Raw genomic sequence first — 115,343 nt, forward strand, 5'->3', positions numbered from 1 at the left:
TCACCATCGCCGCGCAGGACATTCCCGCAGGTGCTGAAAAGTTCGGCTACTTCATCGCCCCCGATGCTTACGACTCCAACGGAGAGACAAGCTTCAGCTGGCAGCACGGCTTTGAATTCCACTCTGACATCACCGACGGAATGAAGGTATTCTTCCAGAATAGCGGAAGTGCGGACGCCCCCAGATGGTCAGCCCATACGGAAGCTGGAGAGAAACTGACACTCGGCGATCCTCTGCAGCATGAAAACATCTACTTCAGCGATGCGCAGCTCAACGGCGGAAATCAGCATGCCACGCTACATACCGACGGCACCATAAGCTGGGAAGATTCGCGCCATTGGATCAACAACTTCGGCAACGATGATATTTTTGTCCAGCATACCACCAACCAGTCCGGCGCTCACGGTTCCGACCATGCAGACATGCTTATCGGCGGCACCCTGCCGGATAATCTTGTGGGCGGCGCAGGTAACGACATTCTTTTCGGTAACGAAGGACATGACGTGCTGAGCGGCGGTGCAGGCAATGATATCCTGACCGGCGGGCAGGGAGCAGATACCTTTGTGTTTACTGCACAGGGGCTGCACGACGGCCAGTCGGCCATCGATCACATCACCGACTTTAACGTGAATGAAGGGGATGTGCTGGACATCAGCGACCTGCTGGACGGATACGGCCACGGTGGAGCCACTGTCAGTCTGGGGGCTGATCCGCACAATGAAAACAGCAGTATGCTTACTATCACCCCGGCACAGGGCGACGGCAGCCAGCGCATAGTGCTGGACGGTGTAAGTCTGGACTCACTGGGCGGCAGCACAGGGCACGACAGCCCGGAAGCCATACTGCAGGCACTGATCAATCAACACAAGATAATTGACGCGTAAGAACAGCTGCGTGCTTGGCAAAATGCGCCGTGTATGCTAGCTGTTGCAGGAGAATAAGACGAAATGGGTTATACGCTATCCGTTTTCCCTATACGTTGGAATATTATTACCAAGGGTTCTGTCATGTCACACACTTGTTCACCATTCTTAAGCGCCTGCAAAAATGCGGTGCTGCTTTCCGCAGCCGGAGTGTTTATGCTTTCCGGTCAAGCCTTTGCAGGAACTTCTTTACAGCAAAGTGTGGAAGCCACCCTGAAAAACAACCCTGTAATCAAATCATTCAAAGAAGGCGTGAGTGCCGCAAAGCATGATGTGCGCGATGCCGAAGGCGGCTGGTTTCCCCGGCTCGACTTCAATGCAGGGTACGGCGTGGAACAGGTGAACGATGCGCTGACCCGCACTGACGGCCGCAAGAACCACTGGGAAGAACGCAGCGACATAACCACCACGCTTTCACAGCTGCTGTGGGACGGCGGCAAGGTGAACAGCCAGATAGGCATTCAGGAAGCGCGGCTGGCAAATGCAGACAGCAGACTGACAGACAACGCGGAAGTACTCGCGCTGGAAGCCATCAGAGCGCACCTTGAGCTGTACCGCCAGCGCAATCTTGTTCTGCTGGCCGAACAGAATGTTAAAAATCATGAAGACATTCTGAAATCGCAGGAAGAGCGTCAGAGAATGGGTGCCACAAGTCTGGCTGACGTGTCGCAGACCAAAGGACGTCTTGCCCGTGCACAGGCATCGCTCAGCAATGCCCGGCAGGAACTGCTGGTGGCGGAAGCCAACTACAGACGCATTGCCGGTACAGATGCTCCGGAGGTGGACTGGGCCGATAAACCGGCCGGTGTGCCCGGCACGTTTGATTCCGCACTGCAGCTCGCGCTGACCAGCAACCCCAAGCTGGCAGCCCAGCAGGCTGAAATTCAGGAAAATGAACAGCGCATTCAGCTTGCACGTTCCGAATACTACCCCACCTTTACCGCTCAGGCTTCCAACACCTACAAGGATCAGGTGGAAAGCAGCACCACATGGGAAGTGGACAACGCCCTGCAACTGCGCGTTTCATGGAATATTTTCCGCGGCGGATCCGATCTGGCCGCAGAAAAAGCAGAAGGTGCCCGCAAGCGCCGTTCCATGATGGACCTGCAGAATATCAATGAAGCCCTGATGCAGGAAACCAGCGACACATGGAATGCTCTGGAAAACGCCCGTGAGCAGAAGCGGCTTTTCAACGAAGCAGTTGAATACAACACCCAGACCCGCGACATGTATATCGAGCAGTTCAGCGTGGGACAGCGCAGCCTGCTGGACGTGCTGGATGCCGAAAATGAGCTCTACAGCTCTTCCATCCAGCTGGTCACAGCCACGGTAAACGAAATCGTGGCCGAATACAGGCTGGTGGCGCTTGGCGGCAAACTGATAGAAACAGTCGGTCTCGATCCGGCCATCTACAAACAGGAAACCGCCGAACAGAACTCCTGATCCGGTACTTTTTCGAAGGGCCTGCAGTTGCAGGCCCTTTTTTTATGTGCAAAGCTGCACTGCCGGAGATGACTACCGGATGCAGACGGCCACCTGAATAAACACCTTTCAGCAGACTTAGCGCACCGCGCGGCAGAAGCCTCACCGCCCCTGTTCCGCACCGGCATACCCATATCCATCCTGCCTTCCCAGCAGCCATTGAGGCCGGCTATCCGGCAGACAAAAGAACCTGCACACTCCGTAGGGCCGTGCCCGCTCCATGCCGGCAACTAGCCTCCCTGACCTGACTGCAGACCGATGCAAAACCGGGAAAAAACCATAGCCCTTATGTGCTGACGAGACCGGATGCCTGCACTGGAACGGCACAGGCACGCACAGCCGCTGCCAGACGCAGGTAAGGCCGCATGCGAAAGATATCGGGCCCCCTGCCTTATGGTTATGGACACGCATAGGCGGCGGCGCTGAGAATAAAAAAAACTCCTTTCACCCGCGCCCGCGCAGCCGGTGACCGTGCAATGCATATCCGCCCTGCAAGCACCACAGGGACACACCTGCACCGGAAAACGCGCCCCGCAGCGCTTCTGCCCTGCGCCATACCGCGGCACGCCTCCGGTGCCGTATATTGATTGCGCCCCACGCGCCTGTTCCGCAAAAAAAAAAAGCGCTGCGGAGAAAAGCTCCGCAGCGCTGCGAGTACACGTTTGCAGACAGGCAGGATAATCAGAAGCTAAGGCCGGGCAAAGCCAGCCACAACGAGAACTCGTCTTCCACGCCGTCTTTGGCGTAGCTGAACTGCAGATCGAAACACTGATGCGAATACAGCAGATCCACGCCTTTCTCTATATCTTTGCCTTTTTCCAGATCCACTTCGTAGTTAAGTCCCAGCGTCCACGGCCCCCACAGCTTCAGCTCCAGTTCTGAATTCATGGAGCTCAGCTTGTCATCCGTTTCTGTTTCTTTACGCTTGTACTCGTCCACCTGCTGGCGGAAGTCAAACGTGGTGCGGAACGTAGCCCGCTCGTAATACGTGAAATCCAGCGTATGCTCATGGCGGGTCACCATGCCGATATACGGAGACCAATAGGTGCGGCTGGTGAGCGATGCTATGTTGTCGTAGCTGAGGCGCGCTTCCAGCTCCACATCGGAAAAAGGACGCCGGCTGTATTTTTCAAGCTGCTCGGTGCGGTCGGCTTCGCGGAAGTCGTAGCTCTGCTGCAGCCGCAACCGCAGAAAATCGGAATAATCGTAGCGCTGCACCAGTTCGGGATTTTCCTCATCAGCCCCCGCGCTCACACTCAGCCGCTTGCGCGTGAACAGGTTGGTCACCGAATAGGTCAGCTCGTTACGCGCCAGAATACGGTCGTCCACATCGTAGAACGGGTTGTCGTCCTGATTGACATTGGGGGTATTGTCGTAACTCACACGTGGCTGAATACTGTGCCGCAGCATTGTCCAGCGAGAATCTCCGGCTTTCATTCCTGCGGCAGGGTCCTGCCCTGCCAGACTGAAAGTGCGCGCCATTTCGGTAAAAGCCGCAATATTCAGGCTGGGAATGGTACGCGACGTACCGGTGGCACTTTGCTCCTGTATACCGTCCGGTTCTTTGTGACTGGTGGAATACTGCGTATGGCGCAATCCCACGGTGGAAATGACGGAGCCGTACCGGCCGGAAAGGGGAATGCTGATCTGCGGAGCCACTTCAAAGCGTGCGCCGGTGGTACCGTTGTGCCGCCAGAAGTTGGCAGCCTGTGCCGTGGCCTGAATCTCCACCGGCAGGGCGGCGCCGTCCACAAGGTTACTTTTAAAAAGATACAGGTCGATCTTGGGCAGGGTCTGCACGGTATTATCGGCAGAAGAGGTAAGGTTGCCGTTCCCCACGTTGACGTTCTGGGTAAAGCTGGAACTGATGCCAAGCCCCACCCGCTGCCAGTCACGGGAAAGAAGCACTTCACTGGTTCTGTTCTGCGCCTCTCCGGCCAGGCTGCGGCCGAACAGATCTTCCATATCGTCCTGACTGCGGTTGAAACCGCTCATACCGGACGAAAATTCACGCAGGTAATTCTGGTCGGAAACATAGTCCACCGTGGCTTTCAGCTTCCACTGCGTATCGTGCAGCGTGCCGTCGAACATACCGCGCACCCAGAATCTGTCATCGTTGTTCCGCACCAGACCATCATCGTCCAGTCCGCCCGGCTCGTCTTCTTCGGTGCTGTCTGTACGGGCATCCTTCAGGTAGTCGACACGCAGCCAGCTTTTATTGTCTTCAGTGGTGTGGTGACGAAACTCAAGCCCCTGCATCAGCCCGCGCAACTCCATCCAGTATGCATTGTACGTCAGGTCTGCCGTGTCGCTGATGGCCCAGAAAAATGGCTGGTTATAATACAAACCGCGCTTTGAGCTCTGCCCCACCTCGGGCAGCAGAAAGCCTGTCTGCCGTTTCTTTTTGGCAGGCAGAATGGCGTACGGAGCGTACAGCACGCTGTGGTCCTTCACCTGCATGCTGGTATGCCAGAGCTGTGAATACCCTTCAAGCTCGATGGTGGCTTCACGCGCGGTTATGGACCATGCGGGCACCTCGCCGTCACACGCGGTTATCTTGGCATTGCGGAACCGGTATGAATCGCCGAAGTCCTTCTGCACTCTCTCACCGGAAAAATAGATATGCGGTCCGTCAACAAACACCGAGCCGTCGCGCAGCCATCCTACTCTGTTTTTCAGGTCAAATTCGGCTTCAGAGGCGTCCACCACGTCGCGCCCCATTTTTACGCTTACATTGCCCTTCAGCAGCACCCAGTCCGTATCGCCGAAATATCTGATAAAATCAGCTTTCAGAAAATCGTCGCCTTCGCGGAGCGCCACATTGCCGAACGCTTCGATCATATTGCTGTCACTATGGGTGACAACCCTGTCCGCGGTCAGATTCCAGTGAACGGTTTCCTGCTCGCTATCCGTCACCGAAATGGTGCCGGCCAGCGCCGCGCCATGCCCGGTCAGCAGAAAGCACGTCAGAAAAACAACGCAGCAGAAAAATAAATTTCGACAGTCTTTTCGCATCAACAGCGTTCTCGTGGTAGTCCCGCAGCAATCCGGGCAGATTGATTTCTTTGATATTACAAAAAGATGCCCCGAAAAAAGGGTACATCGGCCACGCGGCGCTCAGGCGGATGTACCACAGCTTTCCCCGCAGGAAAAGCTCGTTACAGCCGCCGGAAAATATTACTACAATAATCAGGCCATATGCAACGTGCACAATGGCGCTGCGCCATAAAGCCGTTGACACAGGCCGCGATGGCGGCTAATAGACCTGTTTCGCCCTTGCTCGTCCCTGCGGGACGGGCCTTAAGACCATAAGGAGATTCAACATGAGAAAGTTTGAAACGTTGCTGCTGCTCTCTCCCGAGCTCGGCAGCCAGCCCCGTGAGGATCTGCTCGCAGTTCTCACCGGTGTCATCGAGCGCGAACAGGGTTCTGTTCTGGCCGTTGACCACTGGGGCATGCGCGACCTCGCCTACCCTGTGCGCAAGCACATGCGCGGCTACTATGTCCGTCTGGAATATGCCGTTGCCGGTCCTTCCGTAGCCGAACTGGAACGCATCATCCGCATCACCGACGGCATTTACAAGTTTGTCACCGTCAAGCTGGCGGACGAAGCTGAGGAGGCAGCGTAACATGGCTTTCAAAAAAAGATTCACTCCCCGGCGCAAATTCTGCCGCTTCTGCGCAGATAAAGACCTGCCCATCAACTACAAGCGTCCCGATATCCTGCGCGACTTCGTTACCGAACGCGGCAAGATTATCGCACGTCGCATCACCGGCACCTGTGCCCATCACCAGCGCCTGCTGACCACTGAAATCAAGCGCGCCCGTCAGATGGCTCTTCTTTTCTACACGTCCACGCACTCCAGTGATGTGCTGAAGAAGAGCTCGCTGTAGGAGGCATGTCATGATGAAGGTTATTCTTAGAGCAGACGTTGAAAATCTGGGCAAGCTGGGCGACATTGTCGAAGTGCGCCCCGGTTACGGCCGCAACTTCCTGCTGCCGCAGGGCATGGCCATGGCTGCCACCGCTTCAAACATGAAAGTGTTTGAAATGGAACGCAGAAAACTGCAGGCAGAAATGGATGCAGTGCGCGCCACTGCCACCACTCTGGCAGAAAAAATCGCCGCAGCCGATGTATCCATCGCAGTGCGCGTGGGCGAAAACGACAAGCTGTACGGCTCTGTCACCCCTGCACACATTGCCGATGCTCTGGCAGAAGCCGGTGTTGAAATCGACCGTCGCCGCATCCTGCTGGATGCACCTATCCGCAATCTTGGCGAATACGACGTGCGCGTGCGCCTGCATGCCGACGTAGAAGCCGTAATCGCCCTCAAGGTAGTGGCCGAAGGCCGCACCGAGGAAGCTGATGCAGAAGAATCCGCAGCAGAAGAACCCGCAGTGGAAGAAGCCGCAGAATAGCACAGCCTTTCAGGGAAACGCTCCCGCCCGCACGGGCGGGGGCGGTCCCTTCGGGCAGGTGGATCAGGTTTCTGACGACCTGCTGCGTAACGTTCCCCCCCACAGTGTAGAGGCTGAACAGGCCGTGCTCGGGGGGGTTTTTTTACGCGGACAGGTATTCCACACGCTGGTTGATATCGTTAATGAAGACGACTTTTATCTTCCCGCTCACAAGACCATCTTTGAATCGTTTTCCGAGCTGTACCGCCGCAACTCACCCATTGATCTCATCACGGTAGCTGAATTTCTGAAAGATCAGGGTAAACTGGAGATGGCGGGCGGCACCGTGTATCTGGCAGAGCTGGCCGAATCGGTCATCAGCGCCGCCAACGCGGAACACTATGCCACGCTTGTGCGCAACAAGTCGCTGCAGCGCTCTCTCATCGGTGCCTGCAGCGATATAATCAGCAACTGCTACGATGCGTCACAGGACATCGAGCAGTTGCTCGACCATTCCGAATCATCCATATTTTCCATTTCCGAAAGGACCACGGGCAAAGTTTTCAAAAGCTCCAAGGAACTGGTCAGCAAGGTTTTTGAAGATCTGGAAAAACGGGTGGAACGCAAGGAGCTTGTCACCGGGGTAACCACAGGATACTTCCGGCTGGACAGCATGACGGCAGGCCTTCAGCCTTCTGACCTTATCATCATTGCGGCGCGTCCTTCCATGGGCAAGACCGCTTTTGTGCTGAACATGGCCATGCGTGCCGCCGTCAATGCGGGAACGCCCGTCGCCATTTATTCGCTGGAAATGTCCATGGAATCGCTCATGATGCGTATGTTATGCGCATGGGGCAAGGTTGATCTGGGCAAGCTGCGTAAAGGATTTCTGGACGACGAGGACTGGGCAAAGCTGTATGCTGCCGCAGACGTGCTTTCACGCGCGCCCATCTACATCGACGATACTCCGGCCATCACCACGCTGGATCTGCGTGCCCGTACCCGCCGCCTGCATGCCGACAAAGGCGTCGGCATGGTTGTTGTCGACTACCTGCAGCTTATGCGTTCCAGCCGCAGAACAGATTCACGCGAACTGGAAATTTCCGATATATCCCGAAACCTCAAAGCGCTGGCCAAGGAACTCAATATCCCCGTCATTGCGCTTTCCCAGCTCAACCGTAAAGTGGAAGAACGCACCAACAAGCGTCCCATGCTCTCCGACCTTCGCGAATCGGGCGCTATTGAGCAGGATGCCGACATCATCATGTTTGTCTATCGCGACGAGGTATATAACAAACGGGATGACAACCCCAAAAAGGGGGTTGCCGAAATCATCATCGGCAAACAGCGTAACGGACCAACCGGCATGGCAGAGCTTGCCTACATAGGGTCATACACGGCCTTTGAAGATCTGGCCGAAGTGCCTCCGCCCTCAGAAGAATTCCAGTAAACACAATGACGCCGCGCTCCCTGAGAAGCGCGGCGTCATTGTTTGTTCTGGCTGCGGTTGGCACCTACAGCCTGTCGGGATACGGCACCCCGGGCACCTTGCCTGCACGCACCACCTGATCCCATGTCAGACGGCGTATGATCAGCGTGCGGTCATCCTGCGCCGAGCGCCACATATCGGGCTTTACCGGAGCAAACAGGTATCCGGCAAACAGCCGCTGCCCGCCTTCGTCAATACCGATACCGTCGGCAAAACTGCCTATGGCATAGTAGTGGCGCATAAGCAGCACAGCATCGGAGATCACCGCCGGATCATCAACCTTCCGCCAGCCGCCCTGCCGGAACTCCGGCTGCCATCCGGAATCTCGCGGCATAAAAAGAACAGCTGTCTGTCTGGCCCTGTCAACGCACAGCCACACTGTAAATGAGTCCATTTGAGCAACCAGCTGTTCAGGGCGAAACGATTCCGCACCATAGATGCTGGCAGGTCCCGTACGCACGCCCGATTTGACGCAGCCGCACAGGGCGAACAGCGCAACGCAGCACAACAGAAGAGATATGTTTCTTTTCATTACCGGATTCTCCTTAAGCATGGTCTGCACATTGTGCACCCGGCATGCAGGTACATGCAAGGGGCCGACGCGGTCAGCAACACCATAACACAAAAAAATCTCTCCGGCATGGCCGGAAAGATCTTTGTAAAGACAAAAAAAGGCCGCCCCTTTCAGGGCGGCCCGGGAATGCTCTGCGGTTACTCAAGAATCTTGTTGTTCACCAGCTCAACCTTTGTTTTGGTAAGCAGGTCCTGCATGTAGGCACGGTACAGCTCTTCGCGCTTGCTCTGCAGCATGGCGTCAACAAAACGGTCTTTAACCTGCGCCCACTGAGTTTCATCGGGGGTAAGCACAGCGGCGCGCTTAGCCACAACAGCACCGGTGGGAGTCTGAAACGCTTCAGCTATCCATGCGTCATCGGCAGCCTTGAATATGGCGGAAGTCACATCAGGAGCCTGTCCCACACCGGGAATAAAGCCCTGACGGCCGAAAGGTTCGCTTTTCTTCACACGGGCTGCGGCAGACTGCGGCAGAGAACCGTCGTTCTTCAGCGCTGCTACGGCTTCGCGCGCAGCATCAGCGGCCAGCTTCATGGCTTCCTGCTGCTTCAAACGGGCGATGACGTCCGCCTTCACAACGTCCAGCTCGCGGTAGGTTTCTTCCTTGCTGGAAACAACCTTGGCCAGCATGTAGCCACCTTCCACTTCCATGGGCGTGTCAATGACAGACCCTTCGGGCGTGGTGAAAATAAGCTCGACAGATGCAGCTTCAACACCAAGCAGGCCGGTGGCCTGAGCGCGGGTGAACTGACCGCTGTCACGCAGGGAAAGGTGCATGCGCTCCGCCACGGCAGGCAGGTCTTCACCGGCAAGCAGTGCTTCCAGTGCGGCGTCCAGAGTGGGAGTAACCTTTTCCAGCGCGGCCTCTTCGGCCAGACGGTGCGAAATCTCATCATGCACTTCGTCCAGCGTGCGGATACGGGCGTTTTCTTTTTCTTCCACTTTGATGATGTGGAAACCGAACTGCGTGCGCACAGGTGCGGTTACCTGACCGGCGGCAGCGGCAAAGGCTGCCTGCTCAAACTCAGGCACCATCTGTCCGCGACCGAACCAGCCCAGATCGCCGCCAAGCGGAGCACTGGGCCCTTCAGAGGCTTCTTTGGCCACCTTGGCAAAATCAGCACCCTTGCGGATCCGCTCATACAATTCGTTTATCTTTTTCTCAGCCGCGGCCACCTTTTCTTCCGACGCACCGGCATCTGCCAGAACCAGAATGTGACGGGCGTGCACCCGTTCTTCCTGACGGAATGATTCTTTATTGTCTTCGTAATAGGCAGCTATGCGGTCATCAGAGACAGAAGCGCCGTCGGCCAGTGCCGCAGGAGTGATCATCACGTACTGCAGCGTCACGCGCGGGGGCACTTTATAATTTTCAATATTCTGCTTGTAAAAAGCGGAAATCTGCTCTTCGCCGGGCTTCACCTGATCCAGATAATTTTCCGCGGCAAAAAGCACATAATCCATGCTTCTGCGTTCTGCAGAATACAGGAACATGGCTTTGGCTTCTTCTGCGGTGACGGCGGCAGGCATGGTGATGAAATCACGCATTTTCTGCGCCAGCATGGAACGACGGATCTTGTCTTCGTACGCGCCGGGTGTGGTACCCTGTGCAGCCAGCACCTGTTTGTAACGCTCACCGTCAAAGTTGCCATCGGCATCGTTGAACACGGGAATCTCGGCGATACGCAGCTTCAGTTCGGCGGGAGAAACCTCCAGCCCCTGCTTTTCGGCCTGCTGCACAAGCAGCACTTCGGAAATCATCTGATTCAGAACGCGCATTTTCAGCCCCGCCTGCTTCAGATCTTCCGAGGTCACGTCCGGAAACTGAGCACGGACAAGCTCGACCTGCTGTTCATATTCTCTGGCAAAGGCATTGACGGTGATGGACGTTTTGCCCACCTTTGCCACCACATTGGAAGGCTGGTTGTCCATGGAGCCGACGCCCCAGAAGACAAACACGATGATGATAAGCCCGAAGGCGATTTTAACGCCCCACGACTGGGCGTTCTGTCTTATTGAGTCCAGCATGAGCACTCCGTTTTTTCAAAGCAGATGGGCCGCCGCTAAGCAGCAGCCGTTTTCGAGAGACGTACATAATTAAGCAATCCGCCTGCCCGAATAATGTCCAATTCCTTAGCAGTCAAATCATTCCTGACAGCCACTGCAGCGCCGCCGTCCACTGTTACCTGCACGACGGCTCCCGGAGCCAGCAGCGTGGTGTCCAGAGTGACGGTGCAGCCCTGTTCCAGCTGCGCATAGTCGGCTTTATCTTCCAGAATCAGCGGCAGAATGCCGAAGTTCACAAGATTGGCTCTGTGGATACGGGCAAGCGACTTGGCTATGACCGCACGCACACCCAGATGGCGCGGAGCAAGGGCCGCATGTTCGCGACTGGATCCCTGTCCGTAATTTTCACCTGCCACGATAACCCCGTTTTCCACGGCATCGGCCCGCGTGACAAAATCTTCGTCCACCCGGCCGAAAACATGCCGCGCAATGGCGGGCACATTGGACCGCAGCGAGGTTATTTCCGCACCGGCGGGCATAATGTGGTCGGTGGTTATATCGTCACCCAGCCGGATAAGCACACCGGCCTGCAGCTGCTCCGGCAGCGGTTCAAAACGCTCCAGCGCCACGATGTTGGGCCCGTAGACAACCGCTGTGCCTGCTCCGTCCTGCGGCGGATAGGCAAACAAATCAGCGATGGAAGGGACTTCGGCGGGCAGATCGGCCACCGCGGGAGCTTCTCCCCATGTGGCGGGATCGGTGAAACAGCCGCGCAAAGCAGCCATGGCTGCGGTCAGCGGACTGACAAGATAAACCTGCCCGTCTTTGGTACCGCTGCGGCCTTCAAAATTGCGGTTGAAGGTACGGGCCGACACGCCCCCGCTGACAGGGGACCCCCCCATGCCGATACACGGCCCGCATGAACACTCCAGCAGCCGTGCGCCGGAATCAAGCAGCGGCTCGACCAGCCCTTCACGCGCAAGCATCTTCAGCACCTGCTTGGAACCGGGGGAAACCAGCGTATCGGTGCCGGCGCATACCCTGTTGCCTGCCAGCAGGCTTACCGCACCTTTAAGGTCGGCGTATGATGAATTGGTGCACGACCCGATGGCCACCTGATCAACCTTCAGACCGTCCAGACTGGCCACCGGCACCACCCTGTCGGGCATGTGCGGCTGCGCAGCCAGCGGCTGCAGTGCCGAAAGGTCAATGACGACCTCTTCGTCGTATTGCGCCCCGTCATCCGCCGCCAGCGGCTTCCATACATCAGCACGGCCCATGGCCTTCAGAAAATCGAGGGTGCGCTCATCGCTGGGGAACACCGACGTGGTGGCGCCCAGTTCGGCCCCCATGTTGGTGATGGTGGCACGCTCGGGCACGCTGAGGGTTTCGACACCGGGACCGGCGTATTCAAACACCTTGCCCACACCGCCCTTGACTGTCAGCAGCCCCAGCAGATGCAGAATGACATCCTTTGCCGTGGCCCACCCCTTCAGGCGGCCTTCCAGACGCACTTTCACCACTCGGGGCATGGTGATGAAATACGGCTCTCCTGCCATGGCCAGAGCAACGGAAAGCCCGCCAGCCCCCATGGCAAGGGCACCTATACCGCCCGCCGTGGGCGTGTGGCTGTCCGACCCCACCAGCGTGGAACCGGGCACCGCAAAATTTTCCAGATGCAGCTGATGACAGATGCCCGTGCCCGCCGGTGAATAGACAATGCCGTACTTCTGCGCCACCGTGCGCAGAAAACGGTGGTCATCCGGATTGCGGAATCCCATCTGCAGCGTGTTGTGGTCCACATAGCTGACCGACAGGTCAGTGCGCACCCTGTCAACGCCCATGGCTTCAAACTGCAGATACGCCATGGTGCCGGTGGCATCCTGCGTCAGCGTCTGGTCTATGCGCAGCCCTATTTCGGCGCCCTGTGTCATCTCGCCGCTTACAAGATGGGCGGCAATGATCTTTTGTGTCAGATTCATAGTCATGGCTAATTCCCTCGTACTCACGGATAAAAAAAGTTGCCGCGCTCTGCGTGCCGCCGCACGGGGGAAGCATGCCGCCCCGTCCGGCTTGCACAAAGCCACGACAGGCAGCGGTCGTTTCATCCGCCCGCGCACAGGCGCAGGCAATCCATGAAGCGGCTTCCGGCATGTGGCGGCCGCCCCTCTGTTCACACACGGCTTGCGCCGTTTCGCCCTGCCGCCATGCAGCACGGCGCGGGTATTCGCTTATATACGCGCAAACCGCCCCGCAGGACGGCATGCTCTTTTCGCCGGAACGGAAAAAAACGGCCCGTGGCAGGCCAGAACCGCCGGCCACCGGTCATACGGTCCCGTTCAGGGTATTTCCAGTCCGGCGCTGCGGTATTCATTAAGCTTGTTACGCAGCGTACGCACTGAAATCCCCAGCAGGTCTGCGGCCATGGTCCGGTTTCCGGACGTCTGCTCCAGACCTTTGAGAATCATTATGCGCTCCATTTCATGCAGCGGAATGACTCCGCCGCTGAAAGGATCGGTGCCGCTTTCCGGCGAAGCACCGTCACAATGCTCCTGATCCGGCTGCTGCTCATGCGAGCCTTCATCGGCAAACACGGGCCAGCTGTCGGGATCAAGCAGAAAATGAGAAACAGTGATGGGCCCTTTGCCCGCAAGCAGCGATGCCCGCTCCATCAGGTTCTGCAGCTCCCGCACGTTGCCCGGCCAGTCATATTCCTCAAGCCACTGCACGGCGGCAGGAGCCAGCTCCAGCGGAGGCAGGCCGTAGTCGCGCACATACATGGCTATGAAAAAACGGGCCAGCCGCACAATATCATCGCCGCGTTCGCGCAGCGCAGGCAGGCGCAGCGGAATCACATTGAGCCGGAAGTACAAATCCTGACGGAACTTCCCTTCTTTGACCCAGTCTTCAAGCGAACGGTTGGTGGTGGCCAGCACCCGCACATCAACCTTGATGGTCTCGGTCCCGCCCACGCGGTCTATCTCGCCTTCCTGCAGTACGCGCAGCAGCTTGGCCTGCAGGCCCAGATCCATCTCCGAAATTTCATCCAGCAACAGCGTACCGCCGCTGGCCAGTTCAAATTTTCCCAGCTTTCTGGCTATGGCTCCGGTAAACGATCCTTTTTCATGACCGAAAAGCTCACTTTCGAGCAGGTGCTCGGGCAAAGCAGCGCAGTTGACCGCCACAAAGGCCTTGTCTGCTCTGTCGCTGCTGCGGTGCAGATACCGCGCGAACATTTCCTTGCCTGTGCCTGACTCGCCGGAGATCAGCACCGTGGCACGGGAAGGCGCAACCTGCTTTGCCAGTGCCAGCACCCGTGCCACGGCAGGATGCGAGCCGATAATACGCGAGCCGTCACCTTCGGGCAGGGGCGTACGCCCGCCCAGAGTGCTGGAAGCCGGTGCGGATGCCGGTGTCCGCGGCACCGCGGGCACAGCCGCTTTCACCTTTTCAAACTGCAGCGGTTCGAGCCAGTAATCGCGTGCTCCCATGCCTAAAAAACGCTCTGCTTCTTCTGCAGAGCCTTTGTCGGTGAAAATGATGACGGGAGGAAACGAAGAATCGTCAGCACTGACCGAAAGCAGGTCTTCGACCTTGTACCCCGGAAGCTGCGGACGCGAGAAAATAACCGACGGCCCTGATTTGCGGATAAACGCCGATGCACCTTTAAGGTTTTCGGCAATCCCCACTTCATAGCCGGCTTCTTTCAGCTGAGGGAAAATACGCGTGACGGACTGAGCCGGTGCGAGAAACAGAATGCGCCTTGATGACATGCTTATCTCAATACCCGTAAGAACAACTGGTTGCAATGCCCCAATGCATCATTATGCCACAATTCAGACAGATACGCAAAATACCCGTACAGGCGGCATAACCGCCTTTTCCACCGCGGGCTTGTGCGGTAGGCTTGGCGGCGCCGGCGGTATCCGGTACACCTTTTTTCCGGCCGTAACATCACTACACGCAACCAAAGAGAGAATCGCCATGCCCGATCCGGAAACAGACACTCTGCGCGCCTTGCTCCGCGCCGTCGCCTCGGGCAGAACCTCTGCCGAACAGGCACTGCAGCAGCTCAGGCTTGATCCGGGTACCGACATACTGGACGGGCTGCACCCCGACCATCACCGCGGGCTGCGCACAGGCATGGCCGAAGTTGTCTTTGCTCAGGGCAAGGACGACAGCCGCCTGCTGGCAGCAGTGGAGTCCATAGCCTGCCGCAGCGGACAGGTGCTTGTTACCCGTTGCACACCGGAGCAAGGTCGTTTACTTTCCCGCAGCCGGTCCGGCGGCGAATACTGGCCGCAGGCCGGTCTTTTTTCGCTGGGCAGACAGCTGACACTCACCCCGCCGTGGCCTTCACGGGGGCGTGTGCTGATTGTGACCGCCGGCTCGGCAGATATGCGTACAGCCTTAGAGGCACTGGGAACACTGCGTTTTCACGGCATTGATGCCGGATTGATATGCGACGTGGGCGTGGCCGGTCTGCACAGGCTGAGTGCGCACATGCGCGCACTGGACGCGGCGGCGGCGGTGATTGCCTGTGCCGGTATGGAAGGTGCCCTGCCCAGTGTACTGGCAGGATTTCTGAGCGCTCCCGTCATCGCTGTACCCACATCTGTGGGTTACGGCACGGGAGCAGGCGGCATGGCTGCCCTGCTGGCCATGCTGAACAGCTGTGCCGCGGGCATCACTGTAACCAATATCGACAACGGCTATGGCGCTGCCGCCTTTGCCGTAAAAATGCTGCAAAAAACAACACCGGACACAGCAGATTCATGCGACTAGCATTTTTCAACAGCTCCAGAAGCTGGGGCGGCGTCAAGACATGGACCGTGGAGTTTGCCGCCGCCCTGCAGCAAATGGGCCACGAAGTGACCATTTTCGGCCGGAAGGGCCCTTTTGTGCAGCGTGCGGCCCATGCCGGACTGCCCGCGCACGAAGTTTCATTCGGGCCTGACTTCAATCCCGCGTCCATCTGGCGTTTTGCGTCTTTTTTCCGCCGTCAGGGCACACAGGCAGTTCTGGTCAATGTAGGACGCGACATCCGCACCGCGGGCGTGGCAGCCGCCTTATGCGGGCTGCCCGTGGTTCACCGCATAGGCCTGCCGCGTGACATGCGCAATCACTGGAAAGTCCGGGCCGTGCACCGGCTGGTCAGACCGCACTATCTTTGCCCGTGCGAGTTTATCCGCCAAGGCATGCTGGACGCTCTGCCTTTTGTTGACAAAAAAGACTCCACGGTCATCCTGTCGGCCAAAACTCCGTCGCCTGCGCCCGCAGCACTGCGCCGCGACAGCGCCGCCCCGCTGCAGCTTGTGACCACCAGCCAGCTGAAGTCTGACAAAGGGCATGCCGACGTACTGCATGTGCTGCATGCACTTAAAGCCGACGGGCACCGCTTTCACTGGCACGTGGCCGGAACCGGCGACAAGGCCGGAGAGCTTAAAGCCACCGCCGCCGCGCTAGGTCTGGCCGGCGACATCACATGGCACGGCTTTACGCAGGATATCGGCAGCGTGCTTTCGCTGGCCGACGTGTTCGTGCTGCCGTCGCTCAGCGAGGGGCTGCCCAACACTCTGCTGGAAGCCATGGCACGCGGACTGGTTCCCGTCGCCCGCAATGTGGGCGGCATAGCCGAAGTCTGGCCGCACCATGGCCGGCAGCTGCTTCTGCCCGCAGACTCTTTCCGTCCGGCGCTGCATAAGGCGCTGGCGGACCTGACACAATCCGGAACAGAGCAGCTGAACTCTCTCGGGGCCGCCGCATGGACACAATGCCGGACCACTTTTTCAATGCAGACACAGGCTCCCAGGCTGGAGCAGTTCTTCAACACCCTGATACACGGAAATCCTGCATCATGCGTATCATCCTAGCCACATCCTCCACCAACAAGAGCGGAGGCTCGCGGCAGGCCCTGTATCTGGCACAGGGGCTCAGACAGCGCGGCCACGACGTGACATTTTTCACCGAAAAAAAAGCAGGACTGCGCGAGCTGGACCCGCATATGGACTGGGGAGATCTGCCTGCGGACAAACGCCGCTGGCGGCACGCTGTGGAGCAGGCGCTGCCTGAAGGCAGACAGCCGCGTCCGGCCATTTTTCACGCCTTTCATAATAAGGCCGTCAAAAAAGCCGCGTGGTGGGGACTGTTGTGGCGCAGGCGCAACGTGGTCTGTGTCGGGCACCGCGGGGTCGTCTACCGTCCCGGCAATCCGCTGCCTTATCTTTCTCCGGGCATCGGGGCCTTTATTGTCAACTCGCGCGCCTGCGCCGATGTGCTGCGCTGGTACGGTGTGGGCGCCTGCAGGCTGCATGTGGTGTACAACGGCATTCCCGCCGGACGCAGCACCCCGTGCAGGTCTGCGGCGCAGACCCTGCAGCAGCTGGGCATACACAAAAAAGACGGTGATGTTTTTTACGGCACCGTGGCCGGAGACAACCCCATCAAAGGGACGGAAGTGCTGCTGCGCGGATTTGCTCTGGCGCGGATGGAAAATGCCCGTCTGCTGGTCATAGGCGTAACCCCCGCAAAATGGCAGCCGCTGTGTGATGAGCTGGGGATCAGCCGACATGTAACCCTTTTGGGTAAAACGGAATGTGTGGCTGACTACCTGCAGCTGCTGGATGTTTTTGTACTGCCATCACTCACCGAATCCATGCCCAACACCCTGCTGGAAGCCATATGCATGGGACTGCCGGCCATAGCCACCCGCGTGGGCGGCGTGCCTGAACTGGTGGACAACAACGGCATGCTGATTCCGGCCGGAGACCATTGCGCTCTTTCCCATGCTCTGCGCGACATGCACAACTCTCCGCAGCAACGCCTGCGCTGGGCGGCAGCCAGCCGCAGCATGGCCCCGGCCTATGGTCTCGAACGCCGCGTGGAACGCATTGAAGGGATATACAGAGGCTTGCTGCGCAGACGCGGTCTGCGTCAGGACTGAGCATGCCGGAGGAAAGCAGAGCATGAATAGCGGACCGGTTTCTGTGGCATGCGCACAGGGCAGCCACGGCGGTGATGTTGTGCGGCTGGCCGGCAGGCTGGGCATATCGCCGACGGATATTCTTGATTTCAGCAGCAACGCCAACTCTCTCTGTGACGACCTGACCCGTCAGGTGCTTGCACAGACAGGCTATGCGCACAGCCACTACCCCGACAGTGAATGTACCGGCCTGCGCCACCGCATAGCCGGCTTTGAAGAGACACAGCCGGAACGCATTCTTGCCGGCAACGGCTCGTCAGAACTCATCTATCTGGCCATGCACAGCCTGAAACCGCGCAGAGTGCTGCTCATCGCTCCTGTTTTTTCGGAATATGTCCGGGCCTGTCAGGCCTGCGGTGCAGATTACCGCCTGTTCGAAACCGACCCGTATGACGGCTTCGACATTCCGGAACGCCACATCTGCCGCCTGCACGATGCGGTGACGGCATACCGCCCCGACATGGCGGTCATCTGTGCGCCCAGCAATCCGGCATGTACTGATTACAGCCGGATGGACGATATTCTGCATGCGCTGGACTGCCCCCATGTACTTGTGGACAACAGCTATCTGGATTTTCTGTGGGGCACTCCGGCCTACAGCCGTCACGGCATGGCTGCCTACGCCGGATGCACGCGCACGGAAACGAAAGTTATCTCTCTGCGCAGCATGACCAAGTTCTTTTACTGCACCGGCGTCAGGCTGGGGTACTGCCATGCAGATGAACAGACCATCGAACGGATGAACAGATGCAAAACGCCGTGGTCTGTCTGGCATGCCGCCCAGCAGGCAGGGACGGCTTTTCTTGACCGCATGGATGAATACCGCCTGCGCCTGCCGGCCATGCGTGCCGAAAAAACAGCTTTTGCAGGGGCACTCCGGAATACAGGGATATTTGACAACAACCTTGTGCTGGAAGGGGCCAACTTTGTCACCGCGCGCCTGCAGCGTCCTGCAAAGGCCGCGACCGTTTACACGGAGTTGCTGCAGCACGGCATACTGGTCCGGCTATGTGATAATATTCCCGGTATGCCGCAGGGCTTCATACGGATGCAGGTACGCGAAAAAAAAGCATGGAGCAGGCTGACCGCGATATTGGGCACTCTGGACGCGGAATAACCGGCCTCCCCCGCTGTCCCCCGCGCGGACGTCTGTCAAAATCAGCAGCACGGAAAACCGGCAGCAGCCGGCGCAGAACCTATGCATCTGCCCTGCATGGACGCACCCCGCAACACCGCAAAAGGCTGTTTCACGGCTGCAACAGGTCGACCATCAGCTCCAGTTCGGCATAAACAGTGCGCACAACCACATCCAGACTCTCCACGGGCACCTCTGCGGCGTTCCAGAAATAAGGTTCCAGCGCCGGAGCAAACTGATCTGCGGCCACGCTGTATCCCATGGCATGCACTATGACATCAGCCACATGCACCACGGCCGCATCAAAAACCGGCTGCCCTTTCGCATCGGCCGGCGGCTGATGATGCCAGCGCATGGCCGATGCAATGGTGGCAGGCAGTTCCCATTGCTGCGCCAGAGCATACGCCACCCCCGCATGATCAAATCCGAAGCAGTGCTGCTCCGCCTCGTGCAGGGCGCATCCGGTGCGCCCCGAGTGTCTGAGGGCGGCGCAGGCGAGGTCGGGTCTGCCGCAGCACAGCGCAAGCCAGCCGATGTCATGCAGCAGGCCGCCCACAAAATGGCGCTCCGGCATTGTGTGCCCAGCACAGATGGCCAGCGTTCTGGCAGCCAGACCACATGCCACGGAGTGACGCCAGAATTCATCGATGTCTATGGCACGGGGCGGCCGTTCATGAAAAAGCCCGAGCAAAAGCGTGCCCGCCGCCAGCGTGGAGATATGCTTGGCACCCAGTATGGCCACCGCCCGCGAAACGGTGTCCACCTTTACCCGCAGACCGAAAAGCGGACTGTTCACCAGCCGCAGCAGCGATGCTGTCAGCCGCGGGTCCATGCTGATGGTCCACGCGATATCGTCCGGCGAGGCAGCAGGGTCTTCCAGCTGGCTTTGCAGCGTATGAAAAACGGAAGGAAGAGGAGGGATGCAGGCGGTACTGACAACCTGCCGTATGTCAGGAGGAGGACCGGAGTCACAGGGTTCCGGCACCAGATTGCAAAGACGCGGCACACCGTGAATTTCAGAAGGTTCCGGCTCATGCCAGCCGCCGTGAACCACAGGCGCGCCGCGTTCAAGATGGCCCGCCACGGCAGCACGCAGCGCGGCAGCAGCCGGATGCCCCATATCCATGGCCCTGAAACGGTGGTCAAGCCACCTCCGCTGCACATCACTCAAACCGGTCATGCTATATCCCCCCCACTTTACGCATCGGTCATACATGTTTAGTATGCAGCGCATAAAAAGCCAAGACCCCGGAGGGGGGAACCACCGGGGCCTTGCCAAAATGAAGCGACTGAATCGAAGTCCGCGAAGCGAGGGACCACACGGACTCTAACACCGAGAAAAGCGGATAGCCGTTCTCTGTTTGCCCTTTATAAAGCACAATGCATGCCAAGCCGGACATGATGATATAAGTCAGCAAAAACATACCATTACAGAGCAGCACCGCTTTGAGTGTCGCAACGATATTTCGTTGACAACGATATTTCGTTACGATATTTCGTTGTTTACATGCATTATCTGAAAGACATCATGAACACACATTCGCCCACCACCATCAACGATCTTGATATTTCGCCGTTTTTCGACCTGATGCTTGCCATGGCGCGCGAGCGTTCTGTCGAGGCGTTACTGGATCTTACCGAAAGAGCATACCGCGGAACACATGTCATCAGCGGTGCCCTGTGGTTTGCAGAAAACAGTCCGGAAAGTCCGCGCGGCAAAATGCTGCGCCTTATGGCTCACTCCGGCTGGACACGCCACACACCGCGCGAATGGCGGCACGATGAGGGTACATACACGCTGGTGCCGCTCACCGAACCTGTCATAGGCGAATGTGCCCGCACGGCAAAGCCCATGTTTGCCGAAGACAGCGCCCAGTGGGAGAGGCCTGCATGGGCAGAAAATGAGGGAATTCACGCCTACGCGACCTATCCCCTCATTTTCAAAAGCGAAATGCTGGGCGTGATGGCTGTTTTCTACGACCGGCCCATGCAGGACAGATTGTCTGATGTCATGCGTATGCATCGGAAAATGCATACTATTTTTGCTGATTCTCTTGCAGCCGCACTGGCAAACGCCCGAGCTTTTGAAGAAATTCAGCGCCTGCGCCGCGAACTGGAAATGGAAAACGAGTACCTGCGCCGCGCGGTGAGCACCGCCAATAATCTGGGCGACGACATTGTGGGTGAAAGCCCTTCTCTTAAAAAAGTCATGGAACAGATAGAGGTTGTGGCTCCCACAGATGCAACGGTGCTGCTGCTGGGCGAATCCGGCACCGGCAAAGAGCTGCTGGCGCAGGCCATTCACGCCAACAGCCAGCGCAGGGACAAGCCGCTCATACGGGTCAACTGCTCCGCCATCCCCCGCGAACTTTTCGAAAGTGAATTCTTCGGGCACGTCAAAGGATCATTCACAGGCGCGGTACGCGACCGTACCGGGCGTTTTCAGCTGGCGGACGGCGGTACGCTTTTTCTGGACGAAGTCGGGGAAATTCCGCTTGAACTGCAGGGCAAGCTGCTGCGGGTGCTGCAGGAAGGAACATTCGAGCGTGTGGGTGATGAGCAGAGCAGAAAAGTTGACGTACGCATTGTCGCCGCCACCAACAAGGACCTGCTTGAAGAAGTGCGCAAGGGAACATTCCGGCAGGACCTCTATTTCAGACTCAGTGTTTTTCCCATCCACAACCCGCCGCTGCGCGAACGCCCCGAAGACATTCCGCTGCTGGCAAGGCACTTTATAGCCAAAGCCAGCAGACGGCTGGGCATACCGGAACCGCGCCTGCCCTACCGTCATATCCGCAGGCTGGCGGCGTATCACTGGCCCGGTAACGTGCGCGAACTGCAGAACATCATGGAGCGGGCAGTCATCATGGCCGACGGTGGCGTAATATCTGCCGAGGCACTGCCTGAAGCACTGCCCCGGCGCCGGGAAGAGGCGCAACCGGGCGCACTTACGCGCAATGAATACGGCTGGCAGACCGAAGCACCTGACCGGCGGGTGACAGTGATCCGTGAAGAACAATGGGCGCACATGCAGCGCGAAAACATCCGTGCCGCGCTGGAAGCCTGTAACGGACGCATACACGGGCCGGACGGCGCCGCCCACCTGCTGGGGGTCCGCCCCACGACCCTCCAGTCGCGTATCAAAAAGTTCGGCATAGGCAGACAGGACGTATGACGCACCCCGCGGCGGGGCATCTGCCGCTTCACCATTCTCCCGCCCTGAAACAACAAAGCCCGTACATACGGGCTTTGTTGTTTCTAAGCTTCCAGATCACGCAGATACCGGAACAGCGCCCGGTAGTTTTTCGGCGGCTTCTGGTTTTCACGCTCTTTACGGGCGTTGCGCACCAGCTGCCGCACATGCTGCACATCCGCCTGCGGATACTGTTCAAGCAAGGCCTGCATGCCGCTGCCGTCATCCAGCAGCAACTGCTCACGCAGCCGCTCCAGATGATGAAAGGCCTCGGCATCGACCTGCCGCCCTTCCTTCAGTGCGGCAAGGCGTTGCACCACGGCTTCGGCATCATCCATCTCGCGCATCATCCGCCCGATGTACTGCATCTGCCTGCGACGCGATTCATGCGTTTTCATGGCGGCATATTCACGCACGGCCTCAATAACGGCGGCGGAGACCCCCAGTCCGGCAAGAGCGGAATGCGGCAGACGCGTCAGGTCTTCTCCCAGTCGCTGCATGGCGGTGCTTTCGCGTTTGCGCTGCGACCGGCTTTTTTCAACCGGTTCTTCATCCTTCCACTGGTTCATATAATCCTTTGTTCCCTGTAAATCGGCAGACACCGGCGCGCCTTTCGCATCGGATGTCAAAACGGCCCCAAAGCCTGTCTGTTCAGTTTATATACCGGCCTCCGGCCTTCATACCCCACAGGTGAGCCGGAATCTCAACAAATGCCCTGCGACCGCCCTGAGGCATACTGATTGCAAGAATCAGCGCCCCGCTGGTCACGGCATGATACATATGCCGGTACAGGCCGCGCGCCACGGCGCGGAAGGTATCGTCCAGCACCGCGGGATGCCCCGCGGCCTCGACCAGACGTTCCACCGCTTCTGCCAGAATACGCTCGGCACCGCTCAGCAGGTGAATTTCGTCCTCGCGCACGGCCAGCAGCGTTTCTCCGGCATAAATTCTGCGCAGTTCGCTGCCCGGCGGCTCAAAGCGTTCCGCCGCCCGCTCGGCATCAAAAAGATCTCTGACATCCTCGCCATGTTGCCATCCCGCACGAAACGGCCATACACGATGTATCATATCTACCCCCCGGTCAAAGCGGCAGCTGTCGCGCAGAACCTGCCGCATGGGTTCTTCTGCACTGCTGTAAGCAAAGAGTGCGCCTCTGGATAAAAAAGACAATGTCCGCAGAGAGGAAGGTCCCCCGCCTCAAAGCTCTCTGCCCGGCTGTCCGGAAAAAACAGACCACTGCAACCGCCGCCGGATATCCGGCGTAAATCAGGCCACCATCCGCCTAGGGCTTTTGCGTGTCATACGACCATTGGGAAGAAGGAACTTCCACAAACAGCTCGTTTCCTGTTTCCGGCAGCGCCAGCACCCCCACGATGGTTTTCGAGGTGTCCAACAGATACATAAACTCTGTAAGCCGACGCGCAACCTCTCCGCGGGTCACCCGGGCGCTGTCGGCTATCTGCTCCAGCGCAGATTCAAAAGCTTTACGGGCATCTGCCTCCAGCATGATATTTTCTGCCGTCAGCGGCACGGCCACTTCGTTATACATGGCCTGCACCCTGCGCCGCATAAATTCCTGCTGCATGCTGTACTGCATTGCGGCCTCCCCGCGGTCTGTAAAAACCTACATGTATATGCCCAGCAGCACTCCGGCAAACACAACCACCGAGACAACACCGTTCATGGTGAAGAATGCCATATTAACCCGGCTCATGTCTTCTGCCGAGATTATCTTATGCTCGGCCAGCAGAATAAGACTGACAAGCCCCCACACCGCGAAAAAAGGCCACGAAAGCCCTGCAGCCCATCCGGCCATAAGAAAGAAAACAGAGGTGTTCACATGACAGAAAGAAGAAACGATAAGCGCCGAACGCACGCCTACTCTGGCCGGTACGGAATGCAGCCCCTCTCTTCTGTCAAAGTCTTCATCCTGACACGAATACAAAATGTCAAAACCGGCCACCCAGAACAGCACGCCCCAGAAGAAAAGAATGACAGGGACGGTGAATTCAGGCGTCACGGCAATATATCCGGCAATGGGAGCCAACCCCAGCACCGCGCCGAGAAAGAAATGACAGGCCCATGTGAACCGTTTGAACAGGCTGTACACCGCGGACATGAACAAAGCCACAGGTGCCAGCTTGAGACACAGCGGGTTCATGGCCGCGCACGCGGCAACAAACACTGCAGCCATGACACCGATAAAGGCCCATGTCTGCGCGGGGGTTATCTCACCCGTTACCAGCGGCCGTCCCTGCGTACGGGGGTTGGCGCGGTCTACGGGCAGGTCTATCAGCCTGTTGAAAGCCATGGCAAAAGAGCGCACAGCCACCATGGCCGCGGTAAGCACCACCATGGTATACCAACCGGGCCAGCCGCCTGCGGCGATAAATGCGCCGGTATAGGCGAAAGGCAGTGCAAATACGGAATGTTCAATTTTAACCATGCGGCACACCGCGCCGAATCTGCCGAACACTGTCATCTTCCGTTCCGTTCTGTTAAGGGTTGCAGTTTATTGATCCGCATCATCCAGTCTGGCGGCAAACGCTCTGAATTCCTTCAAAGCCTTGCTCTGGGCTGTCAGTCTTACATCGTCCAGTTCATCGTAATGGGTGAACAGCAGGTTGGCCACCACCGGGTCCAGCGCATCCTCGTTGCACAAAGCCGTCAGCACACCGTGCGCCTGTTCACGCGTCATGCCGCTGCGGTATGGTCTGTCTTCGGACAAAGCGGTAAAAATATCCGCCACAGCCATGATGCGCGCTCCCAGTTCAAGCTCGCCTCCCTTGCGCCCGTATGGATATCCGCTGCCGTTGACACGCTCGTGATGATGAGAAGCCCAGTGGCTCACCCTTTCAAGGCCCGGCACTTCACCCAGCACCTCGGCGGTATATTCCGGATGACGTTTCATCCGTGCAAATTCTTCTTCCGTCAGGGGACCCGGTTTTTCCAGCAGTTCGCTGCTGATGGCCAGTTTGCCCACGTCATGCAGCAGACCGGCAAGATACAGCTGCGCCTGTTCGGAGTGTGAAAAACCTGCCAGCTGTCCCAGCTTGGCCGCACACGCGGCCACACCGCTGGAATGGGTGGCGGTGAACCTGCTCCGGAAGTCAATGACCTGAGAAAATACAGAGGCGAAATCGAACAGCCCGTCGCTGTCAAGCGTCTCACCCATCATGTCCGGGTCAAGGCGGCCCAGCACTCCCCAGGGCGTGGTGAAACACTCCTGCGCGACGCCCGTTTCCACGGCGCGGCACAGGGCCTCCACATAGTCAGGATGAAAAAGAGAACCCGCGTACCGGCGCATACCACGCGCCGTGGCGCAGATATCAACCGCCTGCCCGCCGCTGCGGGGCAGAGAAACATCCAGCCTGTCAGCCAGGTTGATAACATTGGCCAGCATGGGCGCCCTGCCTATGTTGCGCGCAAGCACCTGATAGCCGGTGTGATGATGCAGCACCAGCTCCGCCACGTCACGCAGCTGCGGACAAATGCCCAGCAGCGCATACCCGGCACGGGCGTGCGTCACTCCATCGGTCTCGAACTGCAGCGCATCAAGCCTGCCCTGCAAAGAAAGCGCACCGGCATCGTGCAGCAGTGCCGCCAGCAGCAGGTTGCGTCGTTCTGCAGCGGGCAGCCGCAGCTCCAGCGCAATGCTGTCCGTCAGACAGGCCACACGGGCGTGATGGTGCGAGACCTCTCTGCTGACAAGGTCCAGCGCTCTGGCCAGTGCCCCCACCAAAGGAAAAAGCCCGACCCGAATTCCACAATCCATTATCAGTCTCACAAGCTCATACCGGCAAGATATGTCCCCCCCGCCGTATGAGACGTTCAGATTACGTTCCGCAGTCGGCCTTGTCTCCCCGCAGCTTGGCTGAAGCATGAGCAAGAGCGGGCAGCACCGCCTGCATGTTTTCAAGGACAGCCTTGCGGCTGCCCGGCATATTAATGATAATGCAGGTACCCAGCGTACCCGCCACCGCGCGGGATATCACCGCATGCGGCGTCTTGCACAGGCTGGCGGCCATCATGGCCTGCTCAAATCCGTGCAGCCTTTTTTCAATGACGGCCAGCGTCGCTTCGGGCGTCACGTCACGGGGGCCCAGCCCCGTACCGCCCGTCGTGAAAACGACATCGTACCGCTGGGTCAGCGCAAGGTCGGTCAGCAGAGCCTTCAGGGCCGCTCCCTCATCGGGCAGCAGATACCCCTGCACATGGCTGTCCGCAAACTCCCCGCGAAACATCTCGCCGATGGCCGGTCCGCTGGAGTCGGTACGCAGTCCCGCGGCGCCTTTGTCAGAAAGAGTAACCCATGCGGCGGTCAGCTGCGGACTGCACACCGCCGCAGACAGACGGCCCGCGGGCAGGTCTTCCAGCACGGTTGCGGTATAGCCATATGCCGCATGCTGCATGCACGGCAGCACCAGCGGCACTCTGGCCGTCACACGCAGCACGGCGCGACGCGACGCATCATGCAGCACCGCACCGGCCTTCAGACCGGTACCGTCCGCACCGCCCGTAAAAAAGCCCGCGCACATACCGGAAAAACCATCCGGCATGTCACCGGCACAGCCGCTTTCAACCGCCGCACTCTGCCTGTCCGCCACCGGAGCGGCAAGCAAAATCATCTCTCCGCGCCTGCACGGAGATTTCAGCTCCAGATCAACATCCGCCGTACACACCATGCCGGACTCCCGCGTTGCGCCGCGCACATTTCTGTCCGGAGCGGACAGCGCGGCAATTGACGTCACTGCCTGAACCGGTCTTTGCATAATGCGGGAAACAATATGCGGTAGTAAGCGTCCGCAGCGTCTTTGCACCCTTTGCGATGGTACAGATGTGAGAACCGCTCATCGCAGCGGGACTTCATGACCTGCGTCTGCTCTTCCACAGCATAGCGTTCCACGGCATCACGACACTGCGCCTCGGAGGTGAACACACTGTCATACAGTACAAAATTTTCACGGGCCATGTCGCAGCCCGGCACGCAGCCTTTCACTGTCATGCGCGCCAGCTCGTCATCGCGGCGGCAACGCTCAAGACAGGCTTCATACAACACACGCTCGTCCACGCGGAAAGCCGTACCGCCATGGTCCGCCGCATCCGCTGACAGATACACGCCGGCAGACCGGCCGCCGGCCGTGCAGCCTGCAGTCACAAAAAGTAAACCGAGACCCAGCATCAGGAAAAAACGACTCGTCATGTGCAACTCCGTCCGCAGAAAAGTGCCACGGCTGCGCCCTGCCTGCAAGAAATACCGGACTAGCGCCCCTGTTCCAGTGCCAGCCGCACGCCGAAAAGCAGCATAAGACCGCCTGCAGCAGCGTCAAGACGACGCATGACCACCGGACGCAGCAGCCTGCCCGCTCTGCCGCACCCTTTGCTGAGCAACGCAAACCACAACACGGTGGCCGCCAGATGCGCGGCGGCGAACCATACCGCACGCCAGATTTCCGGACGGGCACCCATTATCTGGGGCAGCACTGCAAGATAAAAAACAGCAACCTTGGGGTTGAGTACATTTGTCACCAACCCCTCACAATAGGCTTTGCGCCTGCCCGGCGCTTCCGCCTGCAGCGCAGGGGCCGGGGCTGCCTCGTCTGCAGGGCCTGCACGCAGTCCGCCGGCGCGCCGGACACCGGCCAGCGCTTTTACGCCCAGCCATATCAGGTACGCCGCGCCGCACCAGCGCACAACAGCATATGCCTGCGCGGAATGCACCAGCACGGCGGACAACCCCAGACCGGCCAGCAAAGCGTGAAACAGCAGCCCGCTGGCAATGCCGCAGGCAGTCATGAAACCGCACCGCGAGCCACCGGTCAGAGCATTGCGCAGCACCAGAAAAGTATCCGGCCCCGGAGTAACGGTAAGCACCACCGCTATGCCTGCCAGCATGGCCAGTTCCGGCCCTGCGGCAGCAAGCAGGCTCCATAATGATTCAGCGGGCATGTATTCTCCTGTCTGCGAAGCTCAAAAAACGTTCATCCGGTTACTGTCTGCTTTGTGTCCGGCTTTTCCGTCCGTGATCACACTGCAAAGTGCCGGAAGTCTGCCCGTGCGGCGCGCCATATGCACAGTGTACGCCTGTGTGCCGTGCACACGCAAGAGCCGCACCCCTCCGTAAAACATAAGGCGGCGGCCCGCCAGGAAACCGCCGCCCGTCCCTCGGCGGGACTATAAAAACAGGCACCCACAGCCAGTGTGCATGCTGTTTTCTCCCCGATTACAGAATCTGATTAAGGAAGTTTCTGGCCCGCTCGTGGCGGGGGCTGGTGAAGAAGTGTTCCGGAGTGCCTTCTTCAATGATTTTACCCATATCCATAAAGACAACCCTGTCTGCCACTTCGCGGGCAAAACCCATTTCGTGGGTGACCACAACCATGGTCATGCCTTCGCGGGCCAGTGTCTTCATAACATCCAGCACTTCGCCCACCATTTCGGGATCAAGAGCAGATGTCGGCTCGTCAAACAGCATCACCTTAGGGTCCATGGCCAGTGCACGGGCAATGGCCACACGCTGCTGCTGCCCGCCCGAAAGCTGGTCGGGATATACCCCGTGCTTGTCGGAGATACCCACTTTTTTCAGCAGCCCCATGGCTTTGGACTCTGAATCACTGCGGTTGCGCCCGCGAACCGTCATCTGGGCCATGGTCAGGTTTTCCAGCACGCTCATATGCGGAAAAAGATTGAACGACTGAAAAACCATACCCACTTCGGCACGGACTTTGTTGATGTCGCAGGCCGGATCGAGAATATTGCGGCCTTCTATCCACACTTCGCCTTCATCGGCATATTCCAGCCGGTTAAGACAGCGCAGAAATGTGGATTTGCCGGATCCCGAGGGCCCGATAACCACCACGACCTCGCCCGCGGCAACGTCCAGCGATACATCGCTGAGCGCATGCAGCGGCTCGGGGGTGTAGAATATTTTATTCAGGTTCTTTGCCTTGATCATCGTACGGCCTTGTTTTCCAGATAAGAGACAAACAGCGAAAGCGTGAAGGTAAGCAGCAGGTACAGCACCGCGCACAGAATCCACAGCTCGAAAGGCTGCAGCGAAGAGCTGACAACTTCACGTGTTGCCTTGGTCAGTTCGCGGATGGCGATGACGCCCAGCAGAGAAGAGTCTTTGACCAGACTGATGAACTGCCCTGCCAGCGGCGGCATGATGCGGCGGAAGGCCTGCGGCAGAATGACCTTGCGCATGGCCTGACTGTAATTGAGACCCAGCGACCGGGCTGCTTCCATCTGCCCGCGGTGCACAGACTGTATACCGGCACGGACAATTTCGGCCACATAGGCACCCGTAAACACGGACAGCGCCAGCACACCGAACCACATGGGCGGCACCTGCCCCAGACCGGCCTGCATAAGCAGATTGTTCACCAGCGTACCGGCGACAAAATACCACAGAAAAATCTGCACCAGCAGGGGGGAACCGCGGATCAGCTCGATGTAGGTGATGGCCCCCCATTTAAGCGCGGGGTTTTCGGAAATGCGGGCAAGGCCGGTCAGCACACCGAAGGTGATGCCGAACACAATGGAAATGAGGCTGACCTCCAGCGTGACCCACAGCCCCTGCAGCAGCACTCCCGGCTCGCTGACCCTGTATGTGCCCAGCACATCGCCCAGATAAACGTAATCCCCCTGCGCCGGAGTAAGAGACATACCCGGTTCCAGCTTCTGCTGCACACGGGTACCGTCGTCTTCCTGCAGCACCACAAACCGTGCGCCGTCTTTTGTCAGCGTCTCAACAAGAGTTCCCTGCTGCTCAGCGCGCACGTCCACATGTTTCTGCACCCAGAAATACTGGGGAATGCGGTTCCACCGCCATACATACTCCACAGAATTGGACGCAGCCCACAGAAAACCGACAGTGACAAGCAGCATCGCCACAAAAGCCGCCTTCCAGAAGAGAAAGTATCCCGGACCTCTGGGCGCATCCAGCCCTCTATATGCCGTCATTGTATGCTAAACCTCACAAACGATGTCGCCGCCAACGGGCGGCGCAGAGGTTCCCGGCTGCGGGGGTGACAACGCGGCACGCCGCCCCCCCGGAAACCAGGAATCAAAAAAAGCTGAAGCGGGCCGGAGCACGGAGTTCCGGCCCGCCATATGGCTTACGCCCTGATTATTTAAGCTGAGACTGCCATGCGTCGGAACGCAGCCACTTGTTGTACATGCGCTCGTAGCGGCCGTCGTTTTTCAGCTGACGCAGAAAATGATTGATAAAGTTTGCAAAGTCAGGATCACCCTGCTTGTAGCCCACAGCCATGGGTTCAAAGGTGAAAGGCTCGTTCAGCAGGTAGGTTTTGTCCTTGCCCTGCTGTGCCTGAAACACCTCGTTCACCGGCAGGTCGTACACAAACGCGTCGGCACGGCCGTTCACCACTTCCATGGCGCAGTCCACTTCTTTGTCAAACGACTTGTAGGTCGCCTTGGGCAGGTATTTTTTGGTGGCTTCTTCACCGGTGGTACCCATGCGGGAAACAACGATGAACTTGGGATCATTGAGATCCTTGTAGGATTTCACGGTGCCTTTATGCTTTGCAGCTACCAGCACGGTCTGCCCCATGACAAGGTACGGTTCGGAAAAACCGATCTTCATGTTGCGTTCCTGCGTCAGTGTCATGCCGGAAATGATCACGTCAAACTTTCCGGAAAGCAGCGAAGGAATCATACCGTCGAAATCGGTATTCACAGGAACGAACTTAACACCCATGGATTTGGCAAGCTCTTTGCCGAGGTCAATGTCAAAGCCCACAAAATTGCCGGACTTGTCCGTCATCTCAAAGGGGGGATAACCGGCGTCGAAGCCGACGCGCAGTTCTCCGCGCTTCAGGATGTCGTTCAGAACGGATTTCTTGGCCAGATCGATGTCGCCTGCAAAAGCCGGTACCGCCATAACAGTAACCAGCAGCAGGACAAGCGCCTTAACAAACTTCATTTGGACACCTCCAGTATTTTCCCGTCAGACCCCGCGGGGCCTCTCCTCATCAATATTTGCCCTCGGTCAGCACTTCCTTGATGATCATATCTCTGCGGCATGTGGGGCAACGCGGCATGGTTTCCTCCGGCAGAGCGATGATCTGGGTTTGCCGGCATTTGGGACATATGACTTCCACAAACTCACGCCTGTAGCGGTCTTGCAGCGGCTTAGTGTCCTTGTTCACGATTCACCTCGCGGGTTGAAAAAGTGATGTCTCCGGCACCGTGTTCCCGATGCCGGCAGACCGGTCATTCTTCGCGAATTTGTATTCAAAATCAAGCGAAAACACAGGTTGTGTGTTGCCGAAACGACAAATATGAAAAAACGGCATGTTCCGCCGGGGCGGAACATGCCGTAAAAAGAAGCGCTATACCGCAGGAGCTGCTAGACAAGCCCCAGCTGCTGCATGGTCAGGTAGCGCACTCCGCCCGATTCCATAAGTTCCGTTATGCTGTCGGCATCGTCCACAGTGGCGCCCCGCAGTGCGGCCACATATCCGGCCACCTGTTTTTCGGCTTCGCGGTAAACGCGCATGACACGCCGCACATCACGCTTACGCACCAGTTCGCCCAGCCAGCCCATACCTTCCTGATACACGATGCGCGAAGCCACATACGCGCTGATAAGCGAATACTGGTGCCGCAGCGGCACACTGCCGAGAATACGGTCGCGGTAGCGTTCCACCAGCACGGCGGGACAATATTCCAGCAGCAATGACCGCAGCATATCGTCTGCGGCGATATCGGGCTGGTCCGCCATGAACCCTGCATACAGCGCATCGGCCACGCTGTTGATTTCCGTTGAAAGTTCCAGCGATATTTCATGCAGCGCCTTGCAGTCGTCGCATTTGCGGCGTTCACGCAGGAGCAGCCGCGCCTCGTCTCTGGCTCTGCGCCGCAGGATGTCGAACACATCTTCCACATAACGCGGTTTGTTGGCCACAAACTCTTCTTCCGTCATCACAAGGCCGCCCAGAATCTCGTATGACGAGCAGATGACCCCGGTTTTGTTGGCCGACGAGCCGTGCACCACAAGCACGCCTTTTTCAGACAGCTTCTGCCGGGCATCGGGCGAAATGAACAGGTTGGCGCCTTCCACCACCGCCCGTGCCGACGGAGTGCCGTCGGCGGCAAAGAAATCGCGCCAGTTTTTGCTGTTGATGGTATCGGGCCTGCCGCCCGAAGGGATGAATATATCGGCCTGCGCCCTGTTATGCAGCGCGTTGCGTATGCGGACATTTTCCGGAGTGTCGGCACTGATGACAAAGGCCTCTTCTCCCGTCAGCTTGAGCGAAGAAAAAGAATCGATGGACCGCTGCATGTCAATGAGACGGTTCAGTTCGCTCCATGCGAGTCCCTGCGGGTCATAGGCCGCGCCGTGTCCGTCGGTGATGGCAACCACGCGGGCATTTTCGCCGTAATCCCTGTACAGAATTTTGAGCACGTTGCCTGCCACGTCCCCTTTGGGACCGCCTGTTATCTTGCAGGTAAAGCGCTGCTTTTCAGGCTCAATACCCATGCTGCGCAGCACTTCGTCCACAAAGACCATCACCCCCAGACTGGTGACCCCGTATTCCTTGTGATTGATACCGGCATTGGGCTTTGAACTCATGAAAGCCGACGGCCAGCGGTACCCGCGTTCACGTGCACGGCGCACTGTCCAGTCTATGTGCTCTGGAGTGATGTGCTCATCGGGCCCCAGATAGATGATTTCTTCCTTGCCCAGATAATCCACCACCCCCGGCAGCGCGGGAGAATCCTCCCCCGTCAGTATGACATCCAGAAGCGAATTGATCATGCTGTGCACGGCCAGATTCACATCGCCCCTCGGTCCCAGCAGCATCACCGCTTTGGAGCCGCCTTCGGGAATATCCTTGTTTTTGTAATGCTGGGCGCGGGCCAGCGCCGTGACCTCGTCGTACAGCCGGTTCGACTCCAGCTCGAACTGTTCCTGTGTACGCGTGGTTACCATGCGCACGCCGCCCCGGGCCATATCGCGGTACCGTACATGAAACCCCTGCGCATAAGGCCCGTGGAAAAAAAAGACACCGTAGGGTCTGTCTTCCGGCGGACATCCGCCGGAGCATTCGGCCATAAACGAGGAATCAAGACGGAAGGAAAGCCCGTATATCTGATCGAGATAATAGTTGGTACGCAGCGTGTTGCGGAAAAATCCGAAGATGATTCCCAGAATCCGCCGTTCGTTTTCTTCCACGCATTCCTCAAGCATGGTGTCTATGCGGTCTTCCAGCGATGCCACCCTGTCCTGCCTGCTGCCCAGCGAAGGATCGAACCGTGCCTCGAAATATTCCACCAGAAGAGCAATTTCACGCCGGCGCACCAGCGCCACATTGACCACATTGTCCGCCGTGTAAGCCCACAGGTTATCTTTGACCAGAAATACATGGGCAAATTCGCAGGCCGCCTGCAGCAGCATTACCCTTTTCAGGTTCCAGCCTTCCTCATCTGCATATTTTTCCAGATCATGCGGGGCAAACCACTTCACCAGCTTCAGTTTGCGGGTCAGCTTGTGCCACAGCTCAGAATCAGGCAGCACAAGATCATCTCTCAGGCGCACATAAAAACTGAGCAGCGCCATGGTCTTGCCGTCCGGCAGTGTGAAAAGGTCGCCGTATGCCCGCCTGACAGACAGTTTTTCGCGGTGCAGAATCTTGGTCACCTGCAACAGCAGTCCGGTGGATGGCGGGTTGACCATGGCCACGGCAATGCGTGATTCGTTGCCGCCGGGGCACTGCTCCAGCGTGACCCATGTATCCTCGCTGCCGCGCAAGTCCTGCATGGCGCGGAAGTGACGCGCCGCGCGCAGGGTTTCAAATTTATGCACATAGTCACTATTGGTGCCGCTCAGAAAAATCTCAAACGCCCCGCGCTCATCCCCGCGTATCAGCCCTTCATCCAGCACGGCCTGCACAGCAGCGGCAAACTCCTCCGATTCGGGCGAAGCTTTGGGCTGTCCGGAAAGCAATATGGTGCACAGCTTCAGCTGCCCGTCATGGCTGGAGTACAGCCTTGCCGTTTCAATGCTGTCATCCAGATGGCTCTCAAGAATCTGCAGCAACTCAATGTCGCTGCCTTCGGGTGCAATGTAGGTAACAGTCCGCCTGTCGGGACTGACAAGATTGACGGTGTGGTTGTCTGTGGTCACCCTGCCGGTGATAATGGTCTGCAGGTGCTGAACCTGATCTTCCACCGAATGGGTTTTGAAATAGTAGTCGGGCATGTTGGCGTAAAACCAGGGGACAACGCTTTGCGCAACGCTGTCCAGTCCGCTTTTGACCGACTCCAGAACACGGTCTGTCTCTGATACGTGCCTAGCCATGCAGTTCCTCCTTGCGTAGCCGCTCACTATACAATCGGGTGCAGAATACCGCATCATGGTGCAAGAGCAATACTTTTTTCCCTGATTTTTCCTTTCCGGCGTCGTGCGGGGGCTGGACACCCCCGCCCCGTTGGTTCACTATAAAAAAACAAATCCCCATCATGACAGCCACGGAGAACGCATGAGCGATACCGGCAAAAAAAAACTTGGTGTCATTGTCGACACCGTACGCGAAAACGACGACACCACGAGCATATTCTTCCGGCCCGAAGATGACGAACGCTTCAAGGCATTCAGACCCGGACAATTCGCATCCATACGGGTGATGACCGAAGAAGGATGGAGTGAACCGCATCCGTTTACCATATCAGGAGCTCCGGGCGATACGCTGCGCATGACCATCAAACGCAACGGCCGTTTTACCGGCGAAATCATTCCCGCGCTCAAGGCAGGCGTGCCCATCCAGTGTGCCGGACCGTTCGGGGCTTTCTGCCGCGATATCGAAGGGGAAGAACAGATCGTATTTGTGGCGGGCGGCGTGGGCATAACACCGTTTCTCAGCGTGTTACGCCATTTTCGCAATACTGACGCCGCCAACAGCATAGTGCTTTTCTGGTGCAACAAAACCTACGCGGACGCGTTTGCCGCGCAGGAGCTGGAAGAGATTGCGGATACAATTGACCTGACGGTGGTGCATGTGCTCAGCCGTGAGCACAAACCCGATCTGTACGAAGAAGAGGACAAGCCCCGCATCCGTTTTGAAAAAGGGCACTTTTCGCGCCATATGCTGGAACGGCACATCCGTTCCACCACGGCGTCGTTTTATCTGTGCGGTCCGGGCCCCATGCAGGAGCATGTTCTGGACGAGATGGCCGCCTACGGCATAGACCCCGCAGGAGTGAACAAGGAACAGTTCGTCTTTACGGGAAAATAGCAGGCATGCCCTCGGCGGTCTTTTTCTCCGCCGCCGCGCACGGGATGCGCGCCTGCACGCAACGCACCCCGCGCCGTTACAACATGGCATGCACAGCATTCAGGAACCGCCCGCGACGGTTTCCTCCAGTGAAAGAAAGCGTTCCACGGCCCCCCGCACCGAGCCGCCGAAACCTATCCCCACACGGATACCGGCTTCGGCCAGCCCGAGGCGCGCTTTGGGACCGCACTCGCCGCACAGTACAGCCACAGCGCCATACTCATGCAGCAACGCGGCCATGCGTCTGCCTGCTTTTTCCAGATCGTCACGGAAGGGATTTTCCACCGCTTTGCAGTCCATGTCTTCCGTAGAAACCAGCAGAAAATAGTCCGCTCTGCCGAAAACAGGCTCCACTCTGGCGTCCAGAGTTTTTCCGTCCGCCGCCACTGCAATAAGCATACAGCCTCCCAGTTTTACTGTTATCCCTGTTTACGGATGCAACTGCCGGTCAGCACTGCGCCGGATCATAAAGCGGCTGCCGCACGCCTTTTTCCGCGGGCAACGGCACGCAGTGTTGCTGCCGCCTGCTGCGGGTCCGGACTGGCGCAAATGGCAGAAACAACAGCAATGCCGTCTGCTCCCGCTTCAAAAACCTCAGCCGCATTATCCGGACCGATACCGCCTATGGCCACCAGCGGCAAAGAAAACCGCCGCCGCAGACCGCGCAGCCCTTCCAGCCCCCACGGCGCGGAAGTGTCTGTTTTTGTGGGGGTGGCAAATACGGGGCTCACGCCCATATAGTCGGCGCCGCAACGTTCCGCTTCCGCAGCCTGTTCAACGGATTCCACCGACACGCCGATGACGGCACCGGCCCCCATGAGCCTGCGTGCATCAGCATAACGGATATCGCTCTGCCCGATATGCACCCCGTCGGCCCCGCAGGCCAGAGCCACATCCACCCGGTCGTTGACAAGCAGCGGAACCCCGCGGGGGGCCAGCAGCGCCCGCAGCGCCCGGCCAAGTTCGACAAACTCACGGGTGCAAAGCTGCTTTTCGCGCAGCTGCACCATGGTCACGCCGCCCTGCACGGCACGGGCCACCACATCTTCCAGCGTACCACTGACACACAGCGTACGGTCAGTGACCAGATAAACCGAATAATCCGGCTGCATACGGGTCACCGCACAATCTCCACGCCGGCTTCGACATCAAATGACTGCATGCCGTACAGCGCATCAATAAAGTGCATCTGAAAACTGCCCGGCCCTTTGGCCTTGCGCGAGGCCATGGTACCCGCCACGGCCATAACTCCCATGCCTGCGGCCGCGCCGTCCAGCACACTGCCGGCAACAGCCGCATGCGCCGCCACCAGAGCAGTGGCCGTGCAGCCCATGCCGGTAATACGGGGCATCATGTCGTGTCCGCCGCGCACCAGCACGTCGCTGGAACCGTCGGTAATCAGATCTTCCGCCCCGCTGACAACAACCACGCAACCGAACTTACCGGCAAGTTCACGTGCGGCATCGGCGGCATCGGCAGCCTGATGTATGCTGTCCACCCCTTTCGTGCGTGATCCGGCACCGGAAAGTGCCAGAATTTCAGAGGCATTACCGCGCAGTACGCTTATATTGAGTTCGCGCAGCAGATCAAGGCTTGTCCATGTACGCAGCGAAGACGCCCCAGCCCCCACGGGATCGAGCACCACAGGCACACCGCGCGACTGCGCGATGCGTCCGGCTGCGAACATGGACTCTATCCACGGTTTGCTCAGGGTGCCGATATTCAGCACCAGAGAAGAGCACAGACCGGCCAGTTCTTCCACCTCTTCCCGCGCATGAGCCATGACGGGAGATGCACCGGCGGCCAGCAGCGCGTTTGCGGTGGTATTCATCACTACATAGTTGGTTATATTATGCACCAGCGGAGCACCGGTACGGACGCGCTGTACCGCGTCCCAGACGAAGCTATGTTCGCTCATTGAAAATCTTCTCCTTATTTATCACTGTTTTCACGCACTCACTGTAGCGCGGACAGCCGGTCACGTCCATTGCATGCTCTAAAAAGTATTGCAGGATGCGAGCGGCACAGAAAGCACCGTGCCGTAAACCTGTTACAGCAGCGCGCCCCGGACGCGGCAACTGTGCGGCGCACAAAAAAGCCGCCCGCAGGCGGCTATCGTTTTTACAGAATAATTCAGCGGAAAAGGCGTCCGTCACGGGGCCTAAGTCCCGTTTGCCGTCAGCCATGCGCCGCGGATCACGCCAGCACTTCGTGCAGGCAGGCTCCCAGCCTTGCTATGCCTTCGCGTATGGTCTCTTCGCTGGCATTGGAATAATTCAGCCGGAACGTATTGGACGTGCCGTCCACGTAAAACGGTCTGCCCGGCACAAAAGCTACATCACGCTCAAGCGCCTTGCGGAAGACCACCTCCGCATCACACTGCTCCGGCAGCGTACACCACAGGAACATACCGCCTTCCGGCTCGGTATACTGCACCTGCTGCGGAAAATGTTCTCTTATGGCCTCCACCATCACATCCCTGTGACGGCCGTACAGGCTGCGGATGGACGCAATGTGACCGTCCACGTCGTTCTGTTCGAGAAAACGATACAGCACACGCTGGTTGAATGTCGGAGTGTGCAGGTCCGAAGCCTGCTTGACGGTGACCAGCTTATCCATGAGCTCTGCGGGAGCGCACACCCAGCCCAGCCTGAGACCGGGGGCCACCACCTTGGAAAACGACCCCAGCAGCACCGAAGGCGCACCGTTCATATATGCTTTGACGGGCGGCAGTGCCTGCCCCTTGAACCGCAGCTCTCCGTAGGGGTTGTCCTCAACCAGCAGACAGTCAGACTGCGCCATCAGCCGTGCGGTTTCGCGTCGTGTGGCTTCGGTATAACTTATGCCCGAAGGGTTCTGAAAACTGGGGACAGCATAAAACAGCTTGGGCGAACCTGCCTGCAAAGCCCTGTCCAGTGCCTGCGTATCCACCCCGTCGGCGGTCAGTTCCAGCGTGGAAAAAGCCGCGCGGTACATGCTGAAACACTGAATGGCACCCAGATAGCCGGGCCTTTCAAGCAGCACTCCGTCACCGTCGTCCAGCATGGCTTTGGCAACAATATCCAGTCCCTGCTGCGATCCTCCGGTTATGAGAATTTCATCAGGAGTCACGCTCAGGCCCTGCGCGGCATAACGTTCTGCAATCCAGCGGCGCAGCGGAAGATACCCCTCCGTCGTGCTGTACTGCAGGGTCTGCGCCCCGCATTCCTTCATTTCCTCTGCTGCGGCCGCAGCAAGCCCCGCCACCGGAAACGAATCGGGATTCGGTAGTCCGCCGGCGAATGAAATCACTTCAGGTCGTGCGGTAACTTTAAGAATCTCGCGAATATACGAGCGGTGCACAGTATTCATTCTTCCGGCAAAACGCATGAGTTGCCCCCATAAACACAATCAGTAAAAGATTACTCCGCGGCGGCGGTCAGCTCCGCCGACAGTGCGGGACCGATTCCCACTATGGATATACCATGTTTATCGGCCAGAGAGATACTCTCCTCTCTGTCGAAAAACAATGTATTTCCTGCCTGATAGCAAAGACATGTGTATCCGCCCTGTGCCAGAGTGCGCACAGTTGCCAGCCCGAGAGCGGGCAGGTCGATACGCTCGTCCTGTCCCGGCTTCACAAACTTCAGCGCCACACAGCCGTCTCCGCCCAGTTCGCCCCCGCGGCGCAGCGTGGCGTCCGTGCCTTCCAGACCTTCCACGGCTACCACCATACCGCGCCTGACAACCAAGCACTGCCCGATATCCAGCGCGCCTATCTGCATGGCCACAGGCCACCCGTAACGGATATCCTGCCATTCTTCGGCAGAAGGCTGCCTGCGGGTAAGCACTCCTTCCGGCCCGCGCAGCCCGGGCACCAGTTCCGCAGCCTGCACTATGACAAGCCCTTCGGATTCCAGTTCGGCCAGCACTGCACGCAGCAGCACATCGTCGCCTTTGGAGCGCAACCGGAAAAGCACCTTGGCCGCGCGCATGTCGGGCCGCAGATCAAGAGCACGGGGTTTGCTGATGGCTCCGGCAAAACAAAGCCGCGTCACACCAGCGGACACAAAAAAATCTATCAGCCTGCCCAGCTGCCCGAGATGGAGCATGGACCATACATCGGCCTCGTGTTCCAGTGCGGAGTCCGTGTGCCCCTGAAAGCCGCACATGACCACCCTGTGCCCCTCCAGACGGGCGGCACGGGCCACCAGCATGGGAAACTGTCCGCTGCCGGCAATGATTCCTATGGATTCCTGATTCATATGCTGTCCTGCCTCATCATGCATATACACCCCGCGGGGTGGTGGCCATGCCTGCCTGCCACCCGCGCCGCACACGGCGGCGATGCGACCGTGTGCAGACAAAACAGGGGAAAGAAGGCCGTGCCCGCTTTCCCCTGCTTGGTATTTCAGTTGACCGGCCGTGTACTATTCCACGGACAGAATCCCCCGCTCGCTGCTGCGGATAAACTCCACAAAATTGAGCACTTCAGGGAAGTTTCCATACTCGTATTCCAGCTGTTCCAAGGCCTCCTTACGGGGAGTTTCGGAATGCCAGATCAGCCGGTAAGCGCTTTTCAGCGCCGCTATGAGATCGCGGGAAGCCTTTGCCCGGCGCAGCCCGACAAGATTGGGCCCGTGCACGCCGGCGCGGTTACCCACGGCCAGCATAAAGGGCGGCAGGTCCTGCGCGATGCCGCTCATACCGCCCACAAAGGCGTTGCGGCCGATGCGCACAAACTGATGCACCGCTGAAAGACCGGCCAGAATGGCATGGTCTTCCACGGTCACATGCCCCGCCAGAGTGGCGCCGTTGGACATGATGATGCCGTCTTTCACGTGGCAGTCATGCGCCACATGAGTATAGGCCATAAGCAGGTTATCACTGCCCACCACGGTCTTTGCGCCTCCGCCTTCGGTTCCGCGGTGCAGAGTGGCAAACTCGCGTATACGGTTGCGGTCGCCTATCTCAAGCCACGATTCCTCACCGTGAAACTTGAGATCCTGCGGTTCGCCGCCCACGGCGGCATAAGAATAGATATGGTTGTCCGTTCCCATGCGGGTATACTGCTTGACCGAAGCAAAGGCATCAATGCGGCAACGGTCGCCGATGACGGTGTTTGCCTCGACAACGGCGCACGGCCCGATGACAACGTCTTCTCCGATAACGGCCTTGCTGTCCACAAAGGCGGAAGGATGAATCTGCGCAGCCACGCTACATATCCTCTCTGTTCATGACAGCGGCGGTCATTTCGGCTTCGGCAGCAAGCTGTCCGTCCACATAGGCTTTGCCTTCCATCTTCCACAGCTTTAGCTTGTGGCGCAAAAGGCGGCAATGCAGCTCCAGCCTGTCGCCGGGGTATACCGGCTTTCTGAAGCGCACTCTTTCCATGCCTGTAAACAGAAAAAGCTTACCTTCAACGCTGGTGTCGGTGCTTTTGACCACCAGAATGCCACCGGCCTGAGCAAGCGCTTCCATAATGAGCACGCCGGGCATTACCGGCACATCAGGAAAATGCCCCTGAAAAAAAGGCTCGTTCATGGTGACGTTTTTTACAGCGGTAATGCACTCGCCGGGGGTGTAGTCGAGCACTCTGTCCACCAGCAGAAAAGGATACCGGTGCGGCAGCAGTCCCAGAATCTGTCGAATATCCAAAATGCTTTTCGCCTTGTCGTTCATCAGCTATCCCTGCCTGATTCGCCTTTCAGCGTCTCAAGCTCTTTTTCTAATTTTCTCAGCCGCTTGTACATGTCAGGCAGTTTAGGCATCACCGTCAGTGTACGCATGTACACATCGCGCTCAACCGCAGGCTGTCCGCCCATGGTCTTGCCCGGCTCTATGCTTCTGGCTATGCCCGATTTAGGCCCGACGGTCACATCGTCACCTATGGTAAGGTGTCCGGCAACCCCCACCTGACCGGCCATGGTCACTCTGTCACCCACGTGCGTGCTGCCGGAAATGCCCACCTGCGCAACGATAAGACAATCGTTGCCGATGGTGACATTGTGCCCCACCTGAACCAGATTATCCATCTTGGTGCCGTCACCAATGGTGGTCACACCCAGCACGGCGCGGTCTATGGCGGTATTGGCCCCGATTTCCACATCGTTGCCGACATGCACCCTGCCTATCTGCGGAATTTTCTGAATCCCGTATTCGGTACGGGCAAAGCCGAACCCGTCGGCCCCCAGAACAACTCCGGAATGCAGCACACAGTCGTCACCCACGGTTGTGGCAGCCATCAGCGTCACATTGGGATACAACAGGCAGTTTTCACCCACCGCACAGTCTTCCCCTACATAGCAGCCGGGAAAGAGCGTGGTTCCCTCACCTATACGCGCTCTGGCCCCTATGTAGACATGCGGGTAAATGGTGCAGCCGCCGCCTATTTCCGCTTCCGGATGAATGTATGCCATATCGCTGATGCCGCTGAAGCTGCCCTGCGGTCTGGCAAACAGATGCAAGGTACGGCCGAAGTCAAAATAGGGGTTGGCGCTGATAAGCGCGGTTTCCACCTGACCGGCGTATTCCTCGCTCACTATGACAGCTGCCGCCCGGGTACCGGCCAGCATGGGAATGTATTTCGGATTAGCCAGAAAGCTGATTTCTTCCGGTCCAGCCGCTTCAAGCGTGTTCACACCCGAAATTTCGCGGTCCGGACCTTTGAGCTTCAGCCCCAGTGCTCCGGCTATATCCGAAACCTTCATGACGGTTTTCTGCATGTGCCCGTCTTACTACTTTTTGGCACCGGCGCGCCAGATGCGGTTCACTTCAACCATCACCTCGGCGGTTACGTCCAGTTCGGGGTTGGCGTACACCACACCGGCATTGGTGGCATCGTAAATAGCAGCCATATTGTTCTTTTTGCCGTATTCATTGCAGGCTTTGGCAATGATGGTCAGAATGTCCTGACGAATCTGGGCATCGGCAGACTGCACTTTGCGGGTAAAGGTGCGGGCCTGATCTTCAAGATCACGCTTCAGACGCACAAATTCCACCTTTTTATCTTCGCGGGCTTCGGGCGTGAGAGCAGCAGCCTGCAGACGCAGCTGCTCGGACATTTTTTTCAGCTCTTCAGATTTTTTATCGATTTCTTTCTTTTCAGCAGAAAAGCTTTCTTCCATTTTTTTCTTGGCTTCGGCAGCCGGTTCGCTTTCAAGCATCAGCTTTTTAAGGTTGATCAGGCCGATTTTCTGGGGACCGGCTGCCTGTGCGGGAGCGGCGGCAAAAAGGGAAAGTGCGATGATCGCAAGCAGAATTTTACGCATTAAAGCTCTCCTGTGAGTCTTTTATTGGCAACGAATACACAGGGTTGAACCCTGTGACACTTCATGCTGTTCTGGGGTTAAAGATTAAGTGGAATACCGCCATGCGGGGCACCCGTCAAGCGGCAGAGAAACATCACATGGATGCATACCTGTTGATTTTCTTTTTGTACGCCACCACGCCCGCCACAATGCCGTCCGCCATACGGTTAAGGTAGTTGTCAGACTTGAGCCTACGGGCTTCTGCATCGTTGGTGCAGTAGCCCAGTTCCATAAGAACAGAAGGCATTTTTGCGCCCATCAGCACATAAAACGGCGCCGAGCGGACTCCGTTGTCACGCGTGGGGTAACCGTACTTACCTTTTACCGTGCCGATGACATTACTCTGTATCAGTTCTGCAAGATCTTTTGATTCCTGCATTTTTGAATTGAGCATAAGGTCAGTGAGAATGAACTGCAAATCGCTGATGCGCTTTTCGCTGACGGCGTTTTCACGCGCGGCCACACGCACGGCACTGGCAGAGCGGGCAAGGTTCAGATAGTAGGTCTCAAATCCGTGGATTTTTGAACTTCTGTTGGCGTTGATGTGCACGGAAAGAAAAAGGTCTGCTTTTTTAACATTGGCCATGGCCGTGCGTTCTTCAAGGGGCACAAACACATCTTTTGTGCGGGTGTACACCACGTTGAAGCCTTTTTTCTTAAGCTTTTCGCCAATTATTTTGGCCATCTTAAGCGTATAGTCCCGTTCGCGTATACCGTTATGCTGCGTGCCGGGGTCCTTGCCGCCGTGCCCTGCATCAATCATGATGGTATCAAGCGTCAGCCCCAGCTGTTCCACAAGGTCTTTAACCTGTTCTTTGCTGCCCGAAGGCACCTTGTAGGGGGTTGCGGGTCTGGGCCGGCTGGCGGGTGCACCGGCTACGGCAGTCTGCGCCTTTTCTTCCGGAGAAGTGACATCGATGACCACCCGGAACGGGTTATCCAGCGTAAAGACATTGTATTTACGGACAGATGAAAAATCGAGAACCACCCTGCTCACACCGGGGCGCGGCGTACCTGTGCGCACCTCCCGCAGAATACCGTCCGCAACGGTCTCCTTTGCCCGCACCAGTTTGCCGTGCGATGCATTTTCCAGATCGACATACAGACGGAACGGCTTGGAGGCCTTTTTGTCTTCAGGCAGAAACTGATACCGGTAAGCGACTTCCTTGCTGCATTCAAGCACCACACGGGTGTAATCATCACTGGACTGGTAGCGTACGTCAACCAGAGTGGCCGGAGCGCCGCTGTTGGCGGTGCCCCCTTTGATTATTTCAGAAGCCTTCAGGGGTTCATCAGCTGCAGCGGAGCGTGCAGGAGCCGGCGCGGGCTCCGGAGCAGGCGCAGGCGCAGAAGAGGCGGAAGGGGCTCCGGCAGCGCCGCTGCCTCCGTCCAGAGAGCGATGCAATGCTATGGCCTTGTAGTACATGTCGCCCTGCTGATGGTCGCGCAGAATGGTGTTCAGCAGGCTTCTGGCCGTACCATGATCACCCAGCCTGTCCTTGTATATGGCGGCGGCGCGGTACAGCGCGTCATCTGTCCAGGAATGTGATGGAAAGCGGTTGGCAAGGCGCTGGAAATACTCCACAGCACGCCTGTAGTCAGAAGCAAGATATGAGCGGGCCCCCAGTTCGGAGCGCACTCGCCCTGCGTAGTACAGTGATTTGGGTGCAAGAGGGCCGCGCGGACTCCGCTTGTACACATCCATGAAATCCTGTTCTATGCGCAACCAGTTGTCACGGTATTTCCCTTTGCGGGCGTCTTTGGTGAGCGAATGAAACTGGCGCCATGCGCTGTTGAACGAGGCATCAAGCGAAGCGGCACCCGCAGGAGCGGGAAGGCACGCCAAAGACACCGCAATGACCAGCCAGAGCCACAGCAGGCGTGATGAAAATCTGAGATGCATCGGCATTGTGAGCTATTCCATAAGCGGCGGCAACTCCGGTGCAGCCGGGGAGTGCGATAATTTGCGAAACCATACGGCATACGGCCATTTATCGCAACCCGACACAGATGCAGCCCATAAGGCATGCACATGAACATGAAAAAAGGGGATGTCTTGCGACATCCCCTTGATGCGTTCCGGAAGGTTAGAAGGTCTGTCCCATGGTGAACTCGAACTTGCCGTCCTTGCGTTCGCCGTCCACCTCGTTCAGCGGGTAGCCGTAAGCAAAGCGCAGGTTGCCCAGCGGGGACTGCCAGCGCACTTCAAGACCCACGCTGCTCTTGATTTCGTCACTCCATTCGTGCCCCATGTCGGGGTCGATGACGAAACCGGTGTCAAAGAAGGGAATCAGGTAAATGCCCATCTCGTCATCAAAGTACCAGATGTATTCAAAGTTTGCATACGCCGCGCGGGTACCGCCTATGCTGTCGTCGCTTTCGGGATCCTTGGGCGAAATATCGCGCCGGTCGTAACCGCGTATGGAGTTGATACCGCCCAGATAGATACGTTCGTGGACAGGTATTTCCTCACTCTGGTCGTTTTCAAACAGGGTGGCACCGCGCACGCGCACATGCAGCACATGGTTGTTGGCCAGCTTCTGGAAATACCGCGCATCACCGTACAGGCGGATGAAATGGTCAGTCCCCTGCAGCACGCCTCCGCCGTAGTCCACGGCACCTTTCAGGTACGTACCGCTGGTGGGACGCATGCGGTTGTCAATGGTATCGCGCGAGAGTGCAAATCCCGTCACACTGGCAAGGTTTGTGCCTTCGTAGTCGCGGATGGTCTTTGCGGCATCGTCGTCCACGTCGGAATATTTGTACTGGTCCAGACGGTAATACCAGCTGGCCCGCGTAAATTCACCAAGAGGATAGGCAAAGCTCAGAATGCCGCCCACGGTGTCCTTGTCATAGTCTTCCATGTCGCTGCTGCGCAGATAGGCGTTCACACCGACCTGAAGCTTGGTGTCATTATAATGCGGGTTGATAAAGGTGAAATCGTACTCGTTGTCTCTGCCGCTGAACGTGGCGGAAAGCGCGGCACGGTACCCTTTACCGAACAGGTTTGCTTCGCTTACCGAACCGCCGATACCGAAGCTGGAATAGGTGGAGTAAGCGATACCAGCAGCTATCTGTCCGGTATTCTTTTCCTTCACCTTTACTTTAAGATCCACTTCCTCGGGATTGGCTGTGGGAATAAGCTCGATGTCAGTCTGCGAAAAATAACCGAGGTTATTCAGACGCTGGTTGCTGCGGCGCAGTCCGGAGCCGCTGTACAGGTCGCCGTCCGTCAGACGCATTTCGCGGCGGATAACGTTGTCGCGGGTGTGCTTGTTGCCTTCAACTTCCACCCTGCGCACATAGACTTTCTGTTTTTTGGTCATCACATACGTGATGTCCACAATGGAACCGTCGCGCCGTTCGGTACGGAAACTGGTGTCGGCGAAAGCATAACCGTAGTCGTTGTAAAACTCGGTCAGCTTTTTGGTGTCCTTCTGCAGCACGTCGTAATTGAAATATTCTTCATCAGCGGCCTGTTCGTCCATTTTAATGACGTTCAGCAGCGCCTCGTCGGTATCAATCAGGTCACCGCCGAAAGCGATGTTACCCACTTTGTAACGGGTGCCTTCCTTGACGGCAAAGGAAACCACAATGCCGTCTTCCTCGTACTGGACATCGGGGTCACCCACACGCACGTCCATAAACCCGCGGTTGAGGTAGTACGCCCCGATGGCCGCGCTGTCGCGTTCAAGGTATTCTTCGCGCAGCACACCGGTGCCGGTAATCCATGAAATCATGTTGCGGGGACGCAGAGCCAGTTCATCCAGCACATCGTCTTCATCCAGCTGTTCCGCGCCGACAATACGCACCGCCTTGATGTACAGCTTGTCGCCTTCCTGCACCGAAAGCACCAGGCTGGCCGCGCCGCCGCTGCCTTCCACCACCCTGTGGCTTACATCGGCAAGATAGTAACCTTTTTTACGGTACAGGTCGGTCACTTTCATGATGTCCTGCGCCAGCAGTTTTTCGTTCATTACCGAGCCGGTCTTGGTGCTCATGACACTGAGGATTTCATCAGTGTCCACAGCATCGGAACCTTCCACGGTAATGGCTTCAATGCGCGGCTTTTCCTGCACGGTATAGACAAGCTTGAGTCCGTCGGAGGTCTGTTCGGCGGTGGCGCTCACATCGCTGAAGTACCCGAGGTCGTAAATACGTTTGATTTCCCTGTTGACCAGCTTGGGGTCCAGCGTATCGCCCTTGCGCGAGCTGAGCCGCATAAGCACCACATCGGGATCGAGAATTTTTGTACCGCGCACTTCCACGGCGGCAACGGTATCCTGCCGCAGCAGACTGGCCGCGGCTACCTGTGCCAGCTCATCCACTGCAGGCAAAATATTGATAAGGCCGTCTTTCTGTATGAACAGCGGCTTTGCGGGACGAACGCCCACAGCTTCCACAAGGCGGGCATCAAGGCTTATGCTTTCGCCCAGCTGGGTAAAACTGCCGTAAACGGCATAATCAGCGCGTGCCAGCAACGCCAGATCACGCGCAGAGGTGATATCAAGCACGTCCACACCCTGTTTTTGCAGCAGGTCGGCGGCTTCGGCACGGGGAACAACAGAAAAGCCCTGAGCAACCAGACGTTCAATCACAAGGTCGGACAGACTGTCTTCCAGATAGGCCAGATCAGGTTCGGCATTCACTTCAAAAGGAAGGACAAGCACACGCACGTTGGCGGGCGCGGCGGCATTGGCCTGAACGGCCCCCAGACAAACCAGCAGGCTTGAGGCGACGTAAAGCCACAGCCTAGCAATTCTGGTCATACAGTTCTCCAGCTCTCAGTTCTAGACGTCTATTCATGAGTGATGCCAGGGAGTTGTTATGGGTAACCACAACAAGCGTCATACCCAGCTCTCTGTTTAAATCCATCAGCAACTGCCCGACACTGTCGCCCGTGCGTTCATCGAGGTTACCGGTAGGTTCGTCAGCCAGCAGCACGGCAGGATGCATAAGGATGGCCCTTGCGATGGCGGCGCGCTGGCGTTCTCCGCCCGACAGCGTACCCACCCTGTGACCTGCCCTGCCGGACATGCCCACAAGCTCAAGGGCGTGTGCGGCTTTTTTCATGGCTTCACGGCGGGGCATACCCGCAATGACAGCCTGCATGGCCACATTTTCCTGCGTATTGAATTCCGGCAGCAGATGATGAAACTGAAAGACAAATCCAACGTCTCTGCTGCGCATGGCGGCCTTCTGTTCCGCCGTCATGGCTGTGATGTCTCTTCCCCTGAAGAGAACAGTTCCCCGAGAAGGATTATCAAGGGTTCCCAAGAGATGCAATAGGGTCGATTTGCCCGAACCGGACGCCCCGACAACCGCCACAGAGTCACCTTGGGCAATATCAAGATTCAACCTACTGAAAATAATAATTTTTTCTGCAGGACCCTGATATTCTTTACCCACATCTTTCAGGCTGAACAGCATGGTATTTTTTTCCATCATTCGTACCGCAGCGCCTCGGCAGGCTCCAGTGAAGACGCCTGCCGCGCAGGATAGATGGTGGCAAGAAAGCACAGCACCATGGCACCGACGGCAATGGCTGCCAGATCCTGCCACTGCAGCAGCACGGGCAGATGGTCAAGCGAATAGACGCCGGGCGGCAGTTTGATGAACTGATAACGCTTGAGCAGCCAGCACACAAGCAGCCCCAGCCCGAATCCCAGAGTGGTGCCCACAACGCCTATGATAGTACCCTGCAGCATGAAAATGCGCCGGATATGTGATTTTGTAGCGCCCATGGACATCATGATGGCGATATCGCGCGATTTTTCCATAACCAGCATCACCAGTGTGGTGACAATGGAAAAAGACCCCACCAGCACTATGAGGGTGAGCATGATGGACATGGCAGCTTTTTCCAGCTTGAGCGCCGCAAAAAGGTTGGCATTCATTTCCATCCAGTTGCGGCTGTAAAAAGGATACCCGCCCAGAGCCTGAGTAACCGCCTGCGCCACGGTATCGGCGCGGTAAATGTCATCCACCACTATTTCAAGACCAGAAACAGTGCCAGCAGGCATTCCCAGCAGATCACGGGCGGCATCAAGCGAGACGAACCCCAGCGACGAGTCATACTCGAACATGCCGGTAGAAAAAATACCTGCGATCTTGAAAGAAAGGATGCGCGGGGTAAACCCCGCGCTTGTTTTTTCGCCCGAAGGAGACAGCAGGTTGACCCTGCTGCCCACGGTGATACCCAGCCGTTTGGCCAGTTCTTTGCCGATGACAAGACCCGGCGCACCGGATCGTTCAAGGTCGGCCAGAGAACCGTCTACCATGCGGCCGGCAATGCCCAGCACCGCCGGCGCCGAAACGGGGTCCACCCCGCGCAGCACCACACCTTTGACTCCGTAGCGGGTCGAAAGCATGACCTCGGAATAAATGAACGGGGTCGCGCCCTTTACTCCCGGAACGGTTTCGGCCTTGCGCACCAGTTCAGGATAGCCGGAAATACCGCCGCCCGCAGCCAGCGTGATGACATGGGCGTTCACGCCCAGTATCTTTTCACGCATATCCACGGTGAAGCCGTTCATAACGCCCAGCACCACGATGAGCGATGCCACGCCCAGAGCCACACCCAGCACCGAAATGACGGATATGACCGAAATGAAAGTCTGCTTGCGGCGGGCAAACAGATAACGCAACGCAACAAACAGCTCAAAACGCATGCTGCTGGCTTGTCCTTTCCGGTTGGCGGGCCTGACTGCGGCCCGGTATGGCGACTGCTGTTGCCGTTTTCAGATCAGCTCTCCAGCTTAAGCAGCGGGAAGAGGATAACCTCGCGGATGGAAGCCGAATCCGTGAGCAGCATGACCAGACGGTCAATGCCCACGCCCTGCCCTGCGGCAGGAGGCATACCGTATTCAAGCGCACGCAGGTAGTCTTCATCCATAAAGTGCGCTTCATCATCGCCGGCTTCTTTTTCCGCCACCTGATCGTCAAAACGCTTGCGCTGGTCAACGGGGTCATTCAGTTCCGAAAACGCATTGGCCAGTTCTCTGCCCGTTATAAACAGCTCGAAACGGTCAGTCACGTCAGGATTGTCATCATTCCGGCGCGAAAGCGGCGAGATATCAGTGGGGTAATGATAGATGAAATGCGGCTGGATAAGCTTGTATTCCACATCCAGATCAAAAAGCTTTGCCTGCAGCTTGCCCAGCTTTTCGCCTTCGATGACCTTTTCGCCCCGTTCGCGGATATATGCGGACAGCTTTTCGTAATCGTTGTAAAATTCCGGCGCGTGTCCGCCGACTTTTTCCAGCGAGTCATGGAATGTCATCCGCTGCCACTTGCCGGGCGTCAGGTCCACTTCCTGCCCCTGATAGGTAATGACGGTGCTGCCGCAGACCTTTTGTGCCAGACGCGAAAACAACTGTTCCGTCAGATCCATCAGATCTTCAAAGCGGGCATATGCCCAGTAAAACTCACACATGGTGAATTCGGGATTATGCTGGGTGGAAATCCCTTCGTTACGGAAGTTGCGGTTGATTTCGAACACTTTTTCAAAGCCGCCCACCAGCAGACGCTTCAGGTACAGCTCCGGCGCAATGCGCATGTACAGCTGCATATCAAGCGCATTGTGATGCGTGACAAAAGGCTTTGCCGTGGCGCCGCCCGGAATGGGCTGCATCATGGGTGTTTCCACTTCCATGAACCCGCGTTCTTCCATAAAATTGCGGAATTCACGCACAATCTGGCCGCGTTTGCGGAATATCTCGCGGGTACGCGGGGTGACTATCAGGTCCACATAGCGCTGACGGTAGCGGGTTTCCACGTCTTTCAGCCCGTGGTACTTTTCCGGCAGGGGGCGGATGGACTTGGTAAGCAGCTGCACGGAAGAACACTGTATGGTCAGCTCGCCCGTTTTGGTGCGGAACAGCGTACCGCACACGCCCACAATGTCGCCTATGTCAAATTTTTTAAAAACGCTGTAGGCATCGGCTCCCAGCGAATCCCGCGAAGCGTAGCACTGCATTTTGCCGCTTTTATCAAGCAGGTGGAAAAAGGTAACCTTGCCGAAGGAACGCTGGGACACGATACGCCCGGCGCAGCTGAACTCCTGATCCAGAGTTTCCAGTTCTTCGGCTTCCAGACCTTCATAGCCTGCCTGAATTTCAGCGACATCAATTTCTTTGTTGAACCTGTTGGGAAACAGGGGCACCCCTGCGTCCATCATGTCACAGGACTTGGCAACACGGCTCTTGATGACTTCGTTCAGTTCGTCACGCTCATCAAGCCTCGTAAGCATGGGCATAAAGTAAGCGGAATGCTCGGACTTGGTGGGAAGCTTGATCTTTTTGCGGTTTGAGGATTCTTGATTACTCAAGGGAAATATCTCCATGCTCTTAAATTGGTCGCAAACGCTGAATCGGGTATGGGTATTCCAATTGGGACGCTCCGTCAAGGAAGCCCGCCCCCCGTGAGTTTTTAAAGATTTTTTTCACATTATCATTTTTGTACTTGACGAACACAGCCGATCTTTATATCTCTTCCCTTCGCCGGACACGAGTTGTCCGCACCACACTCCCTGGTAGCTCAATCGGCAGAGCGGGTGACTGTTAATCACTAGGTTGGCGGTTCAAGTCCGTCCCGGGGAGCCAGAATATAAAGCCCCTGCTCAGGCAGGGGCTTTTTTTTGCGTCCCGCGCAGGGGCGGCAACGCACCGCGGCCATAGCCACATGCTGCCGCGTGCCACAGCCTGCAACAACAAGCCCCCGTAGCGCCGCCTGCCGCGCTGCCGGACCGGTACTATGCCCGCCTGCACAACAGATGGTGTACCCTGCGGCGCCTCTTTAAATTCCCCTGCACCTCTCCGCTCATGCACCAGCCGGCAGCACGGTATATATAAATGTTGCACGCCGCGGCGAATCTGCCTGCAGCATGACGCACATCTGCCCGTACTTTCCCCCCGTCCCCGCACGCTGCCCGAAACTGCCGGCCGGATATTTTACGTATTTTCAGTTTCAGCTGCCGAACTGCCGTCGGCCCGCTGCCGTAACGCTTCAGCGCACTGCAAAAACGCCGGACACTTTTCATGACTTTTTTTAAACTTTTTGTTTTTTATGCTTGACGACGAAAACGTTACAGCATATACACCTCTCCTCGTTGAGGGCAACAGCGCTCAACAGCACACTCCCTGGTAGCTCAATCGGCAGAGCGGGTGACTGTTAATCACTAGGTTGGCGGTTCAAGTCCGTCCCGGGGAGCCAGAACGTAAAGCCCCTGCTTAGGCAGGGGCTTTTTTTTTCATGCACCGGCAGGTATTATGCAAAGTCGTGCTTGACGATTGCTCTGCCACTTCCTAGAACGTAGGGCGAATCTGCCGCCATTGCGACCGCAGCGTACCGGAAGGCTCCGGTCTGCGTCGCCCCGCGGCATCCCGAATCAACAGGGCGGCTGCTCCTGCTGCAAACCGCCTGCAAATAGAGAGGGTACACACATGAAACGGCTCCTGCTGGCCAGCGCATTCATTCTTGCAAGCGCCGGTCCTCTGGCTGCTGGCGAAGAGTTCGGCCGTATGGATACCGACGGTAACGGTTCGGTCACATGGGAAGAATTCTCCGCGGCCTACCCGTCCATGCGGGAACCCGCCTTCGCCGCCATTGACACCAACGGCGACAAACTGATGAGCCACGAAGAATGGCATAATTTCCGCAACCGTCACGGCAAAGACGGTGCCGGCATGCAGAATATGGGCTCAGGCATGAAAATGCCTCCCGAAGGGATGACCATGCCGCCCAAAGGCATGCCCGGCAAAAACGGTAAACCCATGATCATGCCCCCCGCAGGGCACGGTAAACCGCAAAACGGAAAAATGCTGATCGAACCTCCTAAAGAATAATATGCAGGGCCGGACCAATCCGGCCTTTTTTTCCGCCTCATGCCATGCGCCACAGTCTGCCCGCACGGCTTTGCCGGACCTTCCCTCCGCACGAACCGCGGTACAAAAAAAACGGACCTGTGTCCGCTTTTCTGTACCGGCTGATGCACGGCAGGCACTGACGCGTCAGCCGGTGCCGCAAGAATGCTTTGCGCCTCTGTCTCTGTATACGCGTCTTTGCGCAGGCAGGTCATCCGCATACAGGTCATCCGTATGCAGGCCGTCCGCAGCAGGCCACGGGCACCCTGCTGAATGCCGACGCCCGCGCTGACAAGCCCTGAAAAATCTGTCCACGCCCCGATGGGCAGAACTACGCAGACAAGCCCGCCGTCATTCCTCTTCTTCAGACGCGGCGATCACCTTGCCGAGCGAACGCAGTTCCACCACACGCTTGCTCGAAGCCATGCGGAATTCACACTGGCTTACGGGGCTGCTGACCTCAAAGGAGCGGTCTTCAAACGTGACCACGGTACCCGGATAGACCACCCCGCTTACCTGCACGCTGACATTGGCCAGCCGTTCTTTGGTCACCTTTTTCAATTCGGCCAGTTTTTCCTTGCCGCTTTCAATGCTCCGCTGCGCCTCTTCTCTGATAACAAGCAGCTTTTCCACCGCCTTGTAATTTTCCTGCCGCACCTGATTCAGTATATCTTCATCACTGCCGGTACCCAGCGTCTCATTGATGCGCTTGATGGCCGCCCTGCGGGTGCGCACTTCTTCTTCCATGTCTTCCAGCGCTTTCATGTCCAGCTCAATGATCACGTGTGTGCGCACGCCCAGCTCATTGCCCAGCTGCCCCACACGCACACCGCCCTTGGAACGCACAGTGCCGCCCACAATGCGCCCGCTGCCGCCCAGAGCAACCAGACCGCCGCAGGTGACATCGGAATTATCTATAGATTTGGTGACCTGTATGTTGCCGCGTACGTCTACGCTTCCCTCGCTTATAAAGCCGGCTTTCAGGTTGCCTTCAACAATCACATGCCCCTGATCCTGCAATACCAGTCCCCCCGCAAGCAGGTCGCCACCCGTATGCAGAAACGCCGCCTCCACAACCCCCTGCACAGTGACATTTTCCGGGCAGTTCACGGAAAAACCGCTCAGCACATTGCCGCGCACCAGCAAAGCTCCGCGCTGCAGGTCAACGTTTCCCGTCTCCATACTGACATCGCCGCGTACCACATACATGTTTTCGACAGACAGGCGCCCTTTGGCATGCTGTACAAACCCGTCCAGCGCAGCACGCAGCGTCACACCGTCTTCATCTTCCACTATGCTTTTAGGGCACAGCACACAGGGTACGGGACGTCCGGGATGCGGTGCGACGCTTTCGCCGAATACATCCCTGCCCGCATCACCGGCAGTGGGAGGATACAGCAGAGCGACGGCCTCACCTTCCGTGACCACCGGCAGACTGCCGCGGTCCTTATAGTCTATGGTTCCGTCCGCCCCCACCTTGCCCGCCATCTCCATGGTGTCAAACAGCAGCTCCAGACAGCCGTCGGTGCCGTGACGGGGCATGACCCCCCGGGCGATTTCCACATCGTGCACAGGCCCGCCGGTTTCCGCAGCACGCAGCAGCGCGTCCCTGACAGGTTTTTCATTAAGCGGCGCCACCACCCCCATCGTATCCAGCAGTTCACGCAGCCGTTCCAGCGTCACGGGAATGCCCAGACAGTCACGGTGGTACAGTGTAGCCGTAATCCGTAACCGGTCCGAGGCAACGGTTATCAGCGGCAGCACCTGCACCACGCAACCGGTCACCATCACGGTGCCGTACACTTCGGCAACCAGCTGCCCGCCCTGTTCCTGCATGCTGCAGTTGCCATGGTCGGCAATCTGCAGGTCGCACGACAACAGCTCGGGCGGAGGCGACACGGGCTTGCCGTCGATACGCATGCCGCCCTGTGCAGGAATGGCCGGCATAAGCGTGCCGAATGCCATACCCGGAAAAACGGGGAAACGTTCATCGCCGAAACACATAAGCCGCCCGTTGGTTCCCGCCACAGGCGGCACCCCGCGGGCGACCACAATTTTAGTCACATCCTCGCCGGCCTGAAGCTTTTCAATGACCGTCCGCGCGGCATTCACATCCAGCGGAACCCGTATACCGGCTTTTGCCAGCTGCTCCGCCATCAGATCAACGCTCAAGGGGCTGCCTTTACCCTTGGGCGGCACATAGCGGGCTATGCCCACTTTCATGTAATCTTTGCTGGCATTGAACCGGACCACGGCGTCGGCGTTGGCGGAACCGGTTTTCTGCCCGCTATGTGCGGTGTCGTCATGGCTCATTAAAGAAACCGTCGTTTACGAGTCATCGGTTGCAGACGCTCTGCCATCATCCGGCATGGTGGCCTTCAGCTCCGCGGGCGTCAGGAAAAATCTTCAGCAGTTCGTGCTCCAGATGGTTGATGGCATCCATGAGCAGCAGAAAAATAGGGCGCACTTCTTCCGGTCTCGCATCACGCACACGGCTTTCAAGCCGAGAAGCCATCACGCATACGCGGGGGGCGCCCATTTTGTCGGCTTCGTGCATCAGCGTATGCGCCAGCGAGTGCAGTTCCAGCAAGTTGCCGCGGTCAAAGGCAGACCACAGGCTTTCGCGCAGAGCCGCCACTGTAACAAGAAAACGCCGGAACCGGTAGGCCTCGCGCTGGCCGCCGGTGTACGGTTCCATGACAGGATGCGCATCATAGGCGGGCATAAGCGGCGCATCGGCCCCGCCGCCGTCTGCGGTCCCGGCCTGAAGCTGGACAAGATGCTTTTTCAGCGCTTCCAGGCGTACAGGCTTGGAAAGGTACGAGGACATGCCCGCCTGGACAAAACGCTCTTTATCACCTGCCAGCGCATGCGCAGTCAGCGCAATGATATGCACATCCGGCGCCGTTGCCGCCGTATCAGGGGTAAAGCCGCGTATGGCCCTTGTGGCATCCAGCCCGTCCATCACCGGCATCTGCACATCCATAAAAATACAGTCATAGCGCTTCAGCGCGGCCTTTTCCACGGCTTCAGCACCGTTCTGCACCGCATCCGCCTGGTGACCAAGTTTTTTCAACGCCAGAATCATAGTGCGTCTGTTCAGGGCATTATCTTCCGCCAGCAGTATGCGCAAAGGCAGCATCTCAGGAACATCTTCCCCTTCCTCGATGGCACACGCATGCGTCTCGGCCACTTTAAAGGGCAGTTCCACCTCAAAACGGCTGCCCTTTCCGGCTTCACTGCGCAGAGAAATACTGCCGCCCATCATCTCGACAAGCTGCCTGCTGATGGTCAGTCCCAGCCCTGTGCCGCCATATTTGCGTGTTATGGACCCGTCCGCCTGACGGAAGTTTTCGAATATGATGCCGTGCAGGTGCTCCGGAATCCCTATGCCCGTGTCCTGCACAGTAAAGCGTACACGCTGTACACCGGCTATGTAACCACCAGAAGAGGAAACACATTCCACAGCAACGTTGACGCCGCCTTCTTCCGTGAATTTGATGGCGTTGCCGATAAGATTCACCAGAATCTGACGCAGTCTTCCGGAATCGCCCATCAGCTCGCGGGGCAACCCCCTGCCAAGAAACATCGAAAAATCAAGACCCTTACGTTCGGCTTCATGCCGCATAACGCGCATGACCCCGCCGAGGAAACGGGGCAGGCTGAACTCCACTTCCTCAAGATGCAGCTTACCAGACTCAACACGGGCAAGGTCCAGTATATCGTTAACAATATCCAGCAGCGCCTCGGCAGACGACAGTGAAGCCCTGAGGTTTTCCCCGACGCCTTCGGGCAGATCCTCCTGCAGCGAAAGCTCGGTAAGGCCGATGATGGCGTTAAGCGGTGTGCGGATTTCATGGCTCATATTGGCAAGAAATTCGCTTTTTGATCTGCTGGCCGCTTCCGCTTCACGCGAGGTCTTCTCAAGCTGCTTCTGCGCTCTGTTACGCTCTATGGCAGCCGCGATGATTTCTGCCGCGGTCATGAGCAGCTGTTCGTCCAGCTGCGTCCAGCGGCGCATGGTGCGTGTGTCGTCAAACCCGATCAGACCCCACCACTGCCCGCCGACCTTCAGCGGCAGCACAAGAATGGACTGGATGTCCTGCGCCCGCAGCAACGGCTGTTCCTCTTCCGGAAATTCATCCACAAGCCCGCTCAGCGCCTTACCCTGCTCCAGAGTCTGCGCCCAGCGGCTGAAAGCCGGCAGATAGGGCACGCATTCCAGTTCTGATTTGCCGAACTGCGAGGCAACTCCCTCGGAGCAGACCTCAAAACGGTGGCGGCAACACAACTGTCCGTCGTCATTTATAAAATTTTCAAAGATATAAACGCGGCACACGTCCACCGTTTCACGCAGGCTTTCCAGTGTGGTGTGCATGGCGTTAAGCGAACTGAACTGGGAAAGCAGTTCGCGCGCACAGGTGGAAAGCACTCTTTCGTACATGAGCCGCGTGGCCAGATCGCGCTGGGCGTCGCGGCGTTCGCTGATATCACGCGCCACCGAGACCAGCAGTTCCGAGGAAACGGTGGTCAGCCTGCGCAGTCCCACCTCCACGGGCAGCAGAGTGCCGTCCTTGTGCCGGTGATACGTTTCCACAGCCCCTTCGTCCCTGCCGTCAAGCACGTTACGCAGGTACGGCTCCAGACCGTGTTCGCTTACTGCTATATTGATGTCCTCCGGACGCATGCCCAGAATTTCTTCACGCGTATAGCCAAGCTGAGTGTACGCCCGGCTGTTCACATCCACAAAGAGTCCCGTCCGCAGATCTGTCAGGTATACCGCATCCGACGAGGCCTCCAGCGCCATGCGGAACCGCCGCATTTCCTCTTCCGCAGTACGGATGTCTGATATATCCAGAGCCAGTTCGTACCGGACCAGCCTGTTGCCCACCCATGGTATGGCCCTGTCGATGCATCTGTACCAACGCTTCAGTACAGGGTTATACAGCTCCCATATATGTGATGAATCAGGATCGTTACGTATTATATCGTTTGTACAGAAAGGACATGGTTCTTCAAGTCCCTGTAAAAACTGGTAGCACTTTTTACCGGTGCACGGACCGATATCTTTCTCAAGCGTCCTGTTAACGTACAGCAGTTCATATGTTTCCATATCTGCAACATATACATACTCTTTCACGCTATCAAAAAGCCGCAGAAGAAGATCGTGTTCTCTGGAGCTGCCTGTAAAGACATTCCCTGACTTCAGAATCTCATTTTCGCGTTGCAGTTCGACAATCTGCTTTTTCAGCAGCTCGACTTCATTTTCCATCGCGTTATCCATTTCACCGCAAAACGGCAAAGATTGTTACCGGATCAAAGCAAGCAGTCACTCACACTTGCGCCTGTTATTATCTGATTTGCGGTGCCAGTTCAACACACTGCAGCAGGAAAGCACCGCCACCCCGCACAATGGCCTTGCGCAGCGGCAGGGCGCACCCTATATTCGCGCCATGCGCATACATACATCCTCTGTGCCCGCCATGCCTGCGGGCCGAACGCCCCTTGAGCAACCCGAATTTTTACCCATGACCGCAGCCGATGTAAAACACATAGGCTGGGACGGCATAGATATTCTGCTGGTAACCGGTGACGGATACGTAGACCACCCCAGCTTTGCCGCAGCCATACTGGGGCGGTGGCTTGTGGCGCATGGCTACCGGGTGGGCGTGGCCGCCCAGCCGGCCTGGGACAGCACAGCCGATCTGGAAAAAATGGGCAGACCGGCTCTTTTTGCCGGCGTAACAGCCGGAGCGCTCGATTCCATGCTGGCCCACTATACAGCATTTCGCAAAAAACGCTCCGACGATGCATACACCCCCGGCGGCAAAGCAGGAGCACGCCCCAACAGGGCGACCATAGTATACACCAATCTTGTGCGGCGCGCCTTTCCCGGTCTGCCCGTAATTCTCGGAGGCATAGAGGCTTCGCTGCGGCGCATAACACATTACGATTTCTGGACGGACAAACTGCGCAGACCGCTGCTGCTGGACAGCAAAGCCGACGCCATAATCTACGGCATGGGCGAACGGGCCATGCTGGAAGCGGCCGTGGCTCTGGATGAAAACGGCTATGCGCACCAGCAGGACACCGGAGCACTGCCGCCGCTGTGGACTGTTTTTTCCGCCCTGCGCGGCATGGCCTGCATGGTACCCGCTGACTACGCTCCGGCGGAAGCCGATGTTTTTGAGCTGCCCGCCCACGAAGCCATCGAAAAAGCCCCGCACCTGCTGCTGCAGGCTACCGTGATGCTGGAAAAGCAGGTGCACGCCATGAACGCTCCGGCCATCCAGCCCGCGGGAGGCCGCAAGGTACTGCTTACGGCTCCGGCCCACCCCCTTGGTGAAGAGGAAATGGACCGTCTGTACTCGCTGCCCTTTGCACGCACGGCGCACCCTGCCTACACCAGTCCCATTCCGGCAACGGATATGATGCTGACTTCAGTCACCACACACCGCGGCTGCGGGGGCGGATGCTCATTCTGTTCACTGGCGCTCCATCAGGGCAGGCGCATTGCATCGCGCAGCCGCAAATCGGTCATCGAAGAGGTGCGGGCCATGACCCGCCGTGCAGACTGGAAAGGCACCATAAGCGATGTGGGCGGACCGAGCGCCAACATGTGGCAGGCCGCATGCGCGGCCGACCCCGCCCGCTGCCGCAGGGAAAGCTGCATGCACCCTTCGGTGTGCAAGGCATTCAAGGCTCAGCAGCCCGCCGCCATTGACCTTCTGCGCACCATACGCGGCATGGACAAAGTACGCCATGTGCGCGTGGCCAGCGGGGTGCGGTATGATCTGGCGCTGAAGGATGACACAGCGCTGCGCGCCTATACCATGGAATTCACCGGCGGCCAGCTTAAAGTGGCGCCGGAACACATCTGTGACAACGTACTGGAGCGCATGCGCAAGCCCGGACTTCCCGCCTTTGAAGCCTTTCTCGAAGCTTTTGAAACTTTCTCGCGTGAAGCCGGTAAAGAGCAATATGTCATTCCCTACCTTATGAGTGCGTTTCCCGGCTGCACGGACGACGACATGCGCACACTGGGCCGCTGGCTGCGTCAGCGCGGCTGGCAGCCCCAGCAGGTGCAGTGTTTCATACCCACGCCCGGAACAGTGGCCACCGCCATGTACTATGCCGGTATCGACCTGCAGGGAGACCCCATATATGTCGCCCGCACCGATGCCGAACGTCTGCGCCAGCACCACATACTCATTCCCTCCCACGGGGGGGCACAGGGCGCTGCCGGCAAAAAGCACGGGCAACAGCGAAAAAACGCCCCCCGCCATGCCGCCGGAAAACAGCAGGCTGCACAGCAGACCCGGCGGGACGACGACCGCAGATCCCGCGGTCGCAGCAGCGCGCGCCCCTCACGGCCGCAGCGCAGAAGGGGCTGAGCCGGACCGGATACCGTTCCTCAAAGGATGCACGCAACGCGCGCATCCTTTTTTCATACTTGAAAAAGCAGTGTCCCCTGACGTAATGACCAGAACACAGACCATGCACAGACTGACAGACCACTCATACACCGCCGGCACCGGCTGGCTGCTGGCCGTCGATGGCGGTCTGCGCGCCGGTGTGGCCATGTTTGACCGGCACGGAACCCCGCTGTGGTGCCGTTCATTTCATTACGCCACCATCGGGTCCATGCGCAGGGCCGCCCGCGCCCTGTTTTTTCGCCATGCACAGCTGGAGCACCTGCTGGTTGAAGGCGGCGGCGCAGCGGGCGGGGCATGGCAGCAGGAGGGAGCACACGCCGGTCTGCAGGTGCATGCCATCGGTGCCGAAGCATGGCGCCGCGCACTGCTGTCCGCACATGCGGTGCGCAGCGGCAAAGACAGCAAGCAGGCAGCCGTGGCCATGGCCTCGGCATTGTTCCGCCGTCACGGAAAAGCGCTGGTCAGACCGCCCGCCCACGACGCTGCCGAGGCCGTCATGGCCGGAGTATATTTTTTCAGCATGCTGCAGCAGACAGACGGTCAGGACTGATGCCGCCCGCCCTGCCGCAGCCCAACGCAAGGAGCAGTGTGTGAAGTCCCCCTACCGCAGCCTGTTCATCCACAACAGTCTAGACGGCCTGCGCGAAGGGCTGAGCCATTTTTCCGGCCCCAGCCGTGTCGCCCTGCTGCTTGCTCTTGCCCCCGGTGACCCGCTGCATGTCATTGATCCGCAGCAGCTTCTTAACGGACACGAACCACGGCTGGAAGAGCTCTACTGTTCCACAGCCGGATGGAAAACCCCGCATCCGGCCCTTGCATGCCTGCGCAGCGGAGACATCATACCCGCGCCGGATCCGGGCCTTACCGGCCTGCTGGCGTTCGGCGGGCAAAGCAGTTCGGCGTTTTTTCAGATGTGGTTTACCGAACAGCATCCGGACCTGTGCTCTCCGGGGCCGACCCTGCGCTGGCTTGAACATGCCGCGGGGCAGCTGGCGCAGGATACTGCCATTTCCGGCACACTGCGCAATTCCACCTCGGCGTTTGTACTGCAAAGCTACGCTTTTCATGCCGTACGCGATTATATTGTGGACCAGCGCAACTACACGCTGGGCCCCGACACCCAGCTGCGCGTCTACCCCACACTGGACGCCATACTGGGCATTTCATGCACGCGGGAGGAAGGAGCATGGCCCTGCGGACGGCTGGCGTTTGTGGAACCTTCCATGCTGTGCCGCATGAGCTTCATGGCAGGTTTTCCACGCATGGAGCAGCCTGTGCTGCGCAACCTGCGCCACTGCCGCAAGTTTCTTCAGGCTGTGGAATGCGCGCCCCGCACACTGATTTCAGACGGGCGCTCCATTGTGGGCATCAGCTGCGATGCCCTGCCGCCGGGTACCATCATTGCCGATTATCAGGGCAGGCACGGCTTTCTGCTGCTGGACGACGAAGTGATATGCAGTTTTGAAGAGGGAGTGTTCCACTCCACCAACCGGCGGGCCAATCTGGTGCAGTTTGAAGAGGCCCTGCTGGAAAGCGGGCTGACTGAAGACCACCAGCTCAATCTTATGCGCATTGTATCGCACATCGTACGTCACGCCCGCGAACGCAAACACGGCTGCACTCTGGCCGTTGACCTGCGCGCCATTCCGCGCAATCTGGCCGGGCAGACCCTGCAAACCCCGCTTGATCTGCGCTGCGAAGACCACCTGCGGCTGGCCACATCGCTTTCTAAAATCGACGGGGCTCTGCACATCTCCGGCACCGGCGAACTGCATAATTTCGCCTGCTTGCTGGACGGCAGAACCGTGCCCGGCGAAAACAGGGCCAGAGGAGCACGCTTCAACTCGGCATTGCGTTTTACCGCCGCAAATGATGATATGATTGTCATTGTTGTTTCATCCGACAGGCCCGTATCCATAATCCAGCGCGGCATAGAGCTTACCGCCCGCTGCGAATGGAGCCCCCTGCCGGGCTTTGCCCCGCAGCCGCCCGTGCTGGAAGACTGGCTGCGCGGCTGACTGAAAACTGACGGACGCAGACCGGAGGCAATATGCGTTACTGGCTGATGAAAAGTGAACCGGAGTGTTTTTCACTGGAAGATTTGGTGAACGCTCCGGAGCAGACCACCCCGTGGGACGGAGTACGCAACTATCAGGCCCGCAATTTCATGCGGGACGAAATGCGCCCGGGTGACAAGGTGCTTTTTTACCACAGCGGAAAAAACCCCGCCATTGCAGGGCTGGCAGAAGTATCGCGCGAAGCCTACCCCGACCATACGGCGTGGGATCCCGAAAACAACCATTTTGACCCGCGCTCCACGCCGGAAGCGCCCCGCTGGTTCATGGTGGATGTGAAATACATCCGCACTTTTTCCAGTCCGCTGCCTCTGGCTTATCTGAAAACCGTACCCGAGCTGCAGGACATGGCGCTGCTGCGCAAGGGCAACAGGCTGTCCGTACAGCCCGTAACTGAAAACGAATTCAACGTCATCATGACGCTGGCGGAGATGAAGGCATGACAAAAACGCTTGAAGACCGCATTATCAAGCTGGAAGAAACGGTATATTTTCAGGAAAAAACCATAAGCGAACTGAATGATGCGCTGACGCAGCAGCAGTTGCAGCTGGACGAAATGCACAAGCTGCAGCAGGCCGTGGAAATCAAACTGCGCCAGATGGCCCCGCTGCTGCGCGATGCGGACGCAGGCGATGACGGCCCGCCCCCCCACTATCTGTAACGCGGCAGCCGGTCAGTAGTCGTGGCCGTGCTCTTCAAAACTGCGCAGCGGCGGCGGACAGGTACCGGCTTCCAGCGGCAGACCGGCAGCCACCCATGCCTGCACACCGCCCGCAAAACGGTACACGGCCGGAAAACCCGTTATCACCGCCGCGCGTGCTGCCACATCGCTGCGGCGGCACGAAGGCCCTTCGGTATAAAAAACCACGGGTCTGCACTCTGCCGTGCACAGCAGCTTGCGCAGCTTCCATCTGTGCTGCAGGCGGGCACGCCATGTCATGGGCAGCGGAAAACACACAGCAGAGGGCAAGTGGCCCTGCCGGTACAATAAAGCATCGCGCACATCCACAAACAGCGCTTCGCCGCCCAGCAACATGCCATGCGCCGACTGTGCATCCACCAGCCTGTAGCCGCCCATTTCCGCCGCGGCAGTCTGCCTGTGCGGAAAATGTCCTCCTTCTGCCGGTTCTTCCTGCATGATGCACCTCCATGCATTCATAACAGTACAGGCCCTGTTATATGTCAATGCGCTGCGCCTGCCCCAAAAAATAAAACGCCGCGGCACACAGCCGCGGCGTTATCACTGTATATGCTACAGAAGCTTAAGGTATCAGGCGGCCTGTTCGTCGTCGCTGACCAGCAGAGCCAGCGGCATGAACGGTCCCAGCGGGATAAGATCGTATTCAAGCAGACCGTCACGGACCATGGGCAGCGTATCCACAATTTTTCTGGCCTCTTCCATGGAAGGCACCTCCAGCATCATCACCGTGCCGGAACGGTCTTCCCTGAAATAAATTTCCCGGACCACATCTGCGAGATACATCTTGATGGTCTGATGAACTTCTTTCATGAACAGTTCACGGACCCGTTCCGGCGTGGCATCCGGAGACACCTTGTCTATAGCCAATACCTTCATGCGTCACTCCTTTATGGTGCGGGCGGGCAACTGCACGCCTCTGCATGGCAGGTATATGTTTTTACGCCGTTATTCAAGCCGCAGCACAGGCTGTGCGGATAATCTACCACCGGTTGCGACGTACTTTGGCTGCATCAAAGCGGCCACCGGGAGCAGGTGTTTTTGCCGCGTGTCCCGCAACAACAAGTGCCAGCGGCACAACATGTTCGGGCAGGCCGAACATGGCACTGAACTGACGCACGCGCTCCTGCTCAGGATAAATTCCTGTCCAGACCGCCCCCAGACCGGCGTCCACCGCTGCCAGCAACATATTCTGCACTGCCGCGGCGCAGTCCTGCACCCAGAATCCGGGGTATTTTTCTGCAGAAAGATCACCGCACACCAGCACGGCCAGCGGCGCCGATGCTGCCATGGCCGCATAGGGGTGAATGGCGGGCACTGCGGCCAGCGTATCTTTGTCGTCCACCACGATAAAACGCCACGGCTGTGCATTGCCTGCGCTGGGCGCAGCCATGGCGGCTTCCAGCAGCGCCGCCAGCTGCTCTTCAGTCACGGGTTCCTCCGTAAACTTGCGCACACTGCGGCGCATACGTACAACATCTTTAAATTCCATATCATTCTCCTTAAAAAAGCAGACTACAGCAACCGGCTGCCGCTGTATCGCACACATATGCACAGATACTAACACAACACAGGTCTTTTGTGCAGGTACATACCCTCAGGGAACCATGCAGGCTTTCAAGCGCCCTGCAGTCTTGCGCGAAACCTTTTTTGCCGGTAGTGGAAAAAAAAACGGAGGACGATATGAGCGGGTGCGGACTTAAACACTGTGCAGGCAGAACCTATTACTGCTCCGTAGAGCTGACCATCCAGCTGATCGGGGGCAAATGGAAACCTATCATTCTGTATCATCTGGGCACGCGGGGCACGCACAGATTCGGCGAACTGCGGCGCACCATTCCCAATATCACGCAGAAAATGCTTACCCAGCAACTGCGCGAACTGGAAAAAGACGGAATAATCGAACGTAAAGTCTATCCGGAAGTGCCTCCCAAGGTGGAGTATTCACTTTCCACAACGGGGCACAGCCTGATGCCCATTCTCAAGCAGCTGTGTCAGTGGGGCAAGGATTACGAAAAGCATTTCGGTGCGGACAGTCCCGCCGCAGAGCAAAACGGCAGCTCCAGCGCGGCCTGACCGGCGCGGCAGCACCGGCACAATCTGACCGGCACAATCTGACTGGCGCGGCATGACGGCAATAATGGCTGGTTCAGACGGCTTCCGCCGGTTCTCTGCCGTTCAGCAACAGTTCCGCAGCGGCCACCGGCAGCGGTTTATGAAAATAAAACCCCTGAACGTAGGAGCAGCCGAGATTACGCAGCATCTCCAGCTGTCTGCTGTTTTCCACGCCTTCCGCCACGGTATTCAACTGCAGGCTGTTGGCCAGCACGATAATACTGCGCACTATTTCAAGGCATCCGGCCTGTTCTTCCATGGCGCTCACAAACATTCTGTCCACCTTCAGGGTATCCACAGGCAGCTTCTGCAGATACGCCAGTGAAGAATATCCCGTGCCGAAATCGTCGATAGCCAGCTGCACACCGATCTGCTTCAGCCGGTGCATCATGGCCAGAGCCGTTTCCGCGTTTGACATGATGGTGGATTCTGTAATTTCCAGCTTGAGCTGACGGGGGTCGAGACCCGAATCCTGCAATATACCGCTTACACAGGTCACAAGGTCGGGCTGAGAAAACTGCCGCGCAGAAAGGTTCACCGCCAGAAACAGTTCTTCGCAGCCGGGGTAGCGCCTGCACCAGCGGGCCATTTCGCAGCATGATTTGCGCAGCGCGCTCAGCCCGATATCCACAATAAGACCGCTTTCCTCGGCCAGCGGAATAAAATGATCCGGTCCTATGATACCTTTATCGGGATGCCGCCAGCGGATCAGTGCCTCGAATCCGGTCAGAGTTCCGTCATCGGAACGCTGCACCGGCTGGTATTCCATAAAAAATTCATCGCGCTGCAGCCCCGAACGCATATCGTTTTCCAGAGTCATCACGCTGGCAGCGGCGGCAAGCATCTTGGGCCGGAAGACTTTCAGCTTGTCACGGCCCGCAGCCTTGGCGCGGTACATGGCAATATTGGCATTGCGCACAGCAGCCTGAGCGCCGACGCTGTCGCCGCCGTACTCAAAAATCATTCCGATACTGCATGTTATGCGCATTTCATGGCCTTCAAGAAGCAAAGGCTCCTTGAAACGCTTTTTGATCAGCCGCGCCATGCGCACAGCTTCACGCGGACCGGGCAACTCTTCCAGCACAATGACAAACTCGTCACCGCCGAAACGGGCCACAGTATCACAGGGCCGGACCGACGCCACCAGACGTTCGGCCATTTCAGCCAGCACCATATCGCCCTGTTCGTGCCCCAGACTGTCGTTGATAATCTTGAAGCGGTCGATATCAAGAAAAAGGACGGCAAACCCTACCTCCGGTCTGGGAGCCGTACGCACCATGGCTTTGCGGATGCGCGCCAGACACAGCGATCTGTTGGCAACCCCTGTCAGCTCATCATGCTGCGATTTGTAATCCAGCTCCTTTTCCATCAGCTTGCTTTCCGTCACGTCACGCACGGAAGAACGCACCCCCTGACAGATTCCGTCCGATGTCCATATTTCACGGGCAACGACAGAAACCCAGCGTACTTTGCCCGTCCGGTGTAACAGACGGTACTCCAGCGATTCGCCTTCCAGCATACCGGGCGCACTCATGTGCATTCTGAAAGCCGGCAGGTCTTCGCGGTGCACCACTCGTTCCAGCAGTCCGGCATCAGCCATAAAATCGGCAGCAGGATATCCCGTAATGCGTTCGCAGGAAGGAGAAACATACAAAAGCTTTCCTTCCGCGTCATGCCACAGCTCAATGTCGTAGGCTGTGTCGGCCAGCTGCCGGTACAGTTCGGCAGACCGACGCAACGCCCGTGTGCGCTGTTCACGCAGAAACCACAGCGCCATCAGGGCAAAAAACAAAAACGCCGTAACCGCCAGCAATCCCTGCTGACGGTTCAGGGCGTACATGTCGGCGTTGATGTCCTGCACGGCGGCGGCCAGTCCCACTACAAGCCGGTGCGGTGGCAGTTCCACAGTGTTCCATGCCACCATTTTACGCACCGTTCCCCCGCTGCGACGGGTAGCGTATTCATAGCCGCCCGCGCCGGAAGGCTCCTGCACCATGCGGGAATCAAGCTGTTCCAGCGCGGGAAAACCGGCATGCATACCGTCAAACACATTGCGGCCCGCCACAGGAGAACCGGCATGAAAAAGGACCGTACCCCGTTCATCCAGCACAAAACCCGAACCGCTGTCCCCTATGCCCAGCTGCCCCGCATAGCGCAACGCCAGTCCGTGCATGTCAAAAACAGCCACCACAGGAGCCTGCGCCGCATCCGCTGTGCATACCTGCACGGCAACCACAGACTTGTGCTCTACAAACACAGGGGCAAACCACCAGCCGTCGGGCGGCGGGCACCGGACAGGATGCAGCACCGCCTGCCGAAGCCACAGACGTGCCTGACCGCGCAATGCGGCGGAAGCCTGAGGCCGGATAACGAATATACCGGCATCGGCGCCGGTCTGCGTGCCGAAACACACAGCCACAAGTGAAGGGTGTTTGTCGAAAAGATGACTGAGAGAGCCGGAAGGAGCAGTGAACAGCGCCTCATCCGGCACAGGGGCGGGAGGCCGGGCAATGCGCAGATGGCCGGCAACTGAAGAAAAATATCCCTGCATGGCCTGTGCGGACAGCAGGGTCATACGCAGTTGCTGGCGCGAAAAAAGGCCCTCGTGGCGTTGCAGTGCCTGCGTGGCCACCCGATGTGAAACCACCACGGCAATGGCCATGACCACGCATGAAGCGGCTGCAAACCACAACGCGAAACGCGGCAATGACTTTCTGGAAAAGCCGGAATGCGATGCGTCAAAGAACAAGGCCGTCCTCCTTCCGGAGTCAGCCTACTGGATGTAATAATAAATGCAACATAATATTATATACGACCCGATACAAAACACCTCGCTGCCGGCTACTCCTGTTGAACGGCCCGTCTGCGGCGTTTCCACAGAGACTCGCCGCTATATATGGCCACAGCCAGCCAGATAAAGCAGAATGATATAAGTCGTCCTGCTGAAAAAGGCTCGTCAAACACAAACACGCCCAGCATAAAAGCGATTGTGGGAGCGATGTACTGCAATATTCCCACGGTTCCCAGATGCATTCTGCGCGCGGCAAAAGCGAACAGCAGCAAAGGAACAGACGTACAGACCCCCGCACCGGCCAGCAGCAACGAAACAGCAGTTCCCGCATGGCCGAAGGCACCACCGTTGCCGTCAAGCCATACCAGATACACAAGCACGACCGGCGTCAGGACGGCTGTCTCAAAAAACAGTCCGGGCACAGATTCCACATTGGCCGTTTTGCGCAGCAGCCCGTACACGCTGAACGAACCGGCAAGCACCAGCGCCACCCACGGCAGACGCCCCAGCATGGTCAGCTGGACGGCAACCCCCGCAGCAGCCAGAACCAGTGCGGCCTTCTGGCCTTTTGACAGTTGTTCGCCCAGCAGCACACAGCCCATCAGCACATTAAGCAGCGGGGTGATGTAATAGCCCAGGCTTGTTTCCAGCACTCTGCCGTTGTTAACCGCCCAGATGTACAAAAACCAGTTTCCGCCCACCAGTACACCGGCAACAGCCATGACAGCCATGTTGCGCACCGAAGAAACAGCCCGCCGCAGCTCGTCCCACCGGCGGGTGACCTGCATGAGCACAGCCACAAACACCAGTGACCAGACTATGCGGTGTCCCAGCACTTCAAGCGGAGGCACGCTGTGCAGCATTTTCCAGTACAGCGGCAAAAGTCCCCAGAGCACAAAAGCGCCGACAGCCGCCAGACCGCCGGCAACCGGATTCTTTCCGGAATCAAACATGAAAATATCTCCGCATGCGCAAAAAAAAAAAGCCGGAACCCGCAGGTTCCGGCCCGTGTGAAACCGGTCGTCAGCGAGAAAAACTGCGTTCGAACAAAGCCTTGATCGCCGCTTCTCCGTCAGCCTGCATAAAGCGGGTACCCGTGGCGGTGAAATGTCTGTGCGTTATCACCGGATTTTCCACCGGCTGCCACTGGGCTTTGTCCCAGCGGTACCAGCTGCCTCTGTCCTGATCAAAGACAAACAGCGGCTTGTTGCATATCTTGGCAAATTCCGCACCCCAGCCGGTGCCGCCTTTGACGGTGTGGTCATCCATAATGGTACCCACTACAAAAACCTCGTGTCCGCTGCTCACCTGCCAGCAGATGGACTGTAGCACCTTGCGGAACAGGGGGGCACTGGTATAGCTGCGGTTCATCAGGCGGGAGACATAGGTAAGGCTCACATCCTTCAGCGCCAGTTCTTCACTGGTCAGCACCCGCACGCCGCGGCTGCGTTCGGCCTGATGGCCTTCAAAGCTGTAGTTGACCTCTTGAAGGCCGAACTCTTCAGCAAGCCTGCCGAAAACAGCCTCGGCACCACGTGCACCGCCGCTGTAAAGAATGCATTCCTTCGGATCAAGCATCGGAACCTCCAGTGTAGCGGTATGAATCATAACGGAGTCCGGCCGCGGCAGGTAACGGAACCGCGGCCTTATGTGTGTACTATACCAACAACCGCGGTTCTGTATACCCCATAATGCCAGTACGGAAGACCTGCCGCGGCAGCACCCCGCAAGAGACACGGCATTACCGCCGCCGGACCGGACACGAACCGGCGGAACAGCACCGGCCCGGAAAGGCCGTCGTCATCACGGTGCATACATATTCAGGAGAATGCGTGAGCGCAGCCAACGTTTTCCACGCCGCAGCAAAACGCGGCCTGCCCTGCCTGCACAGGAAAACGCATACCCGCACGGGGAAATACACCAGCAGGGGGACTGCCGGAAAAGGAAAAAGACCACAGACAGATGTCCGGCAGGCAGAAAAAACTGCAAAAACGCGCAGACTCCGGATATCACCGGAGCGCTGCGCGGCTCTGCGGCCGGAGATGCTCCGGCAAAAACACTATTCCCGACCGGAAACCACTGACACAGGGCACAACAGGCACCTGAAGCCAGAGGTATCGGAGGCCAGAGGCGCCGGAAGCCGGAGGCATCGGCACCGTCCTCAGCCGCACAGGGCGCAATCGCCGCGGCAGGCCCACTGCACACCGTCAGCGCCGGTCTGTTTCAGCGCCTAATCGGGACGAACCATAGTGGTGGCACCCTGCGCGCTGGTACCGCGCCCGTCAAACGAGCTGCCGGAAGAACCTTCGGCGCCTTCACCCTGCTTCATCTGAGCCTCCGCCAGCTGCTGCTGCAACTGCATCAGCTCGTTGCGCTTCATCTCCAGCATTTTCTGCTTCGCCTCATCCGGCATACTTTTCTGTTCAAGCTCGCGTATCTCCTGCTTCAACTTTTCGATACGCTCTTTCAGCCGGTCAATCAGCTGTTCAAGGGTGGTTTTATCTTCACCTTCACCGCCATCTGCCTTGGCCGGTGCGGCTGTGAACGTAGTATCCGGTTCGCCGGCGGCCCTGCGCCTTGCCTCGTCGGATATTTCCACCACCACGCCGCCAGCGGAGGCGGCACCCTGAGCGGCTTCACCGGCTGCGGCACTGCCTGTGCGCAGTGTTCCCACAGCACCGGATTTTTTTCCTGCATCCTCGTCCACAAGATGCAGGTCACGCTTCAACGCCGACATACCAAGCGGAAAACTGTCAAAACTAATAGCCATAACTCACCTCCGTCTGTCCGGCATATCGGCCAGACGGTGAAAAACTATAGGCCGTCCGTTGTCACGGCCCATCATTTGAGTGAAGCCTGCAGAGCCATCAGCTGTTGCTCCAGAGACTGCACCTGCGCCTGCAGAGGGGCTATCTGCTGCATTTTCTGTTCATCCGAAACAGGGCTCGAAGTGATTTCGGCTATGCGGGCCTGAAGCTCTTCAATCTGCTTTTTCAGTTTTTCAATCTGCTCTATCCCGCCGTTACCGCTGACACTGCCGGAAGATGCTGCTTCCTCACCCTCCTGAGCGGCAGCCCGCGCCTTGATGCTTTCAACGGTTTCGCCTTCTTCTTCCTTTATTCCCCGTACATGCTTACTGTTTTCCAACGCGGCGGCCTTCTGCTCTTCCAGCAGACGCCAGGCTTCGTCAGAAATAGTCACCCTGTCGCCCTGACCGTAAAAACCGGTAATGGAGTCGGCACTGCCGTACTGCCGTTTCGAGACCTGATGCGCAGAACCGGTCTGAAGCACATAGCCGACAGAACTTCCGTCAATCTGCATGGCACCCTCCTGAACACCTTTGCAGGCGGCAAAAATTTCATTGCCGCAATCCGCTGCAAAAAATGTTCTCACACCATGACTCCGTGCAGGAAAACTTTTTACTCTTTAAAATGCATGAACTTACAAACTGTACAGTCTGAGAGGAAGGCAGAATCCGGCCGCATGCGCAGCAGAAAGTGCCGTCTGAACGCTCCGCCGCAGGAGCGGCAACGAAGTGGCAACGGGGTGGCAGAAGAGCATAAAAAAACGTCCGGAACCAGCCGGACGTTTCAACGCGGCGTACAGCCGTCGTCACATGGTGCAGCGCAAAAGCTTGATGCCCTGCCTGAAAAGAATTTCCACTTTATCAGGCTTTACAAGCTGCTGCACTTTACCCACTCCGAAATTGGGGTGAGAAATAATCTGCCCCACTTCGTATGTGCTTTTCATGCTGTAAGGGGTTGCGTCGCGGTCTTCTGAACCGGCAATGGCTTTCAGCCATACTTCAGCGGTCTGCGCTGCTTCACGGGCGGCACGGGCGGCTGCGCGGGTGTCTGCGGCTTTGCGGGCAGCTTCGGAACGAGAAGCCGAAACGGTGCGTCCGGATGCGCCGGTGGTGGTAGCAGTTTCCCGTGCGGAACCTGCACGCACTTTTTTCACGGCAGGAGCCTGAGGCCGCGATTTGGGCTGCTTGGGCGGGCGGTATTTATGCTCGCTGCCGCAGGCCTTACACTGAACCTTCACTACCTCATTGCCTACCATGGCCACTATCACGTGACCGGTAACGTCATTGCATCTGGTGCAGCTGGTGGTAATGTTGTCACCAGCCGTCAGTCCGGATGTACTCATGGAATCCCCTTGTGTTTCAGACGGGTAAACACCCGTAGACGAACGAATCATAGTCCGGCTCGGACAGCCGGCAAAAAAGGAGCCACAGGGCGAACCTGTGGCAGAACGCCTCTTGGGGCGGACGGGCTTAATACGCCTTTGCTGCCATCATGGCAAGCCTGCCTGTCCCCCCAAAAGCAGACAGAATGGCTTTCGCCTTTGCGCGAAAGCCATTCTGTCAGGTCGTACTCGTATCGCTTGCGGTGCCACCAGCGGCGGCACCCTTATTGAAACGGATTTGGCGACGAAAGGCAAGCTATACGGCGCGCACCTCAATACGTCTGGGTCTGGCTGCTTCCGCCTTCGGCAGATGCAGGTTCAGCAGACCGTTTTTGATGGTCGCCGTTATGCGTTCTCTGTCCACCACATCGGAAATGGTAAAGGTTCTCACAAACTCACAGGCATCGAATTCCGCATGCAGCTTTCTGCCGGCTTTCTGTACATATGAGCTGCGTCCGGTGACAATCACTTCATTTTCTTCCAGATCAATGCTCAGTCCTTCTCCCGAAACACCGGGCAGTTCCAGCATGATGTGAAACCCGTCTTCCATTTCAAGAATGTCCGTGGAAGGAATAACTTTGGGCAATGCCTTTTCTTCGTGTTTTACAACTTCAGTGTTCATGTGAAGACCTCCATCAGGAAATAGCTATTTTTCTGGGTTTGACGGCTTCCGATTTAGGAAGAACAACCCTCAGAATGCCATTTTCGCAGGTTGCCTGCACGGCATCACGGTCAACAGGTGCATTCAGCGTAATGACACGCTGAAAAGAACCATAGCCCCTTTCCTGCCTGAAGAATTTACCAGCTTCTTTTTCCACTTCACCACGAATTATAAGATTCTTGTCAGAAATAGTAAGATCAATCTTTTCGGGGTCTACAGCAGGAACAAGAAGATCTACATAATAGTTTTCATCATCTTCAACAATGTTGAGTCCTGCAGTGGCGTTTCTGATGTATCCGCCTTTGCTGGCTCTTGCAAACTCATCAAAGAGTTTTTCAAAACTTCTCGGCATTTCATAAAGAGAACTGAAATCAATTACCATAGTAATGACCTCCTGATTCATCGTCTTGCGTTCAAGATAAAGCAGCTTTATGCGCTGTCAACAGCAGTTAATTTTTTTCTGCGCAAAAAAATGCCCTGCCGCAGCGGCGCACCCGCGGGGTTTACAACCACCCCCTCACGGGCTAAACGTGACGCGGGCGGAACACCGCCGGGAGATTTATCTATGCAGATTTATGTAGAAACAGGAAACAACGATCAACGCAGCGCCATCAAGACCGAACTCGGCATGCTGGCAGAAGCGGCCACACGGGTTCCGCTGATATTCCCCGTTGACCAGATTATAGTGCCTCAGGACTTCGACGCCAAAGTTAACGAGCTGGAAAATTCCGATGATTTCCGCTCCACCCCCGGGCTGGAGCCTGTGGCGCGCACGGTGCATACCCGCGCCGGATATGTGCTGCTGTTTCACCCCAACCTGTACACGGGCTGGTATGACGAGCAGGTACGGTTCTGCATCTACTGGCATGAATTCACCAAGCTGGTTAACCGCGGTCGTTTTCCGCTGCTTGTACGCCGGGGCCGCCCTGACAGTTTCGCAAATTATTTCATGAACCTGTACGCACTGTACGGAGAATACGAGGCAAGCCGCCGTTCATTTGAATTCCGCGATGCACTGGTGCAGCAGGTGTACAAGGCTCCCCTCTCCGCCAAAGCCCGTCAGGATCTGGAAAATTCGCTGGACGGTAACATCCGCCTGCTCAACAACCGCGGAGAGTACTACGACTGGATACGCTTTCAGATCTCCGAATACCGCAAGCATAACAACACATCGATTTTTCTTCAGAATGTGCGGCAAAAAGTTACCCAGCTGTCTTTTTCCCTCATTTATGCCTATGCCACCATGGACCATTATCCGGAATACCGCGTTAAGGAAGAAGCGCTGAAAGAAGCGCCCATGCTCAACGAAAAAACCCGTGATTTTCTGGAATACTTCCGGTTTGTCTACAACAGAGGATCGGCAGATCTTGTGGACGGTATCGGGCTGATGGAAGGGCTGTGGGCCAATTTCGGGTTCCGCTTTACCGATACGGAACGCGGAGGTATGCGCTGCGAAGTACTGGATATTTAACTGCCCCCGCAGATTGAAAAGGCCGGCCCTGTGCCGGCCTTTTTAACGTTCTGCGCATTTCTCCGCGCTTTCCCGCCTGAAAAAACACATGATGTAACACCTGAGTCTTGTCTTTTTATCCGCAATGCGTACCCTGTGACGTATGCCCCTGTATCAGCCCCTCACCCCCAGACTGTTTATGCGCCAATGGCGTGCAGGCGACCTGCCCTGCTTTGCCCGTATGAATGCGGACCGCAGGGTGATGCGCTTTTTTCCCGCACCGCTCACACGCCGGCAGAGCGACGCCATGGCAGAACGCTGCAGCATGCTCATCGACAGTCAGGGCTGGGGGTTCTGGGCGGTGGAAGAGCGCAGCAGCGGCCTGTTTGCCGGTATGGTAGGTCTGCACCGTCCGTCGGGCGACCTGCCGTTTGCTCCGTGTGTGGAGGTCGGCTGGCGGCTGGACCCGGACCACTGGGGCAAAGGATATGCAACGGAAGCGGCTGCGGCCGCTCTGGATATCGCTTTCAATACGCTGGGACTCCATGAAGTGGTCGCCTTCACTGCTGTACTCAACACACCCTCTCAGGCAGTCATGCGACGTCTGGGCATGCGACATGCCATGGATTTCGAGCATCCGGCAGTGCCTGCGGACAGCCCGTTACGGGCACACTGCCTGTACCGCACAGACAAAGAAGAGCATCAACGGCGCCACGGGCTCTGAAACAGGCCGCAACGCCGGATGCGGACAAATATCAGCACTGGATTTATGCAGGCCCCGAAGGTATACATGCAGCTTTGATCCAACACCCAACACACGGCACCTATATGCGCAAATTCATAGTCATTTCCCTGATACTTGTCTGTACGGCAGCCGCCGGCGGCTGGTTTTTCATAAACAAAAAAACAGGGCACGCCGTTGTGATCACCCGCACGCAGGAACTGCGTCCGGGCACCATACGCGAAGTGCTTGAAGCCACCGGCATCATCAAGCCGGAAGTGGGAGCCATTGTAAAAACAGGCACCCGCGCCACAGGACTCATCCGCAAAATGTACGTCCGGGTGGGCGACAGTGTGCAGAAAGGCGACCTCATTGCCGAAATAGATGACAGAGAGCAGCAGGCTTCATTAAACGAAGCCAGTGCCAATGTGGAAAAAAGCAAAGCGGAACTGCGGCAGATCGAACTTTCGTACCCGCTGCGCATTGACGAAGCCGCAGCCCAGCTTAAAGCGGCCAAAGCGGAACTGCGCTTTGCCGAACTGACGCTGCAGCGCACCCAGCAGCTGGTCACCCAGCATCTTGAAACCCAGAACAAACTGGACGACACCCAGCAGGCTGCCACGGTATCGAGCAACACCGTGCGGGCCCGTGAAGCCACTCTGCGCCGCCTCAGGGCGGAATTTGAGCTGGAGCGCACCAAAGCCCGCGAAGCGCTGCAGCAGGCTCAGGCCGGGCTGGAGTCCGCCCGCATACGCATGTCGTATACCACCATATACAGTCCCATAAACGGCATTGTCAGCCAGGTGACTGCACAGGAAGGCGAAACGGTTGTGGCCGGCCTTGAGGTGGCAAACCTCATCACCGTGCTTGACCCCGACAGGCTTGAAATGTGGATATATGTCGATGAAACCGATGTGGGTAAAGTCAGGCCCGGCATGACGACGGAATTCCGTGTGGACACCTATCCCGATGCGGTGTTCACCGGCACCGTGGACCAGATATATCCGCAGCCGGAAGTACGCGACAACATTGTGTACTATCAGGCGCTGGTCAAACTTGCACCGGAAACATCGCGCAAGCTGCGGCCGGAAATGACCACGCAGTGCAGTGTCATTGTGCACGAAAAGGACAACGTGCTTGCCCTGCCCAATGCCGCGCTTAAATGGGTAGACGGCAAACAGACGGTGTTTGTACAGCGCGCCGCGGGCAACGTGGAAAAAGTCTACCCGCAGCTGGGGCTGCGCGGGCTGGACGCCAGTGAAGTCGTAAGCGGGCTGAATGCCGGAGACATGGTGGCCGTGGATGTAGATCTGGGCAGCGCCCCTGCCGCAAAACGTGGCGGGGCACACTGATGAATGAAACCGCAGCCCCGCTCATCAGCACACGCGGACTTTACCGCACGTTCACACAGGGTGACCTGACCGTGCAGGCCGTGCGACCGCTTGATATGGACATCATGCAGGGCGAATTTGTGGCCCTGCAGGGAGCTTCCGGCTCGGGCAAATCCACTCTGCTGCATATACTGGGACTGCTCGACAGGCCCACCGGCGGCAGCTATCAGCTGCACGGGCGTGATGTGGCCACCATGACCGATGACGAACTGAGCGATTACCGCAACAAGCTCACGGGATTCGTCTTCCAGAATTTCTATCTCATTCCTTACTCATCGGCGCTGGACAACGTACTCATGCCGGGACTGTACAGCGATATTCCGCTGCGCACGCTGCGCCAGCGTGCGGCGGATCTGCTGCATCAGGTGGGGCTGGGCGACAGGATGGACTTCAAACCTTCCAGCCTGTCGGGCGGTCAGCAGCAGCGTGTGGCTCTGGCCCGGGCACTGCTGCTCGATCCGGCCCTCATTCTGGCCGATGAACCTACAGGGCAGTTAGATTCCGCCACCAGCGCCGACATTCTGGACCTGTTCTGCCAGATAAACGCCACCGGCAAAACAATTGTCATGGTAACCCACGACGAAGATACGGCGGCACGAGCCAGACGGCGGCTTTTTTTCCGCGACGGAGCCATTGAACGTGAGCACGTCATGTCATAAGAGCACAGCCATGCCGCACATTCATGATGCTTATTCCTGCAGAGAATTTTCCATTGACAGCAAGAGAGCAATACTGCACTATCCGGCCATGACACAACAGCTATCCGTTTTTTCCTTCAGCTTTTTCAGCTTTTTCTTTTTCGGTCGCACCTGTGACCGGAAGGTGGATACTGTTGTCTGAGTAACAACCGCAAACAACACAGTGCACCCGAAGGTCGCAGGCTTACCGCCCGCGGCCTTTTTTGTTTCACGCCCCGGCGGGGCAGACACGGAGGATAAAGACATATGATGCTGGGACTGGGGTCGCTGGAAGCCGCGCTGGCTTTCTGGCTGAGCATTATGGCGGCATGCGGCTGCGTAGGCTGGGGCATATGGAACTGGAACGAAAAAGGCTCTTCCGATGCAGGGCACCTGCCCCGCATGGATACCGGCAAAGCCGGAGGGACAGAGAATGACAGGTAAACTTATTGCCACCGCCATATATCTGGGTTGCTGTTTCTGGCTTTCCTGGAAGGCATGGAAAGAAACAGGCAGCAATGCCGACTACATGCTGGCCGGCAGACAGGCCGGGCCTTTTGTCATGGCCATGTCTTACGGAGCCACGTTCATTTCCACGTCGGCCATCATCGGTTTCGGCGGGGCCGCGGCCATGTTCGGTTTTTCCGTACTGTGGCTCACGGTGCTCAACATCGGTGTGGGCGTTTTCATTGCCATGGTGTTTTTCGGCAGACGCACCCGCCGCATGGGGCTGGCTCTCGATTCGCACACGTTTCCGGAACTGCTGGGCAGACGATATGACTCGCGTTTCATTCAGGGGTTTTCCGGCAGCATCATTTTTCTGTTCATTCCGGTTTACGCCGCAGCAGTTCTCATCGGCATTGCGCGGCTGGCCGAAGTGTCGCTGGGTGTGCCTTATGTGGCGGCACTGCTCAGCGTCACGGCCATTCTGGCACTGTATGTCATCACCGGCGGCATCAAGGCCGTCATGTACACCGACGCATTTCAAGGCACACTTATGGTGCTTATGATGCTGATGCTTGTGGGCTATACCTACTGGATGCTGGGCGGCGTCATTCCCGCGCACGAAACCCTTTCGGACATGGCGCCGCTGATGCCCGAGAAACTGCGCGCCGGCGGCATGCTGGGGTGGACACAGGGCACCGTGACCGGCTCGCCCCTGTGGCTGGTCATCTACACCACCATCGTTTACGGCGTGGGCGTGGGGGTACTGGCGCAACCGCAGCTTGCCGTGCGCTACATGACTGTGCCCTCGGACAGAGAACTGCACAGGGCCGTACTGTTCGGCGGAGTGTTCATTCTGCTGATGACCGGCGTGGCTTTCACGGTCGGCGCACTTTCCAACGCGGTGTTTTTTCAGAAGTTCGGTAAAATTGCCATACAGATGGGCGGCGGAAATGTGGACAAGATAATTCCCGCCTATGTGGAAACCATGATGCCCGGCTGGTTTTCAGGATTTTTTCTGCTGGCCATGATGGCCGCCGCCATGTCCACCATGTCGGGGCAATATCATACCGGCGGCACGGCGCTGGGGCACGACATCATCACACGCACTCTGGGCAGAAAGCAGCAGGGGCTTGCCGCCAACCGCATCGGTGTGGTCATAACCATACTTGCCTCGCTGGTCTGGGCATGGGTACTGCCCGGCTCTGTCATTGCCAGAGCCACCGCTTTTTTCTTCGGGCTGTGCGCAGCCACTTTTCTGCCTGCTTATTCTCTGGGGCTTTACTGGCGCGGCATGACCAAAACCGGCGCCAAGGTGTCCATGCTGGGCGGATTCGCAGCATCCATGTTCTGGCTGCTGTTCATCCATGAAAAAGAAGCCGCAGCCATCGGGCTGTGCCGCTGGCTGACCGGCAAAGCCACTCTGGTTGCCGACGCAGTGCCCGGTTCGGCACTGCATCTGCTGCAGTGGGTCGACCCCAATGTGGTGGCGCTGCCGCTGTCGTTTCTGCTGGCGGCGGGCGTCAGTACGGCTACCCGTCCGGTGGCACGGGAACATCTGGACCTGTGTTACAGCAGGTGCTGACGGTCCGGCACATCTGCCGGTACAATGCAGTGCCGTTATCGCCTCTGTCCGGCGTGCCGCGTTTTTCCGCGGCCGCCGGACAGCCGTTTCAGGGCTTTTTTTACGCGGCGCTTACGGGTATGATAACGCATTGCAAGGAGCACCGTCACAGTGAAGTCACACCCGCACACCATATCCGGTTCGTCTGATTCTGTTCCCTCGGCGGGCACGGGGGCGCTGTCCGGTCCGCCGGATTCGCCGGCGCAGACACGGGCGCAGACACGGGCGCTGCACCGGCGCGTCATCCACGCGGCACGGGTTTTGTGGCGCATACAGCATATCGCCTTTACGGCTGTATGGGCGCATCGCCTGCGCAGTGCGTTTGTGGTCACGGCCATTGCACTGGGCATAGCCTCGCTGACGGTCATCATAGCGGCAGTGGACGGTGCACAAAAAAAAGCGCTCGAAATCACCAAAGAATTCGGCCCGGATGCCGCCCTGATTTTCGGGGGCGACATTTTCAACCGTGCAGTGGGACAGCGGCTTACCACCCTGACCCCTCATGACGCCCGCAGTATCCGGCAGATGCTGCCCGGTGTCTATCTGGTGGTGCCCATGCGCTCCAAGCGCGGCATCACCGCCAAAGCAAACGGCAACAACGCCGAAGTCGAACGCATTGTTGGGGCAACGGCAAACTATGCGGAAGCATGGAACTGGCCGCTTTCACAAGGCCGCGACTTCACTCAGGCCGATGTGGACAGAGGCGCACGGGTATGTCTGCTGGGTGTCGATCCCCGCGACAAACTGTTTGCCGGTGTTCCGCCGCTGGGCCGCACCGTGTTTCTCAACAACATCCCCTTCACCGTGGTGGGCGTGCTGAGCAAACGCGGCACGAGTTCCCCCAATGCTCGGCTTGATGACCGCATTATTGTACCGCTGACAACACTGACCCAGCGCTTTAATATGGACAGGCGCCACTTTCCCGCCCTGCGGGTGAAATTCACCAATGCCGAAGCCATGGACGAGCACAAAGAGGGGCTTAAAAGCCTGCTGCGCCACCTGCACAACCTGCGTCCCGGCGACCCCGACGACTTTTCCATCATCACCGCGGATGAAGTGATGAAATTCATCGCCATGCTGCAGGGCGGACTGGTGGTGTTTCTGGGCATCACCGCTGCTTCCGCCATGGTTGTGGGAGGTTTTGTGCTGGCCAACCTGCTGTATCTGTCCATTGCCGAGCGCCAGATGGAAATAGGGCTGCGCAAAGCCATGGGAGCCCGCAACAGCGCCATTGTTCTCCAGTTTCTCATCGAATCCGTGACACTGACCGTCATCGGCAGCCTGCTGGGGCTGTGCATAGGCATCGTGCTGGGCCGTATTCTTTCCGGATTCGACCTCATCGAGCTGGAACTTTCATGGAAGGTCTTTATCATCGGCGTGGCCTCGGCCGTAGCGGTAGGGCTTGTTTTCGGCCTGCGGCCCGCACGCAACGCGGCCGCACTGGACCCCATACACGCGCTGAAAGGAAACCAGTAACATGAGCAGAACCACAGGCATGCTCAGCGGTCTGCGCATCGCGCGCCAGTCGCTTTCCACCCACCGTATGCGTACAGTTCTGGCCATGCTGGGAGTTTTTCTGGGTGCCATGGTGCTTACCGGCGTGCTTCATATTTCCAAATCGCTGGTGCGCAAGGCTGAAATAGAAACAGAAAAACTGGGGCCCAACCTGTTTCAGGCAGCATCCGGCACCATCAGCTTCCGCAGAAGCGGTTCTGCACGCTTCAGAGGAGAAACCACCACGTTTTCCCTGCGCGACGCCGAAGCACTGTTACGTTCTGTACCGCAGATAGAAAAAGGCGTGCCCTATGTCACCCGCACCATGCCCATCCGCAAAGGACGTATGGCCACGCAGTGTCAGCTTGTGGCCACCCTGCCGCTGTACACCGACGTGCGCAATATCGAAATTGATGCGGGCCGGTTCTTCACCTCTCGCGAGGTGGAAGAAATGGCTAAAGTCATCGTGCTGGGCCGTACCATTGCGGAACGGCTGTTCGGTTCCCCTGCACAGGCTCTGGGCCAGACGGTTTTCTTTTACCGCGCCAACCTTACCGTAGTCGGCATAATGGCCGAAAAAGGCAGTGATCTTTCCGGTACCGATCAGGACGAACAGGTGTTTGTGCCGCTGACAACCTACATGCGGCGCATGTCAAACCAGACATGGGTTTCGGGCGTGTTCATGAACCTGAAACGCGGCGCTTCGGAAGACGCCGCACGCAGAGCCGCCACGGAGATACTGCGGCAGCGCCACGGCACTTCCGGAAATGATGACGACTTTTCCATCCTTACCGCACGCGAAGCCACGCAATTGCAGAAAAAGGCTCTGGATCTCGTATGGACGCTGGGACTGCTTTCCTCCGGCATTTCTTTTTCCGTCGGCAGTCTGGGCATTCTGTCCATAATGATTCTGCTGGTCCGCGCCCGCCGGCTGGAGATAGGCATACGCCGCTCTGTGGGAGCCACGCGGGGCAACATCATGGGACAGTTTCTTATGGAATCAGCCATCATGGCCGGTGCTGGCGGCGCCGCAGGCGTGATTACGTCAGCCGGACTGATTACAATTGTCTACTATTTTGCCGGCCTGCCGTTTGTATACGACCCGCTGCTCATCGGCGGCATATGCGCAGGCTCCGTTCTGCTGGGACTGGCCGCAGGGGCCTATCCGGCCTGGCAGGCATCGCGCCTTGAAATTCTGGCCGTACTGCGCAGCGCATGACGGTGGCCGCACATTGCGCGCCATCGCAAACCACGATATGCCGGATAAAAACAATCCACCGGCGCCCGCACCCGTTTCAGGCAGATGCGGTGCATACAGAGAGACCACATGATCCCTTTTGCAGGACACACCGGCACGGAAACGTTTCCGGTACGCACATACGATGCCGACAGCACCGGCAGAGCAGGTATACGGGCCATAGCTGATTATTTTCAGGAAGCCGCCTCCGGCCATGCCCGCACATTGGGCTTTCCTGCCGAACGCCTGAGAGCGGAACAGCTCGCATGGGTTCTTGCCCGGCTGCAGATAACTGTAAACCGCTTTCCTCCGGCAGGAGAAACAGTGACCGCCGTAACCTGGCCGGCCGCGCATGAAAGACACATGGCCTACCGCTGTTACGAGTTGTATACTCAGGATGGAGAACTGCTGGCCGCAGGTACCAGTGCATGGGTAACCATACATCTTGCGGACAGAAGCATGGTTCCGCTTCCCGATTTCATCAGGGACGGCTATCCGCAGGACAACCCGCCATGCCGCCCTTTTGAAACGCGCACCCTGCCCAGACTGCGTGAAGAAGCTGCAGGTGTGCGCATACGCACCCGCAGAGCAGATCTGGATATCAACGGCCATGTAAACAATGTGCACTATCTGCAGTGGCTGCTGGAATGTATGCCGTGTGACCGGCAAAACGAGCTGCGCGCCGTGGATATATCATTCCGCGCGGAATGCTTTGCCGATACGGAAATTGTCAGCGCCAGAGGTGCACTGACCGGAGAGCACACCGTGCTGCACTGCATACGCACCGCGGACGACGCGAAAGAACTGTGCCGTGCCCGCAGCCGGTGGGCAGCCCCTCTGGGCTGAATATCACCCCGGCCGGAGCCATGAAAGACAGGAGAACGCACCAGCCATGATGCGCAATCTTGCCGCCGAAATACTGCGATATGTTCAGGCTGCCCCTTTTCCGCACCTGACAAGTGTCAAAGTGACCCTGCTGGCCGCCGTAACCGGAGCCGAAGCCAGAGCGCTGATGGCACAGGCCGGCAGCCTTGCCCAGATGGCCGAGACCCAGCCCCGCCTGTGGCAGTGGCTTGCCTTGTGGGGGCCCGCATGGGTGCTGACTCTGCTGGCCGCGCTCTTCCTGTGGGGGGTCGTGCTATGTCAGGCCGACGCATTTTCACGCTTCCGTGAATTCAAACGGGTGCGTGCCATGCTGGCACGTTACGGATTCAACCCGCGCCTGCTGCGTCCGGTTTCTTCTTCGCGCTGTCAGCGCGATGCCGCGCTGCTGGCCGCGCGGGAGACAGGCTACCGTGTGCAGGCCGTGCGTTACTTCAAGGAGCGCGGTTACCGCTGGTATCACATTCTGCCCGATGCCATCGTGCGTAATCCGCTGTTTTTCTTCCATCCGGAATTTCTACGGGCCACGTTCATACCCGGCAAAACCGTCCGTGCCGCCGGCGGCAGAAAGCCCCGGCGCTGAAGCCGCGTGCCGCCTTTATTACTTGCAGACGGGCATACGGTGATTATTGTTACCGGGTGGGCGCCGGATGCATACTGCTGCGGAAGGACCGCCCCCGCTTTATATCACTTCATGCATCAGGCCATTCCGTAAAGGAGCCATACAATGAACTATACTATTCACCCGATGGTTGTCGGCTCAAAAGTGTTCGACAAAGGGATGATGACCTATCAGCAGAATTACGGCACCCCGTACACCATTCCCATATACAGCTGGCTGATAAAGGGCGGCGACAGGCCCATGCTCATCGATACCGGAGAAATGCACCCCATCAAGTCGGCAGACAGGGAAAAAGCACTGGGCGGCCCCATTGTCACTCTGGAAGAAGGGCTGGCCCGGCACGGACTCACTCCCGAAGACATAGGCGTCGTCATACACACGCACCTGCATAACGACCATTGCGAAAACGATTCCAAATGCGTGAACGCGGAAATATGGGTTCACGAAAAAGAGCTGGAACATATTCACAATCCGCACCCGCTGGATTTCCGGTACCTTGAGGATTACATAGAGGAAGTGGAAGAAAACGGTCAGCTGCGCGTTATCAGCGAAGCCGAAAAAGAGATTGTGCCCGGCATACGTGCGGTGCATACGCCTGCGCATACCGAAGGCGGCATGACCATTGTCGTGCAGACGGCTCAGGGGTCTGTCGCCATCACGGGGTTCTGCGTCATCGAAGAAAACCTGAACCCGCCTGCGGCGGTAAAAGCCATGGAAATGGATGTCATTCCCCCCGGCACCTGCACCAGTCCGGAACGCGCCTATGACATCATGCTGCGGGTCAAAGAGATGGCGGACATCATCATCCCCCTGCATGAACCGCATTACGCGTCCGTAGAACGCATCGGTTGAGCGGCAGCCGCATATCACAAGGGCCTCCGGGCCCTTTTTTAACGGCTGCGTGCCCTGCATGACACCGCACCTGACGTGCAAAAAGAAGGCTGCACCATATCCCGCCCCCCGAAAGCTATCCATCTGGGGCCGCCCTTGCCGGTGGTTGTGTGCTCAATGACAATTTATGTATACAACACCAGTTTTTTAGTAATATCTTTTTGACTTAAGTGGCACACAAGGCTACTCCATTAGTAAAATATACACGGAGGAGCCATGAATTCCATGCACACATTTGCCCGCAGGGCCGGATTTGCAGGCGTTGTTCTGCTGCTGCTTGTCATCGGGGCCTTTCCGGCTCTGGCACAGAAAGACACTCTCATACTCGCCGTGGGCGGCGAAAATACCGAAGGTTATGACCCGCTTCTGGGCTGGGGCAACTACGGCAACCCGCTTTTTCACAGCACATTGTTCAAACGTGATGCAACCCTGAACATTGTTCCCGATCTGGCCACAAAACGGCAACTTTCCGCCGACAAAAAAGTCTGGACCATCACCATACGCGATGATGTGCAATTTTCCGACGGCACTCCTCTGACAGCTGAGGATGTGGCATTTACCTACAACAAAGGGCTTGAAGCAGGAGGCAAAATTGATCTTTCGCCCCTTGTCAAAGCCGAAGCAACTGACAGCCGCACGGTAAAGCTGCACCTTTCGCAGCCGGACATCACATTTGTACAGCACCTTGTGACGCTGGGCATAGTGCCCCGCACGCAGTACGGCCCCGCATACGGACGCAACCCCGTCGGGTCGGGCCCTTACAAGCTGGTGCGCTGGGATGAGGGGCAGCAGCTGGTGGTGGAAGCCAACGAACGGTATTACGGCCATAAGCCGCAGATTAAAAAGCTTGTCTTTCTCTTTGCCGACGAAGACGCCGCTCTGGCGGCAGCCCGTGCGGGGCAGGTGGACGTGCTCGGCGTTCCTTCCAATCTGGCGGCGCAGGATATCGGCGGCATGCGGCTGCATGTTGTCAAAAGCGTGGACAACCGCGGGCTCATGTTTCCCGTTGTGCCTGATGAAGGGCGCACCACGCCTTCGGGTGCTCCGATAGGCAATGATGTGACAGCGGACATCGCCATACGCAAAGCCGTGAACTACGCTCTGGACAGGCAGGCGCTTGTCGCAGGCGTGCTGGACGGCTTCGGCAGGCCGGCTTACGGCGTGGTGGACGATCTGCCGTGGGACAATCCCGCAGTGCGCTTTGCCGACAACGATCCGGAAAAAGCGCGGGCCATTCTGGAAGCCGCGGGCTGGAAAGACACCGACGGTGACGGCATACGCGAAAAGAACGGACGCAAGGCTGAGTTCACCATTATCTACAACGCCAAGGACTCGCTGCGTCAGGGGCTGGCGCTGGCAGCCAGCGACATGCTGCGCCCCGTGGGCATACATGCCGTGCCCAAAGGTGAAAACTGGGACCGCATCAAAACCCGGCTGACCCATTCTCAGGTGGTCGTATACGGTTTCGGCGACCACAGCCCGCTCGAAATGTACAAGCTCTACCACACCCCCGGTCCTGACCCCATGTACTGGAACGCCGGATTCTATTCCAACCCCGTCGTGGACAGCCATCTGGAAAATGCCCGTTCGGCAGAATCCTTTGAAGCTTCCATACCTCACTGGCAGAAAGCCCAGTGGGACAGCACCACCGGCTTCACCGTGCCCGGCGATGCCGCATGGGCGTGGATGGTCAACCTCGATCATACCTACTTTGTCAACAAATGCCTTGATGTGGGTACATCGCAGATGGAACCCCACGGTCACGGCTGGCCCATCACAGCCAACATTGTTGAATGGACATGGACGTGCGATTAAGCGCTGATAACAGACCGGCGGAAGAGCCTGCGCCGCTCCGCCGGTCTGTATTATCCTCCGCAGCAGGCCGGCTGGCACGCTTTGCCGCTGCAAAAGCCGTCCGGCTGGCGCTGCTGCTGGTCTCTGTGGCAACCCTGTCGTTTGTACTGGTCAGCTTTTCCCCGGTCGACCCCATAGACGCCTATCTGGGGCCGTCCATTCTCAAGGTGTCTCCGGAACAGCGCGAGGTCATAGCACAGCGCTGGGGGCTGGACCAGCCGCCGGTGGAGCGGTTCACCCGCTGGGCGGCCAATCTGCTGCAGGGCGACTTCGGCACTTCAACCATTTTCAACGAGCCGGTACTTACCGTCATCGTCAAGCGCTTCACCACATCCTTCTGGCTCATGTTCGCCGCCTGGACGGTGTCCGGCGTGCTCGGATTCACTCTGGGGCTGCTGGCGGGGGCCTATCCCGCAAGTCCGCTGGACAAAACCATCAGCTTCTATGCCTACCTCATGGCGTCCACTCCCACGTTCTGGGTCGGCATGGTGCTGCTTACCTTTTTCTCCGTGCATCTGGGCTGGACGCCGGTACACGGGGCATGGCCCGCCGGCATGGCCGCACACGACGTCAGCCTGATGCAGCGCATACATCATCTCATCCTGCCGGCTGTCACGCTTTCACTCATCGGAGTGGCACAGATAGCCCTGCATACGCGTGAAAAGACCATCGACGTCATGCGCAGCGAACACGCCCTTTTTGCCATGGCGCAGGGAGAACGCCCTCTGGCCATTGTTTTCTGCCGCACGCTGCGCAATGTGGCCCTGCCCGCCGTAACACTGCAGTTTGCTTCACTGGGCGAACTGTTCGGGGGGGCCGTGCTGGCAGAACAGGTCTTCGCCTATCCGGGGCTGGGCAAAGCCACAGTGGAAGCCGGATTCAGGGGGGATGTGCCCCTGCTGCTGGGGCTGGTCATTTTCAGCACGGTATTTGTCTTTACCGGCAACACGGTGGCCGACCTGCTGTATATGATCGTAGACCCGCGCATGCGGCGCAATGCCCGCAAAGGAGACCGGTAACATGGCGGCACTGGCCACAGACAGACGAACCCGCACCATAATGACCATTGCCGCCTGCACCGCCCTGTTTGCCGCGGTGTTTGCGGGTGCATGGCTGTACGGCGATTCGGGCGAGGTGACCCGCCTTACGCTGCGCAAACTGCCGCCGGACTTCAGTCATCCCTTCGGCACGGACTGGCTGGGACGGGACATGTTTGCAAGGACACTCAAGGGCCTGCGCATCAGTCTTTTCGTGGGGCTTTCCGCCGCGGCCTGTTCCGCCGTTGTGGCGCTGGTGCTGGGGCTGGCAGCAGCCACCATGGGCAAAACGGTGGATGCCGTTGTCACATGGCTGGTGGACGTAGCCATGGCCACACCGCATCTGGTGCTGCTCATCCTTATATCATTCGCCTGCGGAGGCGGAGCAAAAGGTGTGATCATCGCCGTGGCGGCGTCGCACTGGCCGTCGCTGACACGTGTCATCCGCGCCGAGGTCATGCAGCTGCAGTCCTCCGAATACGTCATGCTGTCGCACCAGCTGGGTAAAAGCCGCATGTTCATTGCCCGCAGACATATGCTGCCGCATGTCATACCCCAGTTCATCATCGGCCTGCTGCTTCTGTTTCCACATGCCATCCTGCATGCCGCTGCCCTGACATTTCTGGGCTTCGGCATGTCGCCGCATACTCCGGCCATCGGCGTACTGCTGGCAGAATCCATGCGCTATCTTTCCATGGGATTATGGTGGCTTGCCGTGGCGCCCGGACTCACGCTGGTCATCACGGTAAAGACATTTGACATTCTGGGATCCAACATACGTGCGCTGCTCGACCCGCGCACATGCAGAGAATAAACAGGGAGCGGCCATGCTGGAAATACGCAATCTCTCCGTAGAATTCAGTACTTACTCCGCCGGACTCAGACGCCACAGTGTGCCTGCCATACGCAGCCTTGATCTTACGGTACAGGCAGGCACCATCGCAGCAGTGGTGGGACAGTCGGGCGCCGGCAAAAGCCTGCTGGCCCATGCGGTGCTGGGCATTCTGCCCGCCAACGCAACCTGCTCCGGCGACATGTTCTACAACGGCCGCAGGCTCACGCCCCGCAGCATCCGCTCACTACGCGGCAAGGAAATCGCACTCATCCCGCAGTCGGTCAGCTTTCTCAACCCGCTGCTCAAAGTCGGGGTTCAGGTAGCCAGAGCCGGCATCTGCGGAGGCATGTCCGCGGCAGAGGCACGCAGCTCCGCACAGCAGGCCCTGCAACGTTACGGACTGCCGCGCCGGACCCTGGGCTGGTTTCCATTTCAGCTTTCCGGCGGTATGACACGGCGCGTGCTGACAGCCACAGCCACCATAGGGTCGGCCAGCCTGCTCATTGCAGACGAACCCACAAACGGGCTTGATCCGCTTACCGCCCGTGAAACACTGGGCCACCTGCGCAGTCTGGCCGATACGGGCAAGGCTGTCATATTGATTACACACGACATCGAAGCCGCCCTGAGTGTGGCGGACAGCGTAACCGTCTTCTGCGGCGGTGTGACCGTGGAAGAGGCCCGGGCCTCGGACTTCGACGGCAACGGTTCACTGCGTCACCCCTACTCCCGCACCCTGTGGGAATCGCTGCCCCGTAACGGATTCACTCAGGCGGTACCACAACCGGAAACAGCCCCGCAGAACGGCGGTTGCCCTTTCAGCGGGGCATGCCTGCGCAGCAACGGCAGCTGCCGCGAAACCCTGCCGGAACTGACGCTGCTGTCCGGCGGTAAAGTGAGGTGCTGGAATGCTTGAAGGCCGCGGATTGGGCTTCCGCTACAACCGCCGCGAAAACTGGCTTTTCCGCGGGCTGGACATAACCGTCGCCGCGGGAGAAAGAGTGGGGCTGCCCGGACCGAGCGGACGCGGCAAGTCCACACTGGCCAGAGTTCTGAGCAGTTACCTGACACCGCAGGAAGGCTCGGTTTCCGTTGACGGAGAAAGGTACGTCCGCGGGAACTTCAATCCCGTCCAACTGCTTTTCCAGCATCCGGAACTGGCTGTGAATCCCCGCTGGCAGATACGTGACATTCTGGCCGAGGCGGCCCCCCCCCAGCCCCGCCTGCTTGAAAGGCTGGGCATAGCCGGTGCGTGGCTTGCCCGGTATCCGCATGAACTTTCCGGCGGCGAACTGCAACGGGTCTGCCTTGCACGGGCGCTGGACAGGCGTACACGCTATCTGCTGTGCGATGAAATGACATCCATGCTGGATGCCCTGACGCAGGCAACCATCTGGAAAAGCGTGCTGGAAACAGCCGCAGAGCGGAATATAGGCATGCTGGTCATCAGCCACGATGCCGCGCTGCTGGACAGAATCTGCAGCCGCACCGTCAATGCTTTCAGCGCCTAGCAGCCCCACCGGCGCTGCGCCTTTGCACCGGATGCATCTGCTCTATTCCAAAACAACGCAGGGTGTGGCACCATGGCACACGACGTACGGCTCCGGACGGCACATGCCGCCACGGATTACGTCGTAAATCACCATGGGGGTTACATCATGACATTGGTTTCGCATCTTTCGCTGTATATCACACCCGACCCCGATGCCATGGCACGGCAGGCGGCGGAGCTTATAATAGAACGCTGCGCCGCGGCAGTGGCCGCGCACGATGCCTTCACCATAGCGCTTTCCGGCGGCAGCACGCCGGTGCCGCTGTTCCGGCTGCTTGCCGGGCAGGAATACGCAGACCGCATTCCGTGGAATAAAGTCAGCGTATACTGGGTGGACGAACGCTGCGTCCACCCCGACCACGAGCAGAGCAACTACCGTGTGGCCCGCGACGAGCTGCTGCATAAGGTGGACGCCACAAAATTCTACCGTATGAAAGGAGAAGCACAGCCGGAAATTGCCGCACAGGCATATGAAGAACTGCTGCGCAGGCAGTTCGGGCTGTCAGCGGGTGAGCTGCCCCGCTTTGACTGCGTGCTGCTGGGAACAGGCGCCGATGGTCATACGGCATCGCTTTTTCCGCACTCCACCGGACTGGAGGAGCGCGAAAAACTGGTCATTGACCAGTATGTACCCTCGCTGCACAGCACGCGTCTGACCCTGACCCTGCCGGTCATCAACAATGCCCGCGATGTCATTGTCATGGCCAGCGGTCACGCGAAACATCCGGTGCTGGCAAAAGCGCTCAACCTGCTGGAACCACGCCTCCTGCCCATACAGCACATCGCCCCCGCTGCCGGCAGGCTGAGCTGGGTCATTGATCAGGCCGCAGCGCAGCCGGCAGCCTGAGCGTTCTGCAGGCCGCAGCATAACGGTTCCGCTGCGGACGCAGGCATTTGCTAAAAAACAGACGGGAGTACCTGAGCGTACTCCCGTCCTTCTGTTTCGTATGTAAACGCCTTACACAAATCCGTGCAGCGGCCCCCCGGGGGCACCCAGTTCGTCCACCCTGCGTTCCACATCAGGGTCTGTCTCCAGCGCAGGGGCATGGAACGATTTCAGCCGGGCGTCAATGATGAGCGGCCCGCGGCATCCCCAGTGCTTGCAATGGGTAAAGGCGCCTGCACCGTACATATCCGTTGCGGGATCAGAGCGGGTGAACGTGACCCACAGGAAGTTCGTCCAGTCCTCTGCCGTAAAAGCGGCATCGTCCGCCACCACAAAAAGCGGTGTTCCTTCCAGCCCGCCGATACCGCCGAGGTGCTCGGCAAGCCGGAACATGGCCTCGTCATGTTCGTCACGCGCTGCCGTATGCGCCGGTCCTCTGAGCACCACAATACCCCGCCCGAACAGCCGCGCATCACCAAACCCCGCAGGCAGAGTAAGATCCGCAGGCAGATGGTGGGCAAGGGCGCGCTTTTTCTCGCCACAGGCTGTCCAGACAAGTTTGGAACCCTGATTAAGGCTGATACCGGTGTAATCCAGCGTATCTATCGTGGTACGCGTGATAAAATGCAGGTCACGGCCAAAATCGGTACGCTCCAACATATGCTTGAAGAACCCGTCGTAGTCATGAGTTGTCAGCGCGGGAGCGTCTTCGCGCGCGGTGATCATCACATACTTGGAAAGCGAGGTCTGGGTGCTGCCCAGCAGCGCCATGCCCGATGTGATAAGTTCCTGCGGCTGGCGTTCGCTGGCCCAGGGTACATAACGTTCGCTGCCTATGGCCAGCAACAGCGGATGCACACCCGCGGCGTCAACCGCCTGTATCTCGTGCACCCCGCTGAACACCTGCGGCACCATGGCCGCAGTCAGCTCGTGGATAAAATCGCCGAAAACGGTATCTTCCTGCGGGGGGCGTCCCACAGTGGTAAACGGCCAGACAGCGCCGTTACGGTGCCAGACATTATCCACGCGCAGCACGGGAAAATCGTGCTCCAGACTGTAATACCCCAGATGATCCCCGAAAGGCCCTTCCGGCTTCTGATACGGCATTATGGTGCCGCTGATGCAGAAATCGGCGTCTGCCAGCACGGGCAGGTCACCCCCGCGCCGCACCATGGGAATACGGAACCCGGCCAGCGCACCGGCAAAAACCACTTCAGGAATATCATCGGGCAGAGGCATCACCGCGGCCAGAGTCATGGCCGGGGGGCCACCCACAAAGATATTGACTTTCAGCGACTCGCCCACACGCAGTGCCTGCGCGTGGTGGTACCCAATGCCCCGGTGTATCTGGTAGTGCAGCCCCACTTCCCTGTCTTTTTCATAGTGCGGGCCGGTAAGCTGCACGCGGTACATTCCCATATTGGAATGTTTGTACCCCGGATGCTCGGGGCTTTCTGTATACACCTGCGGCAGCGTCACATACCCGCCGCCGTCACGCGGCCACGAGACAAGCTGCGGCAGTTCGCTGACGGCAGCGGTGTTTTCAAAAACAGAACCTTTTTTCACCGTGCGCGGCATGGCGCTGAAAAGTGCACGGGGAACCCCGGCATAGCGCCAGGGATGTTTGAAAAAGTCGAACGGATCAACCTTGAGCCGGAACAGTCCTTCCAGCGCACGCAGCGAAGAGCGGAAAATGAACCGCGTGCGGTCCATGGTGCCGAACAGGTTGGCAACCATGGGAAAACGCGTGCCTTTCACACGGGTAAACAGCATTGCCGGTGCGCCCGCGCGATACGCACGACGCTGGATGGCGGCAATTTCAAGGTATGGGTCCACCTCGGCATCCACACGGATAAGCTGCCCGTGGCGCTCAAGGTCTTCCAGAAGCATGGTCATGTTGCGGTAACGCACGGAACCATCTCCTTCTCTGTTAAGGTGAGTAGGTGTGTCGTCGAGGCGCAAGAGTGGCGCAAATATGCTTTCAGCGCAAGCGCGCGGCGTCGTTAAACGCCGCGCTGTCATACCCTTCCTGCCGCTGTGACGGTGTTCCGCCGCGGCTAGGTTTCGTCATGCATGGAATCAATGAGAGCCCGCAAAGCGGCAGCCTCGCCGGAAAGGCTGCGCACAGCATGCTCCGCCTCGGCCATCCGCTGTGCCGTATCATCAGAAATTTCATTTACTTCCATAATTATCCTGTTAATTTCCTCACTGGTGGCGGCCTGTTCTTCCGCTGCGGTGGCAATGGAATTTACCTGATCGCTGGCAGTATGCACCGCACCCACTATTTCGTGCAGCATACGTCCTGCTTCTCCGGCCAGCCCGCGGCTTTCGCTTACGGCGCGTACTGCGGTTTCCGTAGCCTGCACACTGCGCGCGGTGTACTGCTGAATACCCATGATGACCTGCTCCACCTCACCGGTGGCCTGCATGGTTTTTTCCGCCAGCTTGCGCACCTCGTCGGCAACTACGGCAAACCCTCTTCCGGCATCTCCGGCACGGGCGGCCTCTATGGCCGCATTAAGGGCGAGCAGGTTTGTCTGGTCCGCAATATCCGTTATCACTCCCAGCACCTTGCCTGTATCCGCCGCTTTGGCCCCCAGCTGCTCCATTTCCGTACGCAGTTCAAGCGACTGACGTTCCAGCCCGTCCACCGCACGCACCACGCCGTCAACCAGTTCGGCACCATGCGACGCCTTGCGGCGCACGTCTTCGGTCATCAGATGCGTATCCGAAGCATTCTGCGCCACTTCCCGTACCGTGGCGTTCATCTCTTCCATGGCTGTGGCCGACTCCGAACTGCGCTGCTGCTGCTGGTCGGCACCCCGGGCAGCCTCGGTAACCTGCTCTTCCAAAATTCCGGAAGCCTCGGCCACATTGGCAGCAATTCCTTCAGCCTTGCGTGCAATTCCCGCCAGACGCTCGGACTGACGCAGAGCGTTCAGCTCGCCCGCCTTGACTGATGTGATATCCTGCAGAACCTCCATATAGCCGTACACATGCCCCCCGCCGTCCGCCAGCTTCACGGCCCGCGCATGGTAATACCGCTCCTGCCCTCCCGAAGCATGGGCAAACGTGAGGGCGTGCCCCGCTGCGCCGCTGCGGGCAATGGTTTCCACCGGAGACTCGCCACCGTGAAAATCGCGCCCCAGCACAGAAGTCAGCGCCTGCCCTGCCAGCGTCTTTTCATCCTTGCCCAGAAGCTCCAGTGCGGCAGCATTCACCGAGGTTATCATACAGCCGGCATCCGTCACGATAATAGGATCGGGTACACCGTTAATGATAGCCTGATTATGCAGAATTCGTTCTTTGATGGACTGCACCATGCGTTCCACAGCACCGAAAAGCGTCTGCATTTCACCGGAAAAACGGTATGTGCTGCGATGATCCAGCCTGCCGTCGGCCACCTGTTCCGTATGTTCTATAACAGCCGCGAGCGGAACCTCCACAGAACGGAACAGCCAGCGGGCCGCCCCCGCTCCCGCCGCAGCCACAAACACCGTCAGGCAGATCATCAACAGGCGCAATGTATTGTTACGGCTGAGAATAAGCTCAATGTAACTGTCCAGGCCGTGTGTCACCAGCCGGACAATTTCATCTGTTGTACTTTCCAGCAGGTAGATATGCTCCTTGGCCGAGCCGAACCGCCTGTTGGCTTCCTGCGGAGTCAGGTCAGGGTCATCCATGGTTTCCGCGGCCAGCGATTCAAATGCCCGCACATAGTCCGCGTGCGCCTGTTTCAGCACATCCGGCAGTCTCCGGTGTTCGCTCATGGCACTGCTGGCGGAAACTATGCGGCCCAGACGCTCAATATCTGCGCCGAGCGCGGCCGAAGCCTCGCGGAAACGGGCAAGATAACGCTGTTGCCGCTCTCTGTCGCCGATGTTCAGAAACAGGTCTTTTTCAAACCTGCGGTGCTGCGCCGCGCCATAGCGTATGGCATCCGCCATGTCACGCAGCTCCACCTGTTCGTCTATCAGATGGCTGAGATCCTTTTTACCCTGCTCCAGCGCGAATATACCCACACCGCCCAGCAGAACTGTCAGAAAAACAAGCACACCCAGTCCTGCAATCAGCCTTACCTTAATTGTCATACCCTGCCCCGGAATAATTGTTTTCATACGTTCCGCCCGCCGCCGGACGTGCGCCGCCGGAAGTGCACACGGTTACCTTAAAGGATCATAGCACATAAACAGCAGATAAAAAATGACACGCGTCGATATATACAACGTTATTATTCTGAATAATCCGGAACCATTACCGGCCTGCACCCGCCCATAGGCCACCCGGAAGCCGCACAGCACACCGTCCGGCACAAAAAAAACGGGCCGGAAATATATTTCCGGCCCGCAGGCAACTCAGGCAGGGCAAAAACCCTGTCCCGTAAATTAATCTACCTTGTAGAAAGCCTTGGAGGCGGCGCCGCAGATGGGGCACTTATCGCCGTCAAAAGGACCTTCGTGGGTGTATCCGCACACGGAACAGTTGTAGTAGTCAACTTCTTCGGGGCTTTCCAGCGCTGCAAGCATCTTCTTGTACAGATTGGCGTGCACTTCTTCCGCCTTGTTGGCAAACCCGAAATACCGTGCTGCAACCTTTTCGCCCTCGGCTTCGGCTTCTTCAATCATCACGGGGTACATCTTTTCAAATTCATAGGTCTCGCCTTCAATGGCGGCCTTCAGGTTTTCGGCTGTGGTGCCTATTTTACCGGCATTGCGCAGATGACCGTGAGCATGAATGGTCTCGGCATCGGCGGCAGCGCGGAACAGTCTGGCAACCTGATGGTGGCCTTCCTTTTCTGCCTGCTTGGCAAAGGCAAGGTACTTGCGGTTGGCCTGAGATTCACCGGCAAAAGCAGCCATCAGATTTTCCATGGTCTTGGACATTTCAATGCTCCTGTATGTTTTGTTTTCAGTTATATTCTGCGGAAGCACTCCGCTCTCAATCAGTAACGATTCCTATTAAACAAACTTTTTTCTCTTTGTAAACCCTTTTCTGCAATTTTTTTTTTTGCCCGGAGGAAAAAAGCACCGCCACACTTAACATCTCGGCATCAAAAAGCAACAGGAACAAAAAACAGACCGGAAAAAGCGGAGCAAGTCTGCTTTTTCCGGTCGAGCCATACAGGTCAGCCTGAGCTGCGCAAAAACGGGCAGGCATCAAGCACGCAGGTCAATCAGGGCATTTCCGGCGGAAACGGATTTTCATCCGCGAAAAAAGGATTTTCGGCAGGGTCGTGCATGTCCACACCGGCAGACGGTGCAGCGCCGCCGGACGCACGGGCATGTTTTTCCGGCAGGTCGGGGCGCACTCTTCCCTGCTCCAGTCTGAGCCGTGCCGAAAAAGTATTGCCGCCGCGGGAAGTAAGCTGCAGTTCCTGACTGGTGAAGCCCGTCTCCAGCAGCTCGCGTACCATACCCGCATCAATCTGCGTACCCATAAATGTCCGCCAGATCATAAAGGGACACCCGCCGTCAGCGCGTTTCCAGCGGCTGCACCCGAAGCCTTTGTCCCGCTCTTCCACTTCTGCCCCGCACAACGGGCATTTACCGTCCAGCTCGCGCGAGGCCAGACGCGCAGCGGTTTCTACCAGTATGTTTTTGACATTGCGGGGCTTTATGCTTTCAACACTCTGCGCCAGCATGGTTCTGATTTCCTGCATGAACAAAGGGTATGTATTATTTCCCGCTTCGATATCTTTGAGCTTTTTTTCCCAGAGACCGGTCAGTTCCGCCGAGGCCATATCAGGCAGCATGGAAGAGACCAGCGCCGCGGCCTGCATGCCGGAATCGGTGGCAATCAGCCTTTTGCCTTTCTTTTCCACATATCCCCGCGCCAGCAGGGTTTCAATAATCTGTGCCCTTGTGGCCGGAGTGCCCAGCCCGCGCTCCTTCATGGCATTGCGCAGCTCTTCGTCATCCACCAGCCGCCCCGCGGTTTCCATGGCGGCAAGCAGCGAAGCATCGGTAAAATGCGCCGGAGCTTTTGTCTGCCGTCTGACAGCCGAAACTTCATGCACATGCAGCCGTGTCCCCTTGCGCAGTGCGGGCAACGGGTTGTCCTCGGCCGTGCGCCACGGTTCCACAGCCAGCCAGCCGATATCCTTGAATACTTTTCCCCGCGCTACAAAAACATCTTCACCGGAGAGCACCCGTACCGTGGATGACATGAAACTGGCCGGAGCGCTGAACGCGGCCACAAAACGGCGGCAGACCATGTCGTAAACATTACGTTCTTCGGCAGAAAGCGCATCAGGCCTGCCTTTGGCAGCGGTGGGAATGATGGCGTGGTGATCGGTGACTTTTTTGTCATTGACACAGTCAAACTTGCACCCCGCTTTGACACGCTCCACTGCCGGAACCGTCTCCTGCGGGTACAGATGATATACCGCTCTGAAATGCTTTAAAATTTCCTTGAACAAATCACGGGTAAGGTATCGCGAATCAGTTCTGGGATAAGTGATGAGCTTGCGCTGTTCGTACAGAGCCTGCGCTATGGCCAGTGTTTCCTTGGCTGAATAGCCGAAACGCGAGTTCGCTTCGCGCTGCAGGGTAGTCAGGTCGAAGGGGAGCGGAGGTTTCTGAGAACCCTTGCGGTTTTCCGTGGCGTCCACCACGCCTGTACCGCCCTGACAACGACCGATGACTGCTTCGGCATCATCCTGCCGCTCCAGACGTGTTTCCTTGAAGTCCGGCGGCAGGTGCCACACGGCACTGAACACATCATCAGCCGGTGTCTCCGTTCCCGTGCCTCGGGCATCCGCGTTCTCATCCGGCGGGCATGATGCCTGACCGGCAGTTGCCGCAGCGGCCTGCGGGGGGTGTTTTTCCGCTCCTTGCGCGTCCGCCGCCCCGGCAGACAAACACACCGGCGCGGCGGAACCGGCCGCAGCTGCGGCACCACCGGCATTACAGGGTGCGCTGCGGCCGAAACGGGCCTCCACCGTCCAGAAATCAGAAGGAACAAAATGTTCTATTTCCGCACGCCGGTCACAGATAAGCTTGAGCACCGGCGTCTGCACACGACCGACAGAAATAAGTGAACCGGCCTTCAGCGTGAACAGGCGCGAAAGATTCATACCGATAAGCCAGTCCGCCTCGGCCCGTGCAAAGGCCGCAAGCCCCAGATTACGCTTGGCGGCATCCTCCAGCAGGTTGCCCAGACTGCGGCGCAGCCCTTCTTCCGTCATATCGTTGGCCCACATGCGCTGCACAGGCTTTGTGCAGCCGGCGTGCAGCTGGATGCGCCGGAAAATAAGCTCACCCTCCCGTCCGGCGTCGGTGGCGTTAACCACATGCGCCACATCATCGCGATGCATGAGCCGCCGCACGGTTTCATACTGTCTGCGGGCTTCGGGCAGCACGGTCAGTCGAAACTGCCGGGGAATCATGGGCAGCTGTTCCAGCGCCCAGCGTCCGCCCCATGCTTCGTCCTGTTCTTCCGGCTCGGCTATGTTAACCAGATGCCCCACCGCCCAGCTGACGATATGCGTCGGGCCTTCCAGAAAGCCGTCACGTCTGGAAACGGCACCGACCAGCGGTGCAATTTCCCGCGCTACGGATGGTTTTTCTGCAATAATAAGTATTTTAGACATAATATATGATTCCGCCTGACAGGCTCTGAGCCAGTCTGAGCCGCTACCTACCCGCTTGAAAGGCGGGCGTCAAATGACAGCTGGCGCGCATCTTGACCCCGCCGCGCCTGCAGAGTAGGCACAGGCCATGAATCAGCGCTATCCTGTGCCCGCGGTGGCAGTGCATACCGTGCAGGACACCATTAAACGCAGTCTGTTTATTGCCTATCTGGCCCATGCCCCGTGTCCGGATTCGGCCAGAGAGTTCATTGACAGCATCCGCACCCGCCATGCCGATGCCACCCACAACTGCTGGGCTTTCATGTGCGGCGCGCCGGGTGACACCGCCCGCGTGGGCATGAGCGACGACGGAGAACCTCACGGCACTGCAGGACGCCCCATGCTCAATGTGCTGCTGCATGGCGGCGTGGGAGAAATCGCCGTGGTGGTCACGCGGTACTTCGGCGGTACCAAACTGGGCACAGGGGGGCTGGTACGCGCATACGGTGGCATGGTTTCGCTGGGACTGGAAAGCCTGCCCGTGCGTGAAAAAATTTTTCCCGCCCATCTGAATATAATTATGGAATACACTCATGTGACCGTTTTTAAACGGTTGATTGAAGAACACGAGGCCGTAGTGACGCACGAAGAATACGCCGCTGATGCAGGTTTTACCATAACCCTGCCGCAGGAGAACGTAGCCGCTCTGCGACAGGCACTGACAGAGCTCACCAACGGCACAGTGCTTATAGAAAAAGCCGGAGAGCCGGCCTGATACACATCCGGCACCCGCACACCCCGCCTGCATGCTCCGCCTTTACCGTCCGTTGGTCTGCCGCACCGCAAGCCCTGCACGGACTTTGCCATAAATCACGAAATAGTATAGACAGTTGAACACCAAATTTCCCGATGCTGCGGGGCATGCCCGCACATCTGGACCGCGGACAAATTTATACTGGCAATATACCACAGTTATCGTAATATACAGGTTCGTTTTTCCGGTTTTCCGCATCACAACCGCAACCCACACGGAGCCTGTGACACCCATGCGGGTTTTTCCATCCGGTACCATGACAGAACAACAGACACCTGCTGCAGACGACAGCCCCCGCGCCGGTAACGGCCAGACGGCTTTTGCCCCTTTTGCCCGCAAAATGCGGCTGCATGGCCTATCCGAAGGGCTGATACGCCTTTTTAACAGTTACTACGACGAAATCGTGGCCCGCCACACCGGCTATCTGCACGAAGCGGAACTGCTGCCTGTCTCCGCTGCCGACCTGCCTCATGTCGATTCGCTGGAGTCCTTCCGCGAAGCAGGCAGACAGGCGGCGCGTCAGGCTGTGGTTATCAAGCTGAACGGCGGACTGGGTACCAGCATGGGCATGACCCATGCAAAATCGCTTATACCCGTTTTCGGCGAGATGCGCTTTCTGGATATTATTATGCAGCAGGCCCTGCTGCAGCAAAAAGAGTGCGGCGGCCCGCTGCCGCTTGCTCTCATGAACAGCTTCAGCACGCACGAAGAAACTCTGCAGGCACTTGCCGACATACGCGAAGAAGACTGCCGCCAGTGCACACCGGTATGCTTTGTGCAGCACAAATTTCCCAAGGTTTCACGCCGTACGCTGCAGCCTGTGTCGTACCCGCAAAGTCCGGACATGGAATGGAACCCGCCCGGACACGGCGACCTGTATGCTTCGCTGGTCACTTCAGGCGTGCTGGACGATCTGCTCTCCCACGGGCGCCGCTATGCCTTTGTCTCCAACTCCGACAATCTGGGTGCCGTGCTGGATATGCGTATTCTCGGATACATGGCCGGCAACGAGTTGCCCTTTATCATGGAGGTGGCTCCGCGCACAGCTTCTGACAAAAAGGGCGGTCATCTGGCGCAACACCGCGACGGCGGTCTGATACTGCGCGAACTGGCGCAGTGCCCCCCCGATGAAACCGACGCCTTTCAGGATATCCGCCGTTACGGACTTTTCAATACCAACAACCTGTGGGTCGACCTGCACGCGCTTAAAAAACGCATTGAAAAAGAGGGACTCCTGCGTCTGCCGGTCATCCTCAATCCCAAAACGGTGAACCCGCGGGACAAAAGCTCGGAACCGGTCTGGCAGGTGGAAACAGCCATGGGAGCGGGTATTTCCATGTTTACCGGTGCGCAGGCCGTAGTGGTCAACCGTGACAGATTCATCCCCGTCAAAAAATGTTCCGACCTGCTGGCCGTCATGTCCGACTGCTTCGCGCTGAATCAGGGCACGGTGAGCTTCAGTCCGGAATGCCGCTACCCCACCCCGCAGGTCACTCTGGACGACAGGTACTACGACCATTACGACAAACTGCTGCAGCGCATTCCATATGGTCCGCCTTCGCTGAAAGAGTGCAGCAGTCTGACCATAAAAGGCGATGTGACCTTTGGCAGAAACGTGGTTATCCGCGGCGACACAACCATCACAACCGGCGGAACCGCACATATTCCGGACAATACGGAACTTGAAGGCGAAGTAATACTGTAGTTTTTCACGCGTTCGCATCCATACAAAACACAGAGTTCAGGGCAACGGTCTGCAGCCGTTGCCTTTTTCAGTGTTCCGCAAAGCTCTAGAAAATGTCTTGAACTCTGGCTCCGGGCAAGGTATGTTTTCCGATATTGTCCTAAAATCCGGAACGCCCCACCGGACAAGCGTTTGCGCACAGCGCAGGGGGAAAGCCATGCCGCAGGTAGCCGCCAGAATTTCCGGCGATCAGGAAAAGTGGCTCAAAGATTATTTCCGCACCAAAAGTGCGGGAGCCGAATTCATTCTGCCGTGGGCAGTGGATACCTTTTTCCGCGCCATATCCAGCATCAAGGATCAATTTACCGCTCCTGAGCTGAAAACCATAGTCGAAGCGCATAAAGACATCAGGCTCATGCCGGAACAGACGCGGCTTGATTATCTGCTGTTGCGCGTGCAGGACGCCTGCGAACTGAACCTGCTGCACACCAGACACGGAGCGGGCAAAGCATCGCTGGAAGCCAAACTGCGCCGCCTGGACGATACGCAGGCCGCCGCGCTTTCCGTATGGGCTGCCGCTTTCTGGGTAAGCAAGAACTGCACAGCAGAAAATCTGGACGCATACATAAGAAACTACTGACCCGCCCTGTACAGTCCGCTGCGAACCTTACAGCCCCGCACAATCATCCCCGCCGGCAATAAAAAAGGCGGGCTGTCACGCCCGCCGTCATACAAGATTACAGCAGCTCTGCACGCATGCCTATGAGGGCCTGAAAAATCGCAGCCTCAGCGCATTGCTGACTACGGACACGGAACTCATGGCCATGGCAGCGCCGGCTATCATGGGCGAAAGCGTGGGGCCGCCGAAAAGCGCATGCAAAAGCCCCATGGCCACCGGAATCCCGAGCACGTTATAGCCGAATGCCCAGAAAAGGTTCTGCTTGATGTTGCGCACCGTGGCACGCGAAAGCGCCAGCGCAGTCAGCACACCGTGCAGGTCTCCTTTCATCAGCACCACGTCGCCGGCCTCCACGGCCACATCGATGCCCGTTCCCATGGCTATGCCCACATCGGCGCGCGCCAGTGCGGGAGCATCGTTGATACCGTCTCCCACCATGGCCACTCTGTAGCCGCGCTCCTGCAGCGCCGCCACTTTGGCATCCTTTTCATCGGGCATCACTTCGGCCACCACGTCATCTATACCGGCACGCTCCGCCACGGCCCGCGCCGTGGTGGCGTTGTCACCGGTCAGCATCACCACATGGATGCCCATATCTTTCAGACCGGCAACCACAGCCGGAGCGTTTTCCTTCAACGGATCAGCCACCGTAAGCACCCCGGCCACCTGACCGTCCACCCCCATCAGCAGGGGGGTTCGGCCTTTTTCGGCATGACCCTGCATAAGCCGCCCCACAGCGTCCCAATCGGCCTGCATACCTGCTTCACGCAGAAATGCGGTATTGCCTATATGAATCCTGCGCTCACCTTCCGGTGAAGCGACAGTGCCCGTAACCCCGCGTCCCGGCACGGCAGATACGCCGTCCACCGGCCACAGCGAAAGCTGACGCCTGCGGGCACCTTCCACAATGGCCGCGCCCAGCGGGTGTTCAGAAGCAGATTCGAGAGACGCGGCAAGCCGTACCAGAACATCCGGCTGTGCCGCAGAGCCTACCGGCTCCACATCCTCAAGCACAGGATGCCCTTCCGTCAGGGTTCCGGTTTTATCAAACACAACGGCCTGCACCCTGCCGGCGGCTTCCAGCGCGGTACCGCTTTTGATCAGCACACCCAGCTGCGCTCCGCGTCCCGTGCCCACCATAATGGAAGTGGGAGTGGCCAGTCCCATGGCGCACGGGCAGGCGATAACCAGCACCGCAATGAAAATGCGCAGCGAAAAAGCAAAGCCTTCTCCGCTGAAAGCAAACCAGCTGAGACCGGACACCAGTGCCACAGCCATGACAATGGGAACAAAATACAACGACACTCTGTCTGCCAGACTGGCAATGGGAGCCTTGGATCCCTGCGCGTCCTGCACCAGCCGGATGATACGCGCCAGCACAGTGTCGGCTCCCACGCGTTCCGCGCGCATGGTGAACGAGCCGGTACCGTTAATGGTGCCGCCCGCCACGCTGTCGCCTTCACGCTTGGTCACCGGCATGCTTTCACCCGTCAGCATGGATTCATCAACACTTGAAGTGCCGGAAACCAATATCCCGTCCACGGGAATTCTGTCACCGGGGCGCACCAGCAACCTGTCGCCGCGATGCACTTCTGCCACGGGAACCTCGCGGTGGCCTTCCGGCTCAACCAGCAGAGCCGTATCAGGCGTCAGCTCCATGAGTCCCCGTATGGCCTCGGACGTGCGGGCGCGGGAGCGGACTTCAAAGTATTTGCCAAGCGAAATCAAGGCAATGATCACGGCTGCCGACTCGTAATACAGGTCCATGGCGCGCTGCATCACATCCACGCCCAGCACAATCTCCACGGTGTTCCACAGGCTGTAGGCAAACGCCGCTCCCGTACCCACCGCAATAAGCGAATCCATGTTGGGTCCGCCGTTGATCAGGTTTCTGAAACCCACGCGGTAAAAATTGCGGCCCGACCACATGACAGGCAGCACCAGCATAAGCTGCACAAGGGCAAACGACACCGGCGACCGATGCGGTGAAAGCAACGCGGGCATGGGCAACCCCGCCATTTCTCCCATGGAGATGACAAACAGCGGCAGTGCAAAAAGAAAAGCAGGAACAAGCCTGCGCCGCATTTCGGCAAGACGGGCGTCGCTTTCGGCCTTCTGCTTTTCCCACAGAGCATGTGCATCGTCCGCCGCTTCGGGCGCCATGTACTGCGCGGTGAAACCCAGCGCCCGTATGCGCGCTTCCACAGCGTCAACCAGTGCCCGGTGCGCCGTTCCCGCCATGGGCACCACGGTGGCCGTTTCCGCCGGCAGGCTTACCGTCACCGAAGCAACGCCCTCCATGCCGCCCACAACTTTTTCTATTCTTCCGGAACAGGCGGCACAGGTCATGCCTCCCACAGAAAAGCGCAGCACAGTCTCTTCCAAAGCTTCGTCCCGGGGAGGCATCGCCTCAAAGCCCAGTTTTTTCACTCCGGCAGTAATATCATCAAGCCGGACCACTTCCGGATTCCAGCTCACGTCCATGATTTCAGAAGCAAGGTTGACATTGACGGACTGCACGCCCTGCATGGCGCCGACAACTTTTTCTATCCGTCCGGCGCAGACCGCGCAGGTCATACCCTTGACCGGCATTCTGGCTGTACGGGGCGGCTGTGCACCGTCGTGCGTTACACCTGCCGCGCCGGTTTCGCCCCCGTCCGCGGCTGACAATTGTGAATCGTCTTTCATTTGAGCTCTCCCAGTTGACATCGATTCTCAAAATACCATACTCATTTCAAGGGCGAAAGCAATTCATCAGGTGCAAAAAAAAAGAGTGTCAACTTTTTATACACAACGATTCCGTCGCGGAACAAAACACAGGAGGCAGACATGCCGGACATCACAGTAAAAGGAATGTCGTGCAACCACTGCAAGACATCAGTCACCAATGCACTTTCCGCCATTCAGGGGCTGAAGAACGTGTCCGTTGATCTGGAAAAAGGCAAAGCAACATGGGAAGAGGCAGATCCTTCTGCTCCTGTGGATGTGCAAAAGATTAAAGATGCCATCACCGGCATAGGATTTGAAGCGGAATAGGCCTTTTATGCCCTGCACGGCAGAGCATGACCGCGCCATAAAAAAGACATCGCAATGCGATGTCTTTTTTTATGCAACAAGGCGGCCGGCCACAGTTGCAGCCGGAAGGGATTGTCAGGCCGCGCCCAGAGACCGCAAAACGCCCAGCGTTTCTTCCGGCGGTGTCCGTCTGCTGTAGTCCAGATCAATATGGGCGCAGGCAATACGACCGTCTGTGCCGACCACATACCGCGACGTGACAGGAAGATGCCACCCCGAAGCTCCGTTATATCTGGCCAGGTCAATGCCGAAATGTACAAAAAGATTCTTCACCGCCGGCGGCACCTGATAGGCAAGCCCCATCGCCGAAGCCATGCGGCAGCCCGTATCAGTCAGAACATCAAACCCAAGTGAGCACTCGTACGCCATGGCCCTGTTAAAACGGGGCAACTGAGGGGTAACAGCAATAATGCTGCCACCGGCCTGCCGCACCTGTGCCGCCAGCGCATTAAGTTCCAGCAGTTCCTCGATGCAGTACCTGCACCATTTTCCTCTGAAAAAACTGATCAGCACAGGCCCCTGCAGCAACCTGTCCACAGGATTGATCACGTTGCCCAGCATATCACGCATACTGAACATGGGAGCATATGCCCCCTGCCGTGCCGCTTTTCCCTGCACATCAGCCAGCCGCAGCTGCGTTGCAACGGTATCCATCACCGCAATTATCTCGCGCGGCAACTGACTTTCCAGACGTCTGCTTACCGCATCAAGCCGCTTCTGCAATGCCATACAGCCCCCGATGATTGCGCACATCCGATCCGCAATTGTCCACTAAACGATAACTATTATAAAAATATAATGGCGAATGTTATTTTTGGCAAACATTAAAAACAAAAATACACTGTGTCATAAATGAAACAGCACATTCTCTTGCACACCACAAAACAAGCGTCCTCAGCCTGCAGGCTGAGGACGCTTGAACAGAAAAAACAGTATATAGGCTTTCAGAACATCAATTCATTATGATCACAAGCTCATTACCCTGCATTTTTGCAGTATGCGACACAAGAGGAGCTTTAAGATCAAGAACAAATCTGACGTGATCTTTGTACACGCCGGAGCGGGTGTTTTTCACAAGGCGGTTGGAAGGTGTCTGCGGCGTGCTGACCTTTGTCCACGCCCCCTTCACATCCACAACCAGCCTGTCGGGCTTGCTCAGCGTAAACACCGAATGCTCGAACGGACGCGACCCTCTGACATAAAAAATAAGCTTGCTGCCGTCGAAGCGGAAACCGGATGCCTCCATTGTTACGGCTCCGGTTTTGCGCACGGAGGGTTCTTTTTTAACGACAGGCGCGGCAGCCGCAGGCTGAGTTTTTTCCGCCACGGAAGGTGCGGCAGGCTGAGCCTGTTTCACCGGTTCTTCACTGCCGCCGGACACAGCGGCAACGTCATCCTGTGCGGTGTCTTTCTGCGGCGCCGCGGCGCGCACGGCGTTCAGGTCAACCGCCGGCGGAGCGGGCACGCTCGCATTTTCGCCGCTTCCGGGGGTTGCCGCTCCCGGAGCCACAGGTTCGGGCTGAGGCAGCCCGCCGTCCACGGTTTCGGGCAGATCTTCGGGCACGGCGGCAGGCTTTTGCAGCATGCTGCGCAGATCAACGTTTTCCGGCTGAGTGGCGTTGCCGTCCTGCGGGGCAGGCACAGCCACGGAAGGCACGGTTTCTTCCTGTGCATAGTTGGCCGGCACATCAGGACGCGACATGTAGTTAGCCACGATCAGCACCATGGCGGTAAGCAGCACGCCAAGAATCAGCATGGCAATTACGCGGTTCATGTATTCACTCCGGTGGTCTCATGGCGCTAGCGGCCATGTTTCTCATGGTTAAGAATATACTCTTTGAAGCGCTTCGACGCTTCAAGCTGCGGATTCATCGCAAGCGATGCCTCAAGATGATGCAACGCATCGCGCATGTTTCCCATATCAAAACAGACTCTGGCAATATTGAAATGAATATGGTCGTCGGACGGACTGAGCTGCAATGCCCTTTTGTGGTGCATCAGCGCCACCTCCGGCAGACCGCTTTTGCGCAGACTTATGCCGAAATCGGTAAACATATGCCGGTGTCCGGGCTGATAACGCGCATCCGGCGCGGCCAGACTTTCAAACAGCGCTCTGGCCCTGTCTGTTTCGCCCCTGCGCAGATAGGTAAGGGCAAAGGCAAAGTCGGTGCGGGCGGCATGCTCTGTTTCTTCGGCCTCTTCCAGCGTCAGCTCGTCAAGATCAAGCCGTGCCGGCCGTTCATCCTCCTGACGGTAATCCTCTCCGGCGGCGGCATCTGACGCGTAGAAAGGGTCATCGCCTTCCAGTTCAATTTTCAGCTGACCGCCGGCTGCTGCATCGGGTTCTGCCGGCAACAGGGCCGTCAGCCCCGGTTCGTGCATAAAGCGGCTTTCCAGTTCGGCGCGGGGCACAGGCCGTATGTCACCGCCGGGGTCAAGGCTGCCGGTAAGCGGCTGCACAAGCACCTCTTCACCGTCTTTTGCCCAGACACTCCAGTAACGCTTGCGTGACGAAGGTTTTCCGGGCCTTCCGGCGGAAAAAGGCGCGCTTTCCACAGTTGAATATACACCCAGATACCTGTCTAGCCTCACGGTATGATCCTTGGTATTGCAAATTAAGCTGATATGCGCGGCCATACGGCCGGACAGCGGCCCGCCGCATCCCGCACGCAGCCACAGCATACACGCAACGCGGCATGCCATGCAAACCCTGAATATCACAACAGCACTTTACGCCGTGTTTCTTTTGATTTACCTATCATTCATGCATGAAATGTCCATCGCCGCAAGCCTGATAGATATCGTCAAGGAAGAAATGGCCAAGCACGGAGCCACCCGCCTGCTGATGGTGCGGGTACGCTACGGCAGGCTGACCAACATCGTTCCCGAAGCCCTGCAGATGGGCTTTGAAGCCACCTGCCTTGAGGCAGGCATCAAAGATGCCAGACTGGAACTGGAAGAGGTTCCCCTGACGGTTGCCTGCGGCGGGTGCGGTGAAACTTTCACCCCCGAACATGAGGACATACTGTACATGCCCTGCCCCCGCTGCGGGCGCGAGTTTGCCCACGAGGTGCTGACAGGGCGCGAGCTTTTTGTCGATCACATCGAAGCAGAATAAGGAAGCGCCATGGAAATTCCCGTTATCCGCAACGTTCTGGAAGCCAACGAACAGACCGCGGCACAGCTGCGCAAACTGTTTGCTCAAAGCGATCTGCTGGTTCTGAACCTTATCAGTTCACCCGGCGCGGGCAAAACCAGCCTGCTGGAACGCACTCTTACCGATCTGAAGGACGAATTCGTCATGGCCGTGGTGGAGGGCGACCTGCAGACATCCAACGATGCGCGGCGCGTTGCGGCCACCGGAGCAAAGGCAGTACAGATAAACACCGACGGCGGCTGCCATCTGAACAGCGCCATGGTGCTGGATGCCGTACAGCATTTCGACCTGAAAGCAACGGATATCCTGTTCATCGAAAACGTGGGAAATCTGGTATGTCCCGTGGAATTTGACTGCGGCGAAGATTTTAAAATCGCCCTGCTCAGCGTGACGGAAGGTGACGACAAGCCGGAAAAATACCCTCTGCTGTTCAACCTTTCCGCAGCCATGGTGCTGAATAAAACCGACCTGCTGCCTTATGTCGATTTTGACGTGGAACGTGCACGCCGGTTTGCCACTCACCTTAATAAGGACCTTGCTTTCCTGCCTGTTTCATGCCGCTCCGGCGAAGGGCTGCAAGCATGGTACGACTGGATACGCACAGCCGTAACCGCCAAGCGCGCGGCCTGATTTTCCGTATATGCACCGGCCCGCAACGCACCGCGCTGCGGGCTTTTTTTCGGGCAGCACATCCCGCCGCGCCACAACTTTTTTCAGGAAGCATAAAGCCATGAGTAATACCGGCTGCGGGCAGACCGCAGGAGCACAGGCACAGGGTCTGCAGGAACTGAACCCCGAAGAAATGCGCCTGCAGCGTACATTGAAACGCATCCGCCACAAAGTCGTGGTCATGTCGGGCAAGGGCGGCGTGGGCAAGTCCACATTTGCCGTCAATCTGGCGGCAGGGCTTGCGCTGGCGGGCAAACGCGTGGGCCTTATAGACGTCGATGTCCACGGTCCCAGCGTGCCCCGCCTGCTCGGCCTGCACAATGCCCGTGTCACCATTGAAAACGACTATATCGAGCCTGTCCGCTGGAGTGCCGGTCTTTCCGTCATGTCGCTGGGCTTTCTGCTGCCCGACATGGATCAGGCCGTTGTCTGGCGCGGCCCCGTAAAAATGGGATTTATCAGGCAACTGCTGGCCGACGTGGTGTGGGGCGACCTTGACTATCTGATCGCCGACTGCCCCCCCGGCACCGGAGATGAACCGCTTTCGGTGCTGCAACTGCTCGGTGCCGACGCCCAGGGCCTTATTGTCACCACGCCGCAGGCTGTCGCCGTTGACGACGTACGCCGCTCCATATCGTTCTGCCGGGATCTGGGCAATCCAGTACTGGGACTGGTAGAAAACATGAGCGGCATAGCCTGCCCGCAGTGCGGCCATCTGGAGGCGCTGTTCGGCAAAGGCGGAGGAAAAGATCTGGCAGAAGAAACAGGCGTGCCTTTTCTTGGCGCCGTCCCGCTGGACCCTCAGGTTGTGCGGTCCGGTGACAAGGGGCTGGTGTTTGTGCAGGCCCGCCCTGAAGCAGCAGCGGCGCAGGCTGTCATGCGTGTGGTGCAGACAGTGCTTGCCCTTTCGGAAAACGACAGGCCGCAGGCACCATCACTGCACGGGCCGGTTACCGTGGCTGTCACTGCCGCCGGAGGCACGCTGTGCCGCCACGCCGGTTACTGCGAAGAAATTATTCTGGCGCAGGCTGACGGTAAAAGCAGGCAGGTGCAAGAGGTACGCACCGTTCCTGCACCCGCAGACTCGACCACTTTGCCGGAGTGGCTCGCCGGGCAGGGAGTCAACGTGCTCATCACCGGCGGGCTTTCCGCCGAGATGGAAAACCGCCTGCGCCGCGAAGGCATCACATGTGTTACGGGTGCTCCCGACTGCCCGCCGCAGGAGGCAGTCAGCGCATGGCTTGAAGGCCGGCTGACAGCGGGCTGACCGTTCGGCCACCGTTCGGCACCGGCCGGAGCATGCGCGGCAGCAGCGCAGCACCAGACGGACACGCCGCTACCCGTCACAGCCAGTTCACAGCCCCTTCCGCTAATAAGCAAAAGCAACCCGCTACGCCCGCAGCACCGGTTACACGCACTCCGGAGCCTGACCGCGCCGCAGGCTACTCCACGCACACAATACCGAAATCGTCACCCGTAAGGCACCGGCAGCCGTCTTCCGTCACTTCATACGTGTTTTCAACGCCCACCATGCCGGTTCCCTCAATGCCTATCTTCGGCTCCAGCGCAAAGACCATGCCTTTTTCCACAGGTGCGTCAAAACGGGCGGCAATAACGGGCTGATCATCAATGGCCAGACCGATGCCGTGCCCCAGAAAAGCCACCTTTCTGTCGTCCACGCCCATGAATCCGGCCTCAAATCCCTCGCGCCGCGCAGTCTGCAGTGCCTGTGCGTACAGTTCGGAAGGGACGGCACCGGGTTTCAATGCCTCAGCGGTCTTCTGCTGTATCATCACGCACACATCATGCGCCCGGCGCACGACATCGGGCACGGCAGCAGCTGCACCGGCAAAATATATCTGCGTCTTGTCCGTGTGGTACCCTTCCAGACAAAAACCGATATCACACGAAAGCACCTGCCCTTTCTGCCACACCTTTCCGGCATACCCCATGGCCGGCACTGCCGGATGTTCGCCCACAAGCCCCAGCGGCCCGTTAAAATGGCTGGGATAATTGCCGCTGTCGCCCGCGCAGACATGCCCCAGAAAAATCTCTTCTCCGGCGGCGTTCATGCGCATCATGCCGCAGTGCCCCAGACTGTAAAAAACCTGCCAGCCTGCATGGGCCACCTGACGCTCCGTCATGCCCGCATGCAGCCTGTCGGGCAGCAGATGCCGCAAAGCCTGATGATGCCGCGCCCCTGCCAGCCGCATTTTCTTCAGTTCCCACTCTGTCTTCACGCTGCGGCAGGCGCTCAGACAGCTGTCTGCGGGTGCAAAAGACACCCCGCCCATGCGTTCCTGCAGCATGGTCCCCAGCTGCCACGTCAGCCCGCCCTGTTCCACGGCGGCCACATCGCCCACAGGCACACCGGCATCGGAACAGCGCGGCATCACGTCTGAAAACGAACGGAAGGGCACGATATGCCGCAAAGGACTTTCTGCACGGGCCCGCTGCAGTCCCCTGCGCAGCATAAGCACGGGGTCACCCTGCACGGGCAGCCACAATACGCCGTTGCCCAGCGTTCCGGTCAGGTAATAAATATTGACGCGTGAAAAAACCAGCATGCCCGAAGCCGCAGGCACACGCCGGTGCATGATGCCGCGCAGGCGTTCATGCCGCTGCTGCAGCTCATCTTCCGGCATTCTTTCCGCTGCGGCAAAACGCCCCGCTGAAACTGAAGGCATATCAACTCCTGTAAAGTAAAAGGACAAGGCAGCTCGTATGCGCGCCCGGATATCTCATCTGCTTGTAGAACAACGTCCGCACCGGCGCAACGCTGCACAGCCGGCCTGCACCAAAGCGACAATTGCACTTTACGGCAGGCATGCATATCATATAGGTTCGCTCGTTCCGGCGCGGGCCGCCGTTTTTTTCTGCCAAAATTCCCACACGACCAGCGAGGTGCTAACTATGCTTTTCGACGAGACTCTGCGCGAACTGCTTGCCAAGGCCAGAACCATCGCCATCATAGGCGCCAAAGACAAGCCCGGTCAGGCTGTGGACAACGTGGGACGCTACCTCATCACAGCCGGTTACACGGTTATCCCCGTCCATCCGGTGCGGCGTGAGGTGTGGGGGCTGGTAACGTATCCCTCGGTAACGGACATTCCCGTACCGGTAGACATTGTAAATCTGTTCCGTGCCCCGCAGTACTGCCCCGACCACGCCCGCGAGGTGCTCAGCATGCCGCAGCTGCCCGCTGCTTTCTGGATGCAGCTGGGCATACGCAGCACCGAGGCCGGAGCCATGATGGCCGAAAAACATGTGGCCGTCATCGAGGACAGATGCATCATGGTGGAACATCAACGCGTTATGCGGTAAAGAATATGAGCATAAAAGACGAAGAAGCATTTGACTGCAAAATGTGCGGCCACTGCTGTCTGGGTAAAGGCGGCATAGTGGTTGGCCCCAAAGACCTTGCCCGCATATGCGCGCATCTGGGGCTGACATCGCAAGAGTTTGAGGCCGCCTACGGAGAACGCCGCTGTGGCAAGCTGATGATCCGGACAGACAGCGACAACTACTGTATATTCTTTGAGAAAGACAAGGGATGCTCGGTACATGTGGCCAAACCTGACATCTGCCGCGCATGGCCTTTTTTCCGCGGCAATCTGATAGACAGCAACAGTCTGACCATGGCCAAAGATTTCTGCCCCGGAATCCGCAGCAATGTGACACATGCCGAATTTGCGGCACAGGGGGTGCGGTATCTGCGCGAACAGGGCCTGCTGGCCCGCGACAGAAACGCGGAGGCAAGAGCGCTTATCATTGATGACGACGAAGCCGCCCGGCTGGCGCAGGACTGTCCGCTTACCCCCGCCGGTACCCGATAACCACGGCGACCACTGCAGCAGCGTAGTCGCGACAACCCACAGGTGACAACGTGACCCTGCAGGAATGTTACCGCATTCTCCAGATTCCCGAAGGCTCGGACAACGAAGCTGTCAAAGCGGCGTACCGTCGCCGCGCCTTTGAACTGCATCCCGACCTGCATCCTGACAAACCGGATGCAGGTCGTCAGTTCCGGCGCCTTAACGAGGCTTATGTCATTCTGACCCGCCGCGGGACAGCTGCCGGTAACGGCGGCACCACCTCCGGCGCGGCACCTTCCGGCGGCACTGCTGCGGGCAGGCAGGCACGTGACGACGCATTCAGAGCATACTCCCGCGCCAAGCAGAACTTCCGCTCCGGCACCGGCAAACAGAAAGAGCAGACCACCCGAAAGACCGCAGCAGGACAGGATACAGCCTCCGGCAGCTTCTATTACCGGCAGGAAGATGTTCTGCAGGACATCCTTAAAGATCCTTTCGCCCGACGCGTGTTTGAAGACATTTATGCACAGGTCAGGCGCGAAGGCAGCGCACTGAGCCGCAAAAAACCGCAGAAACGGCGTAAGCTGGCTTTGGAATGGGGAGAATCAAAGCTGAATCTGGACCTGAGTCAGGGGCTGGTTGCAGGTATCAGAGGCTGGATGCGCGGGCAGATGGACGATGAGCAGACCGTTTATCTGCCACCTGCCAATCTGGTGCCGGGCAGCAAAGTGCGGCTGAACATATCTGTCGGGTTCACCGGCGAAAAAAAGACACTGGAAGTAACCCTGCCCCCTGACTTTGTGGTGGGGCGGCCCATCCGCCTGCGGGGTCAGGGTCGCAAAATCGGCGCATGGCGCGGCGATCTGTACATACGCATTCTGGTAAAAACCGGTCCGCAGTAATCATTTTACCGGCTAGCATTCAGATATCATTTGATATCCCTTGCCCGCGGCACAAAAAAAAGGTTACGGAACAAACCGTAACCTTATTTCTTGCGGATGGTGGGCCATCAGGGACTCGAACCCCGAACCAACTGATTAAGAGTCAGCTGCTCTACCAATTGAGCTAATGACCCGCTCTTGCGTCAAGCGCGGAGTGTGATTTAAGTGGATCGAGCCGTGATGTCAAGCGGCTTTTCGTTTCTTCATAAAAAAAGTAGTGTGCCTGTCCATGAAGACACTTCGTATATCTTTTTTCTCTTGTCTTTTCACTTTACTCTGTCTGCTGCCGGCCTTTCTGACCGCCCGGGCCGTTGAGCTGCCTCCTGCTGCATCCTCTGCCGCAGGCACGCCGGACACACCGGATCCGCTGGTAACCGCTAGTCAGGCATTTTCTGTCAGCATAAACGGCCCTGCGCGTCGTGTGGCGGTTATCACCCTGACCCCCGCCGCCGGCTACCATTTTTATGCCCGCGAGGCAGGAGAAGCCGGCAAACCGGTCGCCATCATCGCGCTGGCAGGTGATGAGGAAAGGCCGGTACTATACCCGCAAGGCACCCCGAAACCGGACGCATTTGATCCTTCCCTCACCGTAAACGTGCATGACGGGCCGGCACGTTTTTATGTGCCGCTGCCCGAAGACCCCGCGGTACAGACGCTCTCATGGAGTGTTTCGGCCCTTATGTGCTCGGCTGCGAACTGCTGGCCGGTCTCGCGCGAAGGCACTACGAAACTGGCCGGTCAGCTGCAACGCGCAGAAGCACAGCCGTGGTGGGGCGAATACGCCCGGCTGGAACAGACTTCACGCACCCCTTCAGCCGTCCGGCGCATTGATGCCGGTATGGCGGCTGTAAAACAACACCCCGCTGACGGAAATGAAGTACGGCTCAGCTGGAACTTCACCCCGCGATTTTTCATGGAATCACTGGAAGTGCGCTCCATGGGAAAGGCCCTGCTTTTCGGCCTGATTGCAGGCCTTATACTTAACTTCATGCCGTGCGTGCTGCCTGTGGTCAGTCTCAAGCTGTCCACCCTGCTCACCGCCAGCGGCATTCAGGACCAGAATAAACGCATACACCATTTCAGAATGCATAATATCTGGTTTTCCGCCGGCATCATGTGCTTTTTCCTGTTGCTGGCCGCAGTTCTGGGGCTGGCCGGACTAGCCTGGGGCAGCGCGTTCCAGAGCCAGACTCTTGTTGCCGTTCTTGTGGTTCTGGTGTTTACGCTGGGTCTGAGCATGTTCGGGGTATTTAACCTGCCGGTGCTCGACCTGAAAGCCGTCCCCGCAGAAGCGCAAAGCTCCCCGCGCGGGCAGGCATTTTTTACAGGCATGATGGCTACCCTGCTTGCCACTCCCTGCTCGGGCCCTTTTCTGGGCGGCGTGCTGGGCTGGGCGTTCATGCAGTCTCCGCTGGTGCTGGGGGCCGTATTCGCCAGCGTAGGACTGGGCATGTCTTCACCGTATCTCACCATGGCGGTGTTTCCCGCACTGGTAAAGCACTTTCCCCGACCGGGCAGCTGGATAGGTATACTCGAACGCCTCGTCGGCTTCTTCCTCATGGGAACAACCGTTTACCTGCTGCGTATTCTTCCTGAAACCCTCTGGCCGTCGATGCTGGTATTGCTGTGGATCACCGGCCTTGCCGCGTGGGTGTGGGGTCGTTTTTCCGGGCTTGAAAAATCATTCCGCCAACGCCTCTGTGTGCGAGTGCTGTGTGCAGCAACTGTGATGGCTGCGGCATGGTGGCTCAATCAGCCGCCTGCTCCACACCCGGGGTGGGAACGCTTCGAGGCTGCCCGCTTTGAACAGATGCTTGGCAAGCAGCCTGTCATTGTTGACTTTACCGCCGACTGGTGCCCCAACTGCAAAGTGCTGGAACATACCACGCTACACGCCGAAAACCTGCGTCGCTGGATGACGCAGTACAATGCACGCATCGTGCAGGTCGATCTTACAGAACCGTCTGTTCAGGGTGAATCGCTGCTCAAATCACTGGGCAGCAGTTCCATCCCCGTTGTGGCTCTTTTCCCTGCCGGACAACATTCGGACAAGCCGCTCGTGTTGCGCGATATATTCACAACAGAGCAAATGGAGGAGGCTCTGCAGCAGGCATTCGGCCTGCCTGCGACAGAATAGCCGCACCCCAAAAAAATGGAAAAATAGTGTTGACAACCTGTGGAGTTCTGCATAGTTTGCACTCCGCGCTTGACGCAAGAGCGGGTCATTAGCTCAATTGGTAGAGCAGCTGACTCTTAATCAGTTGGTTCGGGGTTCGAGTCCCTGATGGCCCACCATCCGCTAGTATAAGACTGCAGTTACACTGCAGTCTTTTTTTGTGTACCCGTCACCCGATTTCCCACGCCCCACATCACTTCACCGCTCTTCCGGCTGCCCGCCCTATTTTCATTGTATCCAGACCGTCCGCCAATTCCTTTCAGGTGCAGCGTGCAAAACTAAACGTGCAGAATCAGAGCACATCAGCACCAGCCCCGCAACAACACTCACTCATGTATAATTTCAGTAACAACGCTGCCAGACTCATATAAACAATCTCATCCCACGAAAAAACAACGAAAGAGGGCTCCGGAAAACTCCGGAGCCCTCAGCCCAAAACTATCTGCGCCGCTCTACCGCATGACATCGAAACCGGACATATCTTCGCAGAATCTTTTCAAGCCCCTAATAGCCCGATGCATGCAGTAAAGGTTTGCCGGCCATGAACGGCAACAGAAAGTCCTCGGA

General features: G+C 57.9%; 102 protein-coding genes and 4 tRNA genes (1 of these 106 only partly in view). 50 read left to right on the forward strand and 56 right to left on the reverse strand.

Going from position 1 to position 115,343, the window contains the following annotated elements; genetic code table 11:
• Nucleotides 1-884: the 3' portion of a type I secretion C-terminal target domain-containing protein gene (locus tag H586_RS21000; protein ID WP_027181442.1), read on the forward strand. 3,391 nt of this gene lie to the left of the window's left edge; the window shows 884 of its 4,275 coding nt (coding positions 3,392-4,275); its start codon lies off the left edge, out of view; the stop codon is at nucleotides 882-884.
• Between the two features lie 195 nt (nucleotides 885-1,079).
• Nucleotides 1,080-2,366 carry a TolC family outer membrane protein gene (locus H586_RS0104415; protein WP_049753789.1) on the forward strand — a complete coding sequence of 429 codons (1,287 nt, stop codon included), beginning with the start codon at nucleotides 1,080-1,082 and terminating at the stop codon, nucleotides 2,364-2,366.
• A gap of 720 nt (nucleotides 2,367-3,086) precedes the next feature.
• On the opposite strand, the gene H586_RS0104425 is transcribed toward H586_RS0104415, so the two are convergent.
• Nucleotides 3,087-5,420, reverse strand: coding sequence for an LPS-assembly protein LptD (locus H586_RS0104425; protein WP_011367384.1), 2,334 nt, complete (start codon nucleotides 5,418-5,420; stop codon nucleotides 3,087-3,089).
• Between the two features lie 308 nt (nucleotides 5,421-5,728).
• Between H586_RS0104425 and rpsF the strand changes: the two genes are divergently transcribed.
• The 4 genes from rpsF to dnaB are packed head-to-tail and all read left to right on the forward strand — an operon-like array spanning nucleotide 5,729 to nucleotide 8,254.
• Nucleotides 5,729-6,034, forward strand: a complete 306-nt coding sequence (gene rpsF / locus H586_RS0104435) for a 30S ribosomal protein S6 (RefSeq protein WP_011367383.1) — start codon at nucleotides 5,729-5,731, stop codon at nucleotides 6,032-6,034.
• Nucleotide 6,035: 1 nt separating this feature from the next.
• Complete coding sequence (rpsR, locus tag H586_RS0104440; protein ID WP_011367382.1) at nucleotides 6,036-6,299, forward strand: 30S ribosomal protein S18; 264 nt, start codon at nucleotides 6,036-6,038, stop codon at nucleotides 6,297-6,299.
• A 13-nt stretch (nucleotides 6,300-6,312) separates the two neighbouring features.
• A complete protein-coding gene (gene rplI / locus H586_RS0104445; RefSeq protein ID WP_027181447.1) occupies nucleotides 6,313-6,825 on the forward strand; it encodes a 50S ribosomal protein L9 in 513 nt (170 codons plus the stop codon).
• Nucleotides 6,773-8,254 (forward strand): replicative DNA helicase, encoded by a 1,482-nt coding sequence (dnaB, locus tag H586_RS0104450; protein ID WP_011367380.1) that lies wholly within the window; start codon nucleotides 6,773-6,775, stop codon nucleotides 8,252-8,254. The genes rplI and dnaB overlap by 53 nt, the downstream gene beginning before the upstream one ends.
• 64 nt (nucleotides 8,255-8,318) lie before the next feature.
• Here the strand turns inward: dnaB and H586_RS0104455 are convergent, their stop codons facing one another.
• The 4 genes from H586_RS0104455 to H586_RS0104470 all read right to left on the reverse strand — a co-directional run bounded on the left by H586_RS0104455 (nucleotide 8,319) and on the right by H586_RS0104470 (nucleotide 14,646).
• Entirely contained in the window at nucleotides 8,319-8,825 is a 507-nt protein-coding gene (locus H586_RS0104455; RefSeq protein WP_011367379.1) for a hypothetical protein, read from the reverse strand.
• A 179-nt stretch (nucleotides 8,826-9,004) separates the two neighbouring features.
• Nucleotides 9,005-10,894, reverse strand: a complete 1,890-nt coding sequence (locus H586_RS0104460) for a peptidylprolyl isomerase (RefSeq protein ID WP_027181449.1) — start codon at nucleotides 10,892-10,894, stop codon at nucleotides 9,005-9,007.
• 35 nt (nucleotides 10,895-10,929) lie between these two features.
• Nucleotides 10,930-12,861: an aconitate hydratase gene (locus tag H586_RS0104465; protein ID WP_027181450.1), complete on the reverse strand. Its 1,932-nt coding sequence runs from the start codon at nucleotides 12,859-12,861 to the stop codon at nucleotides 10,930-10,932.
• Nucleotides 12,862-13,212: 351 nt separating this feature from the next.
• Nucleotides 13,213-14,646 carry a sigma-54-dependent transcriptional regulator gene (locus H586_RS0104470; protein WP_027181451.1) on the reverse strand — a complete coding sequence of 478 codons (1,434 nt, stop codon included), beginning with the start codon at nucleotides 14,644-14,646 and terminating at the stop codon, nucleotides 13,213-13,215.
• A gap of 211 nt (nucleotides 14,647-14,857) precedes the next feature.
• Between H586_RS0104470 and larB the strand changes: the two genes are divergently transcribed.
• From larB to H586_RS18135, 4 genes are read left to right on the forward strand one after another with little or no spacing between them, the layout of a single operon-like run.
• Nucleotides 14,858-15,658: a nickel pincer cofactor biosynthesis protein LarB gene (gene larB, locus H586_RS0104475; protein ID WP_027181452.1), complete on the forward strand. Its 801-nt coding sequence runs from the start codon at nucleotides 14,858-14,860 to the stop codon at nucleotides 15,656-15,658.
• A complete protein-coding gene (locus H586_RS18130; RefSeq protein WP_051363857.1) occupies nucleotides 15,649-16,746 on the forward strand; it encodes a glycosyltransferase in 1,098 nt (365 codons plus the stop codon). Before larB ends, H586_RS18130 begins: the two co-directional genes overlap by 10 nt.
• Complete coding sequence (locus H586_RS0104485; protein ID WP_027181453.1) at nucleotides 16,731-17,816, forward strand: glycosyltransferase family 4 protein; 1,086 nt, start codon at nucleotides 16,731-16,733, stop codon at nucleotides 17,814-17,816. The genes H586_RS18130 and H586_RS0104485 overlap by 16 nt, the downstream gene beginning before the upstream one ends.
• A gap of 22 nt (nucleotides 17,817-17,838) precedes the next feature.
• A complete protein-coding gene (locus H586_RS18135; protein ID WP_051363858.1) occupies nucleotides 17,839-18,972 on the forward strand; it encodes a pyridoxal phosphate-dependent aminotransferase in 1,134 nt (377 codons plus the stop codon).
• A 130-nt stretch (nucleotides 18,973-19,102) separates the two neighbouring features.
• Here the strand turns inward: H586_RS18135 and H586_RS18140 are convergent, their stop codons facing one another.
• Complete coding sequence (locus H586_RS18140; protein ID WP_011367371.1) at nucleotides 19,103-20,170, reverse strand: HDOD domain-containing protein; 1,068 nt, start codon at nucleotides 20,168-20,170, stop codon at nucleotides 19,103-19,105.
• A gap of 270 nt (nucleotides 20,171-20,440) precedes the next feature.
• Here H586_RS18140 and H586_RS0104500 point away from each other — a divergent pair, with 270 nt between their 5' ends.
• Nucleotides 20,441-22,165, forward strand: a complete 1,725-nt coding sequence (locus tag H586_RS0104500) for a sigma-54-dependent Fis family transcriptional regulator (protein ID WP_234702929.1) — start codon at nucleotides 20,441-20,443, stop codon at nucleotides 22,163-22,165.
• 83 nt (nucleotides 22,166-22,248) lie between these two features.
• Here the strand turns inward: H586_RS0104500 and yjgA are convergent, their stop codons facing one another.
• From yjgA to H586_RS0104570, 13 genes are all read right to left on the reverse strand, one after another.
• Nucleotides 22,249-22,752, reverse strand: coding sequence for a ribosome biogenesis factor YjgA (yjgA, locus tag H586_RS0104505; protein ID WP_011367369.1), 504 nt, complete (start codon nucleotides 22,750-22,752; stop codon nucleotides 22,249-22,251).
• 82 nt (nucleotides 22,753-22,834) lie between these two features.
• Nucleotides 22,835-23,251 (reverse strand): hypothetical protein, encoded by a 417-nt coding sequence (locus H586_RS0104510; protein WP_148204121.1) that lies wholly within the window; start codon nucleotides 23,249-23,251, stop codon nucleotides 22,835-22,837.
• Nucleotides 23,252-23,465: 214 nt separating this feature from the next.
• On the reverse strand, nucleotides 23,466-23,780 hold the full coding sequence (locus tag H586_RS0104515) for a hypothetical protein (RefSeq protein WP_011367367.1): 315 nt from the start codon (nucleotides 23,778-23,780) through the stop codon (nucleotides 23,466-23,468).
• Nucleotides 23,781-23,807: 27 nt separating this feature from the next.
• Nucleotides 23,808-24,665, reverse strand: coding sequence for a 4-hydroxybenzoate octaprenyltransferase (locus H586_RS0104520; RefSeq protein WP_011367366.1), 858 nt, complete (start codon nucleotides 24,663-24,665; stop codon nucleotides 23,808-23,810).
• A gap of 30 nt (nucleotides 24,666-24,695) precedes the next feature.
• Complete coding sequence (locus H586_RS0104525; protein ID WP_011367365.1) at nucleotides 24,696-25,958, reverse strand: HD-GYP domain-containing protein; 1,263 nt, start codon at nucleotides 25,956-25,958, stop codon at nucleotides 24,696-24,698.
• Nucleotides 25,959-26,019: 61 nt separating this feature from the next.
• Nucleotides 26,020-26,868: a MogA/MoaB family molybdenum cofactor biosynthesis protein gene (locus H586_RS20365; RefSeq protein WP_081701761.1), complete on the reverse strand. Its 849-nt coding sequence runs from the start codon at nucleotides 26,866-26,868 to the stop codon at nucleotides 26,020-26,022.
• A 62-nt stretch (nucleotides 26,869-26,930) separates the two neighbouring features.
• The gene (locus tag H586_RS18150) at nucleotides 26,931-27,386 is read right to left on the reverse strand and encodes a hypothetical protein (protein ID WP_011367363.1); all 456 of its coding nucleotides are present in this window, start codon (nucleotides 27,384-27,386) and stop codon (nucleotides 26,931-26,933) included.
• Nucleotides 27,387-27,445: 59 nt separating this feature from the next.
• Entirely contained in the window at nucleotides 27,446-28,132 is a 687-nt protein-coding gene (locus H586_RS0104540; protein WP_011367362.1) for a LysE family translocator, read from the reverse strand.
• 274 nt (nucleotides 28,133-28,406) lie between these two features.
• Nucleotides 28,407-29,138, reverse strand: coding sequence for an amino acid ABC transporter ATP-binding protein (locus H586_RS0104550; protein WP_011367361.1), 732 nt, complete (start codon nucleotides 29,136-29,138; stop codon nucleotides 28,407-28,409).
• Entirely contained in the window at nucleotides 29,135-30,148 is a 1,014-nt protein-coding gene (locus tag H586_RS0104555) for an amino acid ABC transporter permease (protein WP_011367360.1), read from the reverse strand. The genes H586_RS0104550 and H586_RS0104555 overlap by 4 nt, the downstream gene beginning before the upstream one ends.
• 166 nt (nucleotides 30,149-30,314) lie before the next feature.
• The gene (locus tag H586_RS0104560) at nucleotides 30,315-31,130 is read right to left on the reverse strand and encodes a transporter substrate-binding domain-containing protein (RefSeq protein WP_011367359.1); all 816 of its coding nucleotides are present in this window, start codon (nucleotides 31,128-31,130) and stop codon (nucleotides 30,315-30,317) included.
• A 49-nt stretch (nucleotides 31,131-31,179) separates the two neighbouring features.
• A complete protein-coding gene (locus H586_RS20870; RefSeq protein ID WP_011367358.1) occupies nucleotides 31,180-31,356 on the reverse strand; it encodes a hypothetical protein in 177 nt (58 codons plus the stop codon).
• A gap of 200 nt (nucleotides 31,357-31,556) precedes the next feature.
• Nucleotides 31,557-34,511 carry an NAD-glutamate dehydrogenase domain-containing protein gene (locus tag H586_RS0104570; protein ID WP_027181457.1) on the reverse strand — a complete coding sequence of 985 codons (2,955 nt, stop codon included), beginning with the start codon at nucleotides 34,509-34,511 and terminating at the stop codon, nucleotides 31,557-31,559.
• Nucleotides 34,512-34,692: 181 nt separating this feature from the next.
• On the opposite strand from H586_RS0104570, the gene H586_RS0104575 reads away from it, so the two are divergent.
• On the forward strand, nucleotides 34,693-35,445 hold the full coding sequence (locus H586_RS0104575; protein WP_027181458.1) for a ferredoxin reductase domain-containing protein: 753 nt from the start codon (nucleotides 34,693-34,695) through the stop codon (nucleotides 35,443-35,445).
• A 99-nt stretch (nucleotides 35,446-35,544) separates the two neighbouring features.
• Here the strand turns inward: H586_RS0104575 and H586_RS0104580 are convergent, their stop codons facing one another.
• The 14 genes from H586_RS0104580 to lysS all read right to left on the reverse strand — a co-directional run bounded on the left by H586_RS0104580 (nucleotide 35,545) and on the right by lysS (nucleotide 51,024).
• The gene (locus H586_RS0104580; RefSeq protein WP_011367355.1) at nucleotides 35,545-35,883 is read right to left on the reverse strand and encodes a NifB/NifX family molybdenum-iron cluster-binding protein; all 339 of its coding nucleotides are present in this window, start codon (nucleotides 35,881-35,883) and stop codon (nucleotides 35,545-35,547) included.
• A 65-nt stretch (nucleotides 35,884-35,948) separates the two neighbouring features.
• Complete coding sequence (thiE, locus tag H586_RS0104585) at nucleotides 35,949-36,605, reverse strand: thiamine phosphate synthase (RefSeq protein ID WP_027181459.1); 657 nt, start codon at nucleotides 36,603-36,605, stop codon at nucleotides 35,949-35,951.
• Nucleotides 36,602-37,402 (reverse strand): hydroxyethylthiazole kinase, encoded by an 801-nt coding sequence (gene thiM / locus H586_RS0104590; protein WP_011367353.1) that lies wholly within the window; start codon nucleotides 37,400-37,402, stop codon nucleotides 36,602-36,604. Before thiM ends, thiE begins: the two co-directional genes overlap by 4 nt.
• A gap of 278 nt (nucleotides 37,403-37,680) precedes the next feature.
• A complete protein-coding gene (locus H586_RS0104595) occupies nucleotides 37,681-38,853 on the reverse strand; it encodes an aminotransferase-like domain-containing protein (protein ID WP_027181460.1) in 1,173 nt (390 codons plus the stop codon).
• A 32-nt stretch (nucleotides 38,854-38,885) separates the two neighbouring features.
• Complete coding sequence (locus H586_RS0104600) at nucleotides 38,886-39,728, reverse strand: LpxI family protein (RefSeq protein WP_011367350.1); 843 nt, start codon at nucleotides 39,726-39,728, stop codon at nucleotides 38,886-38,888.
• 165 nt (nucleotides 39,729-39,893) lie between these two features.
• A complete protein-coding gene (gene lpxA, locus H586_RS0104605; protein ID WP_011367349.1) occupies nucleotides 39,894-40,679 on the reverse strand; it encodes an acyl-ACP--UDP-N-acetylglucosamine O-acyltransferase in 786 nt (261 codons plus the stop codon).
• Nucleotide 40,680: 1 nt separating this feature from the next.
• Nucleotides 40,681-41,145 (reverse strand): 3-hydroxyacyl-ACP dehydratase FabZ, encoded by a 465-nt coding sequence (gene fabZ, locus H586_RS0104610; RefSeq protein ID WP_011367348.1) that lies wholly within the window; start codon nucleotides 41,143-41,145, stop codon nucleotides 40,681-40,683.
• Nucleotides 41,145-42,173 carry a UDP-3-O-(3-hydroxymyristoyl)glucosamine N-acyltransferase gene (gene lpxD, locus H586_RS0104615; RefSeq protein WP_027181461.1) on the reverse strand — a complete coding sequence of 343 codons (1,029 nt, stop codon included), beginning with the start codon at nucleotides 42,171-42,173 and terminating at the stop codon, nucleotides 41,145-41,147. The genes fabZ and lpxD overlap by 1 nt, the downstream gene beginning before the upstream one ends.
• Nucleotides 42,174-42,200: 27 nt before the next feature.
• Nucleotides 42,201-42,734 carry an OmpH/Skp family outer membrane protein gene (locus tag H586_RS0104620; protein WP_011367346.1) on the reverse strand — a complete coding sequence of 178 codons (534 nt, stop codon included), beginning with the start codon at nucleotides 42,732-42,734 and terminating at the stop codon, nucleotides 42,201-42,203.
• Between the two features lie 133 nt (nucleotides 42,735-42,867).
• Complete coding sequence (locus tag H586_RS0104625) at nucleotides 42,868-44,682, reverse strand: N-acetylmuramoyl-L-alanine amidase (RefSeq protein WP_011367345.1); 1,815 nt, start codon at nucleotides 44,680-44,682, stop codon at nucleotides 42,868-42,870.
• Between the two features lie 178 nt (nucleotides 44,683-44,860).
• On the reverse strand, nucleotides 44,861-47,542 hold the full coding sequence (bamA, locus tag H586_RS0104630) for an outer membrane protein assembly factor BamA (protein ID WP_027181462.1): 2,682 nt from the start codon (nucleotides 47,540-47,542) through the stop codon (nucleotides 44,861-44,863).
• Nucleotides 47,526-48,221, reverse strand: a complete 696-nt coding sequence (locus tag H586_RS0104635; RefSeq protein WP_011367343.1) for an ABC transporter ATP-binding protein — start codon at nucleotides 48,219-48,221, stop codon at nucleotides 47,526-47,528. Before H586_RS0104635 ends, bamA begins: the two co-directional genes overlap by 17 nt.
• Nucleotides 48,218-49,444, reverse strand: a complete 1,227-nt coding sequence (locus H586_RS0104640; protein WP_011367342.1) for a lipoprotein-releasing ABC transporter permease subunit — start codon at nucleotides 49,442-49,444, stop codon at nucleotides 48,218-48,220. Before H586_RS0104640 ends, H586_RS0104635 begins: the two co-directional genes overlap by 4 nt.
• Nucleotides 49,445-49,518: 74 nt before the next feature.
• Nucleotides 49,519-51,024, reverse strand: a complete 1,506-nt coding sequence (lysS, locus tag H586_RS0104645; protein ID WP_034618634.1) for a lysine--tRNA ligase — start codon at nucleotides 51,022-51,024, stop codon at nucleotides 49,519-49,521.
• Nucleotides 51,025-51,300: 276 nt separating this feature from the next.
• Between lysS and H586_RS0104650 the strand changes: the two genes are divergently transcribed.
• The 3 genes from H586_RS0104650 (at nucleotide 51,301) to H586_RS18155 (ending at nucleotide 52,618) form a co-directional block, all read left to right on the forward strand.
• Nucleotides 51,301-51,376: transfer RNA gene (locus tag H586_RS0104650), tRNA-Asn, on the forward strand.
• A 534-nt stretch (nucleotides 51,377-51,910) separates the two neighbouring features.
• Nucleotides 51,911-51,986 (forward strand) — tRNA-Asn (locus tag H586_RS0104660).
• Nucleotides 51,987-52,216: 230 nt separating this feature from the next.
• Nucleotides 52,217-52,618 carry an EF-hand domain-containing protein gene (locus H586_RS18155; RefSeq protein WP_011367340.1) on the forward strand — a complete coding sequence of 134 codons (402 nt, stop codon included), beginning with the start codon at nucleotides 52,217-52,219 and terminating at the stop codon, nucleotides 52,616-52,618.
• A 369-nt stretch (nucleotides 52,619-52,987) separates the two neighbouring features.
• Here H586_RS18155 and H586_RS0104680 read toward each other — a convergent pair whose 3' ends face one another.
• Together H586_RS0104680 and H586_RS18160 are read right to left on the reverse strand one after the other, a co-directional pair.
• Nucleotides 52,988-54,949 (reverse strand): FapA family protein, encoded by a 1,962-nt coding sequence (locus H586_RS0104680; protein WP_027181464.1) that lies wholly within the window; start codon nucleotides 54,947-54,949, stop codon nucleotides 52,988-52,990.
• 46 nt (nucleotides 54,950-54,995) lie between these two features.
• A complete protein-coding gene (locus tag H586_RS18160) occupies nucleotides 54,996-57,908 on the reverse strand; it encodes an ATP-binding protein (RefSeq protein ID WP_011367338.1) in 2,913 nt (970 codons plus the stop codon).
• A gap of 181 nt (nucleotides 57,909-58,089) precedes the next feature.
• Between H586_RS18160 and H586_RS0104690 the strand changes: the two genes are divergently transcribed.
• The 5 genes from H586_RS0104690 (at nucleotide 58,090) to H586_RS0104710 (ending at nucleotide 62,808) form a co-directional block, all read left to right on the forward strand.
• On the forward strand, nucleotides 58,090-60,030 hold the full coding sequence (locus H586_RS0104690) for a YgiQ family radical SAM protein (protein WP_027181465.1): 1,941 nt from the start codon (nucleotides 58,090-58,092) through the stop codon (nucleotides 60,028-60,030).
• Nucleotides 60,031-60,115: 85 nt separating this feature from the next.
• Nucleotides 60,116-60,622: a hypothetical protein gene (locus H586_RS19895; protein ID WP_051363862.1), complete on the forward strand. Its 507-nt coding sequence runs from the start codon at nucleotides 60,116-60,118 to the stop codon at nucleotides 60,620-60,622.
• Nucleotides 60,623-60,662: 40 nt separating this feature from the next.
• Entirely contained in the window at nucleotides 60,663-62,090 is a 1,428-nt protein-coding gene (locus H586_RS0104700) for a DNA integrity scanning protein DisA nucleotide-binding domain protein (protein WP_027181466.1), read from the forward strand.
• Nucleotides 62,091-62,122: 32 nt separating this feature from the next.
• On the forward strand, nucleotides 62,123-62,590 hold the full coding sequence (locus H586_RS0104705) for an EVE domain-containing protein (RefSeq protein WP_027181467.1): 468 nt from the start codon (nucleotides 62,123-62,125) through the stop codon (nucleotides 62,588-62,590).
• Nucleotides 62,587-62,808 carry a SlyX family protein gene (locus H586_RS0104710; RefSeq protein ID WP_011367333.1) on the forward strand — a complete coding sequence of 74 codons (222 nt, stop codon included), beginning with the start codon at nucleotides 62,587-62,589 and terminating at the stop codon, nucleotides 62,806-62,808. The genes H586_RS0104705 and H586_RS0104710 overlap by 4 nt, the downstream gene beginning before the upstream one ends.
• Nucleotides 62,809-62,820: 12 nt before the next feature.
• On the opposite strand, the gene H586_RS0104715 is transcribed toward H586_RS0104710, so the two are convergent.
• From H586_RS0104715 to H586_RS0104725, 3 genes are all read right to left on the reverse strand, one after another.
• A complete protein-coding gene (locus H586_RS0104715; RefSeq protein WP_027181468.1) occupies nucleotides 62,821-63,285 on the reverse strand; it encodes a rhodanese-like domain-containing protein in 465 nt (154 codons plus the stop codon).
• 132 nt (nucleotides 63,286-63,417) lie between these two features.
• Nucleotides 63,418-63,723 (reverse strand): YciI family protein, encoded by a 306-nt coding sequence (locus H586_RS0104720; protein WP_011367331.1) that lies wholly within the window; start codon nucleotides 63,721-63,723, stop codon nucleotides 63,418-63,420.
• Nucleotides 63,724-63,826: 103 nt separating this feature from the next.
• Nucleotides 63,827-64,336 carry a nitroreductase family protein gene (locus H586_RS0104725; RefSeq protein WP_027181469.1) on the reverse strand — a complete coding sequence of 170 codons (510 nt, stop codon included), beginning with the start codon at nucleotides 64,334-64,336 and terminating at the stop codon, nucleotides 63,827-63,829.
• A gap of 191 nt (nucleotides 64,337-64,527) precedes the next feature.
• Here H586_RS0104725 and H586_RS18170 point away from each other — a divergent pair, with 191 nt between their 5' ends.
• Nucleotides 64,528-64,920 (forward strand): winged helix-turn-helix transcriptional regulator, encoded by a 393-nt coding sequence (locus tag H586_RS18170; protein ID WP_011367329.1) that lies wholly within the window; start codon nucleotides 64,528-64,530, stop codon nucleotides 64,918-64,920.
• A gap of 73 nt (nucleotides 64,921-64,993) precedes the next feature.
• Here H586_RS18170 and H586_RS19900 read toward each other — a convergent pair whose 3' ends face one another.
• The 8 genes from H586_RS19900 to H586_RS0104775 form a co-directional block, all read right to left on the reverse strand.
• Nucleotides 64,994-67,708 (reverse strand): putative bifunctional diguanylate cyclase/phosphodiesterase, encoded by a 2,715-nt coding sequence (locus H586_RS19900; RefSeq protein ID WP_051363863.1) that lies wholly within the window; start codon nucleotides 67,706-67,708, stop codon nucleotides 64,994-64,996.
• 92 nt (nucleotides 67,709-67,800) lie between these two features.
• On the reverse strand, nucleotides 67,801-68,703 hold the full coding sequence (gene rarD, locus H586_RS0104740; protein WP_027181470.1) for an EamA family transporter RarD: 903 nt from the start codon (nucleotides 68,701-68,703) through the stop codon (nucleotides 67,801-67,803).
• Nucleotides 68,704-68,773: 70 nt separating this feature from the next.
• Nucleotides 68,774-69,328, reverse strand: coding sequence for a hypothetical protein (locus tag H586_RS0104745; protein ID WP_011367326.1), 555 nt, complete (start codon nucleotides 69,326-69,328; stop codon nucleotides 68,774-68,776).
• Nucleotides 69,329-69,980: 652 nt separating this feature from the next.
• Complete coding sequence (locus H586_RS19905) at nucleotides 69,981-70,520, reverse strand: FlxA-like family protein (RefSeq protein ID WP_051363864.1); 540 nt, start codon at nucleotides 70,518-70,520, stop codon at nucleotides 69,981-69,983.
• A 71-nt stretch (nucleotides 70,521-70,591) separates the two neighbouring features.
• Entirely contained in the window at nucleotides 70,592-71,071 is a 480-nt protein-coding gene (locus tag H586_RS0104760; RefSeq protein WP_148204119.1) for a FlxA-like family protein, read from the reverse strand.
• A 291-nt stretch (nucleotides 71,072-71,362) separates the two neighbouring features.
• Nucleotides 71,363-71,899: a hypothetical protein gene (locus H586_RS0104765; protein WP_011367323.1), complete on the reverse strand. Its 537-nt coding sequence runs from the start codon at nucleotides 71,897-71,899 to the stop codon at nucleotides 71,363-71,365.
• A gap of 295 nt (nucleotides 71,900-72,194) precedes the next feature.
• Nucleotides 72,195-72,560 carry an Hsp20/alpha crystallin family protein gene (locus tag H586_RS0104770; protein ID WP_011367322.1) on the reverse strand — a complete coding sequence of 122 codons (366 nt, stop codon included), beginning with the start codon at nucleotides 72,558-72,560 and terminating at the stop codon, nucleotides 72,195-72,197.
• 13 nt (nucleotides 72,561-72,573) lie between these two features.
• On the reverse strand, nucleotides 72,574-72,981 hold the full coding sequence (locus tag H586_RS0104775; RefSeq protein WP_027181472.1) for an Hsp20/alpha crystallin family protein: 408 nt from the start codon (nucleotides 72,979-72,981) through the stop codon (nucleotides 72,574-72,576).
• Between the two features lie 183 nt (nucleotides 72,982-73,164).
• On the opposite strand from H586_RS0104775, the gene H586_RS0104780 reads away from it, so the two are divergent.
• The 17 genes from H586_RS0104780 to pgl all read left to right on the forward strand — a co-directional run bounded on the left by H586_RS0104780 (nucleotide 73,165) and on the right by pgl (nucleotide 90,157).
• Nucleotides 73,165-74,070, forward strand: a complete 906-nt coding sequence (locus H586_RS0104780; RefSeq protein WP_011367320.1) for a hypothetical protein — start codon at nucleotides 73,165-73,167, stop codon at nucleotides 74,068-74,070.
• 142 nt (nucleotides 74,071-74,212) lie between these two features.
• A complete protein-coding gene (locus H586_RS0104785) occupies nucleotides 74,213-74,773 on the forward strand; it encodes a GNAT family N-acetyltransferase (RefSeq protein WP_027181473.1) in 561 nt (186 codons plus the stop codon).
• 104 nt (nucleotides 74,774-74,877) lie between these two features.
• Nucleotides 74,878-76,122 carry an efflux RND transporter periplasmic adaptor subunit gene (locus tag H586_RS0104790; RefSeq protein ID WP_027181474.1) on the forward strand — a complete coding sequence of 415 codons (1,245 nt, stop codon included), beginning with the start codon at nucleotides 74,878-74,880 and terminating at the stop codon, nucleotides 76,120-76,122.
• Nucleotides 76,122-76,820: an ABC transporter ATP-binding protein gene (locus tag H586_RS0104795; RefSeq protein ID WP_011367317.1), complete on the forward strand. Its 699-nt coding sequence runs from the start codon at nucleotides 76,122-76,124 to the stop codon at nucleotides 76,818-76,820. The genes H586_RS0104790 and H586_RS0104795 overlap by 1 nt, the downstream gene beginning before the upstream one ends.
• 285 nt (nucleotides 76,821-77,105) lie before the next feature.
• Nucleotides 77,106-77,282, forward strand: a complete 177-nt coding sequence (locus H586_RS20875) for a symporter small accessory protein (protein WP_011367316.1) — start codon at nucleotides 77,106-77,108, stop codon at nucleotides 77,280-77,282.
• Nucleotides 77,272-78,867 (forward strand): sodium:solute symporter family protein, encoded by a 1,596-nt coding sequence (locus H586_RS0104810; protein WP_027181475.1) that lies wholly within the window; start codon nucleotides 77,272-77,274, stop codon nucleotides 78,865-78,867. The genes H586_RS20875 and H586_RS0104810 overlap by 11 nt, the downstream gene beginning before the upstream one ends.
• A 150-nt stretch (nucleotides 78,868-79,017) precedes the next feature.
• Entirely contained in the window at nucleotides 79,018-80,382 is a 1,365-nt protein-coding gene (locus H586_RS0104815) for an ABC transporter permease (RefSeq protein ID WP_027181476.1), read from the forward strand.
• 1 nt (nucleotide 80,383) lies between these two features.
• On the forward strand, nucleotides 80,384-81,619 hold the full coding sequence (locus H586_RS0104820; RefSeq protein ID WP_011367313.1) for an ABC transporter permease: 1,236 nt from the start codon (nucleotides 80,384-80,386) through the stop codon (nucleotides 81,617-81,619).
• A 108-nt stretch (nucleotides 81,620-81,727) separates the two neighbouring features.
• Complete coding sequence (locus H586_RS18185; protein WP_051363865.1) at nucleotides 81,728-82,483, forward strand: acyl-[acyl-carrier-protein] thioesterase; 756 nt, start codon at nucleotides 81,728-81,730, stop codon at nucleotides 82,481-82,483.
• 46 nt (nucleotides 82,484-82,529) lie between these two features.
• Nucleotides 82,530-83,102: a hypothetical protein gene (locus H586_RS18190; RefSeq protein WP_011367311.1), complete on the forward strand. Its 573-nt coding sequence runs from the start codon at nucleotides 82,530-82,532 to the stop codon at nucleotides 83,100-83,102.
• A 144-nt stretch (nucleotides 83,103-83,246) separates the two neighbouring features.
• On the forward strand, nucleotides 83,247-83,993 hold the full coding sequence (locus H586_RS0104835) for an N-acyl homoserine lactonase family protein (RefSeq protein ID WP_011367310.1): 747 nt from the start codon (nucleotides 83,247-83,249) through the stop codon (nucleotides 83,991-83,993).
• Nucleotides 83,994-84,248: 255 nt separating this feature from the next.
• Nucleotides 84,249-85,847 (forward strand): ABC transporter substrate-binding protein, encoded by a 1,599-nt coding sequence (locus H586_RS0104840; protein ID WP_027181478.1) that lies wholly within the window; start codon nucleotides 84,249-84,251, stop codon nucleotides 85,845-85,847.
• Nucleotides 85,832-86,905 carry an ABC transporter permease gene (locus H586_RS0104845; RefSeq protein ID WP_211232553.1) on the forward strand — a complete coding sequence of 358 codons (1,074 nt, stop codon included), beginning with the start codon at nucleotides 85,832-85,834 and terminating at the stop codon, nucleotides 86,903-86,905. The genes H586_RS0104840 and H586_RS0104845 overlap by 16 nt, the downstream gene beginning before the upstream one ends.
• A 1-nt stretch (nucleotide 86,906) precedes the next feature.
• A complete protein-coding gene (locus H586_RS0104850) occupies nucleotides 86,907-87,737 on the forward strand; it encodes an ABC transporter permease (RefSeq protein ID WP_011367307.1) in 831 nt (276 codons plus the stop codon).
• 13 nt (nucleotides 87,738-87,750) lie between these two features.
• Nucleotides 87,751-88,674 carry an ATP-binding cassette domain-containing protein gene (locus H586_RS0104855; RefSeq protein ID WP_027181480.1) on the forward strand — a complete coding sequence of 308 codons (924 nt, stop codon included), beginning with the start codon at nucleotides 87,751-87,753 and terminating at the stop codon, nucleotides 88,672-88,674.
• On the forward strand, nucleotides 88,667-89,269 hold the full coding sequence (locus H586_RS0104860) for an ABC transporter ATP-binding protein (RefSeq protein WP_027181481.1): 603 nt from the start codon (nucleotides 88,667-88,669) through the stop codon (nucleotides 89,267-89,269). Before H586_RS0104855 ends, H586_RS0104860 begins: the two co-directional genes overlap by 8 nt.
• Before the next feature lie 147 nt (nucleotides 89,270-89,416).
• Entirely contained in the window at nucleotides 89,417-90,157 is a 741-nt protein-coding gene (gene pgl / locus H586_RS0104865) for a 6-phosphogluconolactonase (protein ID WP_027181482.1), read from the forward strand.
• Between the two features lie 111 nt (nucleotides 90,158-90,268).
• Here the strand turns inward: pgl and H586_RS0104870 are convergent, their stop codons facing one another.
• The 4 genes from H586_RS0104870 to H586_RS0104890 all read right to left on the reverse strand — a co-directional run bounded on the left by H586_RS0104870 (nucleotide 90,269) and on the right by H586_RS0104890 (nucleotide 97,787).
• Nucleotides 90,269-92,107, reverse strand: coding sequence for a UbiD family decarboxylase (locus H586_RS0104870; protein ID WP_027181483.1), 1,839 nt, complete (start codon nucleotides 92,105-92,107; stop codon nucleotides 90,269-90,271).
• Between the two features lie 146 nt (nucleotides 92,108-92,253).
• On the reverse strand, nucleotides 92,254-94,287 hold the full coding sequence (locus H586_RS18195; RefSeq protein ID WP_034618647.1) for a methyl-accepting chemotaxis protein: 2,034 nt from the start codon (nucleotides 94,285-94,287) through the stop codon (nucleotides 92,254-92,256).
• 294 nt (nucleotides 94,288-94,581) lie between these two features.
• Nucleotides 94,582-95,079 carry a rubrerythrin family protein gene (locus H586_RS0104880; protein WP_011367301.1) on the reverse strand — a complete coding sequence of 166 codons (498 nt, stop codon included), beginning with the start codon at nucleotides 95,077-95,079 and terminating at the stop codon, nucleotides 94,582-94,584.
• A 290-nt stretch (nucleotides 95,080-95,369) separates the two neighbouring features.
• Nucleotides 95,370-97,787, reverse strand: coding sequence for a type IA DNA topoisomerase (locus H586_RS0104890; RefSeq protein WP_027181485.1), 2,418 nt, complete (start codon nucleotides 97,785-97,787; stop codon nucleotides 95,370-95,372).
• 127 nt (nucleotides 97,788-97,914) lie between these two features.
• On the opposite strand from H586_RS0104890, the gene H586_RS0104895 reads away from it, so the two are divergent.
• From H586_RS0104895 to H586_RS0104910, 3 genes are all read left to right on the forward strand, one after another.
• Complete coding sequence (locus tag H586_RS0104895) at nucleotides 97,915-98,541, forward strand: YigZ family protein (protein WP_011367299.1); 627 nt, start codon at nucleotides 97,915-97,917, stop codon at nucleotides 98,539-98,541.
• A gap of 271 nt (nucleotides 98,542-98,812) precedes the next feature.
• Entirely contained in the window at nucleotides 98,813-100,285 is a 1,473-nt protein-coding gene (locus tag H586_RS0104905; protein WP_011367298.1) for a UTP--glucose-1-phosphate uridylyltransferase, read from the forward strand.
• A 196-nt stretch (nucleotides 100,286-100,481) separates the two neighbouring features.
• On the forward strand, nucleotides 100,482-100,904 hold the full coding sequence (locus tag H586_RS0104910; protein WP_011367297.1) for a hypothetical protein: 423 nt from the start codon (nucleotides 100,482-100,484) through the stop codon (nucleotides 100,902-100,904).
• Nucleotides 100,905-101,024: 120 nt separating this feature from the next.
• Here H586_RS0104910 and H586_RS0104915 read toward each other — a convergent pair whose 3' ends face one another.
• Complete coding sequence (locus H586_RS0104915) at nucleotides 101,025-103,631, reverse strand: heavy metal translocating P-type ATPase (protein WP_027181487.1); 2,607 nt, start codon at nucleotides 103,629-103,631, stop codon at nucleotides 101,025-101,027.
• 141 nt (nucleotides 103,632-103,772) lie between these two features.
• Here H586_RS0104915 and H586_RS0104920 point away from each other — a divergent pair, with 141 nt between their 5' ends.
• Nucleotides 103,773-103,979 carry a cation transporter gene (locus H586_RS0104920; protein ID WP_011367295.1) on the forward strand — a complete coding sequence of 69 codons (207 nt, stop codon included), beginning with the start codon at nucleotides 103,773-103,775 and terminating at the stop codon, nucleotides 103,977-103,979.
• A 114-nt stretch (nucleotides 103,980-104,093) separates the two neighbouring features.
• Here H586_RS0104920 and H586_RS0104925 read toward each other — a convergent pair whose 3' ends face one another.
• The 3 genes from H586_RS0104925 to H586_RS0104935 all read right to left on the reverse strand — a co-directional run bounded on the left by H586_RS0104925 (nucleotide 104,094) and on the right by H586_RS0104935 (nucleotide 106,610).
• On the reverse strand, nucleotides 104,094-104,747 hold the full coding sequence (locus H586_RS0104925) for a peroxiredoxin-like family protein (protein WP_162147951.1): 654 nt from the start codon (nucleotides 104,745-104,747) through the stop codon (nucleotides 104,094-104,096).
• A gap of 223 nt (nucleotides 104,748-104,970) precedes the next feature.
• Nucleotides 104,971-105,792: an AMIN domain-containing protein gene (locus H586_RS0104930; protein WP_027181489.1), complete on the reverse strand. Its 822-nt coding sequence runs from the start codon at nucleotides 105,790-105,792 to the stop codon at nucleotides 104,971-104,973.
• A gap of 26 nt (nucleotides 105,793-105,818) precedes the next feature.
• The gene (locus H586_RS0104935) at nucleotides 105,819-106,610 is read right to left on the reverse strand and encodes a tetratricopeptide repeat protein (protein ID WP_027181490.1); all 792 of its coding nucleotides are present in this window, start codon (nucleotides 106,608-106,610) and stop codon (nucleotides 105,819-105,821) included.
• Between the two features lie 172 nt (nucleotides 106,611-106,782).
• Between H586_RS0104935 and H586_RS0104940 the strand changes: the two genes are divergently transcribed.
• The 3 genes from H586_RS0104940 to H586_RS0104950 all read left to right on the forward strand — a co-directional run bounded on the left by H586_RS0104940 (nucleotide 106,783) and on the right by H586_RS0104950 (nucleotide 109,111).
• Nucleotides 106,783-107,136, forward strand: coding sequence for a hydrogenase maturation nickel metallochaperone HypA/HybF (locus H586_RS0104940; RefSeq protein WP_011367291.1), 354 nt, complete (start codon nucleotides 106,783-106,785; stop codon nucleotides 107,134-107,136).
• Between the two features lie 9 nt (nucleotides 107,137-107,145).
• Complete coding sequence (gene hypB, locus H586_RS0104945; RefSeq protein WP_011367290.1) at nucleotides 107,146-107,805, forward strand: hydrogenase nickel incorporation protein HypB; 660 nt, start codon at nucleotides 107,146-107,148, stop codon at nucleotides 107,803-107,805.
• A gap of 100 nt (nucleotides 107,806-107,905) precedes the next feature.
• Nucleotides 107,906-109,111 (forward strand): iron-sulfur cluster carrier protein MrpORP, encoded by a 1,206-nt coding sequence (locus H586_RS0104950; protein WP_027181491.1) that lies wholly within the window; start codon nucleotides 107,906-107,908, stop codon nucleotides 109,109-109,111.
• A 175-nt stretch (nucleotides 109,112-109,286) separates the two neighbouring features.
• On the opposite strand, the gene H586_RS0104955 is transcribed toward H586_RS0104950, so the two are convergent.
• Nucleotides 109,287-110,531 carry a M24 family metallopeptidase gene (locus H586_RS0104955; RefSeq protein ID WP_027181492.1) on the reverse strand — a complete coding sequence of 415 codons (1,245 nt, stop codon included), beginning with the start codon at nucleotides 110,529-110,531 and terminating at the stop codon, nucleotides 109,287-109,289.
• A 226-nt stretch (nucleotides 110,532-110,757) separates the two neighbouring features.
• Here H586_RS0104955 and H586_RS0104960 point away from each other — a divergent pair, with 226 nt between their 5' ends.
• The 3 genes from H586_RS0104960 to H586_RS0104970 are packed head-to-tail and all read left to right on the forward strand — an operon-like array spanning nucleotide 110,758 to nucleotide 112,561.
• Entirely contained in the window at nucleotides 110,758-111,168 is a 411-nt protein-coding gene (locus H586_RS0104960; RefSeq protein WP_011367287.1) for a CoA-binding protein, read from the forward strand.
• Between the two features lie 5 nt (nucleotides 111,169-111,173).
• Nucleotides 111,174-111,680, forward strand: a complete 507-nt coding sequence (locus H586_RS0104965; RefSeq protein ID WP_027181493.1) for a YkgJ family cysteine cluster protein — start codon at nucleotides 111,174-111,176, stop codon at nucleotides 111,678-111,680.
• Nucleotides 111,681-111,730: 50 nt separating this feature from the next.
• On the forward strand, nucleotides 111,731-112,561 hold the full coding sequence (locus H586_RS0104970) for a J domain-containing protein (RefSeq protein ID WP_027181494.1): 831 nt from the start codon (nucleotides 111,731-111,733) through the stop codon (nucleotides 112,559-112,561).
• 97 nt (nucleotides 112,562-112,658) lie between these two features.
• Here H586_RS0104970 and H586_RS0104975 read toward each other — a convergent pair.
• A tRNA-Lys gene (locus H586_RS0104975) sits at nucleotides 112,659-112,734 on the reverse strand.
• 95 nt (nucleotides 112,735-112,829) lie between these two features.
• Between H586_RS0104975 and H586_RS18200 the strand changes: the two genes are divergently transcribed.
• Both H586_RS18200 and H586_RS0104985 read left to right on the forward strand, forming a co-directional pair.
• A complete protein-coding gene (locus H586_RS18200) occupies nucleotides 112,830-114,737 on the forward strand; it encodes a protein-disulfide reductase DsbD family protein (RefSeq protein WP_051363866.1) in 1,908 nt (635 codons plus the stop codon).
• 82 nt (nucleotides 114,738-114,819) lie between these two features.
• Nucleotides 114,820-114,895: transfer RNA gene (locus H586_RS0104985), tRNA-Lys, on the forward strand.
• Nucleotides 114,896-115,343 lie beyond the last annotated feature (448 nt).

Source organism: Oleidesulfovibrio alaskensis DSM 16109, from assembly GCF_000482745.1.
In the GTDB taxonomy this organism is placed as follows: Bacteria; Desulfobacterota; Desulfovibrionia; order Desulfovibrionales; family Desulfovibrionaceae; genus Oleidesulfovibrio; species Oleidesulfovibrio alaskensis.

Bases quoted from the DNA above. Each gene is read 5' to 3' on its own strand.
- larB (WP_027181452.1), top strand. From the start codon at position 14,858: ATGCCCGATCCGGAAACAGACACTCTGCGCGCCTTGCTCCGCGCCGTC.
- H586_RS0104515 (WP_011367367.1), bottom strand. From the start codon at position 23,780: ATGCAGTACAGCATGCAGCAGGAATTTATGCGGCGCAGGGTGCAGGCC.
- yjgA (WP_011367369.1), bottom strand. From the start codon at position 22,752: ATGAACCAGTGGAAGGATGAAGAACCGGTTGAAAAAAGCCGGTCGCAG.
- H586_RS0104905 (WP_011367298.1), top strand. From the start codon at position 98,813: ATGCGGGTTTTTCCATCCGGTACCATGACAGAACAACAGACACCTGCT.
- H586_RS0104485 (WP_027181453.1), top strand. From the start codon at position 16,731: ATGCGTATCATCCTAGCCACATCCTCCACCAACAAGAGCGGAGGCTCG.
- H586_RS0104850 (WP_011367307.1), top strand. From the start codon at position 86,907: ATGGCGGCACTGGCCACAGACAGACGAACCCGCACCATAATGACCATT.
- H586_RS0104940 (WP_011367291.1), top strand. From the start codon at position 106,783: ATGCATGAAATGTCCATCGCCGCAAGCCTGATAGATATCGTCAAGGAA.
- H586_RS20365 (WP_081701761.1), bottom strand. From the start codon at position 26,868: ATGGTGTGTACGGCGGATGTTGATCTGGAGCTGAAATCTCCGTGCAGG.
- H586_RS0104690 (WP_027181465.1), top strand. From the start codon at position 58,090: ATGCGCATACATACATCCTCTGTGCCCGCCATGCCTGCGGGCCGAACG.
- H586_RS18140 (WP_011367371.1), bottom strand. From the start codon at position 20,170: ATGACCGGTTTGAGTGATGTGCAGCGGAGGTGGCTTGACCACCGTTTC.
- hypB (WP_011367290.1), top strand. From the start codon at position 107,146: ATGGAAATTCCCGTTATCCGCAACGTTCTGGAAGCCAACGAACAGACC.
- H586_RS0104715 (WP_027181468.1), bottom strand. From the start codon at position 63,285: ATGCAGGAAGAACCGGCAGAAGGAGGACATTTTCCGCACAGGCAGACT.
- H586_RS0104580 (WP_011367355.1), bottom strand. From the start codon at position 35,883: ATGCTTATTGCAGTGGCGGCGGACGGAAAAACTCTGGACGCCAGAGTG.
- H586_RS0104595 (WP_027181460.1), bottom strand. From the start codon at position 38,853: ATGCGTTTTGCCGGAAGAATGAATACTGTGCACCGCTCGTATATTCGC.
- H586_RS0104855 (WP_027181480.1), top strand. From the start codon at position 87,751: ATGCTGGAAATACGCAATCTCTCCGTAGAATTCAGTACTTACTCCGCC.
- H586_RS0104520 (WP_011367366.1), bottom strand. From the start codon at position 24,665: ATGACAGTGTTCGGCAGATTCGGCGCGGTGTGCCGCATGGTTAAAATT.
- H586_RS0104415 (WP_049753789.1), top strand. From the start codon at position 1,080: ATGCTTTCCGGTCAAGCCTTTGCAGGAACTTCTTTACAGCAAAGTGTG.
- H586_RS0104720 (WP_011367331.1), bottom strand. From the start codon at position 63,723: ATGAAGGTATTGGCTATAGACAAGGTGTCTCCGGATGCCACGCCGGAA.
- rpsR (WP_011367382.1), top strand. From the start codon at position 6,036: ATGGCTTTCAAAAAAAGATTCACTCCCCGGCGCAAATTCTGCCGCTTC.
- H586_RS18135 (WP_051363858.1), top strand. From the start codon at position 17,839: ATGAATAGCGGACCGGTTTCTGTGGCATGCGCACAGGGCAGCCACGGC.
- H586_RS19895 (WP_051363862.1), top strand. From the start codon at position 60,116: ATGACCAGAACACAGACCATGCACAGACTGACAGACCACTCATACACC.
- H586_RS0104880 (WP_011367301.1), bottom strand. From the start codon at position 95,079: ATGTCCAAGACCATGGAAAATCTGATGGCTGCTTTTGCCGGTGAATCT.
- H586_RS0104460 (WP_027181449.1), bottom strand. From the start codon at position 10,894: ATGCTGGACTCAATAAGACAGAACGCCCAGTCGTGGGGCGTTAAAATC.
- H586_RS0104465 (WP_027181450.1), bottom strand. From the start codon at position 12,861: ATGACTATGAATCTGACACAAAAGATCATTGCCGCCCATCTTGTAAGC.
- H586_RS0104810 (WP_027181475.1), top strand. From the start codon at position 77,272: ATGACAGGTAAACTTATTGCCACCGCCATATATCTGGGTTGCTGTTTC.
- H586_RS0104795 (WP_011367317.1), top strand. From the start codon at position 76,122: ATGAATGAAACCGCAGCCCCGCTCATCAGCACACGCGGACTTTACCGC.
- H586_RS18195 (WP_034618647.1), bottom strand. From the start codon at position 94,287: ATGACAATTAAGGTAAGGCTGATTGCAGGACTGGGTGTGCTTGTTTTT.
- H586_RS0104710 (WP_011367333.1), top strand. From the start codon at position 62,587: ATGACAAAAACGCTTGAAGACCGCATTATCAAGCTGGAAGAAACGGTA.
- H586_RS19905 (WP_051363864.1), bottom strand. From the start codon at position 70,520: ATGGCTATTAGTTTTGACAGTTTTCCGCTTGGTATGTCGGCGTTGAAG.
- H586_RS0104770 (WP_011367322.1), bottom strand. From the start codon at position 72,560: ATGAACACTGAAGTTGTAAAACACGAAGAAAAGGCATTGCCCAAAGTT.
- lpxD (WP_027181461.1), bottom strand. From the start codon at position 42,173: ATGAAGGTTTCGGATATAGCCGGAGCACTGGGGCTGAAGCTCAAAGGT.
- H586_RS0104560 (WP_011367359.1), bottom strand. From the start codon at position 31,130: ATGAAGTTTGTTAAGGCGCTTGTCCTGCTGCTGGTTACTGTTATGGCG.
- H586_RS0104570 (WP_027181457.1), bottom strand. From the start codon at position 34,511: ATGGCTAGGCACGTATCAGAGACAGACCGTGTTCTGGAGTCGGTCAAA.
- H586_RS18200 (WP_051363866.1), top strand. From the start codon at position 112,830: ATGAAGACACTTCGTATATCTTTTTTCTCTTGTCTTTTCACTTTACTC.
- H586_RS0104680 (WP_027181464.1), bottom strand. From the start codon at position 54,949: ATGAGCCATGACGACACCGCACATAGCGGGCAGAAAACCGGTTCCGCC.
- H586_RS20875 (WP_011367316.1), top strand. From the start codon at position 77,106: ATGATGCTGGGACTGGGGTCGCTGGAAGCCGCGCTGGCTTTCTGGCTG.
- H586_RS0104915 (WP_027181487.1), bottom strand. From the start codon at position 103,631: ATGAAAGACGATTCACAATTGTCAGCCGCGGACGGGGGCGAAACCGGC.
- H586_RS0104930 (WP_027181489.1), bottom strand. From the start codon at position 105,792: ATGAACCGCGTAATTGCCATGCTGATTCTTGGCGTGCTGCTTACCGCC.
- H586_RS0104955 (WP_027181492.1), bottom strand. From the start codon at position 110,531: ATGCCTTCAGTTTCAGCGGGGCGTTTTGCCGCAGCGGAAAGAATGCCG.
- H586_RS18130 (WP_051363857.1), top strand. From the start codon at position 15,649: ATGCGACTAGCATTTTTCAACAGCTCCAGAAGCTGGGGCGGCGTCAAG.
- H586_RS0104780 (WP_011367320.1), top strand. From the start codon at position 73,165: ATGCAGATTTATGTAGAAACAGGAAACAACGATCAACGCAGCGCCATC.
- H586_RS0104470 (WP_027181451.1), bottom strand. From the start codon at position 14,646: ATGTCATCAAGGCGCATTCTGTTTCTCGCACCGGCTCAGTCCGTCACG.
- H586_RS0104895 (WP_011367299.1), top strand. From the start codon at position 97,915: ATGAATCAGCGCTATCCTGTGCCCGCGGTGGCAGTGCATACCGTGCAG.
- H586_RS18150 (WP_011367363.1), bottom strand. From the start codon at position 27,386: ATGACGAGTCGTTTTTTCCTGATGCTGGGTCTCGGTTTACTTTTTGTG.
- dnaB (WP_011367380.1), top strand. From the start codon at position 6,773: ATGCAGAAGAATCCGCAGCAGAAGAACCCGCAGTGGAAGAAGCCGCAG.
- H586_RS0104540 (WP_011367362.1), bottom strand. From the start codon at position 28,132: ATGCCCGCTGAATCATTATGGAGCCTGCTTGCTGCCGCAGGGCCGGAA.
- H586_RS18170 (WP_011367329.1), top strand. From the start codon at position 64,528: ATGAGCGGGTGCGGACTTAAACACTGTGCAGGCAGAACCTATTACTGC.
- H586_RS18190 (WP_011367311.1), top strand. From the start codon at position 82,530: ATGATGCGCAATCTTGCCGCCGAAATACTGCGATATGTTCAGGCTGCC.
- H586_RS0104890 (WP_027181485.1), bottom strand. From the start codon at position 97,787: ATGTCTAAAATACTTATTATTGCAGAAAAACCATCCGTAGCGCGGGAA.
- H586_RS0104765 (WP_011367323.1), bottom strand. From the start codon at position 71,899: ATGAGTACATCCGGACTGACGGCTGGTGACAACATTACCACCAGCTGC.
- H586_RS0104705 (WP_027181467.1), top strand. From the start codon at position 62,123: ATGCGTTACTGGCTGATGAAAAGTGAACCGGAGTGTTTTTCACTGGAA.
- H586_RS0104760 (WP_148204119.1), bottom strand. From the start codon at position 71,071: ATGCAGATTGACGGAAGTTCTGTCGGCTATGTGCTTCAGACCGGTTCT.
- H586_RS0104525 (WP_011367365.1), bottom strand. From the start codon at position 25,958: ATGGATTGTGGAATTCGGGTCGGGCTTTTTCCTTTGGTGGGGGCACTG.
- rplI (WP_027181447.1), top strand. From the start codon at position 6,313: ATGAAGGTTATTCTTAGAGCAGACGTTGAAAATCTGGGCAAGCTGGGC.
- H586_RS18160 (WP_011367338.1), bottom strand. From the start codon at position 57,908: ATGGAAAATGAAGTCGAGCTGCTGAAAAAGCAGATTGTCGAACTGCAA.
- H586_RS0104745 (WP_011367326.1), bottom strand. From the start codon at position 69,328: ATGCTTGATCCGAAGGAATGCATTCTTTACAGCGGCGGTGCACGTGGT.
- H586_RS18185 (WP_051363865.1), top strand. From the start codon at position 81,728: ATGATCCCTTTTGCAGGACACACCGGCACGGAAACGTTTCCGGTACGC.
- H586_RS0104635 (WP_011367343.1), bottom strand. From the start codon at position 48,221: ATGATGGAAAAAAATACCATGCTGTTCAGCCTGAAAGATGTGGGTAAA.
- H586_RS0104840 (WP_027181478.1), top strand. From the start codon at position 84,249: ATGAATTCCATGCACACATTTGCCCGCAGGGCCGGATTTGCAGGCGTT.
- H586_RS0104725 (WP_027181469.1), bottom strand. From the start codon at position 64,336: ATGGAATTTAAAGATGTTGTACGTATGCGCCGCAGTGTGCGCAAGTTT.
- H586_RS0104555 (WP_011367360.1), bottom strand. From the start codon at position 30,148: ATGACGGCATATAGAGGGCTGGATGCGCCCAGAGGTCCGGGATACTTT.
- H586_RS0104910 (WP_011367297.1), top strand. From the start codon at position 100,482: ATGCCGCAGGTAGCCGCCAGAATTTCCGGCGATCAGGAAAAGTGGCTC.
- H586_RS0104510 (WP_148204121.1), bottom strand. From the start codon at position 23,251: ATGATACATCGTGTATGGCCGTTTCGTGCGGGATGGCAACATGGCGAG.
- H586_RS0104785 (WP_027181473.1), top strand. From the start codon at position 74,213: ATGCCCCTGTATCAGCCCCTCACCCCCAGACTGTTTATGCGCCAATGG.
- H586_RS0104965 (WP_027181493.1), top strand. From the start codon at position 111,174: ATGAGCATAAAAGACGAAGAAGCATTTGACTGCAAAATGTGCGGCCAC.
- pgl (WP_027181482.1), top strand. From the start codon at position 89,417: ATGACATTGGTTTCGCATCTTTCGCTGTATATCACACCCGACCCCGAT.
- H586_RS0104620 (WP_011367346.1), bottom strand. From the start codon at position 42,734: ATGCGTAAAATTCTGCTTGCGATCATCGCACTTTCCCTTTTTGCCGCC.
- thiM (WP_011367353.1), bottom strand. From the start codon at position 37,402: ATGAGCGAACATAGCTTCGTCTGGGACGCGGTACAGCGCGTCCGTACC.
- H586_RS0104960 (WP_011367287.1), top strand. From the start codon at position 110,758: ATGCTTTTCGACGAGACTCTGCGCGAACTGCTTGCCAAGGCCAGAACC.
- H586_RS0104455 (WP_011367379.1), bottom strand. From the start codon at position 8,825: ATGAAAAGAAACATATCTCTTCTGTTGTGCTGCGTTGCGCTGTTCGCC.
- H586_RS0104550 (WP_011367361.1), bottom strand. From the start codon at position 29,138: ATGATCAAGGCAAAGAACCTGAATAAAATATTCTACACCCCCGAGCCG.
- H586_RS0104425 (WP_011367384.1), bottom strand. From the start codon at position 5,420: ATGCGAAAAGACTGTCGAAATTTATTTTTCTGCTGCGTTGTTTTTCTG.
- H586_RS0104575 (WP_027181458.1), top strand. From the start codon at position 34,693: ATGAGCGATACCGGCAAAAAAAAACTTGGTGTCATTGTCGACACCGTA.
- H586_RS0104600 (WP_011367350.1), bottom strand. From the start codon at position 39,728: ATGAATCAGGAATCCATAGGAATCATTGCCGGCAGCGGACAGTTTCCC.
- H586_RS0104845 (WP_211232553.1), top strand. From the start codon at position 85,832: ATGGACGTGCGATTAAGCGCTGATAACAGACCGGCGGAAGAGCCTGCG.
- H586_RS0104775 (WP_027181472.1), bottom strand. From the start codon at position 72,981: ATGGTAATTGATTTCAGTTCTCTTTATGAAATGCCGAGAAGTTTTGAA.
- rarD (WP_027181470.1), bottom strand. From the start codon at position 68,703: ATGTTTGATTCCGGAAAGAATCCGGTTGCCGGCGGTCTGGCGGCTGTC.
- rpsF (WP_011367383.1), top strand. From the start codon at position 5,729: ATGAGAAAGTTTGAAACGTTGCTGCTGCTCTCTCCCGAGCTCGGCAGC.
- H586_RS18155 (WP_011367340.1), top strand. From the start codon at position 52,217: ATGAAACGGCTCCTGCTGGCCAGCGCATTCATTCTTGCAAGCGCCGGT.
- lysS (WP_034618634.1), bottom strand. From the start codon at position 51,024: ATGCTTACGAGGCTTGATGAGCGTGACGAACTGAACGAAGTCATCAAG.
- fabZ (WP_011367348.1), bottom strand. From the start codon at position 41,145: ATGAACGACAAGGCGAAAAGCATTTTGGATATTCGACAGATTCTGGGA.
- H586_RS0104820 (WP_011367313.1), top strand. From the start codon at position 80,384: ATGAGCAGAACCACAGGCATGCTCAGCGGTCTGCGCATCGCGCGCCAG.
- H586_RS0104925 (WP_162147951.1), bottom strand. From the start codon at position 104,747: ATGGCATTGCAGAAGCGGCTTGATGCGGTAAGCAGACGTCTGGAAAGT.
- H586_RS0104625 (WP_011367345.1), bottom strand. From the start codon at position 44,682: ATGCCGATGCATCTCAGATTTTCATCACGCCTGCTGTGGCTCTGGCTG.
- H586_RS0104950 (WP_027181491.1), top strand. From the start codon at position 107,906: ATGAGTAATACCGGCTGCGGGCAGACCGCAGGAGCACAGGCACAGGGT.
- H586_RS0104920 (WP_011367295.1), top strand. From the start codon at position 103,773: ATGCCGGACATCACAGTAAAAGGAATGTCGTGCAACCACTGCAAGACA.
- H586_RS0104835 (WP_011367310.1), top strand. From the start codon at position 83,247: ATGAACTATACTATTCACCCGATGGTTGTCGGCTCAAAAGTGTTCGAC.
- H586_RS0104860 (WP_027181481.1), top strand. From the start codon at position 88,667: ATGCTTGAAGGCCGCGGATTGGGCTTCCGCTACAACCGCCGCGAAAAC.
- H586_RS0104790 (WP_027181474.1), top strand. From the start codon at position 74,878: ATGCGCAAATTCATAGTCATTTCCCTGATACTTGTCTGTACGGCAGCC.
- bamA (WP_027181462.1), bottom strand. From the start codon at position 47,542: ATGACCAGAATTGCTAGGCTGTGGCTTTACGTCGCCTCAAGCCTGCTG.
- H586_RS0104640 (WP_011367342.1), bottom strand. From the start codon at position 49,444: ATGCGTTTTGAGCTGTTTGTTGCGTTGCGTTATCTGTTTGCCCGCCGC.